This is a genomic window from Clostridium sp. YIM B02555 (assembly GCF_022320955.1).
Lineage (GTDB): Bacteria > Bacillota > Clostridia > Clostridiales > Clostridiaceae > Clostridium > Clostridium saccharoperbutylacetonicum.
In genome coordinates this window covers 288,356-403,698 of the sequence record NZ_JAKJJY010000001.1, presented here as the reverse complement: position 1 = coordinate 403,698, position 115,343 = coordinate 288,356, and the positions used below count along the sequence as shown (strand labels likewise).

The following is a 115,343-nucleotide window of genomic DNA, read 5'->3' as shown; positions in this document are numbered from 1 at the left end:
TACTCTGCTTATTCTTTTATCACTTACATCTCTAATTCTCTTAACTAAAGCTTTATTTTCAAGTCTCGTTATTCTTTCAGACACTGTATTTTGAGAATTATTAATATTTTTAGCGATTTGCCCCACTGTTGGTGCTTTGAATTCATCAGCAATATCTATCATAAGCTCATCTAATTCTATTAATAAATGAAATTGTTCCAAGCTCAACTCATACTTTTTAGCTAATTCATGATATTTATTATGTATCAATGTATTTATTTCTTCTTTATATTGAATTATCTTTTGTATTTTTTTTTCTTTTTCCATATATACTATCAACCTCCTACATAAATCGTTACACGATATAATCGTCATACGATTTATTATACTATTCATCCTTATTTTGTCAAGAAAATAAATTTGGATAGGAAAATTACTTAGATAAAATTCCCATCCAAATCATTCATATATAAAATTTCCAAGCTTAATTGCATTGTATATGAATAAAACATCAATAGCTTGTATATAATTTAACATAATAAATATTTTTAATAAAAGGTGGCATACGTAATTTATGAAGAAACTATATTATATAAGTAATTTCATTTTAGCAATTGTATTACCCTTAATTTCAATTAATCTAATAATAAATAGATCTGACCCTAATCATTTTTTCCCTATAATTTTTATATGCCTAGGTCTTTGCAATACGACAATTGGTATACAATTACTAAATGCAAACAAAAAAGTTTTAAGCTTTTCTAATTTTATATTAGCCAGCTTTTTATTTATTTTAGTTGGAAGCAAATTATATCTATCCAACTAATTAGATTATTCTTAGTATTTCTTCTTTACAATTTTTTAAATCACTATTAAACTGTCCTGCTATTATGACAGGTTTGTTGCTAAAAACAAATATATTTCCTTGGAAATATATAGCTTCATCTAAATCATGAGTTACTAATATAACCATTCTTTTTTCTTTATTCAATAGATTTTTAAACTCATCAATTATAGTATATTTTAATTTATAGTCCAGAGATTTAAACGGTTCATCCATTAAAATTATTTTTGAGGGCTTTCCAAAGGCCCTTGCAATATTAATCCTTTGTCTCATTCCACCACTTAACTCATTCGGATACTTATTTTTAATATCATAAATTCCAACTAATTCTAAAACCTCATCTATTTTAGCACCTAAAATAGAACTATCAAAATACTTTTTTAATGTCAGTTCTAAATTTTCTTTAACATTAAGCCATTCTATCAATCTATCTTCTTGAAATATATAACTTATGTCACTTAAGGCTGCTCCATTTATTTCTCCACCTTGTATATCAATAAGTCCTGCTATTATATTTAAAAGTGTACTTTTTCCACAGCCTGATTTTCCTACTATGCAATTTATATTATCACCAGAAAATTCTATATTAAAATTTTTAAAAATCTGTTCGCTTCCATAAGCTTTATTTAAATTTCTAATATTTATATTCATTTATTCCACCTATATATCTTTTTCTTCAATAATTTATTTATTATTTCTAAGACCAGAGATATAATAACAATAATTACAATCCATGCAAAAATTCCTGGTGTATTAAAATTTACTTTTTCCAGTTGTATCTGAGACCCTATTCCAAATTTAGGCTGTCCATGAACTTCTCCTGCTATAACAACTTTAAAGGTTAAAGAAAAAGTTGATACAAAAATACTCATAAAATAAAATTTCATTACTGGAAAGTATATTTTTCTTATTTTATCAATTAAGCTAACTTCATATATCTTAGTCATATCAATTATCTTCTTATCTATTTGCATTAAATTATTTCTTATTCCTTCATATAATATTGGTAATATAATAGCAAAACCAACTACATAAGGAGTTTTTTCCTTATCAAACCACACTAATGAAAGAACAACTAAAACCATCGTAGGAATTGTTTTTCCAAAGGAATTTATAGGCTCCATTAAATATTTAAAAAAGGGATACACTATTGAGAGTACCCCTAAAAGCATAGACAAAAGCAAAGCTGCCACATAGCTAAATACAGTTCTATAAAAACTACTTGAAACAATTAACCAAAAGTTTTTATTATTAACAATTTCCTTAGTAGCTTCAACTACTTGTTCTATCCTTGGTATATATATATCATTATTTACTTCTATAGCTATTAACTGCCACATTCCTATGAAAAATACACATGATAAAAAAGTATAAAGTTTACTTTTCCATGAATATTTCGTCATCTGGCACTTTTCCTCCTATAGTCTTAGGATCAAACCCATTTAATTTTTCAAAATATGTTTTGTATTCTTTTATAGAATCCTTAATATCTGCATATTTTAAATTTGCTCTATCCACTGCTTTAATTACTACTGGCTTTTTAGCTGAAACACCAATCTCTTCACAGTAATTTCCTAGAGTTTCTTTATCTTTATTTGCCCATTCCTCTGCTTCTTTAACATTTTTTAAAAGTTCCTTCACGAAATCCTTATCTTTTTCACATAATTCCTTTTTAACTATAATTGTAGATTGAGGATATCCATATTGTGAATTATTTATTTTTTTCCATTCTTCATTTAAATCTATAAATACTTTAAACTTATCATTTTTAGCTTGAACTGTAGATAATGCTGGTTCTGGAATTACAGCATATTGAGTCTTTCCAGCTAAAATTATTGGTGCAAGCTCATTAACCGAATTTACATAACTGAAATTAACATCTTTATCAGCATCTATCCCTTTATCCTTAAGAATTGTTTTTGTAATTATATCTGGTGTTAAGCCTTTACCTATATTGTAAACCTCTTTTCCTTTTAAATCATTTATAGTTTGATTTTCGTTAGTTGTTCCTATATAGAATGATCCAAAACCTATAGTTCCTGCTATTTTATATCCTTGATTTTTATTATAAACTATAGCAGCAACATTAGAAGGTACTATTGCCACATCTGGCTCACTCTTCATAACACTTGTAACTAAATTATCAGAACTTTGTTCTATTGTATAATTAATGTTATATCCTGATTTAATTTCCGGTTTCTCCTTTATAAGTTTTGCTACGGCCATAGCTGTAAGTCCATCTGGTGTGACAAATTTTATCTCTTTCGTTTCTGTTGCCACTTTTTTAGTTTCATTTTGACCAGAATTACCGTTTCCACAACCTGCAAATGTTAATATAGATAATATCATAACTAGCATTAATGATAATCTCTTTTTCATTTATTATTCCCCCTTGATATTAATTTGCCTTAAAAGTAAGCAATAAAATTATTATATAGCAATTATACTAAATAATAGTTACTATTATTTATAATATCATAATAGAACAAAAATACAAATTTCACTTTTCTAATATCTTAGCAATTAAAATCCATTCCACACAAATAAAGACATGTTAATCATTTTTTCTTAAAAACATGTCTTTGTATACTCTACTTTTCTAAAAAAATATCTATCTATATATATCCACAATCATGCCCTGTATTTCATCTATAGTTGCAGCTATATTTATATTTTCTCTTTCATCTGAAAGAAGACCTTGAGTTAGTTCTTCTAACTTACCATCAATCGTATCAACAGTTACAAAATACTGTGTTTGCCAAAAACTAATATCTTTTTTAGTTTCGTACATAAATTTTAATATTGATTCTAAATACTCTTTTATCATCTTCTTATACATAACTACATCAACATACGTTTTAGTCGTAATAAGTTTATTTCCTCTTTTCTTGATATCATCTATCATTTTATTAAGCTGTTCTTCAGATTTCTTCTGTCTTTCTTGATTAAAACTTCTTGAAAAATCCTTCTTTTCTGAAACAACTTTTCTTTCAGATGTAACCGCACCTCTTCTTACTCTTCCAATTTCCATATCTTCACCTCTTTCTTAACTAAGGTATTTTACAACATATATCAAATTTCGAACATAATTAGACTTTTGTTAATTATTAATATAAATTAAGATTATATTTCTCAAATCAAGAAATCCTGAAATGATTTCACCATTAAATAATAATTCTTTCAAAATACAAAGATTTCTAAATGAAATAAACATTCATTGATAATTGAGCATAAACATTAATAATTGCAACATACATAATATTATGTAATTAATTATATCAAAATTCTACTTTTTTCTCTAGTTATATTACAATATTGTACTATTTTAATTATGAAATTTTATGAATATTGCCAAAGTTTTTTTATAAAGAATTTTATAGTTGAAACGAATACATAACTATACTATAATCAATCTATAAAAGGGATTATAGGAGGTATAAACATGATAGTAAAATGTATAGATAATAATCTTTGTTCAACACTTACTCTAAGCAAAGAGTATATTGTAATAGAGGAAGCACCTGAATATTATGTAATTCTTGATGATAAGAATGAAGAAACAACTTGTAGAAAGACTAGATTTGAAATTATCGAAGATGGTGGTTTAACTAAAAAAGCTAAAGCTACTATTACAGAACTAAATTACCAATTGGAAAATGATCTTAAAGATGTTAGACAATTCACAATTAGAAAGAATTCTCAAGGTGAAATCAAAGAAATATCAATAAAATTCAAATACAATTAGTTTAGTAATTTTAATTAGAGAATTTGTATTTCAAGTAATTATGAAGCACAAATTCTCTAATTTTTTGTTTTATCATTAATTTGTATAATTAAATCAACAAATTAACCTTATATTCCTCAAGCCATATATTTACTTGAATTAAATATGCAAGTAATTGTGGTCCTGTCATTAACTGTCCATACCATGGTACTTTATAAGACGCCCCCCGCGTTTCTATTATTTCTCTCACTACTTTTTCATCGATGATAGCATGAATTGGTGATGATTTTTTATTTAAAATTTCAGTCATCATTTTGCATACTATATCAGTATATATTGGATTATGAGTTTTTGGATACGGACTCTTCTTTCTATATATAATTTCCTCTGGTAGTATTCCCTCAAGAGCAGCACGTAGTAAACCTTTCTCTCTGCCTTTATACAATTTTATTTCTGCTGGTAAATTAAAAGCATATTGAACTAATCTTATATCTGCAAAAGGTACTCTTACTTCTAAACTATTTCCCATACTTACTCTATCTTTTCTATTAAGAAGATTTACCATAAACCATTTTAAATTTAAATATGATATCTCCTTCATCCTATAATCTCTTTTACTTTCATTATCAAGATGAGGTACTTTGCTCAATGATTTTTCATATTGAGCTCTTACCAATTCTTCAAGCTTCATATTTTTTAATTCTTTATTTACTATAGCTTTCCTATCATTTACAAATCTTGCCCAAGGAAAAGTATCTAAGTAAAACATTTCATCTCTAGTAAACCATGGATATCCACCAAAAATTTCATCTGCACATTCCCCTGAGAGACCTACTACAAAATCTTTACGTATTTCCCTGCAAAATAATAATAGTGAAGAATCAATATCTGCCATACCAGGCAAATCTCTTGCTATAACCGCATCCCTAAGTGCTGAAGCTAGATCTGAATGATTTAAAACCACTTTTCTATGATCACTGTTAATAAATTTTGCCATCATTTCTGCATAAAATTCATCAGAGGTAGGCTGAAATAATGATGCCTTAAAATACTTATCATTATCTTCGTAATCAATTGAATAAGTTGTTAGCTTTTTACCCTTCTTTTCAAACTCTTTGGCTGAAATTGCTGAAATTGCAGATGAATCTAAACCACCTGATAAAAATGTACAAAGTGGTACATCTCCTACCAATTGTCTATTTATTGCATCAATTAATAATTCTCTTGTATGCTCTATAGCTTCTTCTGGTGTTTCTTTAAACTCCTCTGCCTTAACACTCCAATATTCCCAAACCTTAATATTATTATCTCTAGTAATCAAAAGACAATTTGCAGGAGCTATTTCTTTAATATTTTTATATACTGCACTCCCTGGAATAGTAGCTGGTCCAAGGCCAAAGAGCTCTGTCAATCCTTCCATATCAATTTCTCTTTTAATTCTCGGGTTTGCTAAAATGGTTTTTATCTCTGATCCAAAAACAAGAGTATTATTATGCATAGTATAAAATAACGGTTTAACTCCCATTTGATCTCTAGCTAAAAAGACTTCATTTTTATCCTCATCAAAAATCCCAAAGGCAAAGATACCAATTAATTTATTAATGCAGTCCTTTCCCCAATAAATATAGGCTGTAAGAAGCACTTCAGTATCAGAATAAGAGTTAAATTCAAAACCTTGTGCTTTTAATTCTTTTCTTAAATCTTCAGTATTGTATAACTCACCATTATAAATTATTGTATATTTTCTTCCTTCAAATATTTTAGTCATTGGCTGTGTTCCACCTTCAGGATCAACTACAATCAATCTTCTATGACCTAATAAAACATTCGGAGAAATATAATAGCCTTTTGCATCTGGTCCTCTCTTCTCTAATGTTTTTACCATACTTTTCAATATATCTGTCTCATTAATTATATTTTCTTTAAAATTTACTAATCCAGCTATACCACACATTTATTTCACCTTCCAAAAGTATTCATACTTATAAAATATGACCCAATATGTATCTTGTGCAAAACTCTTATTTAAATTCCAAAAGAAATATGAATACAATTCTTTATATATCACATACTACGAATATGATAATTTCATAAAAGAGAGAAGGTAAGATAATTTGAATGTCACAGCCAATTACCAAGATAATATACAATTAATCCATTCGCATTTGGCAATTGATAAAACTTTTGATATTGTTGAACGGCCATTTGTAGTAGGTGGAAAGAATGCTGTTTTGTATTTTTTAAATGGATTTATTAAAGATGCTATCATGCAAGATATACTAAAATCTTTTTTTAAAATCCCTCCTGAAACTATGAATTCATATAAGACTATAAATGATTTTATAAATAATCAAGTTCATCATGTATCTGTTAAAAGTGAAAGTAATTTGGACAAAATTATTTTAGCATTATTAACCGGTCAAACTATAATGTGCATAGATGGCTATGATGCTTTTATACTTCTAGATTTGCGTACTTATCCAGGTTCTGATTCATCAAAACCAGAAAAAGAAAAAACTTTACGCGGTGGAAGAGATGGCTTCATTGAAAAATTAGTGTTTAATGCAGGTTTTATAAGAAGAAGGATTAGAGATCCTAGATTAGTTTTTGAAATACATCAAATAGGTGATGTATCAAAGACAGATGTTTGTCTTGCATACATAGATGGAGTTGCGGATCCTAAGGTACATGATTTAATAGTTGATAGTTTATCAAAAGTCGATATAAAAGCCTTAACACTTTCTGACCAAAGTTTAATTGATGTTATGTGCAGAAAAAATTGGTTAAATCCTCTTCCAAAGGTAAGATATACGGAACGGCCTGATGTTGCCTCAGCACATATAGTTGAAGGTAAAATTATAATTATTGTAGATAATTCTCCAAATATTATAATTCTTCCAACTGGAATTTTTGATTTTTTACAAGATATAAATGATTATTATTTTCCATTATTTACCGGAAACTATTTAAGAATTATACGTAATTTAGTAATGCTTGCAACTATATTAATAACTCCATCTTATTTACTTTTTGTCAATGGAAATATATTTCTTCCATCTTTTTTTGATTTTTTAAAACCTCAAGACTACTTCGCTATACCTATATTATATCAATTTATACTCTTGGAATTTGCTGTTGATGTTTTAAAATTAGCAGGATTGAATACCCCAAGTCCACTTGGAAGCGCAATGTCTTTAATTGGAGGTTTGATTCTTGGTGAATATGCGATAAAAACAGGCTGGTTTATTCCCCAATCAATATTATATATGTCTATAGTAACACTAGGAGACTTTACACAACCTAGTATTGAAATGAACTTTGCTTTAAAGTTTGCAAGAATGATTTTATTGGTTCTTAGTGGCTTTTTAGGTTTCTGGGGTTTTATCGCCGGTATAGCATTAATATTATTTGTAATGGGTAGTACTAAAACAATAGCTGGTGATAAATATTTTTATCCATTAATACCTTTCAATTGGAAAGCACTAAAAAACTTATTATTCAGAACGCGAATATCAAAGGATGTACAATAATAGTTAAAATATTAAAAATAGAAAGTGACGAGTTAAATTTCCAAACTCGTCACCTTCTATTTCTAAACCTTATTTTATAAAAGTTTTGTTCCTTCTTTATCTTGAGTAATTAATTTCTCCTTCATTAATCCCCCTAAAGTCATCTTAAAGTAATTCTTGCTTGTATTAAATTGCTTTTTTATATCTTCAGAAGAGGATTTGTCGTTAAATGGCATAAAGCCTCCATTTTCTCTTAAATATTTGAGGATTTCCTCACTTAATTCACTTCTTGCTTCTAATCTCTTCTTTCTAGTTGTTACTCCAATGGTACCATCTTCATAAATCTTTTTAATTCTTGCCTTAATTTCTTGACCTGGATATATATAATCAAAATGTTCATTAGCCAATATCAATCCTCTATATTCACCATCTATTGCAACATTTAAAGTCCCATTTTCACAGGTATCATAAACAATAGCATTTACCTCATCTGAAACCTTGTATTTTCCTTCTTCCGCAAGAGCTAGATATTGATCTATTCTTGTAGTTGCTGCCAATCTATCAGTTTTATCTACATACATATAAAATAAATATTTTTTTCCTTCTTTAAGCTTAAAACCTTGTTCTTTTAATGGAACAAACAAATCTCTCTCAAGTCCAAAATTTACAAAAGCTCCGATATTATTTTGGCTAACAACTTCTAAGTAAGCAATTTCCCCTACTGTTAAAAGTGGCTTTTTTAAAGTAGAAATTAATCTATCCTGTGAATCTCTATAAACAAACACTTCTAACTTATCGCCTTCTTTTATTTCATGCCCTTTTGCAGCACTATTAGGGAGCAGTACTTCGTCTCCAAATTTATCTTCAAGATAATACCCGAAATCTACTTTTTTACTAACTTTTAAATTGCAATATTGTCCTACTGCTATCATCTTTGTTTCCTCCATTAATCTAATTTATATTCTTTACTAGCATCGATGTAATTTTTACACGACTTTCTGTTTTCCTCAATTTCTTCTTCTGTTAATTTTCTTATCACCTTTCCAGGATTACCCAAAATTAAAACTCCATCTTCAAATTCTTTATTTTGAGTTATCAAAGTTCCCGCTCCTATGATAGTATCATTTCCTATTTTTGCACCGTTTAATATTATAGCTCCCATTCCAACTAAAACATTATCTTTTATACTACAACCATGTATTATTGCATTATGTCCTATAGTACATCCATTTCCTATAACTACATTATTGTCAAAATCAACATGTACTACACAATTATCCTGAATATTAGTGTTTTCTCCTATAGTTATTGAAGCTGCATCACCTCTAAGTACAGCCCCAAACCAAATGTTTACATTTCTTTCAAGAGTTACATCTCCAATAATTACCGCTGTTTCTGCAACATAAACTTCACTAGCTAAATTAGGCTTTTTTCCTTTAAATTTTTTTATCATTGTTACCACCTCATCAATTCCTAAAGCTATTTTAACATTTCATTAAGTTATTGTCATTATATCAATTTTCATTTGTCACTGATCATTAACCTTATTTAATTTTTCCATTATAATCAAATAACTATTTTATTCCATGATTTATATTTATGAATTGTTATTTGATATTTGCAATATATATATATTATAAATAATTTTTAGGAGTTATGATATTGGGTAGAAAGAAATCATCTGAAAATAATTTTAATATAGATGAATTTAACTTTTATTATGGAATTCCTCATGCTCATTGTGGTTTTTCAACAGGTCACGGAACCCCTATTGAAGCTTTTAACTACGCTCGAAATAATGGCCTCCATTTTTTAATACTAACTGACCATAATAATTATTTAACCAAAAATGTACGATTAAGAGACCATGAAATAAGTAAATGGGATGCAGCTAATTATTTAGCAACACGTTATAATAAAAAACATGAAAACTTTTTAGCAGTAATTGGATTTGAAAGTAAAACCAACCCTTTCGGAGACATTAATATAATAAATTCAAATAGATTTTTTACAGGTACAGTTAATAATATACAATTATTAGTACTTTGGATGCTTAACAATCCGAATGCCTTCATTTCAATTAACCATCCCCATAAAACCATAGAGAATTTAGAATATAATGAAGTTGTAAATAAAATAATAACCTCAATTGAAGTTGGAAATGGATCAGCACCAAACAAGTATATAAGATACGAAAAATACTACTATCATTTGCTTGATAACAATTGGAAATTAGGCGCCATAAACGGGCAAGACAATCACCAATTAAATTTCGGTGATGAAGAAAATTTAACTTGCTTAATTGCCAAAGAACTAACACTTCCTTCATTAGTTAATGCATTTAGGAATCGCCATACATATTCAACCGAATCTAGAACCTTGACTATGTATTTTACAATAAATAATAATTTTATGGGTGATATAATTCCAATAGAAGATCATAACTTACATTTCTTAATTTTTGCTCAAGATTATCTCCATAAAATATTAGAAATAGATATTATCACTGTTGGAGGAAGTATAATAAAAAAGATAACAGATTTAAATTTAAACAAAGTAAGGTATTTATATTATCATGATGCTCTCCCAAATGAGACTTGGTATCTTATAAGAATAACACTAGATAACCATAAGATTGCTATCAGTTCTCCAATTTTTAGAAAATAAAATCACTCTTATCTATGAATAATTCAATCTATACCCTCGTAATTCTATAATTTTTTATACTATAAAATAGTCAATAACTTTAAAATTCACTATCTTAAAGTTATTGACTATCATAATAATACACATAATTTTACTTATTTTTTTTAACTCTATTTGGCTTAGCTTTTGGTCTAATCGCAATTTGCTTTTCTTTCTTTCTAGGTCCACCAGTTTGAATTATATCCATAAACCATAAGAAAAATAATACTGTAAAAATTGATAATGCACTTGAAATATATAAATTGGAATTACCTACAAACATTTGGATTACAAAAAAAACTATTGCTATCCCTAATGGAATCCACTTATTTACGCGTATTTTAGTAAATATATATTTTTTACATAATGCATTAACAGCTAGTATTACTAATAATATTGCTGCAAACATAAGAATGGTTGTTAAAGTATTCATCTCGTAACATATCCTCCTAAATATAGTCTATATGGTTATAATAATTTATATATAAATTATTATCAAGCACTTATGTTATTTATTTTTACACCAAATTATTTTTTTTATATATAATAATACTTAATCCCATCAAATTTTATTAAAATAGCAATATAATAAAATTTATTTTTACAGTTTTATAGTTTTATCTTTAAATTCTCTAATAAATTTGATAAAATATAAAAAAGTATAGTATATAAATAATATGAGGTGATATTATGACTTTAGTCCCAAATAACAATTTAGATGAATTAGATTTACAAATACTTGATTTATTAATTAAAGATTGCAGAACTCCATATTTAGAGATAGCACGTATATGCCATGTTAGTGGAGGTACTATTCATGTCAGAATGAAAAAGATGGAAGACATGGGTATTATAAAAGGTTCTAGAATAATATTAGATTTACCTAAATTAGGATACGATGTATGTTGTCTTGTTGGAATATATGTCGATAAAACGTCTTCTTTTAATTCAGTATTTGACAAAATGTCAAAAATAAATGAAGTTGTTGAATTACATCTGACTACAGGTAACTATTCGATGTTTGCTAAAATAGTATGTACTAACATTACTGATTTGCAAGATGTACTACTTAACAAAATAAATAACATTGATGGTGTACAAAGAACCGACACATTCCTTTCATTATCTCAACCTATTGATAGAAATATTTCTTTATAGAAATTGCGTAATTTATGAATAAAAATATATTTTTTATGGATACTAATATTAGTACTACATAAAGGAGTGTGTTTTTATGAAAATATTAAATGCTATTTCACTTATTTTAATTATTATTGGTGGCATAAATTGGGGACTAATTGGCTTTTTTCAATTTAATTTAGTTGACTTTCTTTTTGGAAGCTTTTCAGCATTATCAAGAATTATTTATTGTTTAGTTGGTCTTGCTAGTATATATTCTATTTCCTTTTTTGCTAAAGAGAGAGTTTATTAATATATCAATTTTTTTACATTAAGAATTCTTTAATTATTTAATAAGAAATTTTTAATGTAAAATTAATGTTATTCCATTAATTTTTGATATATAATATAATAAATTAGTAACGCAGATTATATTTATGGGAGGGAAGTATATCCTTGCACACAATGTTAAATTTTAACCTCTACAATCTAATATATTATTTTGTAGTTTATTCTTTTGCTGGCTGGTGCCTTGAGGTTTTATATTATTTTAAAAATGAACGAAGATTTGTTAATAGAGGATTTTTATACGGCCCTTTTTGTCCAATATATGGATTTGGTGTTGTATCACTTGTGACTTTTTTTGATGGCTATAAAGATAATATAATCTTATTATTTTTATTAGCATCTGTTTTTACAACTGTTTTAGAATATTTTACCGGAATGTTTTTAGAAAAAACTTTCAAGACAAAATGGTGGGATTATACTGATGATCCTCTTAATCTCCATGGAAGAGTTTGTTTACCATATTCATTACTATGGGGTATAGGAGAACTTTTAATAATTTATATAATCCATCCTATTGTTGAGAATATTATTGATCTTATACCAAAATCATCAGGTGAAATATTTATTTCAGTCGTTATTATTTATTTAATTATTGATTTTACTTTAACAATAGCTTCTTTAGTGCAATTTGATAAATTATTTTATAGTTTTCAATTTGTACCAGTAAATTTTTTATTTGATAAACCACCATTCTTATTTGGTTTATCAAAAGGTCGAACTATAGATAAAATTAGAACTTTTGAATCTATTATTAACAAATTTAAATTTAATTTAAATAATAAGAACTTAAGACATAACTTTTCAAATTTTTCACCAAAGCCACTAAATCATCTTTTAAAAGTCTTAAAAGATAAAATAAGAAAAGATTAAGGTAATTTTTATCCTTAATCTTTTTTTATATTTTATTTCTTCATCTTTCTTATTTCATCAAATAGCTCAATAGCTGCATTTCTTGGTCCATCTTTTTCTTGTCCTTTTACTCCTAAACAAGTTTTAATCTGACCAACTTTAACTTTGTCTTGTTCAAACATTGCATTAAAATATTTTTCTATTATTATATTAGTTTCTGCTTGTTTTTGAGCTGGTCCAAAAGGATTTGCAAAAAATGATTCAACTAAGCCCTTCTCTGTAGTTGTTCCTTTTGCCATTCTTGCTCCAGCCTTAAACACTTTTATTGCTTCTTTAGGTGTTGTAAAATAATTTAAATATTTTTCTCCAGTTGTAACTTCATCATAATTATTTGCATAAAAGAAAAAGTCAACTGGATGTCCTTTCGTGATATCTTTATAAGAAGCTACTGGCACAACCAGTCTTGCATTAACCTTATCAGGATTCATAAATATACTTCTATCCATTTCTTTAAAAGCGTATCCTTGATCTAAATCATCTAATCTAACAAATGCCCCTATTTCAGTCCCATAGCCTACTATAACATCACCTTCTAGTTTAAAGGTACCCATATCATCAAATATAATGGTCATATCAGATATATAATCTTCACTCAATCCTCTAAAAGCTTCCAAACTTTCAGATTTTCCTGCTCCACTATCTCCCATTATAACGACATTTGCTTCATCACCACTTTTTAATACAATGTTTACCATTGAACCATGTATTGGTAGGTATCCACGTTTTATCATAATTAAATTATAAAGAGTTAATGTCATCTTTTTAATATATCCAAAATAATCAATTTTCTCTGAATGATTAACATATCCTAGCATTATATCATTTTGAGCATCATCAAAAAATACAGTTTTTAGTTCATCATCATCATCTTTAGCTCCAAAAACATAAATAATGTCTGGTTTTCTTCCTCTTGTTTCTTCACTTCTTGCCATCTCAAATAAATTACACAACGTTATTCCATGTTCCATAAAATCCCTATGAAAATAAATAAAAGTAAGTAATCCACCAATCTTAGCTGGATAACAAAACCAATGTTCTTTGTTTATTTGTGCATATTTTAATGGATTATAATTTATCTCAGTAAACATTCCATCTCTAGTATTCTTTTTAGGATAAGTAATAAATGGCGTTTCAAGTAAAATATGATCAATGAATGGAATTTCTTCTAATGCTTCATAACCATCGGGCCTTACCCATTCCATTTCATGAATCATAATACACGCATTCCCACCTGCTGGTATTTGTCTATATACTTTAGGTTGATATCCAACAACATGCATTTCAATTTTTCTATATAACTTTAATATAAGATTAGAAAAAATAGCATTTGCTTCTGTAAAGCTGACCGCTGCAAGACCTTGTTGAATCTTATATCTATGAACTATAGTATATCTTTCAAGTCTCCTCCAAAATAAATATAAATCTTCTATAAATGTTATGAATTTGTCTCTGTCTTCTAATAACTTGTAATAGGCTATACTTATTTCCACAACTTCTTCAACTGTCATAACAGTTAAATATTTTATTATCATTATTAAATCTCGTCTAATATCTATAAGGCTATCAGTTTCTAATGCCTGATTTAAATATCTATATACTAAAGAATTTTTCTTTTTTGTTCTTCTTAAATAAACTTCTAAAATTCGTCTGAATCCATCACTTTCCAATATAGATTCAAAACTATTACAGTATTTTGCTGTAAAATTTATCATTACTTTATCATTACTCATAGAAAATTCTTTTTTCATTTCCTCGCCCCCATATGAAATTTTACCAACTCAAATATTGCATTTTTATTTTATTTAATGCATATTTAATTAATTATAACATATTATTTGCAATATTCAACTTAACTTTTTTGCAATTATCATATATATGCTGATTACTTTATATGAATTTTTTAGATTAATTATATTTTAATTGGCCATAATAAGCCTTCTTCCCAATTATATTGATATTTTACTAATTATAAACATTCCATCAACATTTTATGAATATTTATTTAAAAACTATCCTACTCATTCGTCTTTTATATTCTTCTTTCTATTAATCAATTGGCATTAACTTAAGATTAAGCAATTATCATGTATAAAATCATTCTATTTATGACACAATCAATTAATATAATATTATTCTAAGGAGTAAAATATTACCTATGAACAAAATTTTTAATTTGAAAAATAAAAGTTTATTAGTTATTTTAATAATTTTAATCTTTTTCTCTTTTAAATTAGGCTACAATTATTTTATAGTTAAAGAGAATGAACCTTTTAAGCCAGATCCAAATATTATGTTAGTTCATTATATAGATGTAGGACAAGGAGATAGCATACTCATTCAAGTTAATAACAAAAATCTTTTAATAGATTCTGGTCCAAATAGTGATGAAAAAAAACTTTTTAATTATTTATCAAGTTTATATATAGATAAATTTGATTATGTAATTGCAACCCATCCTCATGAGGATCATATTGGAAATATGGCTAAGATAATAAAAGATTACAGTGTTTTAGAATTTTATGCTCCTAAGATTCAATCTACAACAAAAACCTTTGAAAAAATGTTAGATACATTAAAAAGTAAACATTTGAAGATTAATGTAATAAAAAAAGGTACAAATTCCATTGATTTGGGGCACAATACAAAAGTTACAGTCTTTTCACCTATTAAAGATTTTTATGAAGACTTAAATAATTATTCTCCAGTTATAAAAATCGAATATGGCAATACATCATTTCTCTTTACAGGTGACGCTCAAAAAGAAGTTGAAAAAGAAATACTTGATAATAATGAAAATATCACTGCTAATGTACTTAAAATTGGTCATCACGGTTCGTCAACTTCAACCAGTACTAATTTTCTTAAGAAAGTAAATCCGATGATTTCTGTTATTTCAGTAGGTAAAGACAATATCTATAATCATCCATATGAAGGTACTATCAACCTTTTAAATATGAATAAAATTACAATCTATAGAACGGATATAGATGGAAATATACTTCTTTACTCTGATGGTTATAAAATAACAAAAAAGCACTGAAAAATTATTAATTATATTTTCCAGTGCTCTCACATAATAAATTTTTTATAAATTAGAATCATCTTCTAATACTTCAACGTCCATAAGATCATCTTCAAATTGAGTATCTTTAATATTACTATTATTAAAGATATATTTTTTCCAATTAACATATATATAATATAAATTTATAACATCTTGTTCATTGTATAAAAGGATTTTTTCTATTTTCTCTTCTGGCATTCTTTTAAAATACCCTTTATCCTTCATGACTTTATGAAAGGTTTTAGCTAAATTAGATCCACTTATAACTTCTCCTTCTCTAAAAATACCAAAAACCTTTTCTAATTTTTTAAGACCGATAGATAAATTGTTAAACTTTTCATATTCTTTTTGAATATCAACAGAATCAAATTCTTCATCAAAGTTGTAATATATGCCATTTTCTTTAAAAAGATAATTTATAACTGTAAAATCATTATTTCCTGAAAAAGTGATTATCGCTTTTTTCCCTTTCTCTTTCATTTTCATAAAGTATTCTTTAGCAAGATATAATATATCTTTTGCCTCATCTCTATCTTCAATCATATATTGAGTAACTAGAATATTATTAGCTTTTTTATCATATTCACACGCTCCAAATACCCCAATACACTTTGGTTTTTTATAAACATAATGTTCAAGGTCAAAGAATATAACATCTTCAGGACCATATTCCTTATTTTGCGACTTCATAATATATTCATCTATATATTCTTCCACCTTGACTCTATTTTCACGAATAATCACAGTATCACTCTTTCCTATAAGAATTGTATATCTTCGATGTCTAAGTTATATATTACATCTTTCCTTTCAACAACAACATTAATCTTTTTAATTAATTCTCTATCTTTAATAACCTTTTGTAAAAGTTCTTTAGTTGGATTCATACAATAAGGATGCTTTACATTTTTAAACATTGTATAATCTCCTGCCGTATCACCATATGCATAACTTTCATTTAAATCTATATCATATTTTATTGCAAAATCATTAATCGCCTTTTTTTTACTTCTACTATCCCACATTGGAATTACTTCTCCAGTATATATACTATCTTTATCTATAATATATTTTGCACCAATATAATCCGTAAATCCATATTTCTTAGCCATCTCACTAACAAGTTCTGATGGTGATCCAGAAATTATAATTAAAATGTGACCATTGGCCTGGTGCCATTTAATTCTGTCCCTTGTAAAAGTATATACCCTATCACCCTTTTGTTCTACAACTTTTTTTGCTATATAATCCATTTGATATTTTTGTAAGCCTTTAACGGATTCAATATATATATCTATCATTTTTAAAAGATAATTATCATAATCCCCTTGTCTTTTATCCCATTTGGTGAAGTATGGTCTTACATCATTATACCATCTTTCTTCACCTATAATCTCATACTTTACCATCTTTTTGAATACTTCTGTTATTAAGCCTTCTCTGTATAAGGTTCCATCTAAATCAAAAAAAGCACCTACATTAGCCATAATCTCACATCCTTTTTTACTTATCTATTATACTTTATTTTTTTCTACTGGAAAAGCTTACAATAACCATAAAAAATATTTTTTTGTTAAAATATATTATAATAATTTAAATAACATAATTAAAACACTATCAAATTACTTTTTTATTGATAGTGTTCTTTAAAATTTATTTACTTATTCTATAAAAGTTGAAATTTCATCTATATTCTTTCTTACTTTCTTCCGTACACTACCATCTTCTGGATATCCTATAGCTATAACTAATCTAATTCTTTTAAATGCATTAACATTTAAAAGCTTTTTAAGCTCCTTTTCATTGAACCAACCTAAAACACATGTCCCAAGTCCTTGCTCTGTTGCTGCGAGGCATATGTGTTCCGTTGCAATCCCCAAATCAATAGATCTATAATCTTGATGCTTCATTAAGGCACCTGCACGTGAAGTTAAATTTCCATTTTCTTCTATAACAATAATAAATGCTTGACATTGGGTAGTGAATTTATTCATAATCTTATCTTGAAGACAAGGTGCAACTTTAGCCGCTAATTCTTTATTGTTCACAACAATAAAGTGCCATGGCTGACTATTGCATGCTGATGGTGCTGCTTGAGCTGCTTCAATGCATTTTAATAGCTTTTCTTTTTCAACAGCTATATCTAAATACTTTCTACAACTTTGCCGTTTACTAACTAGTTCAAAAAAATTTTCCATAAAAATCTCCCTTATTATTTTTTAATAAATATCTATTTTCCAATTTTAGTATCATCAAGATTTTCTTCTTTAACAAGGCGAGGATGGCTATCTTTAAATTTAGAAAATAATTTTTCGTAATATATTTTTATAGTTGCCATTGTAGGAGAACCTAATAACATTCCTATAGGGCCTAAAAAACCGCCACCTATAGTAACTCCTAGAATAATTCCAAGAGGGCTAATCCCAACCTTTTTCCCAACAAGTTTTGGTTCAAGAAACCATGCATCAAATTGTTGAATACAAAGCAAAAGAACAAAAACAACAAACGCCTTCATAGGTGAAACAAATATAGCAACCGTCATCGCAACAATAACACCCATAAGCGGACCAAAATAAGGAATCATATTGGTTATCCCTACAATAAGCGCAATCAAAGGTGCATATGGTTCCCCAACAATTAATAATCCAAATAATGCTATAATACCAACAATTGAAGAATCTACGGCTTTTATTCCAATATAAAACCCGACCATTTTATTATATGTTCTAACAAAATTTATTATCCTATTCCCATTTTCTTCTTTAAAAATCATATATGTAATTCTTCTAGTATTCTTTAAAAGCCTTTCTTTATCAACTATAACATAAATTGAAATTAAAAAACCAAAAATTACAATCACTAAATTAGAGGTAAAAGAAAGTAAATACATAACTAATCCTTGCAATAATACAATTGCAATATTTCCTATTTGACCAGACATTTCCTGTAACTTTCCTAATAATCCTGCTTGCTCAATTAGTATTTTTATTCTTTCATTTTGTAAGGCTGTATTAATCCATTTCTGTATGATTTCTACATACTTAGGTACTTCCTTTGTTATATTGAGTATGCTGTCAATTATACTTGGAATAGTAAAAAATAAAATAATAAAAACTAAAGTAACAATCATCAAATAAGTAATTGCTATTGAAATTGCTCTCTTAACTTTTAATTTTCGCTCAAAAAAACTTATTACTGGATTTAATATATACGCACAAATCAAAGCATATATAAAAGGTGTCATAATTGTTACTATCTTTTTTAACAAGCTAAAAAAATAATCATAATTATCTATAAGCTTATATCCTATTACACCTATTAGTGCAAATATTAAAATATCTCTATACTTAATATTATTATTAAAAAACAATTCCTTTCAAATCCCTTCAAATAATTCGTTAGTTGTACCTAAATTATATCATATAATTATTTGCAAAATTATATCTTTCTAAATTATATCCAATAATTATATATTAAAATGCTTTATAAAAGAAAATTTTTCTTTATATAACGATATATTTATTTCATCATTTCATAAAAATTTCATAATATTTTTTCTAAAGTACCAATTCCAAGTAATTCTAATCCATTTTTTATAACCTGTAAAGCTGCTTTAACTAGGTTTAATCTAGCTACTTTTAATGTCTCATCTTCTAGATTCATCATAAAATACGGATCATAAAATTTCTCTAATCTTTTAGCGACTTCAATTATATATTTAGTTAAAATTGAAGGTTCTAATTTTTCTATTGTTAAAGTTATAATTTCATTAAAGTTACCTATTCTTTTCACTAATTCAAATTCTTCACTCGACGATAATTTCTTATAATCAGCCTTCCCTGTACATTTAACCCCTTTAATTAGAATACTACCCCAACTAGCGTAAGATGCTTGAACATACGGGCCATTTTCTCCATCAAATCCTAATATTTCCTTCCAATCAAGAATAACATTATTTTCTTTTAAATTTTTGAGACAAGCAAACACTAATGCTTCAGCTTTAAACATATCCTTCATCAAAACAGTTGTCCAATCTCTCATAAATAGGTTTCTCTCTGAAAACTTAATTAATCCCAGTCCAATACAAATGCAATCTTTTGCCCATTCATACCCTACAAGCTCTAACACCTTAAATATTTGTTTATAATATAATTCTTGCGTACTATCAACTACATAAATATATTTATCGAAATTATAATATTTCTTTCTATAAATTACAGCTGCAATATCCCTAAGCGCATATGTAAATGTACCATCATCTTTTAAAATTATACATGGTGGCATATTATATTTCTTAAGATTAACAACCTTAACTCCATTACTTTCTACCAAAATTCCATTTTCACTTAATTCATTTATCACCTGATTAATATTATTATTATTAACTGCCTCTTCAACTAGAAATTCAGTTACTAAAGACTTATCAAATTCCGTCCCAAAAGCCTCAGAATTAGATATTTCAATGACATTATATCCTTGCTTCTTATACATTCTAGTTAAAGCATTACCTATAACTTTAGTATAAAAGCTGCTTATCTGAAAAGAATTTTTTATGCACAGTTGAGAATACTCAATACATATTGTTTTTTCATTTCCACTATTTGATATCCCATATTCATCTCCTTCTTCTAAAACCTTCTCAATTATATTTTCTGCAAATACTCCCTTATCCACAAAAAAATTTAGATATGGTCCTAGATTTTCAATTTTCTCAAAAACTTCTGTCACAATATTGTTTTTTAGATCTTCTGCTATTATATTAGGTGCCTTTTTCATAACCTTTGATAATTGGAAGCATGGAAATGCATAATCTCCCATTTCTGGTTTTGGTGGTACTTCAATTAAACTTTTTATATTATCAAAATTCAAATCAACATAAGATTTTATTAATTCAACAATCTCACTTTTATAATCCATAAAGGTTCCTCCAAGTATATTAAAATAAAAAAATCAAAACTAAGGTCTAATCCTTCATATAAACTCAATATTTCCCCAATTTTTTTATATTCTATACTCAGTATAAAACAAACTAATGTTGCAATATATAGGAAATTGTATAAAATTAAATAATGTATAATTAGTATTTGGAGGGTTAATATGGAAAAGAAGAAAATATTAGTTGTTGAAGATGAATTTTCTATTAATGATACTTTAAAATTTGCTCTTTCAAAGGAAAACTTCGAAGTAAAAGGAGCTTATAATGGAGAAACTGCTTTGCAACTTTTCAAAGAATTTGAACCTCATTTAGTTTTATTGGATCTAATGCTTCCAGACATAAGTGGTTTTGAATTATGTAAAATCCTAAATCAAACAAGTTATGTTGTTATGCTTACTGCTAGAGATGATGTTATTGACAGAATATTGGGTATGGAAATAGGCGCAGATGACTACATAACAAAACCATTTGAAATAAGAGAAGTTATAGCTAGAATTAATGCTATTTTTAGACGGGCAAACAAAAATATTATTGCTAGCGAAAGTACTACTTCTTCGCCTTTTGAAAATAATAAAAGCAACGCTATTGTTGATAAGGTTGAAAAAGATGAAATTACAATTAATTTTGATACACGAACAGTAATAAGAGACGGTCGGGAACTTTTGCTAAAAAGAAAAGAATTTGATTTATTAAGTTATTTATATAAAAACAAAGGAATTGTTTTCACAAGACAGCAACTTTTAAATGAAGTATGGGGATATGACTATTATGGTGATACAAGAACTGTAGATGTTCACATAAGACGATTAAGGGCAAACCTTGGGGATGATAAAGAAAATTCTATAATAGAAACAGTTTTTGGTGTAGGATATGTAATAAGATAAAGGCATACAGTTAGGAAGTGAAAAATATGCTAAGAACACTAAAAGGAAAAATAATGACTGCTATTATTTTTGCTCTTATTATATTTAATCTTGGATTAAGTATTTTAATTTATAATACTTTCTATAAAAGTATTAAGAACAATATCAAGGATGATATGGAGAATATCAGTAAATTCAGTACAAGCACTTTAAAATACAGTTCTATGGTTATTGAGGATGACTCTAAAGTAAAAAATAAAACCGTCTATGAAATTAACAATAATTATGATTGCTATGTTGGGTTATATGATTCAAATAATAAATTAATAGATTGTAAAGGAAATGTATTACTTGAAAATAGTATTGATAATATATTAGAAAGTTCAAAAGGAAAAAGTTCAGTAATAATCTTCAATATAAAAAATGGATTAATTTCTACATACATATACCCTGTTTATCTTAATGGAAAATATGATTCAAGTTTAATCATCCAAAAAAACTACGATGAGTATTACAATAGCATTAAGAACACAATGACAAATATAATAAGTGCACAAATTATCCTTTTTGTGGTCATAATAGGATCATTAAATTACTTTATAAATAGAATAATCAGTCCTTTAAAAAAGCTCAGCATGGAAATGAAAAAATATGGAGAAGGAAAAGATGTTGATAAAATTTCAGTACGATCTAAAGATGAAATTGGACAAGTAACTAATTCTTTTAATGAAATGATTGAAGAAAAGAAAAAATTAGAAAATATATCAAAAGACTTTTTTAACAATGCCACTCACGAACTCAAAACACCAGTTACTTCAATATATGGTTATGTACAAATATTAGAAGAAGAAGGTCTAAACAGTATTGATGAAGAATTTAAAAAAAGAGCTGTTAACCGTATAATGCTTGAATGTGGAAAGTTAAAAGAACTTATTCAAAAGCTTCTTGAAATTTCAAGATGTGGAGTTGGAAAAAAGGATATCAAACAAGAAGTGGAACTAAACACATTAATTTTAGACATTTGTGATAGATTGATTGACAGGAGCCGACGACTTAATAAAAAGTTCATTACTAATATAGATGAAATTAGTATTTTAGCCGTAAAAGAAGATATTGAACATATAATTTTAAATTTAATAGATAATGCATTAAAATACTCAAAAGGTAAAGAAATATATATTTCACTTAAAAAATTTGATAATGATACTTTTATCTTTGAAACAAAAAATAAAATTTCTTCAATCCCCAAAAATATTTCTGAAAATTTATTAGAGCCCTTTATTAAATATAATGAATTTGATTGCAACAAGGAAGAAAGTATTTCAAGTTCAGGCTTGGGATTATATTTATGTAATGAATTAGCTCAAAAGAATATGCTTACTTTAAAATATAATATAGAAAATAATAAAATATCATTCTATTTATCAAACATAAATTAGTTATGAAAAAAGCCACTAGGCTTTTTTTCATTAATTCTAAATTATAGTTTTCGTTAACGAACGATATTACAAGAATGTTACAAAAATATTAAATAAGTAACAACTAATATCCAAATCCTACAAGAACATTACAAAAATGTAAAAAGCATTGAAAGTATTTGAAATAGGTTTATTATGGGTAATGTACTAAGGGTACAAATCAAATATTTATTAAATTACTTTTATTTAGGAGGAATAGAAATGAAAAAAAAGATATTAAATCAATTAATTGCAGCTGCTTTGGTTTGCGGAAGTCTTTTAACAGTAGGAAATTTACCTGCCAATGCAGAAACAACATTAAACGGACTTAAAACAGAAAATGGACATACTTATTCTTATGACAATGGTGTGAAAGATACAAATCAATGGATCTTGTTTGGAGATGATAAGGGTTCAGTATGGCATTATTTTGATGAGAATGGTGAAATGGTAAAAAATAAAACTATTCTAGGTCCTAACAATAAAACTGAAGTTAAAATTGATGAATATGGAGTAGGAGAAGTTAACTGGGAATATGGAGCAAATTGCAATCTTGATAATGGTAAGTGCTATTATTTAAATGCATCAGGGCAAAAAACAGGCTGGGTTGAAGATCAAGGTAAAATATATTATTACAATGAAAAGGGAGAAATGCTCAAAGACACAACTGTTAAAAATCAATTTGGAAAAGAAGTTAAGTTAAATAAAGATGGAGTACTTGTTGGTGAGCATGGATATGATCTCATCGATGGAGTTGAAGTTACTTATGATAGTTCAGAAGCATATAAAAAGAGTCAAAAAGAGTGGAAACAAGTTGGAACTGACTGGACTTATAATGATGGAAATCAAAAGAAAGAACACTTAGCTAAAGGTTGGGAACAAATTAATGGAGTATGGTTCTATTTTAATGATAATGGAATAATGCAAAAGAATACAACTATTAAAGATGGAAAAGGTAATGACTGCGTATTAAATGCAGATGGGGCATTAACTAATAGAGCTAAGCCAGAAGATAAAGATCCAGAAAAAACAAAGGGTTATAGCCAAAAAGTTATCGATGGAAAAACATATTTTGTAGATGATAACGGAGTGAAAAAGATAGGATGGGTTATATATAATGGCAAATGGTATTATACAAACAAGGATGGTGTAATGCAAAAAGATACAGCTATAATAGAAGGCGATAACAAATATGTTTTAGGTTCAGACGGGGTATGGATTCGATAATATATATATCAATTAAATTATTTTACTTCGTAATTAATTATCTACTAAATATATTGCATTATATATGTACTTAATGCTATCCAATATATCTAAAAATCAACAAATGTAACTAATCAACATTAAATTAACAAAAATAAATTATTGTAAAAAAACTCTACAAATTAAATTATTAAAAGTCTATGAAAAGTTGTCAACTTAATACAGTTTCAAAGAAACTGATTAAATGTTGGCAATTTTTTAAATTTGTATAAAACTCAAGATTTCCAAATAAAATGCCATAACTTTGATAAAATTCCTTATTAAATAAATTATTTAACAATTATGTAATAAGTTTAGTTTATAATTGTTTAGATTAATAAAGATATCCAAAGCGAGAATTAGACTTATGCAACAATTACTGAAATCAGATGCATTTATCTTCCTCAGGACTAGTGAAATTTTCGCTGGATGGTTCTAAGTGGAAGGTTGCACCCATTTCCGCATGTTCCTAAAGTAAATTTATGACAAGCAGAAAATGGAACAGCCTTCCACTAATAACCATCATCAGCTTAATTTCACATGCCTGCTTCCAGAAAAATGTATCTAATTTCTAGTGTAGTGTTGCGATTATAATTTCTCAATGATTCATGTATATTCCATTTATAAGTTTGATTATCCATTTGGATATCTATATCAAATAAAAAAATATATAATAAATTCATGATTTATTTACATTATTAGTTTATTATGTATGCTTATTATATCGGGAGGAAAAATGAAAAAAATACTTAGTTTTATATTATTAATAATAATTATATTATCCTGTATATTTTACAAAGTATACATACTTAAAGGAAATGAAGAAATAGAAGTATTAAATGCAGACGTAAGTATCAATAATATAAAAAGTATTATTAATATTGAAAATGAAACCAATGATGATTTTGAAGAAATTCCGTTAGGTTATATTAATGGAAATATATATTTAATAAAATATGATAACATTAATAAAAAGTTATATGATACTAATATATTTATTTTAGACAAAGCTGGAAATACAAATACATCTGGTATAAAGTTACCAGATGATTATTTAAACTTTAACTTAAATATTTATGGTGATAAGATCTTTGGAAAGAATAGCTACTTTAATTGGAAATCTGGAAAAGAATATCTCCTACTTTCCAATACAGATGATCAATCACCTACTAGCTGGTATTCCATTTCTGGGAACAGTGATTATTTTTTATGTTCAAAAAACCTATCTCAGAAAATAAATTACATCTTATATAATATTAGCACCAACGATCAATATAAATTTGAATGTAGTTTTGATAGTGAAGATATTATTGGTGGAATATTTTATGATAACACGACAAAAAATTTCTACGCAATTTGTCAAAACAATGTAGTAAAAAAAATAAACTTTGATGGCAGTAATTTTACACTTGTAAAATATGATGATATAAAAACCAATAATTCTCAAAGTGAAGTTCCTAATAATCATTCTGGAAACTACTTAAAATATACATTTTGTTCAGAAGGTCAAGCATACATAGGTTTAGATTATAATGATAAAAACAAAGACACTATTAATCTTAATCAATATGACATAGCTGGCAGGTTTATAGAACCATTAAGCAACATAACTCTATATGGATATGATAATTTTTATAAGGAATATATATTAATAAAAAAAGACGACAATAATAATTCTAACAAAATATATTTAGCTAAACTTGAAAAGAACAGCTTTGATATGCTTATTGAAATACCTAAAACATATAGTGATGATAGTAATATTACTATTCATATGGTTGATTCAGAAAATGTACTAGTGAAAGAAGAATTTCATGATAAGGAAAATAAAAAAATTAAAAATAGATATATTGTATATGATCTAGCTGAATATTTTCAAGATAACACAAATAAATTAAATGGTGACTATGATAAATTAACCTTGAAAAATACCTATAAAAATATTAATGACTTTAATAATTATGATTCTAATATTAAAAATAAGTTAAGTGAAGAAAATAAGAATCCTATAGAAAATACACAAGCCAAATCTCCACTAAATGAAAATACAATATCAAAAGATAAAGCAAGCAATAAAGCTACTTCTGAACAAAAGGATTATAGAGAATATGATTCATCCTGGAGAAAAGGAAATGGCGATTGGTATTATTATAAAAATAATGATGAAAAAGTAATAGGATGGTTAAAGACAGAAAAAGGATGGTATTATTTTTACAAAGATGGAACCATGCAAAAGGATGCAATAGTTATTGGAGAAAACCATGAAGAATATGTATTAGGGCATGACGGATTGCTACAAAATCCAGATGCTTCCTTAAACTATGATTATGATGGAAGCAAAGAAAAAGCTCCAATTCCTAATAATAATAATAATAATAATAATAATAATAATAATAATAATAATAATGTTTCAAGTAGCGCTACTAATAATACTACAACCTCAGACGATACGCATAATGTAACTGACAAATCTAATTCATCAATTGATACTAAAACCAATAAGCAAACAAATAATGATACTAAAAAAGAAACTATAACAAATAAATAACTTATTAAATAATCCGTCTCTTTTTAAGAGACGGATTATCCTTAGCACACTATTGATTGTATATTTACTATAATTTAAAAAACATGTAATACTACCGATACTAATCTTAATAAAAAATTCAATATTGCTGTTGAAAGAATACCTATTATTCTTCCTCCAAATAGAATTAATGCTATAAGAATTAGTGGCTGATATTGATAAAACTTATCTTGAAATTCATAAAAAATTCTTGGCTTAAAATATTTAATAATCTTGAATCCATCTAATGGTGGAACCGGAATTAAATTAAATAATCCTATACTAATATTAACAGAAAGTATATAAAATATCATATCATGCAAAACTTGTGCCACACCTTCTGATAACTTAAAATAAAAAACTTTAATGAACAATGCATATATTACAGTTGCTATAATAGCAACAATAAAATTTGAAATTGGTCCAGCTAAACTCACTTTCAAACTATCTTTACTAGGGTTTTTATATGCTGATGGATTTGTTTGCACTGGTTTCGCCCACCCAAATATAAAGAATACTGCCAAAATAAATCCAATAGGATCAAGATGTGCTGCTGGATTCAAAGTTACTCTTCCTTGAAATCTTGGTGTTTTATCTCCTAACTTATCTGCAACAAAAGCATGTGCAAATTCATGAACTGTAAATGCAACAATAAGTGCTGGTATTATGACAATCTTGTCATAAATTGATGTGTTTAAATTAAGTAAATCCATATAATTCTCCTTCTATTTTAATTTTTTTCACAAAATTATTTGCAATATTTCTTTAAAATGCATCAACTTATCCTCACCCAATACATTTTTGGGTTTACTATTAACTGTTTATTCCAATAATGATATCATAAAAAATAAATTGTCACAACTTTGGATTTTTAACTTACACTTTTTTATCCTACATAACTAACTTAATCACACAAAAGGTTAATTAATCAGAAAGAGTATCCAATTTCACATCAAATTTGAATACTCTTCTTTAAAATTATTTATCTTTTAAACTCTTATACGATAATTTTCCACTATTATCTTTTGTAGCAATAAAATCTTCCTTTATTTGAACAAGCTTACCTTCGTACTCAATTTCTTTTCCGGTAGTTAGATTTTTAACGCTTCCTTTAAGATTATCATTAATCAATATCTCACTGCTATTACTTAAATATATATCATCAGCATTAGCAACTGAATCAAGAGTAATCTTCTTCCATGTAGAGGTATCTTCATCAACCTTACCATATGTTATAGTTGCAATTTTATCTCCATTAAGTTCTCCCATATATACAACATCATTTTTATCTATTCCCAAAAGAATCAACTTCTTATTAGAATTAAAATTAAGCTGTTTATTAGGTGCTGTAACATAAAAGGTTCCTTTTATTTTATCTGCATATATTAACCTGTCAGCATGAGGAATAACTTGTATATTACCTAAAATATAAGTGTTAAGCTTAACCTCACTCATATCATTATTTCTATCTATTCTATAAACAGTATCCTTAGCTCCACCCTTATCAATATCAACATAGAATACCCCCGTAAAAACTGATGCACTTATTTTTTTAATTTTCATATTTTCCTGATATGCACATATCTCTTTAACAGGTGATTCTGAAGCATTAACTGCATCATATGTTATAAGTTGGATTTTAGCTTTACCATTTTTATTGACTTTCTCTACTATCATTAAAACATTTCTATCTGGAACCCAATCATAATAAAGTATAGTTCCTCCATTTTCTGTTTTAACCTGAGTACTTGTTCCTGTTTTAGTATCCTGCAAAAATAAATTTTCAGCTTCTTTATAACTTAAATATTTACCATTGTATGAAATATTAACATTTTCAGCCTTATCTGCTATTGTTGCTTTTATATCTTTAGTATTATCTTTTTTAATATTTAATGCATTACTTTTAAATTCTGAGTTCTGCTTAAATGCATGATTATTTAAAAAATATAAAACACCAATTTGAAGTATTATAGATAGCATTGCCCATGCAATTATCTTTTTAAATATCTTCATAACCTGTTCCCACCTTCTGTTTATTTAACAATAATTGCTGTTGCAATAGTTCTCTCTCCCATGCTGTTTGATGGTTTGTTTATTATATCACCATCATAATACATAGTCGTTGATTTTCCACCATCTAAATTAATAGCATTATAGGCACCCAATTGATACATAATATCTTGTACTTCCTTTACTGTAGCACCTAAGCTTCCAAGGTCATTTCCATCAATAACCATAAGAATTATTGAGCCATCTTTTTTTTGTCCTATTGCAGTCTTTGGTCTTATACCAAATCCACCATCTCCATTAATTGTTAACTTTTTACCACTAATAATTAATGCTGGGTAAAAACTTACTGCTTCTTGAACGCCTTGTTTCACAAGCTCATCTAAAGTATAATTACCTACCATCATTTTTCCTTCTTTAGTTATACCAAGACATGATACTTCTTTTCCACCAGTATCATCATTTTTAACTTTTCCACCAGTCATAACAATACCAGTTGGTACACCACCATTTCCTGTCCATGCCTGTGTTGATGATTGGTCAACAAATCCTCCTCCATTAATTGCCGCAATTGCTCCATTTTCTTCTGCAATTTGAGAAGTAGTTTCTCCTTCTACGCCTATCTTAGAAGTTACTCCAATCTTAACCCTTGTTGGATCTTTTACAATCATATAATAACCACTATATTTTGAATTACCTTCAATTGTCTGTATTTCTATTGTATCATCCTTAACCTTAGGAATATTTATTTGATCTAAATCAGTTTTCTCACCATTATCCTCAACTGAATTTTGTCCTTGAATTTCTGCTATTTTTGCATCTGACATAAACCATCTAGCCATAAATTGATAACTTGTTGAAGTCATAGCTGCACCAACATAAGTAGATTTTGCAACATCAAAAGGGCCATATAAAATCATAAATGGAAATGTACATGCTGAAAAAATCAATTCAAAAACCAAAAACATAACTATTGTCTTAATTGATATCTTTTTTTTTGATTTCTTTGATTTTTTTACTTTTAATTTCGGTTTTCTATTCACATTTTTATTTATATTCTTATTTTTATTCATTTTGCTATCCTCTCTAAAAAACGCCTTAAATACTGACGTTTATTTAAATTACACCAAACCCTATTATATATTATTTTTATTTATATTACAATAAGGTGATTTTTCCTGCAATTTATTCTCCTTCAGACTTAATTTTTACATATAATCAAATATTATTATGTTATAATCAATTTTAGGAGGTATTACTTTATGGAAGAAAAAATATTAAATGAACTAAAAAATGCTGATGACTATATTTCTGGTGAGATTTTAAGTTCAACTTTGCAGGTATCAAGAACTGCTATTTGGAAGCATATTAATAATTTAAAAGCTAAAGGTTATATTATAGAAGGAGTATCTAAGAAAGGCTATAAATTATTATCATCTCCAGATTTAATAGATAAAAGTAAAGTAATATCATTACTTGAAACATCACAAATTGGTAGAAATATAGTATATTTTACTGAAATAGATTCTACAAATATTAAAGCTAAAGAGCTTGCACAGCAAAATGTTGAGACTGGAAGCTTGATAGTTGCTGAGAAACAAACACTTGGAAGTGGACGGTTCAATCGTGAGTGGGTTTCTCCAAATGGTGGTCTTTGGTTCACTTTAGTATTAAGGCCGAATATTTCTCCTATGGAAGCACCTAAAATAACTCAAATAGCTGCTGCTTCTGTATATAAAACCTTGAAAGACCTTAACATTGATGTAAATATAAAATGGCCTAATGATATACATTTAAATGGCAAAAAGCTATGTGGCATATTAGCAGAAATGAAATGTGATATGGATAGCGTTCATTATTTAGTATTGGGCATTGGCATGAACATTAATATAAATAGAGATGATTTTAATGATGATACAAATTCTATTGCTACATCTTTAAAAATTGAATTTAATAAACAATTTAGTAGAACAGAAATACTGTCTAGTTTTTTAAACCATTTTGAAAAATTGTATTTAAGATTTGTGAATTATCTTGATCTTTCTGAGACAATTTCAATTTGCAGAAATAATTCTAATATATTGGGAAAGCAAGCAAAATTAATTACATATAATAAAGAAGAAATAGTCACTTGTGTTTCTCTATCTGATGCTGGAGATCTTATTGTGAAGGATAGTCAAGGAAATGAAAAAGCAGTACTTACTGGGGAAATAAGCTTTAAAGGAATGTAATTAAGTTTACAGTTGAGGTAGAAATCCATTAAGGGATTTCTAAAATATATATGTTAAGAAGAAAAGCCTTAAGCTTTTCTTCTTACTCTTTACATTATTAAATGTAAAGACTACATCTTTAATTGAATATATATGAGATAAGTTGTGAGATTGAGTGAATATTCCTAAACATATTTTCAGAAAATTATCATCGCCTTGTCACTTATCACACTTTACTAATTTTTATTATATATATTGCAGTTCAGCACTTAAAGATTTCCAATGGAAATTAACCTTGGTTTATCATTGAGCATTTAACATTAATATAATTGCAATATATATCATTAATTAGGAATAACTTTCTTTATGTGTTCCTTTAATACCTTTGCTGATTCTTGTAATTTTCCTAACTCTTCAGCATCTTTTATCACTGGATTTACAATTCCTACAACTCCTGTGCTATTAACAATTGTTGGTACCGCAAGATATACATCATCAATTCCATACTCACCTTGCATTAAACATGATACAGTTAAAATTGCATTTTCATCTCTTAAAATAGCTTCAACTATTCTGTTTACAGCTAATGCCACTGCAAAATAAGTTGCATTCTTTCTAGATATTATTTCATAAGCAGCATTTTTAACATCATTTTCAATTACTGCCTTCACTTGTTCATCCCATTCTAAGTCAAATTTATCAGCATACTCATCTAATGTTCCACCTGCTATACTTGCTGTACTCCAGCTAACAACTTCACTATCCCCATGCTCCCCTAAAACATATGCATGAATATCATTGTTATTTACATTAAAATACTTTCCTATGACATATTTTAATCTTGATGAATCTAACACTGTACCTGATGCAATAACTCTTTCCCTAGGGAACCCAGATAATTTATATGTTATATATGCTAATACATCACAAGGGTTAGATACAACTAATAAAATTGCATTTGGACTTGCCGCTGCTATTTGTGGAACAAAACTTTTAAATATTTTATAGTTTTTTTCAATTAAGTCTAATCTTGTTTCCCCTTCCTTTTGAGCTGCGCCTGCTGTAATTATTACAATATCTGAATCCTTAGTTTCTTCAATACTTCCTGCATAAATACTTACTGGCTTTACAAAGGATGTACCATGAACTAAATCCATTACTTCTCCCATAGCTTTATCCATATTTATATCAAATAAACATATTTCTGTTGCCACTCCACTATTCATCAAAGCATAAGCTGTTGTTGCTCCTACAAATCCAGCTCCTATTACAGATATTTTACGTTTTCTATCAATCATTATTAATTCCTCCTTAAGTTATGCAATTATATATTGCAATTACAAATATTAAATTATCGATTATTTCTTGTCAATTATAATTAGACTAAACCTTTCCCAATTAAATTTATGGCTGAATATATTTAAACAATATATAAAACTTTTTATTAATTAATAGTTATTATCAATTATAACTCAATTGAATTTTTTCGTAAATACTATATAATTAAATTTAACCATATAATAATTAATTTATAACTTGGATGTTTATATTTTTAAATATCCTTCTTGCAAAGATGGAGGTACACTTTAATGAAATTACTATTTTTTGATACAGAAACTACTAGCATAAAGCCAGGAAGCATCTGCCAACTAAGCTATATAACTGTTGATGCTAGTGTAAAACCTCAAGTGACAACTGGCAGAAACTTTTTCTTTACAGTAGAAGAAATGGATCCTTCTGCTGAAGAAATACATGGTTTTTCCCTTGAAAAACTATACGATTTATCAAATGGGCGATATTTTGAAGATTTAGTTCCAGAATTTATTGATGATTTTATAAATTCTGATTTCATAATTGGACATAATGTTAATTTTGATATTAGATTTTTAAAACATGAGTTATCATTATTAGGTGAAGATTTTATTCCTAAAAATGTTTTCTGTACAATGGCTTATTATAGAGACATATGCAGAATTCCAAAAGCTAATGGTGAAATTAAAAATCCTAAACTATCAGAAGTGATTGAATGGCTCAATATTTCAAGCACTCAAATTGCCGAAACCTCTGAAAAATTGTTTGAAGGTAGTGGAAATTATCATGATGCTAGATTTGATACAGCTGCAACTTATTTAACTGTAATAGAAGGCTTAAAAAAAGGCCATTTCCCAAAAGGCTATTTTTCAAATCTTCTAAAAGCTTCTGATAGAAAATAACTAAGATAAAATTTAAATCTATATTTTTATTGTTAACACCTCATTAATAAAAGCATATAATATATTATAATTTATTGACTATCCATGATTTTCTATTTTATTGACTTTAAATTAGGCAATTTTAATCTATGTTAGTCTTGTTTAAAATATTAATGAGGTGATTATATGGAAAAATATGTTTGTGAAGTATGCGGATATATTTATGACCCAAAACTTGGTGACCCTGATGGTGGCATTGAACCTTATGTAGATTTTAATGATTTGCCTGATTGTTGGGTGTGTCCTATTTGTTCTTTTAACAAAGATAATTTTTCTATGCTTGAATGATTTCTATTGTAAATGTTTTACTTAGTTATTAATAAAACCCAATTGCAATTCTAATTATTCTATCTAACTAAATCCTAAAGAGAAAGACTATAGGAACATAAATATTATGTTCCTATAGTCTTTTTCAGTTCACAGTTTACAAGTCACAATTTACAATTACTTATGTAAAGTACATGAAGAAAAGCCCTAAGCTTTTCTTCATACACATATATTTCAGAAATCCCTTAATGGATTTCCTCCTCAACTGTAAACTGTTAACTGAAATACTGCACTGTTAACTGATAACTGTCTTAAATGCTTTCATGGAAAGTTCTACTTATAACTTCTAATTGTTGTTCCTTAGATAATCTGCTAAAGTTAACAGCATATCCTGAAACTCTTATTGTTAAAGTTGGATATTTATCTGGATTTTCCATTGCATCAATCAAAGTTTGTCTGTTAAGAACATTAACATTTAAGTGATGTGCTCCTTGTACAAAATACCCATCTAGTATTGCTACTAGGTTAGTAGTCTTTTGATTTTCATCTTTTCCTAAGGCATCTGGTACTATTGAAAAAGTATTTGACACTCCATCTTGGCATATTTCATTATATGGTATCTTAGCCACTGAATTTAATGATGCTAATGCTCCATTTATATCTCTTCCATGCATTGGATTTGCTCCTGGCGCTAATGGTTCGCCTTTCTTTCTTCCATCTGGAGTTGTTCCTGTTTTCTTTCCATACATAACATTTGAAGTTATTGTTAATGCTGATAATGTGTGTTTTGCATTTCTATATAAAGGATGTTTCTTAAGTTCATTTGAGAATCTAGTAACTAATTCAACACCTAAATCATCTGCTCTATCATCATCATTTCCGTACTTAGGGAAATCCCCTTCAACTTCAAAGTCTACTGTTATACCTGCTTCATTTCTGATTGGCTTAACCTTTGCAAATTTTATTGCTGACAAGGAATCTATAGCTACTGAAAGACCTGCAATACCAAAAGCCATTAATCTTTCTACTGCTGTATCATGAAGTGCCATTTGGCCTGCTTCATAAGCATATTTATCATGCATAAAGTGAATTATGTTCATAGTGTCTACATAAACCTTAGCAACATATTCTAATACCTTATTATAATTTTCTTTAACTTTCTTAAAGTCTAAAATCTCGTCTTTTATAGGTTCAATTCCTGGTACAACCTTAATCCCTTTTAATTCATCTACTCCACCATTGATTGCATATAAAAGAGATTTAGCTATATTTGCTCTAGCTCCAAAGAACTGCATTTGCTTACCAACCTTCATTGCTGATACACAACATGCTATGGCATAATCATCACCATAAACTGGTCTCATAACTTCATCGCTTTCATATTGAATAGAATCTGTTTTTATTGAAATTTCTGCACAATACTTCTTAAAGTTTTCTGGTAATTTATCTGACCATAAAACTGTTAAGTTTGGTTCTGCTGAAGTTCCAAGATTAATTAAAGTATGAAGATATCTAAAAGAGTTCTTAGTTACAAGTGATTTACCATTTATCCCCATTCCACCAATTGATTCTGTTACCCATGTAGGATCCCCACCAAATAATTCATTGTATTCTGGAGTTCTTAAGTGTCTAACCAATCTTAATTTTATAATTAATTGATCTACAATTTCTTGAGCTTCTTTTTCTGTTATAACTCCTGCTTCTAGATCTCTTTCAAGATATATATCTAAGAAAGTTGAAGTTCTTCCAAAAGAAGTTGCTGCTCCATTGTTTTCTTTAATTCCTGCTAAATATCCAAAATATAAATGTTGTGCTGCTTCTTTTGCATTTGCAGCTGGTTTTGATATGTCTATTCCATATTTAGCTGCCATAGATTTAATTTCACCTAAAGCTCTGATTTGCATTGATACTTCTTCTCTTTTTCTTACTAATTCATCAAGCATATCTCCATTTAAATTATCTAGATCTATCTTCTTTTCCTCTATTAAATAATCAATTCCATAAAGAGCTACTCTTCTATAGTCCCCGATTATTCTTCCTCTTCCATATGCATCTGGAAGTCCTGTTAAAAGGCCTGCACTTCTTGCTGCTCTGATTTCTTTAGTATATCCATCAAAAACCCCTTCATTATGAGTTTTTCTATACTTAGAAAAATGCTTTTCTATTTCTGGATCTAATTCGTATCCATATTCCTTTAAGGAACTTTGAACCATTCTAAGTCCACCAAATGGATTTACTATTCTCTTTAGTGGTGCATCTGTTTGAAGTCCAACTATAACTTCATTGTCTTTATCAATATATCCTGCTTCGTAGTTATCAATTCCTGATACTCTATCTGTAGCAACATCAATTATTCCTTTTTTAACCTCTTCAACTATAAGAGCATATGCTTTTTCCCATACTTTACTTGTCTTTTCAGTTTTATCTTCTAAGAAGCTTGAATCACCTTCGTATAATTTATAATTTTTTTGTATAAAGTTCCTTACATCTATTCCTTCTTGCCAAGTTCCTTCTTTAAAGCCTTCCCATTGTTTAAACATAATTATTTCCTCCTATATAATAAAAAATAATAATCTAATTAATCATATTTTTAATTCACACCAATATTGTATACTTAGCATCTCCTTTCTGTCAATGACAACAATTCTCAATTAATAACACTTTTCACATATTTTAATATGCTTCACTTTTCTCCATTTATATATAAAAAAAGCCGACAATCCAGGCTTTTTTGCCCAGACGGTCGGCTTATTAATAGTCATACTTCATGTGGTAAACCCACTTCCGTCAGTCATATGACTAAAGATCTTACTATAAGAATAATACTAAAGTATTTATTTTGTCAATAAGAATTATATTACATTTTAGCACTAAATGAGTTTAGAACTATTAAATAGTATATTACAATTCTAATCTCTAGTATACCACTTCCATAATTTTGTCAACGTTTTAAGTTATTTTTAACTTAAATTTAACACTCTAAACGTTTAATTGCTCTGAATTAATGTTATAATTTTCTTAAAAGCGTAATTTACACATACTTAAAAGGAGCGGAAAACAATGCACAGAAAATTCAAACCACTTTTATTTTCGTTTTTAGTATTAATTTTATTTCTATTTACTTTCTATAATATCCTTTCTTATTTCAATTTTTTCAAAAAAAATCTAACCATTGTTAACAAGACATTATATTCAAACTTACTTCCAGAAGACAATTTCAAAAGTACATATACTCCTAAACTTAAATTTGCGGACAGGCCTATATCCAAAATTAATGGTATAAGCTTTAATATTTTGAAGGAAAACAATATTAGTAATGTCCCAGTTATCCTTAAATCGCAACGATATTATATTCCACTTAGTTTTATTTGTACTAAATTAAATTATACATTAAATAAAACCAATGGTTCTTTTTCAATTAATAATACTGATAATACTATTACCTTAACAGAAAATTCCTATGAAAGAAATTCTAAAAAGGGATCTCTTAGAGGTAATGTATTAAATTACAATGGAACTGATTATATTTCAATATCGGATATTGAAGAACTTTTTGACTTAATTGCCGTATTTGATTTTCAAAATAAAAAAATCACTTTATTAAATAACGACATAAAAACACCTGAAGAACCTTCAGTGATCTATAGTGACAAAATTGCGTTAATTCGATTTGAGGACTTTGGCTGCGGATATTCCAATCTTGAAGATAAAAACCAAGCAAAAGTAAAACTTATGTCTAATTTACTTTACTCAAATGGTATAAAATTCCACATTGCTTGGATACCAAGATTTATAGTACCTGATGCTAATTTTGATAATGACTTATTAACAAATGATAACATTGTAAATGTCGGCTTTGTTAATCTATTAGATTATATGGTAAACAAGGGTGGAGAAATTGGTTTACACGGATATACTCATCAATCTGGTAAAGAATCAAGTGCTGTAGGTGAAGAAATGTCAAAAAACACAAACAGTACGGTTTCTGAAACTAGAGCTGTAATTGAAAAAGGAATTGATACTGCTAGTGCATTAAACATTCCTATATCCTTCTACGAAAGCCCTCATTATAGGGATACTGAAATGCAAAAGAAAATTATTAGCGAGTATTTTCAATTTGTATTTGAACCTTATGATAATTCTAAAAAGAATATTTATAGACCTAATGACTATAATTTATTTGTTCCTACTCCATTAGGTTATGTATCAGATATAGTACCAGATACAGATTCTATAATTGATAAATTGAAGAAAAATGACCCTGATATCCTTAGCAGCTTTTTCTATCATCCATCTATAGAAATAGATTATATTAAATTTAATACAGATGGAAATAAATTAAATGTGACTTATGATGAGAATTCACCACTTCAAAGAATTACAAAGGCACTTAAAGAAGATGAATATACAACTATTCATATTGATGACCTTTTAGATAAATAATGTGAGAAAAATTTAAAATAGCCTTATGTGTGCTTTTAAGAACTATGAAAGTTTCTTCATTGCATACATAAAGCTATTTTTATTATTTTTCAATTCTCAATTAATTGCTAAATCATTCAATATAGATATCCAAATTAATAATCACACTTATAAATGGAATATACATGCAGCATTGAGAAATTATAATCGTAACACTACACTAGAAATTTGATACATACTTGTGCAAGCGGCATATGAAATTAAGCTGTGATGGTTATTAATGGAAGGTTGTTCCATTTTCTGCTTGTCATAAATTTACTTTAGGAACATGCAGAAATGGGGCATCCTTCCACTTAGAACCCATCCAGCGAAAATTTCATTAGTCTGCTGTAATAAATATGTATCTGATTTCGGTAAGTTTTGCATAAGTATAATATTCTTGCATTGTATATATATATTTATATTGAATGATTCAATTTTTATTAGAACCTATATAGGAATAACTTATCTTGTTATTTAGCACCATATTGTTTATAATATTCATCTATTCTCGCTTTAATTTCATCAGTAATAAGTATATTTCCGTTAATTTCTTTATTATATAGATATTCTATAACTTCAGCCATAGTAACTATAGCACAAGTCTTAAATCCAAATTTTTCTCTGATTTCAGTTAAAGCTGATTGTTCTCCTTGGCCTCTTTCCATTCTATCTACTGATATTATAAGCCCTTTTACATTCACATTTGCTTGACTTTTTAAGATAGGCATAGTTTCATATATTGAAGTTCCTGCTGTTGTAACATCTTCAACAATCAAAACTCTATCACCATCTTTTAATTTACTTCCTAATAGGATTCCAGTATCACCATGATCCTTAACTTCTTTTCTATTTGAACAGTATTTTACCTCAGCATCAAAAGAATTTGAAAGTGCTATTGCAGTCGTCACCCCTAATGGAATTCCTTTATATGCTGGCCCAAATAATACATCGTAGTCATCGCCAAAATTTTCATGTATAGCTTCTGCATAAAATTCTCCAAGCCTTTTTAATTGACTTCCTGTTTGATAATTACCTGTGTTAACAAAGAACGGAGTTTTTCTTCCACTCTTAGTAACAAAATCTCCAAAAGTTAAAACACCACATTCAATCATAAATTCAATAAATTCTCTTTTATAAGCTTTCATAAAACTACCTCCTATATTGGTTTACAGTTCACAGTGCATAGTTTACAGTTAAGGAGGAACTTCATAACTGGATTTCTGAAAAGTCATAGGCTTCTCAGATCTAACTGTAGACTGTAAGTTGTAAACTGTTAATTGCCTAAATTATTCCAATTATTTCATTAATATCTTTAATCCCTTGATCTTTTAAGAAACTTTCCATTTCTTCAATGATTTCTTTCCCAGCCATTGGATTCACAAAATTAACTGTTCCTATTTGAATTGCACTTGCACCTGCCATCATAAATTCAATTGCATCTTTTCCACTGCAAATTCCACCAAGACCTATTACTGGTATCTCAACAGCCTTAGCTACTTGATGAACCATTCTAAGTGCTACTGGTTTTACTGCTGGACCTGATAGACCTGCTGTAACATTGTTAAATATTGGTTTCCTATTATATATATTAACTGCCATTGCATTTAATGTATTTATAAGCGAAAGTGAATCTGCTCCTGCTTCTTGACATTTTACAGCCATGTCAACTATATTTTCTGCATTTGGTGATAATTTTACCATTAATGGCTTTTTACTTATAGCCTTAATTTTTTTCACCACATCATAAGCAACATCTGACTTAATACCAAAGGCCATCCCGCCATGTTTAACATTAGGGCATGAAATATTAAGTTCAATCATATCAACATCTGTATCATTAATCTTAGTTACAGCTGCTTCATAATCTTCAAAGCAACCTCCGCCAATATTTGCTATAACATTAGTACCTAACTTTCTCATATTAGGAAGTTCATATTTTATAAATGCATCTATTCCTGGATTTTGTAACCCTACTGAATTCATCATTCCAGATGGTGTTTCAAATACCCTTATTCCTTCATTTCCTTGTTTAGGATTTATAGTAAGTCCTTTAGATGATATGCCTCCAAGAATTCCAACATCATAAAAATTGTTATATTCAGCTCCGAAGCCAAAAGTTCCTGATGCGGCAATTACAGGATTTTTAAATTCTACATTATTAATAGTAACTTTCATCATATAGATTTTCCCCTTTGCTCTTATAATTCCACATAGTATCCGTCAAAAACTGGCCCATCTTTACAAGTTCTCTTGTGGCCATCCTTTGTTTTGCATGTGCATACTAAACAAGCTCCAACTCCACAGGCCATATGCTTTTCCATAGAAACATATACACTTACATTTTTTTCTTTGCACATATCTACAACTTTTTTCATCATTATTTCTGGTCCGCAGCATAGGACCGTATCATAATTTTCAGGTTTTAAAAGTTCAGTAATAAACCCTTTGTGTCCATGCTTTCCTGTATTTGTAGATATGCTAATTTCATCTACATATTCTTTTAACTCATCTATTAAATAAATTTCATCTCTAAACCCTGCATATAAATCTATTTTTTGATTTTTATCTTTTTTTCTTAATTTTTTTGCAAGTTCTAACATAGGTGCAGTTCCTATTCCTCCTGCAACTAATGCAACTCTATTATAATTTTTTTCTATATCAAATCCGTTTCCAAGTGGTCCTGTAATATTAATGAAATCATCTTTTTTAAGCATTTTATATTCCTTAGTACCTTCTCCAACTACAGCATATAAAAATGTCAATCTATTTTCTGTTTTTTCACAAATACTTATTGGTCTTGGAAGGAAAGTTACTCCATTAATTTTAAGCATATAAAATTGTCCTGCTTTTATTTCTGAATCATCTTCCACTACTAATTTATATATATCCTTTGAAATTTCCTCATTTGAAATTACTTTTGCATTTCTATAAGTTATAGCCATACTAACCTCCTAATTATTAACTGCCTTCTTTATTGCGTCTCTCATTTTTATCGCTTCTTCTCTTGCACATAATGCAAATTCTTTTTCTCTATTTTCCTTCTTGTAAGCAAGCAATATTCCTCTTGACGAATTAACGACTCCACCATTTCCATTATTTAAATATAATGCAACATCCTCTGCAGTTCCTCCTTGTGCACCATATCCTGGTATTAAGAAAAACATATTATTATAATTAGCTCTTATCTTCTGTCCCTCTTCAACATAAGTACAACCAATAACTCCCCCAATTGCTGAATACCCACACTTTCCTTTTATATTTTTACTCATTTCAGTTATCTTATCTGCTACTACCTCATAAACCTTCTTATTTCCTATGGTATCCAAATATTCAATGTCTTCTGCTCCTGGATTTGATGTTCTTACCAAACTGAAAACACCTTTATTTCCTTTTTCTAAATAAGGTAGATATGGTTCGATGCTATCCATCCCCATATAAGGACTTAATGTTATGAAATCAGCTTCAAACTCTCCTTCAAAATGAGCTTTTGCATACATCGTTGCAGTTGCTGCTATATCTCCCCTTTTTATATCAGCTATTATTATTTCATCTTTTTCTCGTAAATAAGCTAAGGTTTTCTTATATGCAATTAATCCTTCTAAGCCTAAAGCTTCGTAATATGCAATTTGAACCTTAAAGCATGCTGCCACATCAAAAGTTGCATCTATAATTTGTTTATTAAATTCAAAAATAGCTTCACTTGGAGTTCTTCCTTCTTTTATATGTTCTGGCAAATAGTCTAAGGCAGTATCTAAGCCTACACAAACTACTCCTCTTTTTTCAACTCTATCATATAACTTATCAATTATGTAACTTGTCATTTAAAACACCCTTTCGTTCAGTTATGAGTTAACAGTTATCAGTTATGAGTTTAAAAGAAACTTCCCAGAATAAAATTCTACAAGAATTTTTAACTGTTACTTATTAACTGAATTAAATTTAATTTCTCCACCTTTTATTGTTGTAAGTACTTGCCCATAAAATTCCATCCCAACAAATGGAGTATTTTTGCCTTTTGATTCAAACTCTTCTGGATTAATTTTTATCTTATTTTCAGTATCTATAACAACTAAATCTCCACCTGCGCCAACACTTATTTTTCCTTTATTCATTCCAAGAAGCTTAGCTGAATTATAAGACATAAGTTCGCTTAATTTATTTAAAGAAACATTATTATCCTTAACTAATTTTGTGTAGCAAATTGAAAATGCAGTTTCAAGACCAACCATTCCTGGAGAACCATTTTTCTTTTCTTCAGCTGTATGAGGTGCATGATCTGTTCCTATAGTATCAACCATTCCCAATTTTATTGCCTTTATTATAGCTTCTACATCTTCTTTTTCTCGTATTGGCGGATTAACTCTATAGTCATTTATATCTCTTGTAAGACCTATATGATGTGGTGTTATTTCCATAGTGATATTTGCACCACTCATTTTTCCTTCAATTATGTATTTTACTGCTTCCTTTGTACTAACATGACACATATGCAGTCTAGCCCCACTTAACTTGGCTAGTTCAACATCTCTTAATGTCATCATGTTCTCAGCTATTCTCATATCGACTTTTGAAAACTCTGGACTTTCTGCATGAGACATTATAACCCAGTTATTCTTTTTTGCAATTTTCATAGCTTCAAGCATTGTATTTGAATTAGCTACACCAACTCCATCATCTGAAATTGCCTTTATTTCCTTATCATCTTCAAGATCTTTTAGGTGGTCTAATGTAATTCCATCGAAGTTCTTTGTGATAGATAAGCATTGATGAACCTCTATCAAATTAAGCTCATTCGATCTATTTCTTACAAATTCTAAAGTCTCTTTAGATGAACATATAGGTTTAGTATTTGCCATTAAACAAACACCAGTATATCCACCTTTTAAAGCTGCTTTGGAACCTGTTTCAATATCTTCTTTCCAAGTAAGACCTGGATCTCTAAAATGAGCGTGAGTATCAATAAAAGCTGGCATTACAATTTTCCCTTCACAGTCAAGTATCTGCACATTATCTTTTGTTATACTCTTACCAACTTCGTTTATTATTCCGTCCTTAATATATATGTCTCCATGAAAATCTTGAGTTACATCTATTATCCTTGCATTCTTAATTAATAGTTCCATATAAACACCCCGGTAATTCAGTTTATAGTTTACAATTTACAGTTAGTAGGTATAGATTATAGGTTTGAGAGTTTTGTTATTTCGTCACAATATTCACATCTATATCTTCCATTTTCTTTATCTACTAAGACAAATGAATGAGGCACATATTCTTCAGTGCTAGTTATGCAACTTGGATTTTTACATTTAATTATATTTTCTACTTTACTAGGAAGCTGTGGCCTAATTTTATCAACAATTCGTTCATCCTTAACTTCACATATAGTAACTGTTGGAGAAAGTAATGCCAACACAGTATAATCAATATTATCACAATTTTCTATTTTTATTATATCTTTCTTTCCAAGCTTTTTGCTGTCAGCATTAATTATTAGCGCAACACTATAACTACTAGTATCTAAGCCTAAATAATTAAATATTTTGACACCAACTCCTGCTTGTATGTGGTCTATTACTATTCCATTTTTAATACTTGTAATTTCAAGCATTCTACATCACCCCCAAAAGTTTGATCATTAATGCCATTCTTACATACATTCCGTATTCAGCTTGCTTAAAATATGAAGCTCTTTCATCATTATCTACTTCATGGGCAATTTCGTTAACCCTTGGAAGTGGATGCATTACAATCATATCGCTCTTAGCAAGATTCATTTTTTCTTTGTCTAATATGTAGCTGTCTTTCAATCTTAAATATTCTTCTTCATTAAAAAATCTTTCTTTTTGAACTCTTGTCATATATAAAATATCAAGATTTTCTATTACATCTTCTAATTTTTCTACTTCTAGGTATTCAATATTATTTTTTTGCAGTATTTCTTCTCTTATGTATTGCGGTATTGAAAGTTCTTTTGGTGATATCAAAACAAACTTATTATCTTTGTATCTTGACATAGCTTTAATAAGCGAGTGCACAGTTCTACCAAATTTTAAATCTCCACAAATTCCAATCACATGATTATTTAATCCATTTTTTAAACTTGTAATTGTAAGTAGATCTGCTAAAGTTTGAGTTGGATGTTGATGTCCACCATCACCTGCATTAATTATAGGTACATTTGAATAAAGGCTTGCAACTTTTGCTGCTCCTTCTTTTGGATGTCTCATAGCTATAATGTCTGAATAAATTGATACCATTTTTATCGTATCTGCTAAAGTTTCTCCTTTAGAAATTGAAGTTGAATTAGGTTCTGAAAACCCAAGAATTTTTCCACCAAGTCTCATCATTGCTGCTTCAAAGCTCAATCTAGTTCGTGTGCTTGGTTCATAAAATAAAGTGGCTAAAATCTTCCCATCACATATGTGAGAAAATTCCTTAGGACATGCTATTATTTGATGTGCAAGTTTGAATAATTCATCTAATTCCTCTATAGTAAAATCCATAGGTTCAATTAAATGTTTAATTTCTGTTATCATTTATCATCACTCCTTCTTAACCTCTCTGTGTTAATTTAAAGGTAGGAAATTATATAAAAAAAGCTTCCTTTAAACAAAGGAAGGCATAATAATCCTAAACTCATGGCATTATATAACTTCCTTATTGATTTCTCTGAATCAAATTAAAGGTTATTCTTTGTGTAAGAATAACATTTCTTAGAGGCCGTGTCAATAAAAATTATGCTATATATTGAAAAAATAACTCCTAGCATCCTAGGAGTTATTATGTTAATTTTTCTAAAAATTATTCATTATACTATCCCACATCATCTTTCCACACTTTGCAAGAGTTACTGTTCCATATACACTATTAGGAATTCCCATTGAAAGAACTGTAAATGTAAATGATCCTTTATGAGTATGAATTAATGCTGTATCATTTTCAACATTAGCCTTATCACCTGTTTTACTTGAAATTTCGTATTTCAAATCATCTGGAATATAAAGAGCTAACTTATTTTTCATTTGCTGTCTTCGTAATATATCCATAAGCATTATGCTATTTTTCTCATTTAAGAAACTCGAATTAAATAAATGCTTCCATATTTTTGCTAAGTCTAGAGCACTTGTTATGTTTTCTATTCCATTACTAGCTGCCCTTTCATCTGAAGTCCTTCTATTTAATTTAGTATTTTTTAAACCTTGAGCTTCTATATCATCATTTATTCTATCTATGCCAACTATATCAATAAGTTTATTAGCTGCTGTATTATCACTTTGAATTAACATGGCAACCAACAACTCAAATACAGTGTATTCTCTATTATCAAATTCATGAAGAATTCCAGTTCCATAAACCTTATCTGCTTCCTCAATCTTTATTTTATCTAAAAAATCAATTTTACCTTCCTCAACATACTTTAATACTGATACTGAAATTGGTAATTTCATGCATCCAGCACCTATCATTTGTACATTTTCATTATATCCATAACTAAATCCGCTTTCCAAATCTTCAAAGAAAAATGCATAAGTTCCAATTCTTGATTCTAAATATCTTTTAACTTCTTTCATAAATACCCACCGCTTTCTAAAATACTTCTAATGTCATTAGGTATCCTATAAGCACTAATTATTAAAATCAGTGCCTATATTAATAATTTAATCTGCAAAGGATATACCTATTTTCTTTGCCACACTTACTAATTCTCCATTTGGATCAACTTGTTTGTTATTTCCAATGACATTTTCTAAACTATCATAAGTAATTTCTTTACCTTTTAAACATACCATACTTCCGAATTTACCACGGTTAATAAGATCTACAGCTGCAACACCATATCTTGTTGATAATATTCTATCAAATGTACCTGTAGTACCTCCTCTTTGAATATGGCCAAGAACTGTGCATCTAACTTCTCTTTCTTTAACTATCTTCTCTAAATCGTTTGCTAACTTATTACCAATTCCTCCAAGTCTAATTGGATCTGGACTATCAGCTACTATTTTAGCAACACTTACTTCCCCATCTTTTGGTTTTGCACCTTCTGCAACTACTATTATAGTAAATAACTTTCCATGTTTCTTTCTATCTTCAATTTTTTCTACAATTTTATTTATATCATATGGAATTTCGGGTAATAAAATTACATCAGCTGAACCTGCTATTCCTGATTCTAATGCTATAAATCCTGCATTTCTACCCATAACTTCTAAAATCATTATTCTATGATGTGATTCTGCTGTAGTATGCAATCTATCTAGTGCTTCTGTCGCAATAGCTATTGATGTATTAAATCCAAATGTTATATCTGTTGAACCTAAATCATTATCAATAGTTTTTGGAACTCCAATAACTTTTACTCCTTTTCTGGAAAAATCTCTTGCTGACGTTAAAGTTCCATCTCCTCCAATAACTATTAAAACGTCTACACCTTCCTTGCGCAAATTTTCAACAGCCACATCTGATACATCTTTTTTTATAACCTTACCTTCTTCTTCTACTGCATAATCAAATAAGTTATCTTTATTAGAACTATAAAGTATTGTTCCTCCTCTTGATATTAAGCCTGATACAGTTGTCATATCTAGTTGAATAAAATCGTTATTATATAATCCTCTATATCCGAATTTATATCCAATAACCTCATATCCATAATTTAATATTGCTGATTTAGTTACAGCACTTATTACTGCATTTAATCCAGGGCAGTCTCCTCCTCCAGTCAATAATGCTATTTTTTTTATTTCTTTGGACATACTCTTAATCCCCCTATACCATAATCTTATTTTGTCTACTACTATCAAAAGTAAATTATCATTATTTTCTGACTATTTAATTAAATAATATCACAAAGTTTAATTTATGAAAAGTATTAATTTACAATATATTCTTTCTCTAAAAAGAATTTGTAAAAATATATAGTATCACCTGATAATTATCAATATTCAATTGTCAATGATCATTAATAATGAGCATTGACAATTGTTAATTAACAATAGACTATACTGTTATTACCTTTAGGAATATTAGAATCCCAAATACTATACCAGCACCTATTCTGTATACTGCAAAAACACGCATTGGTCTCTTCTTCAAATAATTTATGAACCTTCTCATAACTATTAATGCAACTATAAATGAAACTATAAATCCAATTGCTAATGCCAAAGCATTTGTAAGATTCATTTGAGAATAATCAAATTTAATTAGGTCTAAGCCTGATGAACCTACCATTGCAGGTATAGCTAAGAAAAATGAATATTCAGCAGCAATAGAAGTTGATAATCCTGCAACCCATCCTCCCATTATTGTTGATGCACTTCTTGACATTCCTGGCCACATAGCAAGACATTGAAATAAACCAATTTTCAATGATTGCATTGGAGTTATTTTATCTATATCCCTGATTGCATGTTTGTTTTTTCTAAATTTATTTTCAATAATTATTAAAAGAATACCACCTACAAGAAATGCAATTACAACTGGTTCTGGACCAAATAGTATTTTTTTAATTTTATCATGAAGAATCCCACCAAATATAACAGCTGGAATTGTTCCTACAATAACATTAATTCCAAATCTAAAACCGACTTCTCCTTCTTTTCCTTTTGTAAATATATATTGGAAAAAATCTACTACACTATCCCTTATTTTTTCCCAATACAGTACCACTACTGCAAGTATAGCACCTAATTGAATTACTACTTCAAACATATCAGCAAAATCACCTTTAAAATTAATAATGCTTCCTGTTAGAATTAAATGTCCTGTTGACGATACTGGTATAAATTCAGTAATTCCTTCCACTATACCCATAATAATAGCTTTAATTATAAATAAAATATCTAATCCCACTCTCTTGCCACTCTCTTTCTATTTTTTAATTGTATTTTTTAACAATTAAGGAGCAACTGTATGTTCCTCCTTAATTTTATTTCATTATTTTTTTATTATACCTATTATTTCCTTTTCCTCATTTTTTAAACTTGGAACATAGCTTTTTAACAAAGTAAAGTTTCCTTTTAGCTCATATTCTCCAAGAGTCGCTGGAATAAGAATACTATCTCCCATATAGATTTTTTCTTCTCCGCCATCATATTTTATTAGACCATTCCCTTCAACACATGTGAATAAGAAAAATCTATCTTTATCACTTGCTTCTTTTGCAGATAAATTAATTTTATATTTTTGTATTGTAAAATATTCACTTAAACAAAGATATGTCTTGTCATATCCATCTTTTTGCACAAAAATTCCTGTTGAATTTTCTCCCTTAAGAGAAAAATCAATAACTTCCAATGCTTTTTCAACATGAATTTCCCTGCCTCTATTGTAATCATAAACTCTATATGTAGTATCACTGCTTTGCTGAATTTCTGCAATTAATACACCTTCACATATTGCATGAACCAATCCACTTTGAACATAAAAGAAATCGCCTTTCTTTACAGGAATTTTATTTAAATATTTATCTAAATTTCCTTCTTCTATAGCTTTTTTAAATGTTTCTTTGTCACAGTCTTTTGTTCCTATTATTAATGAAGCATTTTCTTCTGCATCTACTACATACCATGCCTCTGTTTTCCCAGAATCTTTTTCCACTTTATTTGCATATTCATCATCTGGATGAACCTGAACTGAAAGTTTATCCTCTGCGGTAATCAGTTTAATCAAAAGTGGAAATTCTTTTATATCAATTTTCTTACCTAAAAGTTTTTCACCATAAATTTTTATTATTTCCTCAAAAGTTTTTCCTCTTAATTCGCCGTTTGCTACTATACCTGTACCATTTTTATGACAAGCAACATCCCAACTTTCTCCAATTACACCTTGAGGAATATTATTTCTGAACTTTTCTAAATGCTTTCCTCCCCATATTCTTTCATAATACAAGTTTTCAAATTTAATTGGATACATAATCCTTCCTCCTGTTACCAAAATTATAATATTACATTATGATTTTAGTTTATTATTTTGCTAACTTATTAATAAAATAATTTAAGATCCGGTATTTTTAAAGCTGCTCCATTTCTTTTATTATACGCATCAGATAAATTCTTAACCCTATTATAATTTTCAGTAATAGTTGTTTTATCCTCAGCGCTTGTATTAGCATTTATTCCATCATATGCAGCTTTTAAGTTTGTTACTCCCCTGCTTATATCACCTTCTACCGAGCAATAATAAATTCCTGCATTATTTAGTGTCTTAATGTCATTTTTATCAAGATTATATGCATTTCTTATTTCTTTAATTCCATCTTCATTCTTTTCTTTATTAATATATACCGTTCCTAGAGCTCTATGATACTTAGGAATCTTGCTATTTATTGCTATACTCTTCTTTAATAATTCAATTGCTTCATCTTCCCTTTGATTACTTATCTTTACTAATGACATATTATAATATATCTCTGCATCATTTGGACTTAGTTTAGAAGCAGTATCATAATATTTAAGTGATTTATTGCTATTTTTTAATGTATTTCCATAATACTCTGCAGTTCTAAGTAATACTTCATAATTAAATGGATCTTTATATAAAGCAGTTCTAAAATATGCTTCTGCTTCTTCACACTTATCTTGCTTAGCTGCAATTTCAGGTATTAAAAATGTATAACTATCTGAATAATCTCTATTTATTTTTATGCTATTTTCACAGTCTGTAAATGCATCATCATAATTTCCTTTATTGTATGCTAGCCAAGCAGCTGCATGTAATCCACTTAATGATTTATCATCATTTTTAATAATTTCCTCTAAAACTTCATTTAGCTTTTCTGTATCACCTAAAGTATCATAAACATTTGCCTTTATAAAATTCAAACTTACCTTTCCGGCATCTTTATCTTCTAATTCAGTAATTAATTTCTTTGCATTTTCAACTGAATCTTTACTAGTTGAATAAATTTTAGCTGTCCACACTTTATATGCAAGTTCACTAGGTTCTTTCTTTTGTAATTTTGATATTCTATCCAGAGCATCAGTTTTATTATAATCAGTAATTTGTTCTATAACATCAAATACTTTCATTTCATTTTTATCTTTATTCCATGCATCTTTTAACAAAGAAAGCCCTTCATCCATATTGTCAATTAATATATTCATCCTAGCTAAATCAGCCAAATCACTTGCTGTTAAATCATCACTCTTATATTTGCCAATCATAGTCTTAGCTTTCTCTTTATCTCCATTAGCTACATAAGTAGTAAACATAGTTTTTAAAAGTGCTTTATCGTTAGGATAATCCAATGAGAACAATTCACCATATTCTAATGCGTTTTTGTATTCACCATTCATAAGTGATGTAAATGTTATGCAATTTGCTAATTCTTTATCCTTCTCTTCAAAGTTTTCTATCTTTACCTTAGTATCTATTATCTTATTTCTACCTTGATAAGCCTTTCTAAGAGCTTCATTAGATTTTACAAACTCACCTTTAATAGAATAAATTTCAGCAATTTTTACAGTCCATATTGGCCATTGATCCTTTTCCTGCATTTTTGTATATTCATCAATTGCTTCATCAAATTTACCATCATAAAAGTCTATTTCCGCCGCATTTGCTCCTATTGACATAGTCTCAACAGTCTTAGCTGATTTAAATGATTTAGTTATTGAAACTAGTCCTGCAATTATGCTAAAGCAAATGACAATTGAAATAGTAGGTGTAAAATATTTATTTCTTACTATTTTTCTTAGCTGCTCATTTTGGTCTATATATTCTTTTATTGAATTTATGTACTTATTAGATTTTATTCTATTTTTTATACTATTTATGTGCTTATTCTCTCGTATCTTCATTTTAATTTTGTTGATATGTTCGTTTTCTCTAATAAATTTTTTTGCATTATCTATATGTTTATTCTTTCGTATGTTCTTCATTATATTTTTTTTTAACTCTACATCCAGCTTTTTCACTTTTGAATCACACCTTGCTTATTTTATTCAGACTCATACTAAATTTCATTTTAACAAACTCTACTATAAAAATCTACCTAGTTACATAAAATTCACTTTTTAATCATAATTATCATTACAATTTCCTGGAATTACTTCAATCAATAGTTAAATAGAAATAGTTTCACCTAATAATAAAAAATCTTCAATAAATACGAAAGTATTTATTGAAGATTTTTCATTATTTATACGTTAAATCTAAAATTAACTACATCTCCATCTTTCATTATGTAGTCTTTTCCTTCAAGTCTAAACTTACCTTTTTCCTTTGCAGCTGCTTCTGAACCACATTCAACTAAATCTTCGTATCCAACAACTTCAGCTCTGATAAAACCTCTTTCAATATCAGAATGAATCTTACCAGCTGCTGCTGGTGCTTTAGTTCCTCTTTTAATTGTCCAAGCTCTAACCTCTTGAACACCTGCTGTTAAGAAACTCATAAGTCCAAGTAATTTGTAACTTGCTTCAATTAATTTATCTAAGCCTGATTCATCTAATCCATATTCTCCTAACATCTCAGCCTTTTCTTCATCCTCAAGACCTGATAATTCTTCTTCAATCTTAGCACTAACAACCATAACTTCAGAATTTTCACTAGCTGCATATTCTTTAACTTTTTTAACATAATCATTATCAAAGTTACCTTCCATAACATCATCTTCTGAAATATTGCAAGCATATAAAACTGGCTTCGAAGTTATTAAAAATAATCCCTTTATGAAGTCTTCTTCTTCATCAGAAACTTCTAAAGTTCTAACTGGCTTACTTGCTTCTAAATGTTCTTTTATTCTCTCCATAACACCATATTCAAATTTAGCAGTCTTATCTCCTGATCTTGCAAGCTTAATCGATTTTTCCATTCTTCTTTCTAAAACTTCTAAATCTGAAAATATTAATTCTAAATTTATAGTTTCAATATCTCTAATAGGATCAACTGATCCTTCAACATGGACAACATTCCCATCATCAAAACATCTTACAACATGAACTATTGCTGCTACTTCTCTTATATGCGATAAGAACTTATTTCCTAACCCTTCACCCTTTGAAGCACCTTTTACTAATCCTGCTATATCATAAAACTCTATTGCTGTATATACTTTCTTTTTAGTATTATACATTTTTTCTAAAACATCTAATCTTTTATCTGGAACACTAACAACACCAACATTTGGTTCTATTGTACAAAATGGATAATTTGCTGATTCAGCCCCAGCTTTTGTTATTGCATTAAACAACGTACTTTTACCTACATTTGGTAAACCTACCATACCTAATTTCATCTATGTACATTCCTTTCTAACTTCTAACTATTTATATACCTTTAAAAATTATACTCTAGAACATTTTTTATTTCAACTTAAGTTTAGGATTTTATATTTTCTAATAACTTTATAGATATCCAAATTAATAATTCAACTTATAAATGTAATATATATGTATTATTGAGAGATTATAATCGTAACACTATACTAGAAATCAGATATATTTTTCTGGAAGCAGGCATGTGAAATACTTTACCTGCAGATCCTTGAATTATAGATATAAATTACCATGTGTATTACTTTATAAATTTCAAATAATATTAATGTTTAAATATCAAAATTCTAATTTCACTGTAATATATAATAACATAATTTTATGTGTTGCAATTATCAATATGCTCGTAGATTATTTTAATATTGAAGGTGGTGAAGTCTAAAATGAATAAATCTATAAAATCTATAATTGCATTTACTTTGACTCTAAATTTTATAGGAATCTCTCCTTATAAAACTGTGAAAGCTATAGATAACGAAGAAGATATTTATGCTAATGAATGTTTCCAGGAAGATGGTGTATTTGGAGATATTTCAGACATTGATAATGTTCTAGATATGTTTTCAGCATTTAGCGATGAAGATGAATTAAATTGGTATTATGTAGGCAAAGGTAAAGATCAAATTGCTGAATGCCCAAAAGAATCAGCTGGCTTTTTAAAAGAAACTTCTTCTTATTATTTAGGTGATACTTCAAAAAAAGTTTTATACCTCACTTTTGATGAAGGCTATGAAAATGGAAATACAGGTAAAATTCTCGATATATTAAAAGAATATAAGGTTCCAGCTGCATTTTTTGTTGTAAAACCTTACATAGATACTCAACCAGAATTAGTAAAAAGAATGGTTACTGAAGGACATATAGTTGGAAATCATACTGTTCATCATCCTTCAATTGCTCAAATACATGATAAGGAAAAGTTTAATGGGGAATTTACAGGAGTAGAGAATGCTTTTAAAGAACTTACTGGACAGGATATTCCTAAATTTTTTAGACCCCCAATGGGAAAATACTCTAAAAAGTCGTTAGAAATGACTAAAGGTTTAGGCTATAAAACTATATTTTGGAGTTTTGCTTACAAGGATTGGTTAGTACACAATCAACCTTCAGATTCATATGCTATTGAAAAAATACGTAAAGGCTGTCATCCAGGGTCAATAATGCTTTTGCATGCTGTTTCTGACACTAATACAAGGGTGCTTCCAACAATTCTTAAAACACTTCAAGAAGACGGCTATGAGTTTAAGTCATTGGCTGAATTACCTGAATAAAAGTTTAAAAGAAAACCATCTGACCTACAACTATTCTCAGATGGTTTCCTCTTGAATTTTATTTTATAAAATTATCAACTTCTTCTTGAACTTTCACAGACGGATTTTTCTTCAAAATCGTATTTTTAATAGTTTTTAAATCCTCAGCTCCATAATTCATTGGATTAATTAAATAATTATCATCTTTGCTACTCTTTTTTCCCTCACTATAGGAAATCGTAAAAAAATCCTTTTTCTTGCTTTTTGCGTCCTTGCCTTTGCTAATTGAAAGAGTATTTATGTTACTATATTTTATTTCTTTAATCAAATCATTATTTTTATAAAATTCAACTTTATTTTCTTTTAAGTATATATCTTGATTATATTCAACCAAAACAGATAGCGCAGTAATTATCCCTACAAACACAAATATCCACAATATAGGACTTTTAATTCCATCAGTTGTCATACCTGTAACTAATCCAACAAAAATTTCTAAAATTGAAACTCCAATCATAAACCCATTTCTCTTTTTTATAACAATAGGAAATTGCGTATTTTCCATTATGAATTCCTCCTATATCTATTACATCGTTTACTTTTATTTCAAAAAGTTAAGACTCTATATGTTAAATATATTCTTATACTAAAACATTATACACTATTCATACCATATTCTTCAAGGTAGTGACTTTCTAATCTTTTATAAACAAACATATTATTTTTAATTAGTTATATAATTACTTTTCTAAAAACAATACATTATTTTTTAATAATAACAGATAACTTATAATTCTTCTAGTTAAAATTATTTCCTTCCCTTTATAGATATCCAAATGAATAATCAAACTTATAAATGGAATATGTATACACTCTTGAGAAATTAAAATTACTAAACTACACTAGAAATATGGTACATTTTTTCTGGAGCAGGCATGTGAAATTGAGCTGTTGAAGGGTATTAATGTGGGCTTGTTTCATTTTTAGCTTGTCCAAAAGTGAATGTCCAAAAAGTAAGTGTCCAAATTTTATATTTGGAAACACGAACTTTCTCCCTGGAGCTTTTACATCTGGAACACGCTGAAATGACGACAAGCCCACATTTAGAACCTTCTAGCGAAAATTTCACTAGTCCTGTGGAAGATAAATGTATCATATTTCGGCAATTGTTGCATAAGTCTAATTCTTGGTTTGGATATCTATAACTATGTAATTATGATAAAACAAAAAATAATTACTGATTTAACTGATAATTTTTATAACAATCTTCTTTTAATTTAAGCGTATCAAAATTTCTTTTAAACACAAACTAACAATTAAAGGAGGTGTCTATATGTCTACTAAAGATGGAGTACATAAGCCTGGATCATCTAATCCAGAACAAAAAGGATTAAGAAGACAAAAACTTCACTCTTCTCAAAATAACGTTGGAGACTCAAAAAACATACCACAATATGAGAATTTTGATGGTGAGCCAATAAAATAATAATAAAGAGATACTTAGAATTTGTTTTAATCTAAGTATCTCTTTATTACTTATTATATATTAATTTGGGTAAATACTATTATTTACTGATTCCATAATACTATTTTTTTCACTAAAAGATTTTTCCATAATCGTATGCAATTCATTATCAATCTTCTCAAAAAATTCTTCATTTCTAAGTCCATTTAAGTTTACTTTAATATTTACAATAGAGCTTTCTATTGCAGAATGAAGCAAGATTGCCGAAATCCCCAAATCTGACAATAGCATCTTATTTCCATACTTAGCCATAACATTTAGATTTTTATAAAATTCTAAACTTTCTCTAGCTAAAACTAATGGAGCCTCCATAGACTTTACGGTATTTTCTTTTATAGATAATGCTCTCTTTTCTTTCTCTTCCTGAGTCTCCTTAGGTAACTTATAAGAATCCATTAACTTTAAAAAATTATCTCTATCTTCTTCCATAAGTTCTAAACTTCTAGTAGTAAATTCTCTACATTCAACTTGAAATTTGTTTATAATTTCTTTTTCATCATCATCCAAAGCTATATATGACTTTTTACCTACAGTTAACGAATAAACCATAGAATTTAATGCTGATGCTAATGCAGCTATAAGTCCAGCTACACTCCCTCCACCAGGCGCTGATAAATCCGAGCCCAATTCTTCTAAAAATTGATTAATACTTTCTTCACAAAATTTCATACTTCGTCTGCCCCACTTTCATTTTTCACTGCTCAATTAGCGCTTGTCAGTTATCAATGATCAATTGCCAATTTGAATTATTGCCCACTGATTATTAAAAATCAAGCATTTACAATCGATCATCGCCCCTCACTATTCCACATTCTTATTATCTAAAATAGATACTAAATATCCTAAGTATATCCAAAAAATCATTGATATAAAATTTGCTGAATTAATTAAATTACTTTCAAATAAATTAACAGCAATAATTCCCACTATGAGTGAAGTTAATGTTGTCATTTGAATTTTTTCTTTACGCTGCAGCTTATCTAATTGTTCAACAATAAATGCAAGTATAATACCTAAAAAGCTAATAAATAATAATAGCGAAATTGTACCATTTACCGTAGCTGTTTCAACATAAATATTATGAAGACGCCCAACATCCAAACCTGGCAAATCACTTATTGGTCTAGCTGCTTTAACTTCTCCTATCATGTCATTATATCCTACACCTGCTAAAGGATGCTGTTCTACTACCACAGCTGCTGACTCCCACAAATTACTTCTTCCACTTGTATAAAGCCTTATATTTTCTTTGTTAACTTGCCATACACCTATGCAAGCCAATATTGGGATTAATACAAGTACGGTTCTGACATATTTATTTTTATTGTATACAAAAACAAACGTATATACTACAGCAATCACAATTAAATCTGCGCTTCTTCCATGAGATCCTACCATCATTACTGCTACCTGCAATACTATATTAGCCAGCCAAAACAGCTTAAGTCTGTGGCTTTGAGTCACATAATTTAAATAAATACACAAAACTATAGCTAATGCTGCTGCTATAGAAAGAGCATTTTTATTTTCAAACACTCCTCCATTAACACCATTCAATTCAAAAACAACATTTTTAATAGTTAACTTCATATTAAAAAGATACATAATTAATGAAGCTCCTGATGCTAAAAGCATAAAAACAACATAAAAACAAGAAATTATATTCATTTCTTTAATTAGTTCTTTTTTATTTCTGAAGACATCTACAGTAAATATTATAGTAAATACTATTAGGTTAACCATCCAAACCTTTATATTATCCATATCCCTATATACAAAAAGATTAAAAATTAGAGTTAATATCATAAATATACCTAAAGGGATATCAAACTTATAAATTTTTCTCCTTTTATAATCTTCAATTATCAAAAGTAATAATAATAGTATTCCCCATGCAAATACAATGTTCTTTACAATATTAGTTCCTGGTATATATTTTAGAATAGTTACATAAGTTAACGTTATAAACAAATACAATAGTTTAAAATAAAATTTATTATCTACATATTCATATACATTTTTAATTATTTCCTTCATATACTTTTTTATACACTCCTTTTAGCTTTTCAACTAGTACTTTTTCAGAGTAGCTAAAAATTGTTTCTTGCCTTATTTTATCTTTATCATACCTTATATAATTTTCTTTAATTTTCTTTAATGCTTTGGTTAAATCCTCCACATTATTCTTTTTAGCAATTATTCCATTTCCATCATTAATTATATCTTCTGCTCCACCATTGTTTGTTCCAATAACTGGCTTTCCGCACGCAAGAGCTTCAATATATACTACCCCAAAGGTTTCATTTTCTGATGCTAATGCAAATGCATCACAACTTTTCATTTCTCGGGCCACTTCTTCTCTTGATAAGGCTCCTAAAAGTTCAATCTGATTGTCCATTTTCAAATCTTTAACAAGTTTTTCTAATAATGATTTAATAGATCCATCTCCACCTATTTTCAAGCTTACGTTCTTACCTCTAAAGGCCTGTGCAAATGCTTTAATTAAACATTCCATACCTTTTCCCTCTTCAAGAAAGGAACATGAAAAAATATTAAATCTCTCATTGTCAGATACATTTCTATTATTATTTTTATCAACATCAAATAATTTCAAATCCACCATATTGTGGATAACTTCAATAGGTTTGTTAACATATTCCTGCATTTCTTTCTTTAAGCCATTACCAACTGCTATTAAACAATCAGCCATTTCATATGACTCAAAGATATACTTATTATAACTTTCTCTTGCATACTTGGCATATTTCAAGGATGAATGTTCTGTTATAACTAATGGAATATTATATTTCTTGCTGAGATATGCCCCAGCTATAGCTCCCCAAAAAGCAGAATGTGCATGAATAATATCAACCTTACCCTCTCGCTTAATTATTTCTTGATAAAGTTTATCCATTCTTTTATTAAAACTCCTAAACATGATAGGCATCTTTGGAAAATAGTTATAATCTTTATATCTATAAGTTCTTAAATTCTCTTCTATATTAAATTTTAGCCCTCTCTCTTCATCTATTTTTCCAAACATAGTAATTGGCCAAATTTCATTATATGCTACAGTAATCTTTTCTCCACTATTCGAAAGAGCTATAAACTGTTCTTTAAAAAAACTCCCATGAACTTTATTTCTTGAAGATGCATACCAAGATGGAATGACCATTATATGCATTTAATCACTTCCTTCTAATATACTGTTAAGTCTCTCTACTATTGAATTCCACTCATAATTTAAATCCGGATCACTATTTATAGTATTATCTTTATACATTTCTATTAATTTGTATATTTTTTGCTTTATTTCTTCAGATTCATTTTCACTTGTGAAACACTTAGGATTATTTTCCACTATCCCCTTTATTGGATCATCTTGATCTCCATAGATAACCAATATCCTACCCTTTGCTCCAAAGTAATCATATATTTTTGCTGGAATCTGCTTCGAATTCTTATTTCCAAATAAAAGCAAAACATCACCATTTAGCATATATTTAAGTGCCTCATTAAAAGGAATTCTAGGTGATACCTTAGCTATTTCTAAATTTTGCAGTCTTTTTTTTCCTTCTATATCATCTATATTTCCAAAAAATAAAACATTTAATAAATTATAATAATCTTCATTTTCTTCCTTAATATCTTCTAGAGCTTTGATAAAAGGTTTAATATCCCTAAGTTTTGAGAATATTTCTCCAGTGTAAATTATGTTAATCTTATGTTTTTCAATAAATTTTGGACGTTCTTCCTCAAGCAATTTTTCATATAATTTAGTATCAAAACCTCGATTTAATATAAATGTTTTATTAACATCTTTCAAAAATTCATAATCCTTTATATATTCATTCCTATTTGCTTCAGTGACAAATATAAATTTATCTGCTAAATTAACAATATTTTTTTCCATATTCTTTTCAATAATTTTCTTAACTATAAAAGAATTTTCTCTTGTTGAATCCTTAAGCCAAGGGTCACTCCAATAAGTAATCCAAGGAACCTTTTTATAATGCTTTTTTATGTAATATGCACATAAATGAGAAGATGGAGGTTCATGCATTGAAAATATAACATCAAACTTTTCTTTTTCCATTAATCCTATTCCATATTCTCCTGCTTTTCTTGACCATCCATAGTACATGTCTGGTATAACCACAGAATTTTTAACCTTACGCAGTATTTTTTTCACACTTCCGTTTTTATTATTTAACGAAACTTTATTTGAACTGTCATTTCTAGGCATTAATTTTTTAAAAACAATGCCTCCATCCACAAGGTGAACTTTTATTTTTTTATCCATCATTGAATATAATGCTTCATCATAATATATTGAATCCTTTGGAAAATTCACAGTTAATAAATGAACTTCATTATTGTCAATTTCACTTAATTTATTTAAATACTGCAATGTTTCTATAGCAGCTGAATTATTTATTAATGGCGAATAGCAGGCAATAAATAATATTTTCATATACCCTCCTATCTATTTATCTTCTTTAAAATAAAATCTTTTATTTCAATTACTTCTTCTATTCTAAACAAATAACATAAAATAAAATATACTATACTTCCAACAATAACCCCAAGTAATAAAAGTGTTAATGAACTTAATTTATTTTTTAAGTAAACTACTAACGTTATAATTATAAGGCCCATAATCAAGGAATTTATTGTTATTATTCCAATCTTCTTTACTATTTCTTTTATACTCAAACTCTTTTCTAGCTTTACTATGCTCCTGAATAACAGAATTGCTGTCACTGCCATAGCTATAACTGAAGCTAATGCAATTCCCATTATCCCCATATACTTTGATAATATTATACAAAAAATAATATTAATAATTACTCCAATGATACCATTTATTGTAGTAATCTTTGTTTTTCCCATTGTAAATAATGTTGAATTTAAAATATCTCTCATTCCAGTAAAGAATACACCAAAACCATATCCAAATAAAGCAGGGCTTGTGGCCTCCACAACTTTTGCATCAAAGGCTCCTCTTTCATATGCAAGGCTTATGATTTCCTTATTATATATTATAATCCCGATTGTTATAGGAATTAATAATATGGCTAAATATACAATAGATTTTTTAAGAATATCTACAAATCCTGCTTTATCTTCATTACTTTGCATATTTGCCATAAGTGGATACACTATACTATTAACAGAAGTAACTATAATTGTATTAATAAAAACAATTAATTTTTGGGCATATTCCAATTCTGAAACTGCTCCATCCTGATGCAAACCAAAAGCCATATATTTATCAACCAACATATTTAAAGAGTTTGCTCCAGCCCCAATAACAACTGGTATAATTAAAATTATAATTGCCTTTAATCTTTCATCTTTTAAATTTATGCAAAACTTGTACTTATATCCATGAGTAATAAGTGATGGTACTTGAACAGCTACCCTAAAAAAATTTCCTATTACATTTGCTATTGTTAATCCTAAAATATCATATTTTCTACATAACAATAAATATAATATCATAGGTAAGTTAAAAAACAAACCTAATATGGATGGAATAACAAAATCTTCATTTACTTGTAATAATGCTGTAAAGCAAGCATTTATTGATAGAAATAATATATTTAAAAGTGTTATTTTTAACAAACCTATAGCAATAGTTGCTGTTGCTTCTGAAGGCCTAAATGAATATACAATTTCCTTAGCAAAAAAACTTGATATAATAAAAATAATAATTGAAACAACCAAAAGTATACTTATTACGTTGTTTGCAAAAGCATACATTTCCGCCTTACCCTTCTTAGCTTTAATTTTACTAAGTGTTGGTAAAAAAGCTGTTGATATTGCAAGTCCAACTAAAGCAAATATTGTTTCTGGTATTGGTACAGCAATATTATACGCATCTGTATATACTCCAGCCCCAAACCCTTTTCCAATAAGTAATTCTCTAACTAAACCTAATAATCTACTAACTAAGGTTACTAACATTATTATAAAAGTAGATTTAATCAAGGTACTTTTATGTTTCATCCTATCACCATTTCCTCATCAATCAATTGTCAATGTTCAATTGGTTGATAATTCATAATTGAACATTTATTTTTCCTATTTATTTCTATGCTTTAACACTAATAATAAAAACTTAGGTATAGCTATTAATCTTTTTATTCTAAATGGTTCTTTTGCAACTCTATATAGCCATTCTAGACCTAAAGTTATCATCCATTTTGGTGCTCTTTTAAGTTCTCCAGCAAATATATCAAAGACACCTCCAACTCCCATAAATATGTGAGTATTTGTTTTATCCATGACTTTTTCAATAAAAATCTCCTGCCTTGGAGACCCCATAGCCACAAAAATTGCCCAAGGATTAGAATTACTTATCTCCTCAACAATATCATTGCAATTATTTAAATCAAAAAAACCATTATGAAAACCTGCTATTTTTAAATCTGGAAATTCCAACTTTATGTTTTCTACACATTTATTTATTATTTCTTCCTTTGCTCCTAATAAATAAATTGATTTTTTTTCTTTATTTGCTTTAATAAGTACCTCTTTAACTAAATCTATTCCTGCAATCTTTTCCTTGACTGGATCTCCAATTAATTTTGATGCTATTACGGTTCCAACTCCATCTGGAATTATTATAGAATTCTTATGTTTAAAAAAATTTGTAAGTATAGGATCATCTAAACCATTAAACAATATTTCAGGATTTCCTGATACAATATTCACTTTATCAAACGTATTTACATAATCCATTAGAGCTTTCATATCTTCTTTAAAAATTTTAAAATCAAGTATATTCGTAAACATCTTATCTCCTAAAACTATTTTACTGTTCTATTTAACATTTGATCTATTTCTATAACTATCGGGTCTTCTAGCGCCAACTTTTTAGCAATGTCCAAGTTAAGTTTCGCCTGTTCCTTATCCCCTAAGTTTATGTAACACATCACTATATTTGTGCATATTTCTACTTCTTTAGATGCTTCAAAGGCTTTTCTAAAATATTTGACTGCTTCTTCGTAATCTCCTAAGCAAGCATAATTCATTCCAAGTTCATTAACAGTTTCAAGACTTCCTGATTCAATAGAAAGACTTTGAGTTAAATAATGAATTGCTTTGTTATAATTCTCAATTCTTCTATAACCAACACCAAGATAATAATAAATTAATGGATTTTCCTTAAATTCTTCACTTAACGGAAGTAATAAATCAATTGCTTTTTTAGGCTCATCTTTTAAATATTCAACAGCTTTTTCAAAGCCACCTATATTATTGATGTCCGTTATTATCTGCTTAATTTCTGGTGTTTGCTTGCCGCCTTTATTCATATATTCATTTATTTCCACTTGCGCGCCTTTATAATCACCTTTATCTTTAAGAATTAAAGCTTTATAAAGATATGGTTCTGGAGATTTTTCAAAATTATCTTTACACTCATCTATATCTTCAAGTAGTAATTCTCCAAAACTAGAATCTTTTTCCCTAATAGTTTCTCCCACTGCTAAAAGCTTAGTTAATATTTCTTCCTCCTTTGTATACCTATATAAGCCCTTTAATAAAATATAAGCATCTTCTAGTCTATCTTTTTTTATTCTATCTGCAATAAGACTTTTCACACATTCCTCGCTATCAGGAATATATCCTAAAATTGTTCCATAATCGTCAATATACTTAACATTTTTATCTGCTCCAAAAACAATAAACATACCTTCAACAAAATAATATATTGGTAAATTATTTAGCTTAATTTCATTATTAGCATTTGCTGCAACATACTCAGCACTTATAGGCATATACAAATCATCACTTTTAAACTTTACTTCTTGTGGTATATTAAGATTTTTCTTAAACCCTTCCTTTTTCATTTCTAAAAATAATAATTTACTTAGTTTGTCTTTATATAGTGTTTTATAATTACTCATTTTCCACCCCGTTTGTTCAGTTTACAGTTTACAGTTTACAGTTTACAGTTAAGAGTCACTGCAGAAAGACATTATTTCATTACTAAAATTAATTTATATATATTGTAATTGTCAATGTTCAATTCTTAATGATCAATTAATGTTGATTTCGTTTGTAAATATTTAATTTCTGAACAATTCTTTTCGCAATATATATTTTAAATATTCTTTCAATGTTTAACTCTTAACGCATAATTGTTAACTCTTAACTGATTAAAAATGCTATCACCTATAAGATGATAGCAATTTACTTAGAGATATTAGCTTAATTTTGCATTAATTTTTTCCATTACTTTTTCTTTAAATTCTGCAATATCTTTACCTGCATTATCTAAACTATTGCTCTTTACTGCTAAATAAACCTTCATCTTTGGTTCAGTTCCTGATGGTCTTACAACAAAATATGAACCATTCTCTAAGATGTACTTTAATACATTAGACTTAGGTAAGTCAATAGTAGTTTTTGTATTATTTACTGTATCTTCCTCTGTGCTTAGTTTATAGTCTAATCTTTTAACAATTTTAATGCCATCTACTTCATTTAGTGGGTCATTTCTCATTGCTTCAATACAACTAGCTATTTTTTCTTGACCTTCTTTTCCTTTTAATTCTATAGAAACAAGATTTTCTGTGAAATATCCATACTTTTCATATAAATCAATTAATGCATCATAAAGACTCTTTCCTTGTTGTTTATAATAAAGACACATTTCACATATTAACATCGAAGCTATTACAGCATCCTTATCACGAACAAAGTTACCTGCAAGATATCCATAACTTTCTTCAAAACCAAATAAATAAGTTTTGTTTCCGGCATCTTCAAATTCTCTTATTTTTTCACCAATATATTTAAAGCCAGTTAATACATCCATAAGCTCAATATCAAAATCTTCTGCAATGCTTCTAGCACCTTCTGTTGTTACTATTGTTTTAATAACAACACCATTTTGAGGCAATTTATTAGTTTCTTTTAATGAACTTAATACATAGTGAGTTAAAAGTAACCCTGTTTGATTACCAGTTAAAACTTTGTATTCTCCTGAACTGTCTTTAACTACAACACCAATTCTGTCGCAATCTGGATCTGTACCAAATATTATATCTGGATTTTCATCTTTAGCCATATCCAAAGCTAACTTAAATACATCTGGATTTTCTGGATTAGGATACGACGCTGTTGGGAAGTTTCCATCTGGAGCTTCTTGTTCCTTGACTACTTTTACATTACTATATCCTAATTCCTTTAACACAGCTCTTACTGGAACATTCCCTGAGCCATGAATTGGAGTATAAATTACATTTAAATTATCAGCTTTTTCCTTAACTAAATCAGTTCTTATAGTTAAACCTTTAACTCTATCATAGTAAGCTCTATCAACATCTTCACCAATATATTTTAACAAGCCTTTTTCTAAAGCTTCTTTTTCATCTATACTTTTAATTTTTGAAAAATCATCTACAGCATTAACACAATTAATTATTATGTTAGCTTTTTCATCAGTAACTTGACCACCAAATTCATCATATACTTTATACCCATTATATATTTTTGGATTATGAGAAGCTGTTACTACTATACCACCAGCGCATTTTAACTCTCTAACTGTAAATGATAATACTGGAGTTGGTCTTAAACTTTCATATAGAAATACTTTCACATTATTTGCACATAAAGTTAAGGCAGCTGCTTTAGCAAATTCTTTAGACATATTTCTTGAATCATAAGCTATTGCTAGTGAAGGCTCCTTAAAATTTGCATTTAAATAATCAGCAAATCCTTGTGTAGCTTTAGCAACAGTATATATATTCATTCTGTTACTTCCAGCACCAATAATTCCTCTTAATCCACCAGTTCCAAAATCAAGGTCTTGATAAAATCTATCTTCAATTTCTTTTTCATCAGATATACTCTTTAATTCGTTTTTTGTTTCCTCATTAATAACATCAGATTCAATCCATAAATTGTATTTTTCTTTATAATTCATTTTTAATCCCCTCTCTGTTTTGTTCTCTTATATAGTATACAATATTTACCGGTGTTTAAAAATACTTTTATCGTTATAATATATAAAATTTTATCATAATGTTTTGTTAAGTTTACTTTATTATAACACTTCATAAAAGTTCAAGTGTATAAATAAATTTATTTTTTCACTTCAAAAATTATCCAAACTTTTTTTAATAAGTTACAATATTAATATAAACAAAATATTTTAACATATATCTTTTATTTACATATTAGGGGGTGAAAATTCATGGCAATAAAAAAACAAGTATATAACATATCTAAGATAGTATTGGTATCTATATTCTTAAATTTAATACAAATAATTTCTATTACATTATTTATATATTACAAATACAAGAATCCTTATATGATTGAAGGTAATTTTATTCTTAATGTTATCGCTATAAGCATAGGTGTTAATAGCATAATTACTGGCGTAATATTTTATAATCTTTTGTTTAAAAAAGGGAATAATAATTTAATCGATACATTAAATTATCTTGAAGCACTTAACAAAACATTAAGAACTCAAAGACATGATTATTTAAATCACATCCAAGTTATTTATTCATTGATGGAACTTGAAGAATATGATGAAGCACTAAAATATATAGAACCTGTTTATAAAGACATAATAAGAGTTAGTAAAGCTTTAAAGACCTCAAAACCTGCTGTAAATGCACTACTCCAAGCAAAATTACAAGTGGCTGAAAAAAATAATATAGATATGGAACTGGAAATAAAAAGTGATTTACAATATCTTAATATTGAACCTTGGGAGTTTTGTAGAATTATTGGGAATATAATAGACAATGCTATATTTTCTTTAAAAGAAAAGCCTGATAATAAATACATCCTAGTAGAATTTTCAGAAGACTTAGAAAATATTAGAATTAACATCTCAAATAATGGCAATATAATACCTAAAGATATTATAGATAAAATATATGATGCAGGTTTTACCACTAAAGGTAACAAAGGAGATGGCATGGGACTCGCTATAGTTAAAGAAATTGTAGAAAACTTTTCTGGTACAATTTCTGTTATATCGACAATTCAAAGAACTTCCTTTGAAGTAGTTATTCCTAAAAAATAATTAAGCTTGAAATTAATTTAAATTATGCTCTTCAATTTCCTCTTTAATCTATATCAAATGACATTTTAGAATTAAAAGTGTATAATTCAGAAAATTTATCTTATCATTCTTTTTTAATAGAGTTAATATAAACATATAGAAGCATAACAGTTTATTGTTAATCATACACTAAATCTGAAATGAAAGGTGGTACAAAAACATGAGCACATTTTTACCTGATATAACGCTTTTAACCTTATTATTGTTAATAATAGGCTTTGGTCTTGTATTTTTAGAAATGCACATTCCCGGCTTTGGAATTCCAGGAATTCTAGGTGCCATTTGTTTAATCTTAGCAGTCGCACTAACAGCTCAAAATTTCGCAGAAGGTTTAGTTATGACATTAGGAATCTTAGCCGTCCTCGGAATTATGCTCGGTGTAGTTCTGACTTTTTTCACTAAAGGTAAATTTTTCAAACCGTTAATATTACCAGATGTACAAAGAAAGGAACACGGATATATTAGCTCTTCTGATTTAGACTATTTACTTGGTAAAAAAGGAATTGCACTTACTGATTTAAGACCATCCGGTTCGATCGATATAGATGGAGTAAAATTTGATGTAATTTCTGATGGAGAGTATATTTCTTCTGGCACTAAGGTTGAAATATTTAAAGTTAGTGGCGTAAAGCTATTGGTGAAAAAAACTAAAGATTAATTAACTTGTCAATTTTAATCAAAATTGACCAATTACTAGTTAAAAAATATTAATTTAAAGGAGAGATTATTAATGATTAATTTAATTATTGTAGCAATAGCAGTCGTATGTTTAGTATTTTTATTTATAACATTTATACCAATAGGATTATGGATATCCTCTTTAGCAGCTAATGTCCAAGTAAGTATCTTTAACTTAATTGGTATGAGGTTGAGGAGAGTTGTACCTTCTAAAATTGTAATTCCACTTATTAAATCTACAAAAGCTGGTATGGGATTAAATGTTAATCAACTAGAAGCTCACTATCTAGCAGGTGGTAATGTTGATAATGTTGTAAATGCATTAATTGCAGCCCATAGAGCAGATATAGACTTGCAATTTGAAAAAGCAGCTGCAATTGATTTAGCTGGTAGAGATGTTTTAGAAGCTGTTAAAATGAGTGTTAATCCTAAAGTAATTGAAACTCCAAATGTTTCAGCAGTTGCAAAAGATGGTATTGAACTATTAGTTAAAGCAAGAGTTACTGTTAGAGCTAACCTTGAAAGACTAGTTGGTGGTGCTGGTGAAGCAACTATTTTAGCAAGAGTTGGTGAAGGCATAGTAACTACAGTTGGATCTTCTACTAGCCATAAAATAGTATTAGAAAATCCAGATGCTATTTCAAAAACTGTATTAAGTAAAGGCTTAGATGCTGGTACTGCCTTCGAAATTCTATCTATAGATATTGCTGATGTGGATGTAGGAAGAAATATAGGTGCACAGCTTCAAACATTACAAGCAGAAGCTGATAAGAATATAGCACAAGCTAAAGCTGAAGAAAGGAGAGCAATGGCAGTAGCTAAAGAGCATGAAATGAGAGCTGCTGTTGTAGAAGCTGAATCTGAAGTGCCTAAGGCAATGGCTTATGCTCTTAGAGAAGGAAAACTTGGAATAATGGATTATTATGACATGCAAAATGTTATTGCAGATACAAGTATGAGAAGCTCAATATCCAATGCTGGTAATAAAACTCAGATTTCTAATAATGATACTAAAAAATGAAATAAAAACTCTTCTCCTAGGAGGTTAAAAACATGAAATCTAATGAAATATTTCAGACTACCTTAACTGCTCTTAAAGATTCATTTATTACAAATGATAAAATAGGAATACGCGTTAATTTTCAATACCCTTTTGGCACTCTTCCAAAAAACGAATTTACCATTAGTACTTCCTTAAAGCCTGAAGATGATAACGGAGCATCAGATGTTAGTATTCCAGTAGGTGATAATAAAGACTATACTGAAGCTAACTCTAGCTATAATAAACAGCAATCTGCTTCTTCAAATCCACAAGGTGTTATTGATTCTATTACTCAAGAACTTACATCGGTTAAGCTTCAACAAGCTATTATCCTTTCCGAAATAGTAGGTAAACCAAGAAGTAAAACCAGAAGGCAAAGACGAAGATTTTAAATATTAGGAGAATTTTATATGAATATAAAAGTGCTTATAGTTGATGACGAACAAGGAATGAGAACCATAATAAAAAAAATATTAGATAAATCTAGTGGTTTCGAGGTTGTTGGTGACACAGATAACGGTGAAGAGGCTATAAAAATATTCAAAGAGCATCGCCCTGAAGTGGTGTTCTTTGATATTGAAATGCCTGGTTGTAATGGAATTGATTGTGCTAAAATACTAACAGATATAGATCCAAAAACTATAATCATCTTTGCTACGGCTCATCAAGAATATATGTCAGATGCTTTCCAGCTATATGCTTTCGATTATTTGGTAAAGCCCTTTAAAATAGAAAGAGTGCTTCATACTTTAGATAGAATTAAAACATTAAATAAACCAAACTATGAAGATGGAATAGATAAAATAATAAAACACGAAAAAGGCCTCGATAAGCTTATGATAAAAAATAAGGAAGGTATAAGCTTTGTAGATACAAAGGAAATAGTCTTAATTCAAAGAGAGGATAGCTCTACCGTTATATATACACAAAGTGATAGTTTCACTACTTCTATTTCTTTATCAGAAATAGAAGAAAAATTGGATCATTCTCAATTCTTTAGGAGTCACAAATCATACATTATAAATTTATCTTTAATAACAAAAATCTATCCTTACGGCAGATGGACCTATATAGTTAAACTAAAAAATACAGAAAAAGATGCTTTACTCACTCATGAAAAATATGAAGAAATAAAGAAACTTTTTAGTTTATAACTTTAATTAAAATATTAATAATTTAAAAACATTAATATTTAATAGTTTTTTCAAGCAATAATATTGCAAAATCCCCTCAACATACAAATTTTTTCCTTTTTTTCGATATTTTATTGTATTTATTAACATCTTTAGTGTAAAATAATATTGAGAATATTCAAAAAAAATCATAAGTGAGGGGATTGATATTATGGTTCAAGAGATGTTTTGTTTTCAATGTGAACAAACTGCTGGTGGTAAAGGATGTACTAAAATAGGAGTATGTGGAAAAACGCCTGAAATTGCAGCTATGCAAGATCTATTAATTTATCAATTAAAGGGATTTAGTATTTACGCTAATGAGCTTATAAAAAAGGGTGAAGTAATTGATAAAACAATAGTTTCTTTTGTCGAGGATTCATTATTTATGACATTAACTAATGTTAATTTTGACCCTGCTGCTCATTTGACAAAACTAAAAAAATCTCAAGAAATTAAAGAAGCACTAAGAAAAAAAGTTAGTACTGACAGCATAAAAGCTCCTGAAGCTTTATATGACCTAGCTGCTTCCACTGAAGCTATGCTCGAAGATGCTAAAAAAGCTGGAATCATGTATGATGAGAATTTAAATCCTGATATCCGTTCAGTTAGAGAAACTATCAAATATGGTTTAAAAGGAATTGCAGCATATTCACATCAAGCAAGATTTATAAAACATAGTAGTGATGACGTAGACAATTTTTATTTTAAAGCTTTAGCTGCTTTAACTGATAACGATTTAACTCTTGATGATTTAATTAAGTTATTAGTTGAAACTGGAGAAAAGAGCGTTAAAATCATGGAAACTCTTGACACTGCTAATAATGGTCTTTATAGTTCACCAACACCTACAAAGGTTAATGTAAACATAAAGAAAGGACCATTTATAATAGTTTCCGGACACGATTTAAAAGATTTAGATATGCTATTACAGCAAACTGAAGGAAAGGGTATAAACATTTATACTCATGGTGAAATGTTACCTTCTCATGGATATCCTGAATTAAACAAATATCTACACTTAGTAGGTAACTTTGGAAGTGCATGGCAAAATCAACAAAAAGAATTTGATAACATTCCTGGATGCATTTTAATGACTACTAATTGCTTGATGAAACCAAAAGATTCATACAAAGATAGACTTTTCTCAACAAGTGTAGTTGGCTGGGATGGAGTTAAACATATAGAAAAAGATGAAAATGGACATAAGGATTTTTCAGAAATTATAAATAAGGCTTTAGAATTAGGTGGATTCAAAGAAGATGAAGAAGTTAAAGAAATTCTTGTTGGCTTTGGACACAAAGCAACCTTAAGCCATGCTGAAACAATAATAAATGCAGTTAAAGATGGAAAGGTTAAGCATTTCTTCTTAATCGGAGGTTGTGATGGAGCTAAGCCAGGCAGAAATTATTATACTGAATTTGCTGAAAAAGTTCCAAAGGATTCTATTATTCTTACATTGGCATGTGGAAAATATCGTTTCAACAAATTAGAATTTGGCGAAGTTGCTGGACTTCCTCGTTTACTAGATGTTGGACAATGTAACGATGCCTACTCAGCAGTTAGAATTGCTTTAGCTTTGGCTGATGCATTTAATTGCGGAGTTAATGATTTACCTTTATCAATAATACTTTCTTGGTATGAACAAAAAGCTGTTGCTGACCTTTTAGCATTGCTTTCATTGGGTGTCAAAGGAATGTATCTTGGGCCAAGCCTCCCTGCATTCTTAACACCAAATGTACTACAATTCTTAATTGATAATTTTGACATAAAACCAATCAGTACTCCTGATGAAGATTTAAAACAAATATTAGACTAAAACATAAATTTATTTAAATCACATATAAAATGAGCATTAGATTTTCAAATATTCTAATGCTCATTTTCCATTTCTAACTTCTTTCAATTCTAACTTTACTTCCACCCATTCCACATTCTGCTGGTGTAATCATAAGCTTAATTGGTACTCTATTTTTTATAGCTTCTACATGACTTATTATTCCAACCTTTAATTTTTCATTATGAATCCTTTCTAATGAACTCATAACAACTTCAAGCAATTCATCATCCAAAGTTCCAAAGCCTTCATCAAGGAAAAACAATTCCAATGGTGCTGTTCCCTTTAATTGAATCTGGGCCGACAACGCAAGTGCTAAAGATAGTGATGCTATGAAAGTTTCCCCACCTGATAAAGTAGATGAATCCCTTTCTGCTCCACCATTCTTATAATCTCTAATCATAAACTTACCATTTTCATCTACTTCTAATCCATAATTTCCATGGGTAATTTCTCTCAACCTTTTAGAAGCTTCAATTGAAATATATTTCAACTTATTAATAGCTACAAATTCAACAAATTTCTTTCCTTTAAATAACTTTTCTAAATCTCCAAGTAGTGCTAATTTGTGTTCCAACTTATCCTTTTTTTCAAAAAGTTCCCTTTGCTCATTAAGTTTAATCTTTATTTTTTTTAGTTCTTCGTCAACTTTTATCTTATTTTCATTAACCGAACTAAACTCTATTTCCTTTTGTTGTTTTAATAATTTAACTTTTGTATAGTCTTCTTCATTCAACGTCTTACCATCAATCTTATTAAGTAAACTTTCAATTGTTCCCTTTACCTTTGATAAATTTTCTCTATAATCCTCTATTTTTTCCTTATACTTATTAATTTCTTCCTTTTCTATCAGATTTGCTTTTACCTCTTCTAAAGACTTAAACCCCTCACTATCTATTGCAATTTCCAATTGTGCTTCTTCATCTTTTTTTCTCTTGATTAATTCTTTATATTTGCTGCCTATATCAATAAGCCTTTCATTATTATCAGTAAATTCCTTCTGTATTCTATCTTTGTTTTTTTGAGCACCTAAGAATTCTTCATTTATATTTTTTATATTTGCTTGTACTTCACTAAGCATTTTATCTAAGTCACTTTCTTCACTGACTTTACTTTTTATGGCCAAAAGTTTTTCATCTCTATTTTTTTCGTATGCTGCTAAGTCAGCACTATATTTAACCAATAGTTCTTTTATAGAAATAACTTCATTATTTAATTTTTCTTTTCTATTTTCCAAATTTTCAATTGCTACTCTATTTTCCTTAATCTTTTTTGCTAATCTTTCTCTTTCTTTTTCAACTGCCTTAATTTCTTCATTTTTTTCAATAAAATTCGTTATTAAAGTTTCAGACTTTAACAAATTCACCTTATTATTTAATTCGTTAAACTCTTGAGTATTAACTTTAATATTTTCCTCTAATTCCTTAAGCTGTTTCATATTAGTTCTTACCACAGCTCTAAGTTCATTTATTTCTCCATTTTTAATGTTAATATTATTTTTAAGTTCATTAATAACTTTATCTAAACCTTCTTTATCCTTATTATAATTCTCCAAAGCTTTTTCCATATTTATAAATTCTTCTTGAAGCTTTTCTAAAGTTTTTTCTTTAAATTCACTTCCAAGTTTAATTATTTCACTTTCATTACTAGAAATTTTCTCATTTAAAGTAATAACCTTTGTTTGATTTTCGACAATATTATTATTAACAACTTTAATCAACTCTTCTTTTTCTTTAATTTTATTTTCTATTATGCTGATATCTGTTGCTGCAAAAACTTTTATATTTTCTTTAATATGATGAGTAGCTCCACATACTGGGCATGCTTCTCCATCTTTCAGTTCCATTCTAAGAGTATGAGCAATATTTTCTGTCATAATCTCCTTTTCTTTTGCTTTTAACTCTTCTAATTCTTGATTATTCTTTACTTCTTCAATTTGAATTTTTTCAATTTCAATATTTAATTTTACTATTTCTTTCTTTGACTCAACTATTTCATTAGTGAATTTATTATAATTTGACCATTTTTGTTCATTTTCAAGTATGAATTGCTTTAAATTTAATAAATCTTTTTGTTCTCCTGGTGGATTATTAAGTAAATATTCATATTGTTTTCCTTTTTCTTCTAATTCTTTTGTAGCTTTCTCAATTATTTCTTTTAAAGCTTTACCACTTGCGATAATATCATCATTTTCCTTCTCAATTTTATCTTTCTTTTCTGTATCCTTACTAATATTATTTTTTAAACTGCTGATTTTTTCTTCACAAAGTATCCCTTCTTGTACCTTTTCCTTGATAAGTTCATCAATTTTTATTTCATCGTATCTCTTTTCATCATCTTTGATTTCCTTATCCTTTATTTTAATTTCTTTTTCTATTCCAATAAGATCTTTCTGTCCCTTTTCCAATTTGATTTTAACTTCTTCAATATGTGTCCTTAACATATTTATTTCGGCTAATATTTTTTCTAATAACTTTTTTTCTTCAATTGCATTTTTAATTTTTTCTTCTTGTATCATTAGTTGTGGAAGTTTATTTTCCTTTTTATCTTTTATTTCATTCCATGATTTTTCTATATTTTCTTGTTCTTCTTTAATCTTTTCACTCTTTACCTTTAGGTCCTGAAATTCCACTTCATTTTTGGTAAATTCCTTTGTAGTATTTTCGTAGGCTTTTATATATGGTATAACTTTTTCTCCAGCTTCTCCTAGTCTTATTTTTTCTATATCCTTATTTATTTCTTCTTCTTTTTCCTTTAGAAGTTTTTCCTTATTCTTATATTCCAGCAATTCTAATTGTAATTTCCATAATTCTTCATTGTCTTTATAATTTTTCTCAATGTCATCTAATTCCTTTTTTAAATTCTCTAAATTAAGTATAATTAACTGTAACTCAGCTTGTTTTTCCTTTAACTTTTCATCACTTATGTCACTATAAACACTTAGCTGACCAATTAAAACACTGTTTTCTGTTCTTTCTTTACTTATTTTAGTGTTTAATTTTCTTGCTAAATTATCTCCAAATTGTTCTAAATTAAATAGCCTTTCTAACATATCCCTTCTGTCTTTACCTTCAAGTTTTAAAAACTCACTAAATTTACCTTGTGGCAATACAACCGTTCTTGTAAAATCCTCTAAATTAAGGCCTATTATTTCTTCAACTTTTTTATTTATATTCTTAACACTATCTGCTAAAACTTCTTCTGAATCAGTTATATCAACAATTTTACATTTTCCAGAATTTATATTTCCATCTTTTTTCCTTCTAAATTCTCTATCAATAATATATTTTCTAGTTTCACTCCCTGATATTTGAAATTCAAAATTGACATTCAATCTATCACAATTTGTATTTATAAAGTTAGAACTTTTTCTAGCCAAGTTTCCATATAACGCTAAAGTTATTCCATCTAAAATTGTTGATTTCCCACTACCTGTTGGTCCAAAAATGCCAAAAAAACCTCTATCAGTTAATTTATCAAAGTCTATAGTCTGCTCATCTATAAAACTGTTTAATCCTCTAATCTTCAATCTTACTGGTCTCATTTATTTCCCCTTCTTCTTCATTAATAATTGATAAAAGCAAACTTACCACATCTTCCTCTGGTGCTGTTCCTCTTTCTTTTGTATAGAAATCTATAAATATTTCTTCAAATGTTTTTTCATTTAAATTAAAATCAACTTCTTCTTCAGTTGTTCCTTTAATCTTAGGCATTATTTCTAAAATATCCTTTTTTAATTCCTTCATTTGTTTTATTTCATCTTCTCGAATATATCTATCAGTTTCTATTTCTAAATAAACAAAACACTTGCGAGCTTTATTTTTCTCACATTTAGCTATGGCATCTTCTATATCTGCACATTTCCAAATTTCTATAGGCTTATATACTTTTAAATTTAATTCTTCTATTTTACATTCTTCCTTAGCCTTAACCTCGATAATATAGCATTTTTTCTCAAAGTTAATTTCTTTCTTATTGTAATGAATTGGTGAACCACAATATCTAGCCCTTTTATTTGTCCCTGGAACTACTTGGGGCTTATGTACATGGCCTAAAGCTATATACTGAGCTTCCTTCGGAAAACAATTTCCATCAACAATATAAGTTCCTCCTAATTGAATACTTCTTTCTGAACCACTTTCCTCACTCCCCATAGCAAATAAATGCGATATCACTAAATTAATAGTATCTTCTCTATAATGACTTTTTAAGGAATCAAATAAAGAGAATATTTTTTCACTATATGATTGGGCCTTTTCCTCTTCGTCTTCCATATAATTATAAATTACCTCATTTAATCTCTTTTCACTTGGATAAGGAACTGTTAATATAACAGTCTTCTCATTATTTATCTCAATTTCAATAAACCCTTCTCCCGAGTCCAATATTTTATATTTTCCATAGTCACCACAGGGAACTACCGTTTTAGGCGTTCCAACCATAATTATTCCATGTTCTCTTGCTAGAGGTCCTGCTGCAACTAATCTGTCAGGGTTATCATGATTGCCTGCTATAACTAAAGTAAGTCTTTCTCCATTTTTAGATAATCTCTTTAACGTATCATAAAACATTTTTTCAGCTCTTGCTGGAGGATTAGAACTATCGTAAACATCTCCTGCAATCATTATTAAATCTATATTATTTTCTTCTACAATCTCAACAAAATCATTTAAAAATTCTTCCTGCTCATCCATTCTGCTTATACCTTCTAAATTTTTACCCAAATGCCAATCTCCTGTATGCAATATCCTCAAAATAAACATCCTTCCTTACTTAATAAGTTATTTCATTGCAAAATTTATTTATCTATATTATAGCCTAGTTAAATGTATTCTTTCCAATATTATTATAAATCAAAAAAAATGCTGGAAACCTAAGTTTCCAGCAATATTCTGAATTATTAAAATTATAGGAACGTAATATTAATAAATAACTTATTTAATTTTTGCTAAGAGCAGGCATAAATTAAATATAGTTGTATTAGTTTTTTGTGCAAATAATATATCTACAATGTATTAGTTATCTAATCCACGCTCCGCTGCTTCCTAATACATATCCATCAACTGTTGTATTAGCTAACATAGCACCTGACCAGTTGAAATAGTACCATGCTCCACCAATATATTGCCATCCTGTCTTCATAGCACCTTTAGTACCATCTGAAATTGGATTTAAGTAATACCATGTACCACCAATATATTGCCATCCAGTTTTCATTGCACCTCTAGTACCATCTGATGTTGGATTTAAATAGTACCATGTACCATATAAATTCAACCAGCCAGTTTGCATTACGCCAGCGCCATTAGTGTAATACCAGTTTGAGCCATCTTGAACCCATCCAATAGCCTTACTTCCATCAGCATTGTTGTATGACCAAGATCCATCACTAGCTTGTACCCATCCAACAGTTACGACTGGAGTATCTACATCTGGTTTATTATCATCTGATTTCTTTTCACCTATTATTGAATACACTTCATCATTTTGGCTCCAAGCAACCATGTCATCTTTATCATAAACAGATAATGCATCTAGAGATCCATCTACCTTATAAAGTTTATTCCAATCATCAGTTCCATCAAACTTTTTAATATATCCACCATCTATTATATAGATATTTCCATCTACATCTGTATCAAACGCTACCTTATCTAAATATTTACTATATTCTGCTTGAATTGTATTTTGGTTTTCAGAATCAGCATAGTAATATCCATTCTTATTTTTCAAAGTAGCAGCTTGAATCATAACATTATCGCCACTTAAATTTGAAGAATTATCAACTTTAAATAGAACTAATTTACCACTAATAACCCTTGCTCCTACAACAGTATTAGATTGTTTTGAATAATTATCAAAATTCAATACAAAGTTTCTGAAGCTTAGATTGTCACTTGTTGCTGCTCCACCATCATCATTTGTTAGTATATAATTAGTTACACTGTTAGCATATTTCCCGCCATTAATATCACTTGAATCTTGCTTCTTAGATATTTTTTGTATAACATCTAATGTTATATAATCAACAGTACTAGTTCCAAATGTAGCTACACCAGTTTTAGCCATTGGCTTACCATTTATATTGAAGTATCCATTTGAATCAGCTACTGAATATACATTTATTTTAGCATATCTATAAATATTATCTTTATCCTGACCTAATACTCTTGATTGAGTAATTGCTGCATAGGTATCATCATTATTTCTCAATTTATAACCATCTTTTGTATTTTCAATTGTTACAGCTGCTGATGTTGTTACTTGATTTACACCTACTATTCCAGCACTAGTTGTTGATACCTTTATTTTTCCTATATTGTAATCTGCATCAATATAATTTCCTTTTGCATCAGTAAATATAGTATAAGCATTTAGAGGTACTCCAACTGGATTGCTTGTCTTATGAGATGAATCTACTGCATACGCTGTTTCATACCAATTACCACCAAATTTATTTCCATCGATTAAAGTTAAATCTGCAATGTCATTATCTCCATAAGCACTACCTATTTTAGTATCACTATATCTATCTTCGTTTTTAATTCTCTTTCTTAATGCTGATGCTGCATCATCTTCATCATCTGAGACTATATTATCATCTAAAACTTTACCAGTTTCTAAATCTACGTTATAATCTGAACCATCGTCAACTTTTGCATATTTTGTTCCATATGCAGCCAAATCTGAACCAGAATCAATATCATCTAATTTATTATATTTTCCATCTTTATATAAGTAAACTCCATCATTATCATTTACTTCTGCATCAATTACAGCTGTTCCATTTTTATATGCTACCGCACCATATATCGTGCCATCCTTTGATTCAACTTTTTTTACATCTGCTGCATATGCCGGCACCATTGATACAACTGCCGCCGCTGCTAATACTAATGATGTTATTTTATTTGCTCTTCTTATCATAATTATCCCTCCATTTTTTTAATTATATTAACTAAAATTATTATCAAAATACTGTGTATGTGCCTTAAATCTCAAATACGTTTGATCAAACTTCCTTTTTGTTACAAAATATGATAATTTAATATATATTACCTCATATTTCTTACCCTCTCGATATATAATACAAATTCTAACATAGCTTTGGGTACCTTTTTAATATATATTTCAAATATTAATAATCATTATCAATAATATAAATTAATAATCTGAACATATATATTAATTTTATATTTAATTACCAAATAAATTCCTCTTTTATATTTAATACAATAAGAGAGTAAAAATTTCAGTACTATTTTTATTACATTCTTATTACAAATAACTATAAAAAAGAAGAAGCCTCCTTAAAAGAGCTTCTTCTTTTCTATAATCATGATAATCTCAGAAAATAATGCGAGCTACTTTTTAAGTAATTCTTCAATCTTTTCTGCAATTTTTTCTGGTTCATATGTTGGTGCAAATCTTTCAATTACATTTCCTTCTTTATCAATAAGGAATTTAGTGAAGTTCCACTTTATTTCATCTCCTTCTGTAGAAAAACCATATCCTTTCAACTTATCATAAAGTCCTTCTGATGCTTCATCTTCTGCAGCCTTTGGAGCTTGTTCTCTCAAATATTTATATAAATCACTTGCATTTTCTCCATTTACATCAATTTTTGAAAATGTCTTAAAAGTTGTTCTATACTTTAATTGACAGAAACTAACTATTTCTTCATCACTTCCTGGTGCTTGTTCTAAGAATTGATTACATGGGAAATCTAAAATTTCAAATCCATTATCTTTATACTTATCATACAATTTTTGCAAACCTTCATATTGTGGTGTAAATCCACATCCAGTAGCAGTATTAACAATTAGTAATACTTTTCCCTTATAATCCTCCATTGAAACTTCTCTTCCTCTAACTGCTTTTACTTTAAAATCATAAATCATTTTTCATTTCTCCTTTATATATAAATTTTTATTTTTTTACTTATTATCTATATTTTAATTTTAAGGCTAATTATATATGTTGCAAAAAATAATTGTTCAAAACTTAAAGATTTCTAAAGGAAATCAACATCCATTTATCATTGCAATATATACCTTTTGCCCTATAAATAAATATCTATTTTTTCTTTAATATTTTCCTTTGGGGAAAATCCAACTAATACATCCTTTTTTTCACCATTCTTAAATATGAAAATAGCAGGTATATTAGAAACTTCATATTCATTAACAATTTCTGTACAGCCATCTACATCAACTTTTATAAATTTAACTTTCCCTTCCATTTCTGTAGATAAGTCATCCAATATAGGAGCTACCATTTTACATGGTCCACACCATGTAGCAAAAAAATCTACTACTACAATCCCTTCACTTATCTCACTTTTAAATTCATTTTCTTCTACTACTTTTACCATCTTACTTCCTTCTCTCTTTATTTTTTGTTAATTTCATCTATATATGAAACAGCTGAAAGTGCTGCTATATTTCCTTCTCCTGCCGCTTTTATGTATTGATATGGTACTCCAACTATATCTCCAGCTGCAAAACACCCTTTCAAATTAGTTTTCATCTTTTTATCAACTTCAATATGGCTTCCATCCATTTTTAATCCTGGAACCAATTGCCCAGGCGCCACACTATCTCTTAAAATAAAAATTCCATCTGTCTCAAGTTCTGAGTTTTTTAGTATAAGTTTATTAGCTTTTTTATCACCAATTATTTCTAAAGGTATATCTTTAATTATTTCAACTGACTCATTAACCTCAACCTTTTCTTTATACATTGGAAGATAGTATACTTTTGAAGCAATTGTTGATAAGAAATTCACTTCTGCTTCTTCATGTTTGTTGTAAGCTATTATTGTAACAACTTTATCTTTATATAATGGAGCATCACAAGTTGCACAATATCCTACTCCTTTACCCAAGAATTCTTCTTCACCTTTAAATGGTTTCCCAAAATTAACTCCAGTGGCTAATATTATAGAAGTTGCTTCATACATTTTTTCATTTACCATTAGTGCAAAATAATCACCCATAGCATAAATATTGTTTATCTTTTCTTCTTTTATACTTATATCCATGAAATCTAAATGCTTAACAAATTCATTCCTTATTTCTGCTCCACTTTTACCATAGAAACCTAGATAATTATTTATTTTTTCTGCCTTAGTCAATTTAGCACTTAATTCATTAGTTCCAAAAATAATAAACTTTTTCTTTCTAATTTTTGCATTTAATGCAGCTGACAACCCTGCTGGTCCGCTTCCAACTATCGCCAAATCATATCTTTCACTCACAAAATATCCCTCCAACAAATTCAATTGTTTTATTAAATTAAATCTATAATAATTTTTCTATATCACTTTTTATTTTCTCAGGTGTAGTTATAGGTGCATATCTTTTTATAACATTTCCTTCTTTATCTATTAAGAATTTAGTAAAATTCCATTTAATTTCACTTCCAAAAGTTCCTTTTGCATTTTCCTTTAAAAATTTATATATTGGATGTGCATTTTGGCCATTTACATCTATTTTCTCAAACATCGTAAAAGTTACACCATAATTTATTAAGCAAAATTCACTAATTTCTTTGTTTGTTCCTGGGTCTTGATTAGCAAATTGATTGCATGGGAATCCAAGTATTTCAAAATTTTTATCTTTATACTCTTTATATAAATTTTCAAGCCCTTCTAATTGTGGGGTTAACCCACATTTACTTGCTGTATTTACTATCAAAAGAACTTTCCCTTTGTACTCATCCATCTTTATTTCTTTTCCACTTACCTTATTAGCAGTAAAATCATAAAAATTCATACCTTATTCCTCTCTTCTATTTTAATTTAGCATTTTATAGTTTTGTAAAATTTAATTTTACTCAATCATTTATTTTAATTAAATGTTCTTAAAATCATTTAATTATCAAATATTTTAAGAACATCATTTAATCTATTTTTAAGTTCTAATGCATCTGCTCCACTCATTTGTAACTTACAAAACATATTTTGAGGAACTTCAAGTATATCATCTTTAAGTTTTCTTCCTTCCTCAGTCAGTTCAACTACAACAACTCTATCATCTTCTTTTGTTCTATACTTTATTATTAAATTCGTAGACTCTAACTTTTTTAATACTGGAGTAAGTGTTCCCGAGTCTAAATGAAGCTTTTTCCCTAGATTCTTAAATGTTATTTTTTCATCTTCCCACATAACAAGCATAGTAACATATTGCGTATAGGTAAGATTAAATTTATCGAGAAACGGTTTATATAATTTTATTATTTCCCTTGATAGTGCGTAAATTGGGAAACATAATTGATTTTCTAATTTTATGCTATTATATTTATCCATACTCACTCCCCCTTTCAATTTTTACAAATTTAATTGAGTCAAATTAATTATATTTAAAATTAATTGTTTTGTCAACCATATAATATAATTTTTTATAAAAATATTTTCTATTAATATTATCATTTTTTTACTTTACAGGTATTACATTTATAAATATTTTATGTTATTATACAAATAATAGTTATCCTTTGATAAGTATTATTGATTCAAAGAATTATTTATTTAAATACAATAAAAGGAGGAGTTTATATGATTAAACCTTTATTCTTAGCTCATGGTTCACCTATGATGGCAATTGAAAAAAGTGTATATACAAAGTTTCTAAACAGTCTTGGACATTCTATTAATCCAAAAGCTATAGTTGTCTTTACTTCTCATTGGACTACCGAAAAAATCACTATTTCTTCCATTGATTCTATATATGACACTATGTATGATTTTTACGGATTTCCAAAAGAGTTATATCAAATTAAATATCCTGCTAAAGGTTCTAGTTCACTTGCCTTGACTATTCAGAATAAGTTAATAGCTTTCGGAATTCAAGCAAAGCTAGATTCAGCAAGAGGATTAGATCACGGTACTTGGACAGTTTTGCAACATCTTTATCCTAATGCTGATATACCTGTTATCCAAGTTTCAATAAACTATACGTTATCTGTTGAGGAGCAAATTAGAATTGGCGCTACTCTCAAAGACCTTAGTCAAGAAGATATTTTAATTATTGGCAGTGGAAATACTGTACACAATTTAAGACTTGTAAACTGGGATAGTTCAGATACTGACTCATGGGCGCAAGAATTTGATGATTGGTTAATTAATAAAATTGAAACTAAAGATTTTAAAGCTCTTTATGATTACAGAAATTCAGCACCTCACGCCAATTTAGCAGCCCCAACCCAAGATCATCTTGTACCATTATTTATAACTTTAGGTAGCAGTCCTAATCTGTCTCCTAAAATTATTTATAGGGACTATCAATTAGGAAATTTAAGTTATCTTTGCTATGAATTTTAAAGATCAAATTTCATTTTAATTGCAAATACTAATATCAACTTTAATTAAAAAGAAAAGCTCAACTATTTTTTAGTTAAGCTTTTCTTTTATGTAATTTATTATGATTTCATTTTATATTGTTTACTAATAAATTAAATTTACCTTTTTTCACGACTTTCTATCATTTTAGGCATTAATACTGATAAAGCTAAAGCTACTATACATATAACTACAAATATTATAAAAAGTACGTGAAGTGAACTATTCAAAGAAAGACTAATCTGTTCACTTGTTAAAATAGCATTTCCTGAAGAAGCTTTATATAAATCACTTGGTTCTACTCCATTTATCCCCAATTTAACAAAGTATTTAACTATATATAAATTAAATATACTCCCAAAAATACTTACGCCTATTGTTTGCCCCAATGTTCTAAGTAGTGAATTAGTAGCCATTGCTACTCCTCTTTGATTAAACTCTACAGACTCTTGTACTATTATAGTTAATGTAGTGAAGGCACCTCCAAATCCAAAGCCCATTATAAATACATATACTAACACTATTACTAATGAAGATTTTACATCCAATGCAATAAGTAAAACGGTACTAATAAATAGAATTATATTTGACATTACTATTACAGCTTTCCCACCATGCCTCATTATCATTTTTCCTAAAAATACTGAAGCAATAAGCCATGATGCTGACATTGGAGCCAAAGCTAATCCCGATATCTTAGGACTAAATCCAAGTACGTTTTGTATATATATCGGCATATATACATTAGCGCCTATTAAAATAGTTGAATCTAAAAGGCTTACTAAATTAACAATTGTACTCGATTTTGTAAAAATATCAAAAGGAACAATTGGTTCCTCTGCTTTTTCTTCTATTTTATAAAATAACATTAATAAAACTATTGTTGTTACCAATGATATTACTATGAATTTATTTGAAGTAGTATTTGTGTTTTCAGTTGACATAAAAATATTAAGAAAAACAAGCATTGCAGCTGATAAAGTTATTATTCCTGCAAAATCTATTTTGTGTTTTTTCTTTTCAAAAGATTCATTTAAATTTCTTTGAATTAATATCACAGATACTATTCCAAAGGGAATGTTGATAAAGAATATCCAATGCCAAGATAGTATATCTATTAGAATTCCACCTATAAATGGACCTGCAAGACTCGCTATTCCCCAAACTGCACTTATTATCCCTTGAATTTTAGGCCTTTCTTCTATTGTAAACACATCTCCAATAATTGTATAGGTTACAGTAAATATCGCCCCTGCACCAATTCCCTGAATTGCACGACATATGATTAGCATATACATATTTTGTGATAATCCACATAAAAAACTACCTATTAGAAATATTATTATTCCAATTGAAAGTATATTTTTTCTTCCATATAAATCTGATAATTTTCCATATATAGGTGTTGAAATTGCAGAAGTTAATAAGTATACTGAGAAAACTGAACTAATAATTTCAAATCCTTGTAACTCCTTAACGATTGTTGGAATAGCAGTTGTAACAACAGTTCCCTCAATTGCTCCTAAAAACATTGCAACCAATAATGCTATCATTATGTTTATTTTTCTAGAATCCATTCCTCATATCACGTCCTTTTAATGCTTTAGTCAAATCTATTATTTAGATTTTATTATTATATATTTAATAAACTATTTATACAACCTAATAGAAATATTTATTGCTTATGAAACTAAAGACTGTATATAATTAATATATACATAGGTAAAACTTTACATTAAACAAAATATATAATAAATCTAATAATATATTAAAACAACGGAGGCATAACTATGACGATAAGAAGATTTCCCGAAGGATTTTTATGGGGTGGTGCTACTGCTGCCAATCAAGTTGAAGGTGGCTGGAAAGATGGTGGCAAAGGTATCAGTGTTTCAGATTGTGCACGTCACCATTTAGATGTGGATGTAACCAATTACAAAAAACATAATGCTGTTACAAGTAAAGATATAGAAGAAGCTTTGAAAACAGATGATGAATCTTTATACCCTAAGCGTCACGGCTCAGATTTCTATCATCACTATAAAGAAGATATTAAGCTTTTTGCAGAAATGGGCTTTAAAGTATATCGAATGTCCATTGCTTGGTCTAGAATTTTCCCAAATGGTGACGATATAGAACCAAATGAGGAAGGGCTTCAATTCTATGATAATGTCTTTGATGAATGTTTAAAGTATGGAATAGAGCCACTAGTTACTATGTCCCATTATGAACCACCAATAAATTTAGTTTTGAACTATAATGGATGGTATTCAAGAGAATTGGTAGGTTTTTTCGAAAAATATGTAACAACTATTTGCAAGAGATATAAAGATAAAGTTAAATATTGGCTAACTTTTAATGAAATTGATTCAATGATAAGACATCCTTATACTACTGGGGGATTAATTGAAGATAGGTTCCCAGAAATGAACTGGGAACAGGTAATCTTTCAAGCAATGCATCATCAATTTGTAGCTAGCGCATTAGCAACAAAAATCTGTCATGAACTAATTCCAGATGCAAAAGTGGGTTGTATGCTTACAAAATTAACTTATTATCCATATACCTGCAAGCCTGAAGATGTTTTAAAGGCACAACAGGATATGCGTGCTACTTATTGCTATAGTGATACTCAAGTATTTGGAGAATACCCTTCATATCTACTTGCTAGATTTAAAAATAATGGGATTATAATAAAAAAAGAATCTGGTGATGATGAAATTATGAAGAATTATCCTGTAGATTTTGTTTCATTTTCATACTATATGTCTTCTTGCACAGCTGCATCAACAGAAGGTTTAGATATATCTGCTGGAAATACAATTACGGCAATAAAAAATCCTTATTTACCATCTAGCGCCTGGGGATGGCAGATAGACCCAATTGGACTTAGAATCTCTATGGTGGATTTATATGATCGTTACCGTAAACCTTTATTTATTGTAGAAAACGGACTAGGTGCTAGAGACGAGGTTAACACAGATGGAACTATTAATGATCAATACCGTATTGATTATTTCAATTCTCACTTTAAAAGCATGCTGGATGCCATTGAATATGATGGGGTTGAATGTTTAGGTTATACCTCTTGGGGATGCATCGATATTGTCTCAGAATCAACTAAACAAATGTCTAAACGCTATGGTTTTATTTATGTTGATTGTGATGATTATGGAAATGGAACTTTTAAGCGTATACCTAAAAAATCATTTTACTGGTATAAAAATGTAATTGAATCAAATGGAGAATGCTTATTTGAAAATTAACCTTATATTCCATGCATTAATATGATTCTAACTTCAAATACTAAAAATTGATTACTTAACTGTTTTAATATTTATAGAAATTATCTAAGGAGTGATTACATGCACAATGAAAAGAACCGTAATAATGCAAATACTGGGAATAATAGTGAAGATCTCATAATTGATATTTCTTCTTCAAAATCACCTGCTTCTGACACTGAAGACATGCTTGAAACTAATAATTCAAATATTTCAAGGTCGTCAATATCTCCAGAAACTATTGATGTTAATGATGATGATGACGATGATTAGTTAGTTATTCTTCAAACAAAATGAAAGCTTGTAGATTATTAACTCATTATAATTTACAAGCTTTCACTTTTATATTGCTCTTTTATTGTGCAAATACTATTCTAAATCTATGTATTATTCTTCTTCATTAAGTATTTCTTCTACTTCTTCGATACTCAATCCTGTTGCTTCAGCAATTTCATCCAATTCTTCAAAGCCCATTAAATCACGGGCCAATGAAATCATAAGCTTCTTCACATTTTCTTCAACCTTTGGAGGTAATTCTGACATATCTGTTAGGTTTTCAGTTAAATCAAAATATTCTTCCTGTTCATCATCTTCTTCCTCTAATTCAAAAAGACGCCTTTTCTTTGCCTTTTCTCTATCAAATTCATTAAGATATACCAGTTTACTATTATTAATCTCTAAATCTTCGTCTGAAAATACTGTTATACCTTCATTTTCAAGTATTTGAGCAGTTATACCCTTGCCATTAATTCTATTTCCAGTAAATGTACCATCATGTACAAAATTAGCTCCACAAGAAGGACTTCCTTCCTTCAATATAGCCTTAGTAGCTCCAAGTTCTTTTGCTATTTTTAAGGTTTCATATGCTCCATTTATAAACTTTTGAGTTACATCTTCACCCTTATTGCTCATAGCTTTTCCGTTGCCTTCTATTATTTGACTTGCTGTATTATCTAATTCAACAGGATTTCTAGGCGTAGGTAATCCACCTAACTGTTCTGGGCATACTAGAACAGCTTTACCTTCTCTAAATAACTTTAAGCATCTTTCATTTGATCCACTTTTTCCATTATATCTGCAATTCACACCGCATAAGCATGCACTTATTATATACATAAAACCACCTCTAATTCAGTTTACAGTTTACAGTTTACAGTTTGCAGTTAAAAACAAAATTTCGCATAAACGTTTATGTTTCTAATTGCATGCTATTAACTGTTAATTGGATTAGGCTTTTAACTCTACCATTGTTACTCCATCTCCACCTTCACCATATGCACCAAGTCTATAAGCTTTCACATGAGGATGTCTTTTTAGCATATCATTTATGGCTTTTCTCAAAATTCCTGTACCTTTACCATGAACTATTGTTACTTCTCCTAAATTAGCCATGTAGGCATCGTCTAAATATTTATCTGCCTTATAACAAGCTTCTTCTGCATCTAGTCCTCTTAAATCTACTCTTGACTCAACATTACTTAAATTTAATTTTACTTCTCTTTTCCTTCTAACTTTTTCTTCTTTAGTAGCTTTTGTTTTTCTTAAATCACTAAGTTTAACATTAATTTTCATAATTCCAGCTTCAACTTGAACTTCACCCTTATTATCTGGCATAGAAATAATAATTACCTTTTGATTTAATGATGGCAACAAAGCTTCCATGCCCAAAGTAACCTTAGTTATAGCTTCACCTTCATTTTCCTTTGTATTGTGAATGCCTTTTTCTCTTTCTTCTAAATTCGCCTTAAGTTTTTTACGTTCTTCTTCAAGTCTATGTCTTCCACCACCTGAGATTCCAAGCTTTTCAAGCTCTCTCATGGCTTTTAAAATTTCATCAGCTTCATCTTTAGCTTCTGAAATTATTTCTTTTGCTTCACGTCTTGCATCCATATAAGCCTTTTCTCTTGTATTATCAAGTTTTTCAAGCTTTTCCTCATACTTTTTCTTAAGTTCTTCTGCTTCTTTTTTGATTATCTTTGCTTCTCTTGCTTCTTGTTTAGCAACAATACTTTTTTCCTGAAGCTCTCTAATTAAATTTTCAAATTGAAGATTTTCTTCTGAAATATATTCTTTTGCTCTTTTTATTACACCTTCAACAAGACCTAATCTCTTGGATATTTCAAAAGCATTAGACTTTCCAGGCACTCCAATTAAAAGTCTATATGTTGGTCTTAAGGTTTCTATATCAAATTCCACCGAAGCATTTTCTACACCTTCAGTTTTTATTGCATATGCCTTAAGTTCGCTATAGTGAGTTGTTGCTATCAATTTTGCCCCTCTATTTTTCAAGGTCTCCAATATTGATACAGCTAATGCAGCCCCTTCTGTTGGATCTGTACCAGCACCAAGTTCATCGAATAATACTAACGATTTATCATCAACATGCTTCATAATTTCAACTATATTAGTCATATGAGATGAGAATGTAGATAAACTTTGCTCAATACTTTGTTCATCTCCTATATCAGCAAAAACCTCTGTAAAAAATGCTATTGATGAATTATCTCTAGCTGGAATTAAAAGTCCACTTAATCCCATAATATGAAGCAATCCAACAGTCTTAATAGTAACAGTTTTACCACCCGTGTTTGGTCCTGTTATCATTAAAGTTGTAAATTCTTTTCCTAGATAAACATCCGATGGTACTACTTTATCTCCAGCAATTAATGGATGTCTTCCTGATAAGATGCTAAAGGTTTCATCTTCATTAACTTTTGGCTTTATAGCATTTAAAGCCGATGCATATTTTGCTTTTGCAAATATGAAGTCAAATTCAATTAATACCTTTAAATTGCTTAAACATTGTTCCCCATTAAGTTTAACCTTTGAAGAAAGTTCTGAAAGTATTCTTTCAATTTCAGCTTTTTCTTTAAGAACTAATTCTCTTATTTCATTATTCAAATTTACTAAGCTCATAGGTTCAATAAAAAAAGTTGCCCCTGTTGAACTCTGATCATGAACAAGTCCAGGAACTTGGCTTTTATATTCTGATTTTACAGGTATTACATATCGGTCTCCTCTCATAGTATATAAGTCATCCTGCAAATATTTTGAATTACTTTTTACTATAGAGCTTATTTTCTCCCTCACAGAAGAATTCTTTTCTTTAAGACTTCTTCTTATGTTGTATAAAGTTTGACTTGCCTTATCACTAATCTCATCTTCTGAAACTATAGCTCTTTCAATCTCTTCTTCCAACGTTTTTACTGGCACTAAAATATATGCTAAATCTTCAAGTCTTGGATATGACCTTTCTACTTCATCTCTCTTAAAGAATTCCTTCATAGTTCTAGAAGCTCTAAGCATTCCACCAATTCTTAATAATTGCTCTGGGCTTAAAGTTCCACCTTTTTTAGCTCTTTCAATTCCTTCATGAGTATCAGCAAGTCCTTCTAAAGGTGGATTCCCTTTAGAGATCAAAATTTCCAAAGCTTCATTTGTATCTTCTAACTTATTATTTATTTCATACAAATTATTATACGGTTCAAGTTTGTCTACCAAGTCTTTTCCAGCATTTGTTCTTGCATATTTTTTTATTTTTTCTTTTATTTTATTAAACTCTAATACTCTTAGAGATCTTTCATTCATTTACAACACACCCTTATGTCAGTTTACAGTTGTCAGTTTACAGTTCACAGTTATTCAAAATATTTTACTCCCCAACTGCAAACTGTACACTGTAAATTGTAAACTGTTATTCAACGCCTCTTCTATAGTGGCCTTTTGTATATTTTACATTTTCATTTTTCTTCTTATTAGAAATTTGATTTAAAATTTCCTTAACTTCTTCATAACATTCATCCTTAAAATCTACTCTAAAACTTGAAATATTAAAAGATTTAAGTTCTTCTACTTCTTCAATTAAATTTGTAGCTAATGAATTTAAAATATAACTTCTACAGCTATTATCTGCTAAAACACTAAAACTTTCGTTCATTCTATCTATTAATGTAAAGGTATCTTTCATACATGATTTACTGCATTCCTTTTTAGCAGATTTATTACCAAAAGTACTGCCTATTGGGCAATATTCACTAACCATAAGCTCTGTTTTCCCATAAATATTCACAGCAACCTTACAATTAATATCTTTCATTAGTTCTTTTATTTCTTTTCTATTTAATTCTAAGCTTACAGAAGAAATATCTACATCTTCAGCATAAAATTCAGCTGCTTCCTTATTGAATATATTTAGTTTATAATCGCCTATTATAAATAGTTTATCTTTAAAAAGTTTAATTATTCCTGCATTAGAAGTTATTATTCCTTTTATATAAGGTGTTAATTCATCAATTATCTTAACAATATAATTAAACTCACCTTTGATTATATTAGGTACATTTAAATATATGTTTTTATTTTCGATTCCTTGCTCATATAAATTCTTTAAATCTTCTTTATTCAAAGCTGTATTTTTTCTACTAAAAAATACATTTAAGGCTATATTTTTAACTGTTTCTTCTTCTACTAACGCCCTCAACTGCTCTTTTGTAATGCAGCTATAAATATATCCTAATTCCTCAGCAGATTTTATATTCTTAGCTTTAGGAGCTTCTTCATTTCTTCTTCTCCTATATCCACTAACTTCTTTTAAGATTTTATCAAATAAATCTCTTCTTAAATTATTAATTGAAGCAATTCTTATAAATCCATCATCGAAAACATCAAAGAACACTTTATCAAACTTGTAAGGAATATCTCCAGATTTCTTTAAAGCTTCCTCAACTCTTTCTCTTGTTAAAGGCTTATTTTCAGCGGATTCTACTATCTCTCCATAAACCTTGTATTCCTTATTATTAAATTTTGTTTTAATGCACAGTGGTGCATTAACCTTAAATTCAATTTCTCCTACTAGATTTATTTTTTTCTTGTAAGGCTTTAAATCTTCTTTTAACTCATCATATAATCTTTTATCAGACATTTTATATAATTTATAGCCTTTTTTGTAGCCGCCAGTCGGAAACAACTTAACCTTATCGCCTATAAAAGCTTCTTTTACTTCTTGATTATTTTTTAAGATTTTACTTAAGGTAAACCCATCATCTAAAAAACGAATTCCATCGCCTAATCCAACATTTTCTTCCAATATTACTTCTCCACTATTTGTAACCTGTCCTATAAAAACTCCAGTATTTTTAGGATAATTATAGCTCATCATATCCTTACCTACATTTTTATATAAATATGCTTTAGCAAATCCTTCTCTATTAAATAATTGGGCTAATTCATTTCTGCCTTTATGTAAATCAAATTTTGTATTTACTATTACCTTATCAATTGCTCTTCTATAATTTCTAGTTACACCAGCTACATATTCTGGTTTTTTCATTCTTCCTTCAACCTTTAAAGATGCAGTACCACTTTTAATAATTGAATCTATATCTTCAACTAAACAGGTATCTTTAGGACTTAAGAGATAGCCCTTTCTTTCTCCTAAAGTTTCACCTTGAAGTGTATATTGCATTCTACATGGCTGAGCACATCTTCCTCTATTTCCGCTTCTGCCACCTATCATAGAACTCATTAAGCACTGACCTGAATAACATACGCATAAAGCGCCATGCACAAATATTTCAGTTTCAATATTTAAATCCTTCGATATGTACTTAATTTCATCTAAAGTTAATTCTCTAGATAAAACAATTCTCTGCATGCCTTTTTCTATAAAATATAAGGCACCTTCAGCATTGTGAATTGTCATTTGAGTTGACGCGTGAAGTTCAAATTCAGGATACACATCTCTAATTAAACTAATTAAGCCTACATCCTGAATTATTAATGCATCTACTCCAATTTCATATAGGTATCCTACATATTTTAGAGCTTCCCTTAATTCATTTTGTTTTAAAAGCGTGTTCATAGTAACATACACTTTAACATTATAACTATGCGCATAATCCACTGCTTTTTGCATAGTTTCATTATCAAAATTAGAGGCATAAGCTCTCGCAGAGAACTTATTCCCCCCTAAATATATTGCATCAGCACCATTGTTAATGGCTGCAATTAGACTCTCCATACTTCCCGCTGGAGCTAATAATTCAATCTTGTTCATATTTCTCCTTTGCACTATCTTTTCTTGTTAACAACAGGTCCTACTTGCATTTTTTTAATTTTAGCAATTTCTATATCTTTATTTATTATTTCAGATTGTAATTCAAATAGTCTATGTTGAAAACCTCTAGACTCTTGTGTAAATTTTTCATTTTCATTAGCTAACTTTTCTTTTTCACTAGCCAAATTTGAAACTTTTTCTTGTAACTCTTCAATATTGTTCTTACTATTATCTAATTCCTTTTGCTTAGCTTCTATTTCTCTCTTTAATTTTAAGAAAATCCATTCTTTATCTTCAAGCTCTTTTTCTAAGCGCTCTACTAATCTTTCCTTTCCTCCTAATTCTTCTTTAATTCTTCTTAATTCATGCTCTGCAGCCTCTATCACTTTTCGCAAGTCTTCTATTTCTTGAATTTTTGTATTAAGCTGCTTTTCACTTTCTTCTTGAGTTACTTTTAATTCATATTTTAATTTTTCATTATTGCTTCTTGTAACTTCAAGTTCTTCCTCTAAAATTTGTTTTTGTTTGTCAGTTTTTTCTATTTCTTGTGATAATCCATCATTAACATCTCTCATGTTTTTTATCTCAATATGTAAGTCTTCTTGCTCTACTTTTAATTTATTAATTTCTGTTGCCAATACATCCTTTTCTTCACTTAATAAATTAATTTGGTTAACTAAATCTTCATTTTCTTTTGTAATATTATTTATTTTATTTTTACCTTCTTTTATTTCCCTATCTGATTCTTCAATCAAATCATTTAATTCTTTTTTAATTTTATCATTTTCAATTTTACTTATTTCTATTTTATTATTTAATTCAATAATATTTTCTTTTTCGCTTTTTAAATCATTCTTCAATTCTTCTTCACTTAATAATAATTCTGCCACCTTATTATTTAATATTTCTCGTTCTTCCCTAGCCCTATTCTTTAACATAGTGTATTCATTAATTTTATTATCTAAATTTTTCTTACATTCAGTTAATTCATTGATACATTTAGTATACTCTCCATTTAGTTTATCTAAGTTTATTTTACATAAACCATAATCCTTATTTACTAATTCCTTACTAGCAATTTCTGCTTGTAAATTTGCTTTAACTTTTTTCAACTCTTCATAAGTATTGTTATAATCAACTTCAAGAGTTTCCTTACTTTTCTTTAATTCTAAAACTTCACTATCTAAATTACTATTAATTGAAGTGAATCTTTCTATTTCTTTAGTTAAGTGTAAGTTATTATCACTTGTTTCTATTAACTCTTTATTGATTTTCTCTTTTTCAGCATTTACATTGGCAATTTGATTTGTTAAATTTCTCACTTGTTCATTTGCTTGCTGTAGTTGTTTCTCTAATCTATGTTCTTTATTCTTTGCATCATCTGCTTTTTTATAAATAAACTTATTTTTTTCTTTGATTTCAGCAAGTTCTTTACTTAATGCTTCATTTATATTTCTGTTCTTTTTTAATTCCTCATTTACCAATTTATTTTGATTTTTAAGTTTGTCATTTTCTACTTTTAAATTATCTATTATATCCTTTAATGACTTATAAGTTGCCTCTTGGTCTTTATATCTAGTGTTTAATTCTTGCTCTTTCTTGTCAAACTCACTTTGAATACTCGACTTTTCTTTATCAATTGTCTCTATATTGAGCCTTACTTGTTCAAGTTCTTGCTTAATTTCTTTAATTTCTGCTTCTAAATTTTCTTTAACTTTTACTGAATTATCTAATTCTAAATCACAATCATAAAGCTCATCTGCAATATTTACAGCAGCCAAGACTGCTGCTGCTGTCGAACTAAAGCCAGCCTTTTTAGAAATTATTTCTTTAATTCTTGTATCAACATAATTTGCTACCCCTAGCAAATATTTTTCATCTTTTTCCCCTGTTAAAATATAATTCATGCCATTTATGTTAACTGTTACCTTGATCATAATAACACCTCGTAAAATTCTTTATTACCTTAATTATATGGCATAATTACTAATAAAACAATTGTCTAGACCTAACTGTAAGCCAATTGTTATAATTTCCTGGATAAATTCCAATTATATCCAAGTATTATTTATTGAATTTTAAAAAAACTCTCGTAGTTATCAAATTTTGTGCTATACTTATTGTGATTATTTTATTGTTTAATGATATAAAAATGATTAACTTTTTCATATTATGTTAATCATTTTTACTATATGACTAGAATTGGACGGTGAGTACGATAAATATTAAATCTATTTTAAGCATATTATTATCTAAAATTACTGCTTTTGCTGCAAAGCATATTGTAAAAGGTGGAAGTAACTTTCCTGGAAAAATTGCATTAAAAATTGATAAATCAATTTTGAAGACTGTTAGTAAAGGATATAAGGTTATTTTGGTAACTGGAACAAATGGTAAAACAACAACTACTAGTATGATTTATAATATCTTAAAGGAAAACAACTTTAATGTTATTACTAATAATACTGGTGCTAACTTATATCCTGGTATTGTAGCATGTTTTGTTTCAAATTATTCATTTTTTAAAAAGAAAAGTAATCCTTACGCTATAATAGAAGTTGATGAAGCCAATGTAAAGTTTATTACAAAGCATTTAACTCCTGAAATAATAACTGTAACCAATTTATTTAGAGATCAATTAGATAGATATGGTGAAGTGTACACAACTCTAGTTAAAATTTTAGAAGGTATAACTAATATTCCAGAAACTAAGCTTGTTTTAAACGGTGATGAATCTTTGCTTGGCAAATTAGATGTTAAAAATCCATCTGTATATTATGGATTTAATACTCCAATTAAAGAAGATACTTCTTTAGATATTAATGCGGATGCTAAATTTTGCAAATTTTGCAAAACACCCTATTCCTATAATTTAGTTACATATAACCATCTAGGCGATTTTTATTGTCCTGAATGTGGATATAAGCGTCCTGAACTTAGCTATGCTGTAAATAAAATTTTTGATTTAACTACTGAGAATTCATCAGTCTTAATAAATGATACAGAAATTTTTATAAGTCAATCAGGAGCTTATAATATTTATAATGCCTTATGTGCTTATTCAATTTCTAAAGAGCTTGGTATTGATGATTCAATAATTAAAAATTCTCTTCAAAAACAAAGCTCAAGTTTTGGAAGACAAGAACAAATAAAAATTGATAATAAAGATATTCAAATTATATTAGTAAAAAATCCTGCTGGATATAATCAGGCATTGGATACACTTGCACTTAATCAAAGTGAATTTTCTGCAGTATTTATGCTAAATGATAATTATGCTGATGGACGAGATGTATCTTGGATATGGGATGTGGACTTCGAAAAAATTTCCACATTAAAACTAGAAGATATTTTTGTTTCTGGCCTTAGAATGTACGACATGGCTGTAAGACTAAAAGTTGCAGGTTTAAATGTTGATAAGTTTATTTTAAAGGAAGATTATGAAGAACTAACTGAAAAAATAAAAGAATCGGCTTCTAAAAAAATATATATTCTTGCAACTTATACTGCGATGATTAATTATAGAAAATACCTTCATTCAAAAGGTTATATTAATAAGTTATGGTAAACTACGGAGGTTAAAAATATGGAATTGACTATTTGTCATTTATATCCTGATTTATTGAACGTATATGGTGATTTGGGTAATGTACTCATTTTAAAGCATAGAGCGGCTCTTAGAGGAATTGATGTGAATATAATAAACTCCTCGCTAGGTGAAAATATTGATAAAGAAACTGTAGATATTATTTTCTTTGGTGGAGGCCAAGATTATGAACAATCTATCGTATCAAAAGATTTAAATGAAGTAAAAAAGGAAGCTATGATAGATTATATTGAAGAAGGAAAGGTTCTTCTTGCTATCTGCGGTGGATATCAATTATTAGGTAAATACTACACGGCTCCAAATGGTGAAAAGATAGATGGACTTGGAATTTTAGATCTTTATACTGAAGGTGGAGATACTAGATTCATTGGAAATACTGAAATATATAATGAAAACTTCAATGAAACCTATGTAGGTTTTGAAAATCATTCAGGGCGGACTTATATAAATAACCATACACCACTTGGAAAATGCATCCATGGTTATGGTAATAATGGAGAAGATGGACAGGAAGGCTGCATCTATAAAAACACTTTTGGATCATATTTTCACGGCTCTTTCTTATCTAAAAATCCAGAATTTGCTGACAGGCTATTAATGTTAGCTTTAAAAAATAAGTATGGTCAAGATATACAATTAGATTCCTTGAATGACGAATTTGAGATTATGGCAAAAAAATCCATTATAGAAAAATTAAAATAAATCAAATTTTATGCTATATAGTTAAATTTTACACTTAATATTTAGTGTTACTTTTATTGTTATAACATTACATAAATGTTATACTAAAAATGTTTTAATAAACAATGGCATGTTTAAAGAGATTATCTTTAATTGTGCCTAAATGGAATTGGAGAGATTATACTTGAAAAAAAATTTAATTTTAAAAACACTTATATTGACTGTTTCACTTTCTTTGTTTAGTCCCTTTGCTATAGCAAGTTATGCTGTGAACAACAATTCAAAACAGAAAACTGAAGCCACCTCAAAAACTGCCCCAAAAGCAAAAACCGAGGCTTCAACTAATACTACTTCAGAAGCAAAAACTGAAACTAACGCAGATGGCTTACCTGAAATAAAAGGAGAAGCAGCTTTAACCTTTGACTATGACACAGGTGAAATAATTTATTGTAAAGATGCTGACAGTAAAAGATATCCAGCTAGTACTACAAAACTTTTAACAGCTTTATTACTATCTGAAAATAAAAAACCTACTGATCAGCTTGAATATACTGAATCGGCAAAAAAGCAGCCTGAATATTCTTTAAATCTTAATTATATGCACAACACCATGCAACCTGGTGATACAGTAACTGCTGATGATATCATGAAAGGGCTATTACTGTTTTCAGGTAATGACACAGCTTATGTAATTGCAGATAATGTTGCAGGTGATTCTACTGCTTTTGCTGATATGATGAATAAAAAGGCAAAAGATCTTGGAGCTAATAACAGTAATTTTATTACACCTAATGGCTTACACAATGATAATCATTACACAACTGCTTATGACTTATCATTAATATTGAAAGCAGCTTTTGAAGATAATTGGGTTAAAAGCACAATGGAACTTGACAAAGCTCCTATTACTTTAAAAAATTCTAAAATTATTTTAGAAAACAGAAATCTGACTCTTGGAAAAAATGGTAACCTTGCTGGAAAAACTGGTACAACTGTTCCAGCTGGTGGATGTTTAACTACAGTTTATGAAAGAGAAGGTAGAAAAATCGTAGGAGTTGTATTAAAAAGTAGACAAATTGACAATGCTGATATGACTAAATTTAATGATATGGATGCTATAATGAATTATAGCTACGCAGCTACTAAATCAGTCTATAAAACTAAAGGTGATGATGTTGGAACAGCTGATGTAAGTTATAAACCATTTATTTTATTTGGACCTACAAAAACTATTTCTGTACCTGTTAAATTAACTCAAGATGTAAATTACTATAAAAATGCAATTAATGATACTGAATCTAAAATAACTTTTGATGGAACTAATTCTAGTGCATGGAGTTTACTTTCTAATAAAAACATAAAGTTAACTTATAATACAAGACATTATTCTGAAGAAGTTACTGGCTCAGTCGATATTACACTTAGTGCAATACTTAAGGATAACCTTATAATATATATTGCATCACTAGTAGTGTTAATTATTATTATTACCTTAATTCTTCTTATTAAAGCTATGGCTTCAAATGCAAAACGTAGAAAAAGAAGTTATTCAAATAGATCACGTAGAAGAAGATATTAAAATTATTTATAGAATTTATTTAGGCATCTCTTAATATATAGGTTGATATTTAAGCTCCTAGCTATTTTGAGGATGCCTTTTTTGAAGGAGTAATTACATATGAATAAAATCAATTTTAAAGGAAGTGTAATGCTTAATCCTACCCCTGTAGTATTAGTTACCTCTAAAAACAATGCTGATAAAGTTAATGTATTTACAGTAGGATGGGTTAGCACAGTTTGTACTAAAGAACCTATTATTGCTATGGGAATAAGGCCCGAAAGATTATCACATGAATATATCAAAGAAAGTGGCGAATGTGTTATTAATTTACCAACCAGAGAAATGGTTAAAATAGTTGATTACTGTGGTGTGCGTTCTGGTAAAAAAGAAGATAAAATCAAACATTTTGGTCTACAGCTTAATAAAGGAGATTCAATTTCTACACCTTCACTACAAAAATCTCCAATAGCTTTAGAATGTAAATTAAAATCAATTACCCCTTTAGGGACTCATGATTTATTCTTATTTGAAGTATTAAACATTAAAGTAGATGAGGATTTACTAGATTCAAATGGTAAGATATGCTTTAATAGAGCAAATCTTATCTGCTATAGCCATGGAGAATATTATGGTTTAAATGCAAAACCTTTGGGTACTTTTGGATATTCAGTAAAAAAGAAAAAGAAAAAAAGATAGTAATTAATAATTGCCAATTATCAATGTTCATGAAATAATTGAGCATTGATAATTGGCAATTGTCTATTGAAATTTCACCCTTCAACTATGAAATGTTTTTCTAACGCGCAAATCATTTCCTCTCTAAAATTTTCAAAATCACTTATATTTAATACTTGCCCATTTTTTTTATCATATATTACTAAAGATATATATACCTCATCATTTTTATATGATAGCAAATATCCTAACTCCATATCTTTTTCTAAATCAATTTTCTTAAAATCAGAAACAGTGATTTGATACAGCTTAGATTCCTTTTTTTCTAAAACTACGCAATTTCTTTTAGTACTCTCACTTTCTTTACTATTGCAATATCTTTCATCATTCAATGTAATAAACATATTATTTATATCATATCTTCCAAAAGGAAAATATAGATATCGCTTTTCTTTCAAAAAAGCTATTACATAGTCTTTTATTTCAGACTTAGGACCATGATATCTTTTCCCATTCCTATTTATTGAAAACATTAAGCTTGTATAATTTCCATCCCATTCAAAATATTTTTTCTGCCAAGTTTCTAGAAATAATAACAGGTTTAAAAAATCAAGATTTTTATATTCATTCTTGATTAAATAATTATTTATATTTTCATATTCTAATTCTTCCCTTATTAACTTCTCTTCATTATTTAAAAACATTACTTGTCCACGTTCACTTAAAAATTTATAAAATTCACTTCCAAAGTTAGTAGTTAAAATAATTTTTAGAATAATCTTATTGTATGATAATATTTTTTCACTTGCATTCTCGCTATTATTTTCTAAGTCTCCTGAACAATTATCTATATATTTTTTTACTAAAGTTGAATCTTTCTGTATATATCCTTCTTTTTTCAATCTTAATTGAATCAAATCACTTTTTATGTACTCTTCCATAAGATAATCTTGTCTTTTTTGATCTTTTCCTTTAATTGAAATAATTATTGGTATAATCTTCGATAATTTCTCTTCCAAAGCTTCTTCAATATCTCTAATATAATTTTTAGAAGAGTTCAAAGTACATTTTTTATTCAAATTTTCTTTAAATTTATTAATAATATTTATCTCTTCAATAATATCTATTTCTTTTTTTAATACGGTTTTTTCTTCAATCTCTGAAACAATTAACAATTTACTTTTCTCAAAAGCATATCCTAATCCATAAGTTATAAGCAATTCATCGTCATAAGCCATCTTTACACGTCTCCCGCACTTCTTATTATTTGCTGTAATAATCCTTTGTTAAAAAGTTTAATATAACTATATTTAATTATAATTTGCTTTTATTCTGATATTCAACAAGTAAATATTGCTAACCCTATTTTATAGTATTCTTCTTTTAGATGTTTTAATTTATTACTTATTAATTATCTAAACTTTTGAACCCTTTTCCTAAAACTTCACTGGTTTCATTGACTGTAATAAAGGCTTCTGGATCGTTAATACTCATAAATTGTTTTAATTTAATAAATTGACCTCTTTTTAAAATAGTCAATATAACACAATTTTCATTCCCAGTATAACCACCTTTTCCATAAAATACAGTACACCCTTTGTCTATATCGTTAATTATAAAATCAGAAATAAGTTTTTCATGTTCTGTAAATACCATTACTTGCTTTGATACATTAAGTCCATCTATAAATTTATCGATTAGATTTCCTGTTAGATATATGCTTAATAAACCAAACAATGCTAGTTCAGTTCCAAAAGTGTACATAGCAAGTAAAACTACAACAGAGTCGGATATTAAAAGACTTTTCCCAAAATCTATATTCAAGTATTTATTTAAAATTTTTGCTATAATACTTGTTCCACCAGTTGTTGCATCTTGAGTAAGCATAATTGCTGTACCTAATGCTAAAAGTACACTTCCAAATATTGAAGCTAGCATTAAATTATTTGTAAAAGCTATCGGTGTATAAACCTTCTCTAATATTGCTAATGCAAAAGATAATGCAAAAGCTGCATACATGCTCTTTATTCCAAAATTGCCTCCAATGAGAGTAAATGCTAATATAAACAATATAACATTACATACTATCATAACAAGTCCTGTATCAAATCCTAAAATATTATTTATTACTAGTGCTAGTCCAGACACTCCACCAGAGGCTATTTTATTAGGAAAGAAAAAGAACTCAAATGCTACTACTACAAGTGCTACACCTATTGTTATAATTCCATATTCCTTTAGTTTTTTCATATTTTCCTCCTTTGTTTTACGAAAATTTTATCTTAACTACAAAATCTACTTATATTATAAGTATTTTTATTATTCCAATACATATATTACCCATTTTTCCTTAAAAAATAAAGCCTTCAAAAAGAAAAAACTAGACTTGTGTAAAATAAATTACTTCTAAGTCTAGTTAATATAGAATTTTATCTATATATTTTTCGAGGTTTAGTTGTCAATTTATAGATATAGAATTCTATTGCAAATACATCTAGCTTCTATCTTTAGCAAGTTTATTTTCTATTATTGCAACAACCTCATACATGATAAAAGCAATTACAGAAAGAATAACTATACTCATCATAACCATATCTAACTGGGCAACTTGTCCTCCATATACTATCAAAAAGCCCAAACCATTTCTAGCAACTAAAAATTCTCCCATTATTACACCAACCCAAGATAAGCCGACATTTATTTTTAAAGCTGCTATAAAAATCGGAATGGAATATGGAAATATCAAATACCGTAATATTTGTATCTTAGAAGCTCTAAATGTATTCATGAGCATAATTTTTTCTTTATCAATTTCACTAAAGCCTGTCAATACACTTATAATTGTTGTTATTACAGATATCAAAAGTGCAATAACTATTATAGCTGGCATACCATTTCCAATCCAGAAAATAATAATTGGAGCTAGAGCAACTTTAGGAAGTGCATTTAAAACAACTAAATAAGGATCTAATATTTTTGACAACTTAGGAGACCACCATAATACTATGGCTGCAAGCACTCCTAAAATTGTTCCCAAAGAAAAACCTAAAATAGTTTCATAGCAGGTAACACCTATATGCTTAAATAAACTTCCATCCTTATATAATCCAATAAAAGAATTCACTACTCTACTTGGACTGGAAGTCAAAAAAGGATCAATCCACTTAAAGTCAGCTGCTATTTGCCATAAAGCAATAAAAACAAATAAGATCATAACTCTGATAAAAGTTATTTCTTTCTTGGTTTTTCGCACTTTTTCCAAATAGACTTCATGTTCCTTAGAAATCTTGTTTATATTATTCTTCTTAAACACTTGTATGATTCAACTCCTTCCATAGCCTATTAAAATAATCTGTAAATTTTGGCTCTCTCCTCTTTTGAAATGGAGTTAAATCAGCATTGTTAAAATAAATTGGAACTTCAACTTTTACTTTTGATGGTCTTTGGGATAATACTATTACCTTTTCTGATAAGGATATAGCTTCAGCTATGTCATGGGTTACCATAATCGCTGTCTTTTTTTCAGATTTTATTATCTTATATACATCATCACATACCAAAAGTCTAGATTGATAATCCAAAGCTGAAAATGGTTCATCTAAAAATAATATTTCAGGATTCAAAGCTAAAGTTCTTATTAGTGCAACCCTTTGACGCATTCCTCCAGATAACTCACTTGGATAGTGATTTTTAAATCTTACTAAACCATAGGCATCTAGTAATTCATTTACTCTATTCTTAGCTTCATTTGTTAACTGTTTCTTTATTTTTAACCCAAGAATTACATTTTCCCAAACTGTATTCCATTCAAAAAGATGATCCTTTTGAAACATATACCCTATTTTATCTAAGTTCTTCTTTATAGACTCTCCTTTATATAAAACATCCCCTTGAGAAGGCTCTAATAAACCACTCATTATATTGAGCAAAGTCGATTTTCCACATCCTGATGGTCCTAGTATAGAAATAAATTCTCCATTATTTACTTCAAAATTAATATTCTTAAGGGCTTGAGTTTCTCCTTTAAGAGAATGATAATTCATAGATATATCTGTAACTCTTAGCAAATTCATATAAAATCACCACCTTTTAGTCTTTATGTGATTTCTATTTAACTGCTTTTTCAGCATAAGAGTTATCAACTATCTTGGAGAATTCTGGTCTGGCAGGAAGTAAACTCTTATCATAATCCGATATTATATCCATAAGTCTATTTAAATTTTCTTCTTTGATTTGTGGTGTATGTGCTATAGCATCTATCTTCTTGTAATTATCAATGACAGTCATAATAGTAGCTTTATCAGTTCCTGGAAAATATTTAATTATACTGTCAGCTACTTCTTCTGTGCTATGAGCAAAGAACCACTCTTGACCTTTATAAATAGCCTTTGTAAAACCTTCAATTACCTTTGGATTTTTTGTCATATAAGATTTTGTAGAAAAGAAACAAGTGTAAGGAATCTCCCCAGATTCTTCACCAACTGATGCTAGTATTGCTCCTGTGCCTTCCTTTACAAGAGCAGAAGCTGTTGGTTCAAAAAGTGCTACATAGTCGCCAGTACCTCCCTTAAATGCTCGGTACATAAAAAAGCGATTTTAGATAAGTGTATTTTGAGAGTTGATTTAAAAGATGAATTTAAAGATTTGCCAACAAATTCAATTGCTGAAAATTTGATTAGGTTTAGGAAGTTAAATAATTTAACTCAAAAAGAATTATCACTTCTTACTGGTATTAATAAATCAAGTATTTCTAAATATGAGCGTGGCGAGTTGTTTCCTTCTAGAAAAAACTCTATTATATTGGCTGATTTTTTTAGACTCGATACAAAATATTTTCATGATGATTACTTTGAAAACTTAGCTGTTCATTGCTAATTTTTATCAAAAAAATAGTTAATGAATCCGGAACATTAACTATTTCATATCCTTGTTATATAATTTATATAAAAATACCCTATAAGATAGATTTTTTTATGTTGTCCATCCTATAGGGTTCATTTTATTTGTCTTGGTTTTATTACATGTTTAGCACTAAATTTAATATTTCTTATATTCTAATAATCTTTTAATTTATTTTAACTCATATTGTGATTTTGTATCTAACTTATCATCACTAAAGTTAAATGTAGCAATTGAACCATCTTTATTAATATATGAATATAATTTAGCATCTGAATCCATTATTTTAGTTTCCGTAGATAATTCTCCATCCCCTAAAATTCCTTTAACTTGCTCGTAAGTCATACCATTTTGTATTTGATTATATTTATCCATTGTTATTTTAGCATCATAATCTTTTAAAAATGCTTGAGCCTTTATTGTCGCAGCACCATTTTGAAATGTTATACTTATATTTCCAATTCCAGAACCTTGCCATTGATACATTATTGTTTTTATTCCACCATCATCACTTGATGATGATTCTTTACCATCTCCAAGCAAGGCTTTTACCTCATCATACGATTGTCCCATTTTTATATTCATGAAATTTTCATATGTTATTTTAGTATCTTCTTTTTTAGTTTCTTCTTTCTTAGGCTCTTCTTTTTTATCATCTTGTTTAGCATTTGTATCAGCACTTTCACTTGATGTATTTGCAGTTTCTTTAGAATTATCTGATTTCTTATCATCACTGCATCCTGATAATAGAGCCATACTCATCATAGTTAAGACAATAATTGTAATAAACCATATATTCGCAATGGTTTTTTTACTTTTCATGGAATAATTTCCATTGTTCTTACTTTTAATCATTTTTAGCATTATTTATCCTCCTTTAAAGTTTATATACTAATTTTATATTATTTAAGTTTTTTGTCAATAAATTGCAATAGAAAAACTATATTGTAATATTAAAAATAATTTTGACAAACTTATCATCATTTCTGTATGTGATTTGTTATAAAAGAGTACTTTATAATATGTTGACATTTTTATTTTAATATGTTACTTTAATTGTATCAAATTAAATTTAATCAAATTTAATTTAGTATTATCACTTATCGAATATTATTAGGAGGTTGACTTATGAGTTTAATTGGATTGACTAAGGGTACTGATTTAGAAAAAAAAATTGATGAAATGTGGAAAGGTGAAGCAATGGCTGCGGCTGCTTATCATGCTTTTGCTATAGTTGCTAAAGAAAAAGGATTATTGGAATTATCAGAGTCATTAATGAAAATTGCTGCTGATGAAGCACGACATGGAGGTCTGTACGCTGCATTAAATGGTCACACAAATGAAAATTTATTAGAAACATTAAGTTCAATGGCTAATGGTGAAATTTCTGCCAGCGAACAAATAAAGGAATTATCTAATGAAATACATAAATTAGGTTTTGAGGAAGCTGCCCAAGCTGTAAAAGCTGCTGCTGAAGATGAATATGGACATGGCACACTTCTAAAAGAATTAGTTAAAAAATATTTATAAAACCGTTAAAAAGCAATTGTTATTAGAATTTTCCTAATCCACACAATTGCTTTTCCTTTTAAGTATTTATAATAAATATAGTAGCTGTTCTCGCTAGTTTATAGCATAAAACAAACTTCCTAATTTTTCTTTTAATTCTAAACATTTATCCATATCTAAATCCTGGCTCTCTATCCAAACTCCTTTTTCATTTCCTCTGGCATAACACTTTATGCCCTGAAAATAATTTAATACATAATTGAGATCCACCCCTTGAAAGCTTCCATCTCCATTATTACCATTTGGTAAATAAGTTGTAACTATATATCCTTTTTTAGATGATACATTAATTTTTTCATCAAGTTGTTTTGATATTTTTGAATCTATAGCATTACACAAAGCATACGCAAGATCATCCCATGAATATTTATTATAAATATCAATATCATCCTTCGAATCACAAAAGCAAATCTCAGAAATTAAATTTCCACATCTTATATGATTCATTTCATAAAGCCTTTCTAATTTAACACCACGATTATAAAAACCTAATTCAGCAAAATTATTGACTAATCTTTGCGCATATGGATATGCTGTACTTGCTTCACTTGAAACTAATACTTCTGTTCCATGTGCTGATCCATTATAGCAATTCATATGTAATGAGATAAATAAATCACAATTAGCTGAATTGCATTTCTCAGCACCTTCACTTAATTCTCCATTTTGAGTACCTGCATTTGAATTACAATCTATTACTGTATGTCCATATTTCTCGAATACTGCTTTAACTGCTTCATAATACTTTTTCATTTGCATATGCTCATCAACAATTCCTATAGCTCCTGTGCAATTATCGCTATGTCCTGCTCTTAATCCAATTATCATTTTCATCACTTCTTTCTTAAAATTTAAAAGTGATAAAAATAAGAATGGCTTTATTTATAACTTTTCATCCTATTTTTATCACTTAATATTCCTGGTATTTATTTTGGTTTTTTATTAATTTGCTGCAACTAGTGCCTGAACCTTGCTTAATTGATCTTTTAAACTTTCATTTTCAGCTGCTAATTTAGTATTATTGTCCTGTAGTTGTTTAAGTGCATCTACTTGAATTAATTTTTTACCTAATACTTCAACTAATAATTTTAAAATTGTTTTTATCATTTTACACTACTTCCTTTCAATCTCTCTTTTAATTTCTTTTACGTCTTCCTTGATATCTTCAACAATATTAAATTTATCTGTCATCTTATCCAATAAATTTTGGTAATTTGCTTCTCTTATTCCTGTTGTCTTAAGTACATATACTAATAAACATGCAAACATTCCATAGCCTAATCCTTGACTTAATGCAGCTCTAATCATTTCATCCATATAATACCTACCTTTTTTCAAATTTTTTGTAAAGAATAATAGACACTTACATTTCTGCAAGTGTCTAAAAAGACCTGTATTAAATAATTACTGTTACTGGTATTGTAATTTTTACTGTACCTGAAGGTAAAATATCTCCAACATTAACTACAATATTTGACCAAGTTGAACTAGAATCTACTTCACCTTGAGTAGTTACTATTCCACTAGTTATAAACTTAATATGTTTAGGCGCACTATCTTTAATTACTACTTTTTGGGCAGTTTTTGAACCTGTATTAGTAACTACTATAGTATACATAAATGTATCACCTACACATGCGGTCTTTGCATCCGATATTTTTACAACACTCAATGTGGTTTCTGCTAACCCATTGAATATTATTTCAGTTCCACCACTTGAAATATTAGTGTTATCTCCTTTTGCATATGCAGTATTCACTAGTTGTACCGACTTTTCTATTACAGTTACTATGCATGTTGCACTTAAATTGCCTTGTACTGTTTTAGCAGTTATTGTTGCTTGCCCTTCTTTTACTCCAGTTACATTTCCATTCGAATCCACTGTAGCTATTGAAGGATCACTTGATGTCCATGCTACTTGCATTCCTGCTGGTGTTGTTGTGGCTACTAAGTTTTGTGTATCTCCAGTATTTAAATTCAATGATGACTTATCTAAATTTAAACTAGTTATATACTTATATTCATAATGAGTAGTTTCTGAAGCATTTCCCGCATTATCTATAGCTCTAATATGAACATAAATAGGTTTTAATAGATCTAAGCCAGATAAGGATGCAGATATTGATAAATCTAAAGTGTCAATTTTATTATCAGGTTCTGTGTCCTTTACATTATCTACAACATATGAGTAACCTGCAATTCCTGATGTATTTACAGCTGAAACTGTATTTGAAATTATGTCTTGAGCTTCATTACCATTACTTGCTTTAACATAATATTCATAACTTGTACCATTATCATTTGCTTTAGAATAAGTTACATTTAAATTTGCATTATTACTTGATACATCAGTGATTGTAACTTTGTCTGGTACTGCAAAATCTTGACTCTTATGGTCATCGCAAGAAGTATCACTTGTTAATTGAGCTAAATAAAATAATGTATTTGCAAGTATTTTTTGTTCGTCTTCTGTTGCGGCTCCATTATTATTTCCTAGCTGAATCATTGCACAATTGTTATATGACATTAAATAGAAATTAGATGTATCTTTATAATCTGGGGATACTGAAAACTTCATCCAAATATCACCATCGGTTTTTTGACTAGTAGTATGGCTTATTGGAATAGTTAAAACTTCAGACAATTCATATGGATAATTAACAAGTAATCCTTTTTTATTTATTTTTACTTGTGTTACTGCTCCTTCTTGTACCTTAGATACACCAGAAGATTGAGAGGAAAACTCCATTTTCAAATAACTTCTTAAACTCCAAAAATTCGGATGAGCATCATATATAGTATCATGTCCAAATAGAACTCCCCTACCTGTACTTATATATTCTTTGATTGCTGTTGTTGCCAAACTTGATAAGTCATATCCATTATTAGTATTCCAAGCACCAAAATAGACAACATCATATGCCCAATTTCCATTGCTATCTTTTAAATAATTAGTTGGATTTGTATTAAAGTTCGTAATATCAACTTCATCAGTCGAGATTAAGTTTTTCCCATACTCATTCATCCAATCACGTGCATTATTGCCCTTACCTGGATATACATTTAATACTTTCACATTAATCTTTGAAGGAATACTTTGATAAACTTCCTCACTTTCACTTTTTGAATAAACTGTATAGTTATATCCCTCTCCAAGGTTTGTCCATTCAAGATGTATATAATTTTTTTCATTAATCGGTGTAGCTGTAATACTTAAATTATTATTTGATATATTATTATCCATTAATTTATACCTCCTTGTATTGTATAATTTAAAATACAATAGCTAGCTAACTATTTAATTTGTTTACTATTTTTTTACTTATAATATTGCAATATTAAAACTTTAATCTAATTTATCATCTGTATTTAATTCATTTATTTTTCAAAAATGTTTTATCTTTAGTTCTTAATATTATTATAAATCTATCGCTTTACTATTTCTTATAGGGTTTCTATAATTTTCCTCTACTCTTTCTATAATTATCCTATATAAAACAAAAAAAGCACCTTCATGGTGCTGCTATTAACTACAGTATTTAGTAAAAGTAAATCTATTACTTGTTTCATCACGCTAGAATATACCTTCATAAAATTTGAATATATTTTCTCTCTGCATTTGTTTATTTCTTTATCTTCTTTAATTTTTTATTCTCCTTTTAAATATGTTTAAAATCAGTTAATTTGCTTTCAATATCTTTAGTGCATTATCTAAAATCTGCATTCTTAATTCTGGTGGACACATTTTCATAACAATAGACACCTGTAGCTTTGCTAATAATTCATTAAAACTTTTTTCATCGTCCAATCCTATTATTGTTACCTTTAATTCATCGTCTTTCATTTCTAATCTCCTAAAATATAAATCATTTTATAATATTATCTAACATTTTAATTTGTTACTTTATTAATTATAAAAATCAAAACATATTCTACTGCATATTTAAATTTTTCAAGTAATAAAATCAATTGATTTATGTTAAAATGTGATTAGAATACTTATTAACGATACAGTATATAAAATATGTATGAAAAAATAATTTGAATTTCTTAGTTTAAATAAAGCATTTCTAAATTTATTGCATTATAAAAAGCACCTACATTTTAGTACGTGCACTATTAATATTATTTATTATTTTAATTTCTTGTATATCCATTTATATCTAAGTTTATAACTTTATCATAAATATCTGGTGTTATCAATGAATCCAATATGTCTGTAAACTTTTCTACATCATCTACATTTATTTCTTCTATTTCTAAATCAACATCCCCATGTGCATATGAGCATCTATCTAATATTATCATATCCAGTGATTCAACTAAACCAGTTCTATCACTTATGAATATTCTTTCTACTTTAGCTAATTTACTTACCAAATTATGCATTGCACAATCATTCCATTTAATATACTTAAATGCATAATATACTTGATAGTAATCTGCTAAAAAATAAGTACCAAGCATCTTGAAGCATTTAATGCAAATACATTATCACTTTCAACTCTTATGAGTTCTCTAATTTGCTTAAGCTTACCTTTTAAATCTTGTAAGTTCACTTTTAATTACCTCAACTTTTGCATTTCCATATTTATTTGTGCCCAAAGCCATCATAGCTCTAGTAGCCACTAATGATGCTCTTCTTTTATCTAAATGTGTCTTTACTGTAACAGTATTGGCAATAGGATCTACTTTTAAATCTTGAACTAATCCTTTTCTTACAAGCTCTTTTTTAACTAAATCAACATATTTATCTTTAAAATGTTAAAATATAAAATTCATTCCATAGTTGTAGACGAAAATAGATATAAACGTATTAGATTAGCATTAATGAAAAAGGAAGTCTCATATAATAGTTGTGAAATATAGTATTTTCCCTACTACTTTTATTTAAATGTATGTAGTCATGCTCAATTAACTTAACTTATTTATAAAACTACAATCAATGTATAAACACTTTGGAGGTATACTATGAAAGCAGCTATTTATTCAAGAAAATCAAAATTTACTGGTAAGGGTGAAAGTGTAGAAAATCAAATAGAGCTATGTAAAACCTATGCTAAAAATAATGGCTATGATGAATTTTATATATATGAAGATGAAGGTTTTTCAGGTGGTAATGTGAATAGACCTGAATTTAAATCTATGATGAAGGATGGCAAATTAAAAAAATTTGATGCAATTATTTGTTATAGGCTTGATAGAATTAGTAGAAATGTTTCTGACTTCTCTAGCCTTATTGATGAATTAAAAGATCTTAGCATAGATTTTATTTCAATCCGTGAGCAGTTTGATACTTCTAGTCCCATGGGTACTGCTATGATGTTTATTAGCAGCGTATTTGCTCAATTGGAACGTGAAACCATAGCTGAGCGTATTAAAGATAATATGTATGAGCTTGCTAAAACTGGGCGCTGGCTTGGTGGGACTCCACCTTTTGGTTTTTCTTCTGAACCTACATATTATTTAGATAATAATTCAAAGCAAAAAAAGATGATGAAATTATCTCCTATTGATGATGAAATATCTTTAGTTAGAATTTTATTTGAACAATATTTATCTCTTGGAAGTCTTGGAAAACTTCAAAAGTATCTTATTCAAAATAATATTAAAACCAAAAGAAATTCTAACTGGGATATAAAAGCTCTGCAGCTTTTACTTAGAAATCCTGTTTATGTTAAATCCTCTGACCTTGTAATAAGTTATCTTTCTACTAAAGGAGCAACTGTCTTTGGTGATCCAAATGGTAATGGAATCTTAAGCTACAATAAGAAAGATTCTAAAGATAAATATAAAGATATCAGCGAATGGATTCTTTCTGTTTCAAAACATGAAGGTGTAATTGATGATGATTTGTGGATAAAAGTTCAAAGACAGTTGGATAAAAATAAGGATCTTGCACCAAGACTAGTTAATGGCAGCGAATATGGTGTATTTAACTCAGTACTTCAATGTGCCAAATGTGGTGGTAAGATGATTCAAAAACAGGGCCATACCTCTAAAAAAACTGGAGAAATTCTTAGATACTATATATGTACAAATAAAATCAATTCCACAGAAACTACCTGTGATTCTAAAAATGTAAGACTTGATATATTAGAAAAGCATGTTATGAAAGAACTTTTTAAAGCTACTGCTGATAAAGGATCATTAATTAAAGCTATTGAAGAATATAAAAAATCTTTAGAATCAGAATATATTGATAAAGATAATATTAAAACTTATGAAAAACAAATTTCTCAAAAAGAGCTGCAGGTAAAAAACTTAATAGATAAACTCTCTTTAAATCCTAATATTTTTGATTTACTTTCTTCCAGAATTGAAGAATTAAATAAAGAGCTTAAAGAATTGAAATTTAAAAAGTTCGAATTAGAAAATACTAATAGTAATTTAAAAGCAGCCATTAAAGAAATTGATGCTTCTACTTCTATGATCCTTAATTTTAAAAGTATGTGGGAAAAGGCTGATTACTCTATGAAAAAGCTTCTTATAAATTCCTTAGTCAATTATATTTCTTATAATTCAGATACCAAGGAAGTAGTCATAAAGCCATTTTGCACTAATAAAAAAAAAGGCGCTCTTTAATGTAGCGCCCAAATGCTCCTGCAGTGGCAGCAAAATCAATATTAGTAACCATGTTCACATCCGTTTTAGGATTAATATTGTTTTTCTTCATAGCAGATTCTAACGCCATAGCTGGAACGCCCCCTGGTCTTCCTCCAATAACACTATGCCCTTTGATATTTATCCATTTAAAATTATCTTCTTTAGTTCTTCCAACTAAAAATGAGCCGTCCTTTTGTGTAAGCTGTGCAAAAAGTATTGGATAATCTTCTCTTCCTTGATTATTTGTATAAATTGTTTGTTCTGGTCCACAGAAACCTATATCTGCCGATTTACTCAAAACTGCCTGCATAGTTTTATCAGCACCTTGACCTGTTTGTAAATCAATATTAATACCATTTTCCTTAAAAAAACCTTGACTCATTGCTACATACATTGGTGCATAAAAAACAGATCTTGTTACTTCATTCAACCTTACCGTCACAGTTCCATCATCAGTCTTAGAATTGCTGCAGCCAAACAATGAAATAGCCACTATGCTTGAAATTAATATGGCTGTTGCCATTTTTAATTTCTTTATCATAAAAAGCATCTCCTACTAGTATTTATGTTGTATAATATGATTTTTAACAATAGATTGTTCTAGCATTGATTTTTTTAATTTATTTGTCGTTTTTCAAGTAATATGTTAATATATTATTGTTATTTTTATAAATATAATATTTTTATTTGGTGATTATTATAAAAATGCTATAATAAGTGTCACATAATTTAAAGGGGGAATTTTATATGCAATTATGGTCCATTATTGCAATTGGAGTATATCTGCTCATTTTGCTTGGGATCGGTTATTATTCTTACAGAAAAACGACTAATCTTTCAGATTATATGATTGGGGACAGAGGGCTTGGTCCTTTGGTAACAGCACTTTCAGCTGGAGCAAGTGACATGAGTGGCTGGATGCTTATGGGGCTTCCTGGTGCAGTATATGCAACTGGAATTTGTAATCTTTGGACAGGAATAGGATTAACTGTTGGAGCCTATTTAAATTATCTTTTACTAGCTCCAAGGTTTAGAGTTTACACAGAAGTAGCAAACGACTCCTTAACTGTGCCAGATTATCTAGAAAATCGATTTAAAGATAAATCAAACATGCTTAGACTTGTATCCGGTATGGTAATACTAGTTTTCTTTGTTCTTTATGTTTCATCTGGTCTTGTGGCTGGTGGAAAACTATTTGTAGATACCTATAAATTAACTTATACCATGGGAATTATAGTAACTTTATCTGTTGTTGTGCTTTATACATACTTCGGTGGCTTTTTAGCTGTAAGTCTTACAGATTTTTTCCAAGGAACACTAATGTTTATTTGTTTAGTTACTGTTCCAGTTGTAGCTTATATGAATATAGGCGTAGATCCTGGTACCTTTGTTAATAAAGTAAAAAACATTGATCCTGCATTATTTGATATGTTCAGAGGAACCAGCATAGCCAGTATTATTAGTTTAATGGCATGGGGACTTGGATATTTTGGTCAACCTCATATTATAGTTCGTTTTATGGCAATAAAATCTGCAAAAGAATTAAAATCCGCAAGAAGAATTGGTATTGGTTGGATGGCTATCGGTCTTCTAGGCGCTGTTGTAAGTGGTATTATTGGACTTGTATATTTCACTGATCATAATAGTCCTTTAAGTGATCCTGAGACTGTATTCCTTCGTCTTGGGGATATTTTATTTCATCCTTTTATTACAGGAATTATATTATCCGCTGTATTAGCAGCAATAATGAGTACTATTTCCTCACAGCTTTTAGTTTGTTCAAGTTCAATTACAAAAGACTTTTATCTTACTTTCTTAAATAAAGAAGCTTCTGAAAAGCAACAAATAGTAATAAGTAGATTAGCAGTATTAGTAGTTGCCGCTATAGCAACAATATTTGCATACTTACCAAACAAAACAATTCTTAATATAGTTGGTCAGGCATGGGCTGGCTTTGGTTCATCTTTTGGACCAGTACTTTTAGTAAGCCTTTATTGGAAGCGAATGAATAAATGGGGAGCACTTTCTGGTATGATTGTTGGTGGATTAACGGTTATTATATGGATATTATCTGGTCTATCAACTTATGTTTATGAAATGATTCCAGGCTTCACTCTATCACTTATTTCAGTTATAATTGTAAGTCTTTTAACTGAAAAACCTACTGAAGCTGTAAATGATGAATTTGAAAAAATGGAAAACATCTTAAGAGAGATGTAAGAAAATTTAAAAAGGGATATTTCAAAACTTTAAATTGAAATATCCCTTAATATATATATGTTCCAATTATCAATGTTCAACTATCAATTGTCATTATTCACGAAGCTCACATAGAAAGTTCGAATAGCGAAATGTACACCTATAAAAGAAGCAGCTATGCTGCAACCAAGAACTAATCTCTTTTTCGATTCTCACTTTTTCCTTCAGTATTTCTTGATATGAGCTGTAAAATCTTAATTATAACTTATTTATTATCTATTAAATCCTGAATAGGCTTCTTCTCCATGTAAATATACATCTAAACCTTCAGCTTCTTCATTTGAAGTTGCTCTTACCTTCATTACTGCCTTCATAATTTTAAGTATTACAAAAGTTATTACTGCCGCATATAATGCAGTTGCACAAGTTGATATTAAATGTGCTTTCAATAAAGCAAAATTTCCATATATTAATCCATCAGCTCCTGCTGGATTTATTGCTTTCGAAGCAAAGATTGCTGTAGCTATAGATCCCCAAATTCCGCCTACACCATGACATCCAAATGCATCTAAAGCATCATCATAGCCTAATTTTCTCTTTAATACCGCTATTGCAAAGAAACTTAAAGTCCCTCCAACTAGTCCAATTAATATAGCCGATGTAGGGCTTACAAAACCTGCCCCTTGGGTTATTGCAACTAATCCAGCTATAGCTCCACTGACTATTCCAAGTGCAGTAGGCTTCTTATATATTATCCATTCACAAGCTGCCCATCCAATTGCTCCTGCTGCTGCAGAAGTATTTGTGGTGAAGAGGGCATTTATTGCTACATAATTCATAGATAAAGCACTTCCTGCATTAAATCCGAACCATCCAAACCATAAAAGTCCTCCTCCCAATATTGCCATAGGTATATGGTGTGGCTCTGGACTTGGATGTCTTCTTTTCCCAATCACTATTGCTGCAACTAAACCAGAAATACCAGAATTAATTTCAACAGGATGTCCACCTGCAAAATCAAGAACTCCTAAATTCTTTAACCATCCGTTTGTTCCCCATACCCAGTGAGCAATAGGATCATAAACTAGGGTACTCCATAAAATTATTAATACCAAGAAAGCTGGAAAGGTCATACGTTCAGCAACAGAACCTGAAATAACTGCTGCAGTAATAGCTGAAAACATAAGTTGAAATATTACAAATTCTAAATGTGGTATTGTACCTGCATAATCTGCATTTGGTGTAATCCCTATATTACTTAAGAATCCCCAATCTAAGCCTCCAATTACACCTTTAATATCTGGCCCAAAGGCTAATGTATACCCAACAAAAATCCATTGTAGTGATATAATAACAAGGGCTGCGTAATTCTGTATTGTTATACTCAATACATTTTTGCTTCTTACCATTCCACCATAAAATAAAGCTAAGCCAGGTACCATTAACATTACTAATGCAGCACAAATAAATACAAATCCCATGTCTGCGCCATTTAACAATTCCATCTTTCTTATTCCCCCTTGAATAATTTA

The 115,343-nt window shown here is 28.5% G+C and carries 101 protein-coding genes, 2 pseudogenes and 1 riboswitch (1 of these 104 cut by a window edge); of the genes and pseudogenes, 34 read left to right on the top strand and 69 right to left on the bottom strand.

Translation table 11 applies throughout. The features are described 5' to 3' along the window. The 5 genes from L3B98_RS01740 to L3B98_RS01720 form a co-directional block, all read right to left on the bottom strand. Positions 1-306, bottom strand: partial view of a MarR family transcriptional regulator gene (locus tag L3B98_RS01740; RefSeq protein ID WP_238915358.1) — the 5' portion only. 168 nt of this gene lie to the left of the window's left edge; only the first 306 of its 474 coding nucleotides appear in the window; it begins with the start codon at positions 304-306; its stop codon lies beyond the left edge, outside the window. A 499-nt stretch (positions 307-805) separates the two neighbouring features. Continuing rightward, positions 806-1,474, bottom strand: a complete 669-nt coding sequence (locus tag L3B98_RS01735) for an ABC transporter ATP-binding protein (protein WP_238915356.1) — start codon at positions 1,472-1,474, stop codon at positions 806-808. Further along, positions 1,471-2,226 carry an ABC transporter permease subunit gene (locus tag L3B98_RS01730; protein ID WP_238915354.1) on the bottom strand — a complete coding sequence of 252 codons (756 nt, stop codon included), beginning with the start codon at positions 2,224-2,226 and terminating at the stop codon, positions 1,471-1,473. The genes L3B98_RS01735 and L3B98_RS01730 overlap by 4 nt, the downstream gene beginning before the upstream one ends. Beyond that, positions 2,201-3,202 carry a PhnD/SsuA/transferrin family substrate-binding protein gene (locus L3B98_RS01725; RefSeq protein ID WP_238915352.1) on the bottom strand — a complete coding sequence of 334 codons (1,002 nt, stop codon included), beginning with the start codon at positions 3,200-3,202 and terminating at the stop codon, positions 2,201-2,203. The genes L3B98_RS01730 and L3B98_RS01725 overlap by 26 nt, the downstream gene beginning before the upstream one ends. Positions 3,203-3,434: 232 nt before the next feature. Next, positions 3,435-3,854: a YaaR family protein gene (locus L3B98_RS01720; RefSeq protein ID WP_238915350.1), complete on the bottom strand. Its 420-nt coding sequence runs from the start codon at positions 3,852-3,854 to the stop codon at positions 3,435-3,437. Between the two features lie 411 nt (positions 3,855-4,265). On the opposite strand from L3B98_RS01720, the gene L3B98_RS01715 reads away from it, so the two are divergent. Then, positions 4,266-4,568, top strand: a complete 303-nt coding sequence (locus tag L3B98_RS01715) for a hypothetical protein (RefSeq protein WP_015391223.1) — start codon at positions 4,266-4,268, stop codon at positions 4,566-4,568. A gap of 88 nt (positions 4,569-4,656) precedes the next feature. Here L3B98_RS01715 and asnB read toward each other — a convergent pair whose 3' ends face one another. Beyond that, the gene (gene asnB, locus L3B98_RS01710; RefSeq protein ID WP_238915349.1) at positions 4,657-6,501 is read right to left on the bottom strand and encodes an asparagine synthase (glutamine-hydrolyzing); all 1,845 of its coding nucleotides are present in this window, start codon (positions 6,499-6,501) and stop codon (positions 4,657-4,659) included. Positions 6,502-6,661: 160 nt separating this feature from the next. Here asnB and L3B98_RS01705 point away from each other — a divergent pair, with 160 nt between their 5' ends. Continuing rightward, positions 6,662-8,077 (top strand): spore germination protein, encoded by a 1,416-nt coding sequence (locus L3B98_RS01705; RefSeq protein ID WP_238915348.1) that lies wholly within the window; start codon positions 6,662-6,664, stop codon positions 8,075-8,077. Positions 8,078-8,151: 74 nt separating this feature from the next. Here L3B98_RS01705 and L3B98_RS01700 read toward each other — a convergent pair whose 3' ends face one another. Together L3B98_RS01700 and L3B98_RS01695 are read right to left on the bottom strand one after the other, a co-directional pair. Next, positions 8,152-8,988, bottom strand: a complete 837-nt coding sequence (locus L3B98_RS01700) for a S1-like domain-containing RNA-binding protein (protein WP_238915347.1) — start codon at positions 8,986-8,988, stop codon at positions 8,152-8,154. Positions 8,989-9,002: 14 nt separating this feature from the next. Beyond that, complete coding sequence (locus L3B98_RS01695; protein WP_015391219.1) at positions 9,003-9,509, bottom strand: gamma carbonic anhydrase family protein; 507 nt, start codon at positions 9,507-9,509, stop codon at positions 9,003-9,005. Between the two features lie 209 nt (positions 9,510-9,718). Between L3B98_RS01695 and L3B98_RS01690 the strand changes: the two genes are divergently transcribed. Further along, complete coding sequence (locus tag L3B98_RS01690) at positions 9,719-10,723, top strand: hypothetical protein (protein WP_015391218.1); 1,005 nt, start codon at positions 9,719-9,721, stop codon at positions 10,721-10,723. Positions 10,724-10,853: 130 nt separating this feature from the next. On the opposite strand, the gene L3B98_RS01685 is transcribed toward L3B98_RS01690, so the two are convergent. Then, entirely contained in the window at positions 10,854-11,174 is a 321-nt protein-coding gene (locus tag L3B98_RS01685; protein ID WP_015391217.1) for a hypothetical protein, read from the bottom strand. A gap of 257 nt (positions 11,175-11,431) precedes the next feature. Here L3B98_RS01685 and L3B98_RS01680 point away from each other — a divergent pair, with 257 nt between their 5' ends. The 3 genes from L3B98_RS01680 to L3B98_RS01670 all read left to right on the top strand — a co-directional run bounded on the left by L3B98_RS01680 (position 11,432) and on the right by L3B98_RS01670 (position 13,078). Next, positions 11,432-11,899, top strand: coding sequence for an Lrp/AsnC ligand binding domain-containing protein (locus L3B98_RS01680; RefSeq protein WP_015391216.1), 468 nt, complete (start codon positions 11,432-11,434; stop codon positions 11,897-11,899). Positions 11,900-11,975: 76 nt separating this feature from the next. After that, a complete protein-coding gene (locus L3B98_RS01675) occupies positions 11,976-12,173 on the top strand; it encodes a DUF378 domain-containing protein (RefSeq protein ID WP_015391215.1) in 198 nt (65 codons plus the stop codon). Positions 12,174-12,325: 152 nt separating this feature from the next. After that, positions 12,326-13,078: a putative ABC transporter permease gene (locus L3B98_RS01670; RefSeq protein ID WP_238915640.1), complete on the top strand. Its 753-nt coding sequence runs from the start codon at positions 12,326-12,328 to the stop codon at positions 13,076-13,078. Between the two features lie 32 nt (positions 13,079-13,110). Here the strand turns inward: L3B98_RS01670 and L3B98_RS01665 are convergent, their stop codons facing one another. Further along, entirely contained in the window at positions 13,111-14,865 is a 1,755-nt protein-coding gene (locus tag L3B98_RS01665; RefSeq protein WP_238915341.1) for a phosphoenolpyruvate carboxykinase, read from the bottom strand. Between the two features lie 407 nt (positions 14,866-15,272). Between L3B98_RS01665 and L3B98_RS01660 the strand changes: the two genes are divergently transcribed. Then, on the top strand, positions 15,273-16,157 hold the full coding sequence (locus L3B98_RS01660) for a ComEC/Rec2 family competence protein (RefSeq protein WP_015391212.1): 885 nt from the start codon (positions 15,273-15,275) through the stop codon (positions 16,155-16,157). A 45-nt stretch (positions 16,158-16,202) separates the two neighbouring features. On the opposite strand, the gene L3B98_RS01655 is transcribed toward L3B98_RS01660, so the two are convergent. From L3B98_RS01655 to argS, 5 genes are all read right to left on the bottom strand, one after another. Next, a complete protein-coding gene (locus L3B98_RS01655) occupies positions 16,203-16,925 on the bottom strand; it encodes a ribonuclease H-like domain-containing protein (RefSeq protein ID WP_015391211.1) in 723 nt (240 codons plus the stop codon). A 14-nt stretch (positions 16,926-16,939) separates the two neighbouring features. Continuing rightward, complete coding sequence (locus L3B98_RS01650) at positions 16,940-17,668, bottom strand: HAD-IB family hydrolase (RefSeq protein ID WP_015391210.1); 729 nt, start codon at positions 17,666-17,668, stop codon at positions 16,940-16,942. Positions 17,669-17,842: 174 nt separating this feature from the next. Next, positions 17,843-18,379 (bottom strand): nitroreductase family protein, encoded by a 537-nt coding sequence (locus L3B98_RS01645; protein WP_238915340.1) that lies wholly within the window; start codon positions 18,377-18,379, stop codon positions 17,843-17,845. Positions 18,380-18,411: 32 nt separating this feature from the next. Then, positions 18,412-19,551 carry an AI-2E family transporter gene (locus L3B98_RS01640; RefSeq protein ID WP_238915338.1) on the bottom strand — a complete coding sequence of 380 codons (1,140 nt, stop codon included), beginning with the start codon at positions 19,549-19,551 and terminating at the stop codon, positions 18,412-18,414. A 173-nt stretch (positions 19,552-19,724) separates the two neighbouring features. Continuing rightward, positions 19,725-21,098 (bottom strand): arginine--tRNA ligase, encoded by a 1,374-nt coding sequence (gene argS / locus L3B98_RS01635; protein ID WP_238915335.1) that lies wholly within the window; start codon positions 21,096-21,098, stop codon positions 19,725-19,727. A 180-nt stretch (positions 21,099-21,278) separates the two neighbouring features. On the opposite strand from argS, the gene L3B98_RS01630 reads away from it, so the two are divergent. From L3B98_RS01630 to L3B98_RS01615, 4 genes are all read left to right on the top strand, one after another. Continuing rightward, a complete protein-coding gene (locus L3B98_RS01630) occupies positions 21,279-22,001 on the top strand; it encodes a response regulator transcription factor (protein WP_015391206.1) in 723 nt (240 codons plus the stop codon). A gap of 26 nt (positions 22,002-22,027) precedes the next feature. Continuing rightward, on the top strand, positions 22,028-23,419 hold the full coding sequence (locus L3B98_RS01625) for a HAMP domain-containing sensor histidine kinase (protein WP_238915333.1): 1,392 nt from the start codon (positions 22,028-22,030) through the stop codon (positions 23,417-23,419). Between the two features lie 240 nt (positions 23,420-23,659). After that, positions 23,660-24,664, top strand: coding sequence for a hypothetical protein (locus L3B98_RS01620; protein ID WP_238915332.1), 1,005 nt, complete (start codon positions 23,660-23,662; stop codon positions 24,662-24,664). A gap of 754 nt (positions 24,665-25,418) precedes the next feature. Beyond that, positions 25,419-27,230, top strand: coding sequence for a cell wall-binding protein (locus L3B98_RS01615; RefSeq protein WP_238915330.1), 1,812 nt, complete (start codon positions 25,419-25,421; stop codon positions 27,228-27,230). Positions 27,231-27,304: 74 nt separating this feature from the next. On the opposite strand, the gene L3B98_RS01610 is transcribed toward L3B98_RS01615, so the two are convergent. The 3 genes from L3B98_RS01610 to L3B98_RS01600 form a co-directional block, all read right to left on the bottom strand. Then, positions 27,305-27,961: a site-2 protease family protein gene (locus L3B98_RS01610; RefSeq protein ID WP_238915329.1), complete on the bottom strand. Its 657-nt coding sequence runs from the start codon at positions 27,959-27,961 to the stop codon at positions 27,305-27,307. Between the two features lie 265 nt (positions 27,962-28,226). Then, on the bottom strand, positions 28,227-29,261 hold the full coding sequence (locus L3B98_RS01605) for a hypothetical protein (RefSeq protein ID WP_015391201.1): 1,035 nt from the start codon (positions 29,259-29,261) through the stop codon (positions 28,227-28,229). 20 nt (positions 29,262-29,281) lie between these two features. Next, positions 29,282-30,328, bottom strand: a complete 1,047-nt coding sequence (locus L3B98_RS01600) for a phosphodiester glycosidase family protein (RefSeq protein WP_015391200.1) — start codon at positions 30,326-30,328, stop codon at positions 29,282-29,284. A 189-nt stretch (positions 30,329-30,517) separates the two neighbouring features. Here L3B98_RS01600 and L3B98_RS01595 point away from each other — a divergent pair, with 189 nt between their 5' ends. Next, positions 30,518-31,486: a biotin--[acetyl-CoA-carboxylase] ligase gene (locus L3B98_RS01595; RefSeq protein ID WP_238915328.1), complete on the top strand. Its 969-nt coding sequence runs from the start codon at positions 30,518-30,520 to the stop codon at positions 31,484-31,486. Positions 31,487-31,809: 323 nt separating this feature from the next. Here the strand turns inward: L3B98_RS01595 and L3B98_RS01590 are convergent, their stop codons facing one another. Beyond that, complete coding sequence (locus L3B98_RS01590) at positions 31,810-32,763, bottom strand: L-lactate dehydrogenase (protein ID WP_077360951.1); 954 nt, start codon at positions 32,761-32,763, stop codon at positions 31,810-31,812. A gap of 291 nt (positions 32,764-33,054) precedes the next feature. Between L3B98_RS01590 and L3B98_RS01585 the strand changes: the two genes are divergently transcribed. Then, positions 33,055-33,678, top strand: a complete 624-nt coding sequence (locus L3B98_RS01585; protein ID WP_015391197.1) for a 3'-5' exonuclease — start codon at positions 33,055-33,057, stop codon at positions 33,676-33,678. A gap of 165 nt (positions 33,679-33,843) precedes the next feature. Next, on the top strand, positions 33,844-34,005 hold the full coding sequence (locus tag L3B98_RS01580; RefSeq protein WP_015391196.1) for a rubredoxin: 162 nt from the start codon (positions 33,844-33,846) through the stop codon (positions 34,003-34,005). A 290-nt stretch (positions 34,006-34,295) separates the two neighbouring features. On the opposite strand, the gene pflB is transcribed toward L3B98_RS01580, so the two are convergent. Continuing rightward, the gene (gene pflB, locus L3B98_RS01575) at positions 34,296-36,524 is read right to left on the bottom strand and encodes a formate C-acetyltransferase (protein WP_238915327.1); all 2,229 of its coding nucleotides are present in this window, start codon (positions 36,522-36,524) and stop codon (positions 34,296-34,298) included. A 186-nt stretch (positions 36,525-36,710) separates the two neighbouring features. Beyond that, a riboswitch (ZMP/ZTP riboswitch) is annotated at positions 36,711-36,789 on the bottom strand. A gap of 255 nt (positions 36,790-37,044) precedes the next feature. On the opposite strand from pflB, the gene L3B98_RS01570 reads away from it, so the two are divergent. Further along, positions 37,045-38,427: a DUF2334 domain-containing protein gene (locus L3B98_RS01570; RefSeq protein ID WP_238915325.1), complete on the top strand. Its 1,383-nt coding sequence runs from the start codon at positions 37,045-37,047 to the stop codon at positions 38,425-38,427. 491 nt (positions 38,428-38,918) lie between these two features. On the opposite strand, the gene pyrE is transcribed toward L3B98_RS01570, so the two are convergent. From pyrE to ychF, 13 genes are all read right to left on the bottom strand, one after another. Next, on the bottom strand, positions 38,919-39,593 hold the full coding sequence (gene pyrE / locus L3B98_RS01565) for an orotate phosphoribosyltransferase (protein WP_238915324.1): 675 nt from the start codon (positions 39,591-39,593) through the stop codon (positions 38,919-38,921). Between the two features lie 136 nt (positions 39,594-39,729). Then, entirely contained in the window at positions 39,730-40,626 is an 897-nt protein-coding gene (locus L3B98_RS01560) for a dihydroorotate dehydrogenase (protein ID WP_238915323.1), read from the bottom strand. Between the two features lie 20 nt (positions 40,627-40,646). Beyond that, a complete protein-coding gene (locus L3B98_RS01555; protein WP_015391191.1) occupies positions 40,647-41,390 on the bottom strand; it encodes a dihydroorotate dehydrogenase electron transfer subunit in 744 nt (247 codons plus the stop codon). A gap of 9 nt (positions 41,391-41,399) precedes the next feature. Next, positions 41,400-42,269 (bottom strand): orotidine-5'-phosphate decarboxylase, encoded by an 870-nt coding sequence (pyrF, locus tag L3B98_RS01550; RefSeq protein WP_077360943.1) that lies wholly within the window; start codon positions 42,267-42,269, stop codon positions 41,400-41,402. Between the two features lie 96 nt (positions 42,270-42,365). Then, on the bottom strand, positions 42,366-43,571 hold the full coding sequence (locus L3B98_RS01545) for a dihydroorotase (protein WP_238915321.1): 1,206 nt from the start codon (positions 43,569-43,571) through the stop codon (positions 42,366-42,368). Between the two features lie 56 nt (positions 43,572-43,627). Continuing rightward, positions 43,628-44,059 (bottom strand): aspartate carbamoyltransferase regulatory subunit, encoded by a 432-nt coding sequence (locus L3B98_RS01540; RefSeq protein WP_238915320.1) that lies wholly within the window; start codon positions 44,057-44,059, stop codon positions 43,628-43,630. 1 nt (position 44,060) lies between these two features. Next, the gene (pyrB, locus tag L3B98_RS01535) at positions 44,061-44,987 is read right to left on the bottom strand and encodes an aspartate carbamoyltransferase (RefSeq protein WP_238915319.1); all 927 of its coding nucleotides are present in this window, start codon (positions 44,985-44,987) and stop codon (positions 44,061-44,063) included. 258 nt (positions 44,988-45,245) lie between these two features. Next, a complete protein-coding gene (locus L3B98_RS01530; protein ID WP_238915318.1) occupies positions 45,246-46,022 on the bottom strand; it encodes a serine hydrolase in 777 nt (258 codons plus the stop codon). A gap of 87 nt (positions 46,023-46,109) precedes the next feature. Beyond that, complete coding sequence (locus L3B98_RS01525; RefSeq protein ID WP_238915316.1) at positions 46,110-47,207, bottom strand: 6-phosphofructokinase; 1,098 nt, start codon at positions 47,205-47,207, stop codon at positions 46,110-46,112. Positions 47,208-47,451: 244 nt separating this feature from the next. Then, entirely contained in the window at positions 47,452-48,306 is an 855-nt protein-coding gene (locus L3B98_RS01520) for an undecaprenyl-diphosphate phosphatase (RefSeq protein ID WP_238915315.1), read from the bottom strand. A gap of 84 nt (positions 48,307-48,390) precedes the next feature. After that, positions 48,391-49,368, bottom strand: coding sequence for a mannose-6-phosphate isomerase, class I (gene manA / locus L3B98_RS01515; protein ID WP_238915313.1), 978 nt, complete (start codon positions 49,366-49,368; stop codon positions 48,391-48,393). A gap of 68 nt (positions 49,369-49,436) precedes the next feature. Next, a complete protein-coding gene (locus L3B98_RS01510) occupies positions 49,437-51,371 on the bottom strand; it encodes a hypothetical protein (RefSeq protein ID WP_238915311.1) in 1,935 nt (644 codons plus the stop codon). A gap of 224 nt (positions 51,372-51,595) precedes the next feature. Beyond that, on the bottom strand, positions 51,596-52,693 hold the full coding sequence (gene ychF, locus L3B98_RS01505; RefSeq protein ID WP_015391181.1) for a redox-regulated ATPase YchF: 1,098 nt from the start codon (positions 52,691-52,693) through the stop codon (positions 51,596-51,598). Between the two features lie 420 nt (positions 52,694-53,113). Between ychF and pdaA the strand changes: the two genes are divergently transcribed. After that, positions 53,114-54,001, top strand: a complete 888-nt coding sequence (gene pdaA / locus L3B98_RS01500; protein ID WP_238915310.1) for a delta-lactam-biosynthetic de-N-acetylase — start codon at positions 53,114-53,116, stop codon at positions 53,999-54,001. Between the two features lie 58 nt (positions 54,002-54,059). Here the strand turns inward: pdaA and L3B98_RS01495 are convergent, their stop codons facing one another. Next, positions 54,060-54,545 carry a hypothetical protein gene (locus L3B98_RS01495; RefSeq protein WP_015391178.1) on the bottom strand — a complete coding sequence of 162 codons (486 nt, stop codon included), beginning with the start codon at positions 54,543-54,545 and terminating at the stop codon, positions 54,060-54,062. A gap of 768 nt (positions 54,546-55,313) precedes the next feature. Between L3B98_RS01495 and L3B98_RS01490 the strand changes: the two genes are divergently transcribed. Further along, on the top strand, positions 55,314-55,466 hold the full coding sequence (locus tag L3B98_RS01490; protein ID WP_238915304.1) for a clostri-philic family protein: 153 nt from the start codon (positions 55,314-55,316) through the stop codon (positions 55,464-55,466). Positions 55,467-55,526: 60 nt separating this feature from the next. Here the strand turns inward: L3B98_RS01490 and L3B98_RS01485 are convergent, their stop codons facing one another. The 8 genes from L3B98_RS01485 to L3B98_RS01450 form a co-directional block, all read right to left on the bottom strand. Next, positions 55,527-56,174, bottom strand: coding sequence for a cyclodeaminase/cyclohydrolase family protein (locus L3B98_RS01485; RefSeq protein WP_238915303.1), 648 nt, complete (start codon positions 56,172-56,174; stop codon positions 55,527-55,529). Between the two features lie 132 nt (positions 56,175-56,306). After that, positions 56,307-57,542 carry an O-antigen ligase family protein gene (locus L3B98_RS01480; protein WP_238915301.1) on the bottom strand — a complete coding sequence of 412 codons (1,236 nt, stop codon included), beginning with the start codon at positions 57,540-57,542 and terminating at the stop codon, positions 56,307-56,309. Beyond that, the gene (locus L3B98_RS01475) at positions 57,526-58,689 is read right to left on the bottom strand and encodes a glycosyltransferase (protein WP_238915299.1); all 1,164 of its coding nucleotides are present in this window, start codon (positions 58,687-58,689) and stop codon (positions 57,526-57,528) included. Before L3B98_RS01475 ends, L3B98_RS01480 begins: the two co-directional genes overlap by 17 nt. Then, on the bottom strand, positions 58,690-59,979 hold the full coding sequence (locus L3B98_RS01470; RefSeq protein ID WP_238915298.1) for a glycosyl transferase group 1: 1,290 nt from the start codon (positions 59,977-59,979) through the stop codon (positions 58,690-58,692). 8 nt (positions 59,980-59,987) lie between these two features. Beyond that, positions 59,988-61,517: a murein biosynthesis integral membrane protein MurJ gene (gene murJ, locus L3B98_RS01465; protein ID WP_238915297.1), complete on the bottom strand. Its 1,530-nt coding sequence runs from the start codon at positions 61,515-61,517 to the stop codon at positions 59,988-59,990. A 75-nt stretch (positions 61,518-61,592) separates the two neighbouring features. Then, complete coding sequence (locus L3B98_RS01460) at positions 61,593-62,306, bottom strand: WecB/TagA/CpsF family glycosyltransferase (RefSeq protein ID WP_238915295.1); 714 nt, start codon at positions 62,304-62,306, stop codon at positions 61,593-61,595. Positions 62,307-62,320: 14 nt separating this feature from the next. Then, positions 62,321-63,421 carry a tetratricopeptide repeat protein gene (locus tag L3B98_RS01455; protein WP_238915294.1) on the bottom strand — a complete coding sequence of 367 codons (1,101 nt, stop codon included), beginning with the start codon at positions 63,419-63,421 and terminating at the stop codon, positions 62,321-62,323. A 299-nt stretch (positions 63,422-63,720) separates the two neighbouring features. Then, positions 63,721-65,448 carry a phospho-sugar mutase gene (locus L3B98_RS01450; protein WP_238915293.1) on the bottom strand — a complete coding sequence of 576 codons (1,728 nt, stop codon included), beginning with the start codon at positions 65,446-65,448 and terminating at the stop codon, positions 63,721-63,723. A 270-nt stretch (positions 65,449-65,718) separates the two neighbouring features. Here L3B98_RS01450 and L3B98_RS01445 point away from each other — a divergent pair, with 270 nt between their 5' ends. From L3B98_RS01445 to hcp, 6 genes are all read left to right on the top strand, one after another. Further along, positions 65,719-66,567 (top strand): Spo0B domain-containing protein, encoded by an 849-nt coding sequence (locus L3B98_RS01445; RefSeq protein WP_238915291.1) that lies wholly within the window; start codon positions 65,719-65,721, stop codon positions 66,565-66,567. Between the two features lie 199 nt (positions 66,568-66,766). After that, a complete protein-coding gene (locus L3B98_RS01440) occupies positions 66,767-67,264 on the top strand; it encodes an NfeD family protein (RefSeq protein WP_077360919.1) in 498 nt (165 codons plus the stop codon). Positions 67,265-67,312: 48 nt separating this feature from the next. After that, positions 67,313-68,305: a flotillin-like protein FloA gene (floA, locus tag L3B98_RS01435; protein ID WP_335620441.1), complete on the top strand. Its 993-nt coding sequence runs from the start codon at positions 67,313-67,315 to the stop codon at positions 68,303-68,305. Between the two features lie 32 nt (positions 68,306-68,337). Then, positions 68,338-68,718, top strand: a complete 381-nt coding sequence (locus L3B98_RS01430; RefSeq protein WP_077360915.1) for a hypothetical protein — start codon at positions 68,338-68,340, stop codon at positions 68,716-68,718. An 18-nt stretch (positions 68,719-68,736) separates the two neighbouring features. Next, complete coding sequence (locus L3B98_RS01425; protein ID WP_015391164.1) at positions 68,737-69,480, top strand: LytTR family DNA-binding domain-containing protein; 744 nt, start codon at positions 68,737-68,739, stop codon at positions 69,478-69,480. Between the two features lie 190 nt (positions 69,481-69,670). After that, on the top strand, positions 69,671-71,317 hold the full coding sequence (gene hcp / locus L3B98_RS01420; RefSeq protein WP_238915287.1) for a hydroxylamine reductase: 1,647 nt from the start codon (positions 69,671-69,673) through the stop codon (positions 71,315-71,317). Between the two features lie 73 nt (positions 71,318-71,390). On the opposite strand, the gene L3B98_RS01415 is transcribed toward hcp, so the two are convergent. From L3B98_RS01415 to L3B98_RS01380, 8 genes are all read right to left on the bottom strand, one after another. Beyond that, complete coding sequence (locus tag L3B98_RS01415) at positions 71,391-74,879, bottom strand: AAA family ATPase (protein ID WP_238915286.1); 3,489 nt, start codon at positions 74,877-74,879, stop codon at positions 71,391-71,393. Further along, positions 74,854-76,089, bottom strand: a complete 1,236-nt coding sequence (locus L3B98_RS01410) for an exonuclease SbcCD subunit D (protein WP_238915284.1) — start codon at positions 76,087-76,089, stop codon at positions 74,854-74,856. Before L3B98_RS01410 ends, L3B98_RS01415 begins: the two co-directional genes overlap by 26 nt. A 265-nt stretch (positions 76,090-76,354) precedes the next feature. Continuing rightward, complete coding sequence (locus tag L3B98_RS01405; protein ID WP_077360907.1) at positions 76,355-78,262, bottom strand: N-acetylmuramoyl-L-alanine amidase family protein; 1,908 nt, start codon at positions 78,260-78,262, stop codon at positions 76,355-76,357. A 437-nt stretch (positions 78,263-78,699) separates the two neighbouring features. Further along, entirely contained in the window at positions 78,700-79,236 is a 537-nt protein-coding gene (locus L3B98_RS01400) for a glutathione peroxidase (RefSeq protein WP_238915282.1), read from the bottom strand. Between the two features lie 161 nt (positions 79,237-79,397). Next, the gene (trxA, locus tag L3B98_RS01395) at positions 79,398-79,709 is read right to left on the bottom strand and encodes a thioredoxin (protein WP_238915280.1); all 312 of its coding nucleotides are present in this window, start codon (positions 79,707-79,709) and stop codon (positions 79,398-79,400) included. A 17-nt stretch (positions 79,710-79,726) separates the two neighbouring features. Next, positions 79,727-80,593 (bottom strand): NAD(P)/FAD-dependent oxidoreductase, encoded by an 867-nt coding sequence (locus tag L3B98_RS01390; RefSeq protein WP_238915279.1) that lies wholly within the window; start codon positions 80,591-80,593, stop codon positions 79,727-79,729. 43 nt (positions 80,594-80,636) lie between these two features. Continuing rightward, on the bottom strand, positions 80,637-81,110 hold the full coding sequence (locus L3B98_RS01385; RefSeq protein WP_238915278.1) for a glutathione peroxidase: 474 nt from the start codon (positions 81,108-81,110) through the stop codon (positions 80,637-80,639). Between the two features lie 98 nt (positions 81,111-81,208). Then, positions 81,209-81,643, bottom strand: coding sequence for a MarR family transcriptional regulator (locus tag L3B98_RS01380; RefSeq protein WP_238915275.1), 435 nt, complete (start codon positions 81,641-81,643; stop codon positions 81,209-81,211). Between the two features lie 249 nt (positions 81,644-81,892). Between L3B98_RS01380 and L3B98_RS01375 the strand changes: the two genes are divergently transcribed. Continuing rightward, positions 81,893-82,657 carry a class III extradiol ring-cleavage dioxygenase gene (locus L3B98_RS01375; protein WP_238915639.1) on the top strand — a complete coding sequence of 255 codons (765 nt, stop codon included), beginning with the start codon at positions 81,893-81,895 and terminating at the stop codon, positions 82,655-82,657. Positions 82,658-82,794: 137 nt separating this feature from the next. Here L3B98_RS01375 and L3B98_RS01370 read toward each other — a convergent pair whose 3' ends face one another. Beyond that, entirely contained in the window at positions 82,795-84,252 is a 1,458-nt protein-coding gene (locus L3B98_RS01370; protein WP_238915273.1) for an MDR family MFS transporter, read from the bottom strand. Between the two features lie 213 nt (positions 84,253-84,465). Here L3B98_RS01370 and ascB point away from each other — a divergent pair, with 213 nt between their 5' ends. Together ascB and L3B98_RS01360 are read left to right on the top strand one after the other, a co-directional pair. Next, the gene (ascB, locus tag L3B98_RS01365; RefSeq protein ID WP_275298341.1) at positions 84,466-85,941 is read left to right on the top strand and encodes a 6-phospho-beta-glucosidase; all 1,476 of its coding nucleotides are present in this window, start codon (positions 84,466-84,468) and stop codon (positions 85,939-85,941) included. A gap of 99 nt (positions 85,942-86,040) precedes the next feature. Next, a complete protein-coding gene (locus L3B98_RS01360; protein WP_077360891.1) occupies positions 86,041-86,232 on the top strand; it encodes a hypothetical protein in 192 nt (63 codons plus the stop codon). A gap of 114 nt (positions 86,233-86,346) precedes the next feature. Here L3B98_RS01360 and L3B98_RS01355 read toward each other — a convergent pair whose 3' ends face one another. The 4 genes from L3B98_RS01355 to zapA form a co-directional block, all read right to left on the bottom strand. Then, a complete protein-coding gene (locus L3B98_RS01355; protein WP_238915268.1) occupies positions 86,347-87,075 on the bottom strand; it encodes a DUF523 domain-containing protein in 729 nt (242 codons plus the stop codon). Positions 87,076-87,186: 111 nt separating this feature from the next. Beyond that, positions 87,187-89,547, bottom strand: coding sequence for an endonuclease MutS2 (locus L3B98_RS01350; RefSeq protein WP_238915266.1), 2,361 nt, complete (start codon positions 89,545-89,547; stop codon positions 87,187-87,189). 106 nt (positions 89,548-89,653) lie between these two features. Beyond that, entirely contained in the window at positions 89,654-92,014 is a 2,361-nt protein-coding gene (locus tag L3B98_RS01345; RefSeq protein WP_238915264.1) for a U32 family peptidase, read from the bottom strand. A gap of 14 nt (positions 92,015-92,028) precedes the next feature. Next, the gene (gene zapA, locus L3B98_RS01340) at positions 92,029-93,951 is read right to left on the bottom strand and encodes a cell division protein ZapA (protein ID WP_238915263.1); all 1,923 of its coding nucleotides are present in this window, start codon (positions 93,949-93,951) and stop codon (positions 92,029-92,031) included. 272 nt (positions 93,952-94,223) lie between these two features. Here zapA and L3B98_RS01335 point away from each other — a divergent pair, with 272 nt between their 5' ends. The 4 genes from L3B98_RS01335 (at position 94,224) to L3B98_RS01320 (ending at position 98,559) form a co-directional block, all read left to right on the top strand. Next, positions 94,224-95,582 (top strand): Mur ligase family protein, encoded by a 1,359-nt coding sequence (locus tag L3B98_RS01335; protein WP_015391146.1) that lies wholly within the window; start codon positions 94,224-94,226, stop codon positions 95,580-95,582. An 18-nt stretch (positions 95,583-95,600) separates the two neighbouring features. Beyond that, positions 95,601-96,323, top strand: a complete 723-nt coding sequence (locus L3B98_RS01330; protein ID WP_015391145.1) for a type 1 glutamine amidotransferase — start codon at positions 95,601-95,603, stop codon at positions 96,321-96,323. 163 nt (positions 96,324-96,486) lie between these two features. Next, positions 96,487-97,881 carry a D-alanyl-D-alanine carboxypeptidase gene (locus L3B98_RS01325; protein ID WP_238915261.1) on the top strand — a complete coding sequence of 465 codons (1,395 nt, stop codon included), beginning with the start codon at positions 96,487-96,489 and terminating at the stop codon, positions 97,879-97,881. Between the two features lie 99 nt (positions 97,882-97,980). Next, positions 97,981-98,559 carry a flavin reductase family protein gene (locus tag L3B98_RS01320; protein WP_238915259.1) on the top strand — a complete coding sequence of 193 codons (579 nt, stop codon included), beginning with the start codon at positions 97,981-97,983 and terminating at the stop codon, positions 98,557-98,559. Between the two features lie 74 nt (positions 98,560-98,633). On the opposite strand, the gene L3B98_RS01315 is transcribed toward L3B98_RS01320, so the two are convergent. The 5 genes and pseudogenes from L3B98_RS01315 to L3B98_RS01295 form a co-directional block, all read right to left on the bottom strand. Continuing rightward, positions 98,634-99,776 (bottom strand): hypothetical protein, encoded by a 1,143-nt coding sequence (locus tag L3B98_RS01315; protein WP_238915258.1) that lies wholly within the window; start codon positions 99,774-99,776, stop codon positions 98,634-98,636. A 169-nt stretch (positions 99,777-99,945) separates the two neighbouring features. Further along, positions 99,946-100,788, bottom strand: coding sequence for a YitT family protein (locus L3B98_RS01310; RefSeq protein ID WP_015391141.1), 843 nt, complete (start codon positions 100,786-100,788; stop codon positions 99,946-99,948). A 244-nt stretch (positions 100,789-101,032) separates the two neighbouring features. Next, positions 101,033-101,824, bottom strand: coding sequence for an ABC transporter permease (locus tag L3B98_RS01305; RefSeq protein ID WP_026106443.1), 792 nt, complete (start codon positions 101,822-101,824; stop codon positions 101,033-101,035). A gap of 19 nt (positions 101,825-101,843) precedes the next feature. After that, on the bottom strand, positions 101,844-102,611 hold the full coding sequence (locus tag L3B98_RS01300) for an ABC transporter ATP-binding protein (protein WP_015391139.1): 768 nt from the start codon (positions 102,609-102,611) through the stop codon (positions 101,844-101,846). Positions 102,612-102,645: 34 nt separating this feature from the next. Then, a pseudogene (locus L3B98_RS01295) lies at positions 102,646-103,113 on the bottom strand (ABC transporter substrate-binding protein); the annotation flags it as partial. Positions 103,114-103,149: 36 nt separating this feature from the next. On the opposite strand from L3B98_RS01295, the gene L3B98_RS01290 reads away from it, so the two are divergent. Continuing rightward, positions 103,150-103,413: a helix-turn-helix transcriptional regulator gene (locus tag L3B98_RS01290; protein WP_173696271.1), complete on the top strand. Its 264-nt coding sequence runs from the start codon at positions 103,150-103,152 to the stop codon at positions 103,411-103,413. Positions 103,414-103,608: 195 nt separating this feature from the next. Here the strand turns inward: L3B98_RS01290 and L3B98_RS01285 are convergent, their stop codons facing one another. Beyond that, positions 103,609-104,301 (bottom strand): beta-lactamase-inhibitor protein BLIP, encoded by a 693-nt coding sequence (locus L3B98_RS01285; protein WP_238915256.1) that lies wholly within the window; start codon positions 104,299-104,301, stop codon positions 103,609-103,611. 264 nt (positions 104,302-104,565) lie between these two features. Here L3B98_RS01285 and L3B98_RS01280 point away from each other — a divergent pair, with 264 nt between their 5' ends. Further along, positions 104,566-104,967 carry a ferritin family protein gene (locus L3B98_RS01280; protein ID WP_238915254.1) on the top strand — a complete coding sequence of 134 codons (402 nt, stop codon included), beginning with the start codon at positions 104,566-104,568 and terminating at the stop codon, positions 104,965-104,967. Positions 104,968-105,060: 93 nt separating this feature from the next. On the opposite strand, the gene L3B98_RS01275 is transcribed toward L3B98_RS01280, so the two are convergent. The 6 genes from L3B98_RS01275 to L3B98_RS01250 all read right to left on the bottom strand — a co-directional run bounded on the left by L3B98_RS01275 (position 105,061) and on the right by L3B98_RS01250 (position 109,473). Then, on the bottom strand, positions 105,061-105,834 hold the full coding sequence (locus L3B98_RS01275; RefSeq protein WP_238915253.1) for an N-acetylmuramoyl-L-alanine amidase: 774 nt from the start codon (positions 105,832-105,834) through the stop codon (positions 105,061-105,063). Positions 105,835-105,948: 114 nt separating this feature from the next. After that, the gene (locus L3B98_RS01270; RefSeq protein WP_238915252.1) at positions 105,949-106,113 is read right to left on the bottom strand and encodes a hypothetical protein; all 165 of its coding nucleotides are present in this window, start codon (positions 106,111-106,113) and stop codon (positions 105,949-105,951) included. 6 nt (positions 106,114-106,119) lie between these two features. Then, positions 106,120-106,323 (bottom strand): BhlA/UviB family holin-like peptide, encoded by a 204-nt coding sequence (locus L3B98_RS01265; protein WP_077360867.1) that lies wholly within the window; start codon positions 106,321-106,323, stop codon positions 106,120-106,122. A 79-nt stretch (positions 106,324-106,402) separates the two neighbouring features. Next, positions 106,403-108,250 (bottom strand): Ig-like domain-containing protein, encoded by a 1,848-nt coding sequence (locus L3B98_RS01260; protein ID WP_238915251.1) that lies wholly within the window; start codon positions 108,248-108,250, stop codon positions 106,403-106,405. A gap of 435 nt (positions 108,251-108,685) precedes the next feature. After that, entirely contained in the window at positions 108,686-108,850 is a 165-nt protein-coding gene (locus L3B98_RS01255) for a hypothetical protein (protein WP_238915250.1), read from the bottom strand. Between the two features lie 293 nt (positions 108,851-109,143). Next, positions 109,144-109,473 carry a hypothetical protein gene (locus L3B98_RS01250; protein ID WP_238915249.1) on the bottom strand — a complete coding sequence of 110 codons (330 nt, stop codon included), beginning with the start codon at positions 109,471-109,473 and terminating at the stop codon, positions 109,144-109,146. Positions 109,474-109,977: 504 nt separating this feature from the next. Here L3B98_RS01250 and L3B98_RS01245 point away from each other — a divergent pair. After that, the gene (locus L3B98_RS01245; RefSeq protein ID WP_238915247.1) at positions 109,978-111,591 is read left to right on the top strand and encodes a recombinase family protein; all 1,614 of its coding nucleotides are present in this window, start codon (positions 109,978-109,980) and stop codon (positions 111,589-111,591) included. A 10-nt stretch (positions 111,592-111,601) separates the two neighbouring features. Here L3B98_RS01245 and L3B98_RS01240 read toward each other — a convergent pair. Further along, positions 111,602-112,153 (bottom strand): annotated as a pseudogene (locus tag L3B98_RS01240) (ABC transporter substrate-binding protein); the annotation flags it as partial. 206 nt (positions 112,154-112,359) lie between these two features. Between L3B98_RS01240 and putP the strand changes: the two are divergent. Next, on the top strand, positions 112,360-113,832 hold the full coding sequence (gene putP, locus L3B98_RS01235; RefSeq protein WP_238915243.1) for a sodium/proline symporter PutP: 1,473 nt from the start codon (positions 112,360-112,362) through the stop codon (positions 113,830-113,832). A gap of 251 nt (positions 113,833-114,083) precedes the next feature. Here the strand turns inward: putP and L3B98_RS01230 are convergent, their stop codons facing one another. Then, positions 114,084-115,316 (bottom strand): ammonium transporter, encoded by a 1,233-nt coding sequence (locus L3B98_RS01230; RefSeq protein WP_238915241.1) that lies wholly within the window; start codon positions 115,314-115,316, stop codon positions 114,084-114,086. Positions 115,317-115,343: the final 27 nt, after the last annotated feature.

What these genes read in the sequence shown, in the direction of transcription:
- L3B98_RS01700 (WP_238915347.1), bottom strand. Translation starts at nt 8,988, where the DNA reads ATGATAGCAGTAGGACAATATTGCAATTTAAAAGTTAGTAAAAAAGTA.
- L3B98_RS01645 (WP_238915340.1), bottom strand. Translation starts at nt 18,379, where the DNA reads ATGGAAAATTTTTTTGAACTAGTTAGTAAACGGCAAAGTTGTAGAAAG.
- L3B98_RS01230 (WP_238915241.1), bottom strand. Translation starts at nt 115,316, where the DNA reads ATGGAATTGTTAAATGGCGCAGACATGGGATTTGTATTTATTTGTGCT.
- L3B98_RS01725 (WP_238915352.1), bottom strand. Translation starts at nt 3,202, where the DNA reads ATGAAAAAGAGATTATCATTAATGCTAGTTATGATATTATCTATATTA.
- L3B98_RS01415 (WP_238915286.1), bottom strand. Translation starts at nt 74,879, where the DNA reads ATGAGACCAGTAAGATTGAAGATTAGAGGATTAAACAGTTTTATAGAT.
- L3B98_RS01630 (WP_015391206.1), top strand. Translation starts at nt 21,279, where the DNA reads ATGGAAAAGAAGAAAATATTAGTTGTTGAAGATGAATTTTCTATTAAT.
- L3B98_RS01250 (WP_238915249.1), bottom strand. Translation starts at nt 109,473, where the DNA reads ATGCTTGGTACTTATTTTTTAGCAGATTACTATCAAGTATATTATGCA.
- pflB (WP_238915327.1), bottom strand. Translation starts at nt 36,524, where the DNA reads ATGTTTAAACAATGGGAAGGCTTTAAAGAAGGAACTTGGCAAGAAGGA.
- L3B98_RS01625 (WP_238915333.1), top strand. Translation starts at nt 22,028, where the DNA reads ATGCTAAGAACACTAAAAGGAAAAATAATGACTGCTATTATTTTTGCT.
- L3B98_RS01610 (WP_238915329.1), bottom strand. Translation starts at nt 27,961, where the DNA reads ATGGATTTACTTAATTTAAACACATCAATTTATGACAAGATTGTCATA.
- L3B98_RS01590 (WP_077360951.1), bottom strand. Translation starts at nt 32,763, where the DNA reads ATGATTGATAGAAAACGTAAAATATCTGTAATAGGAGCTGGATTTGTA.
- L3B98_RS01445 (WP_238915291.1), top strand. Translation starts at nt 65,719, where the DNA reads ATGGCAATAAAAAAACAAGTATATAACATATCTAAGATAGTATTGGTA.
- L3B98_RS01275 (WP_238915253.1), bottom strand. Translation starts at nt 105,834, where the DNA reads ATGATAATTGGATTAAGAGCAGGACATAGCGATAATTGCACAGGAGCT.
- L3B98_RS01735 (WP_238915356.1), bottom strand. Translation starts at nt 1,474, where the DNA reads ATGAATATAAATATTAGAAATTTAAATAAAGCTTATGGAAGCGAACAG.
- L3B98_RS01720 (WP_238915350.1), bottom strand. Translation starts at nt 3,854, where the DNA reads ATGGAAATTGGAAGAGTAAGAAGAGGTGCGGTTACATCTGAAAGAAAA.
- L3B98_RS01480 (WP_238915301.1), bottom strand. Translation starts at nt 57,542, where the DNA reads ATGAAGGAAATAATTAAAAATGTATATGAATATGTAGATAATAAATTT.
- L3B98_RS01670 (WP_238915640.1), top strand. Translation starts at nt 12,326, where the DNA reads ATGTTAAATTTTAACCTCTACAATCTAATATATTATTTTGTAGTTTAT.
- L3B98_RS01425 (WP_015391164.1), top strand. Translation starts at nt 68,737, where the DNA reads ATGAATATAAAAGTGCTTATAGTTGATGACGAACAAGGAATGAGAACC.
- L3B98_RS01460 (WP_238915295.1), bottom strand. Translation starts at nt 62,306, where the DNA reads ATGTTTACGAATATACTTGATTTTAAAATTTTTAAAGAAGATATGAAA.
- L3B98_RS01685 (WP_015391217.1), bottom strand. Translation starts at nt 11,174, where the DNA reads ATGAATACTTTAACAACCATTCTTATGTTTGCAGCAATATTATTAGTA.
- L3B98_RS01350 (WP_238915266.1), bottom strand. Translation starts at nt 89,547, where the DNA reads ATGAATGAAAGATCTCTAAGAGTATTAGAGTTTAATAAAATAAAAGAA.
- L3B98_RS01315 (WP_238915258.1), bottom strand. Translation starts at nt 99,776, where the DNA reads ATGGCTTATGACGATGAATTGCTTATAACTTATGGATTAGGATATGCT.
- pdaA (WP_238915310.1), top strand. Translation starts at nt 53,114, where the DNA reads ATGAATAAATCTATAAAATCTATAATTGCATTTACTTTGACTCTAAAT.
- L3B98_RS01525 (WP_238915316.1), bottom strand. Translation starts at nt 47,207, where the DNA reads ATGTCCAAAGAAATAAAAAAAATAGCATTATTGACTGGAGGAGGAGAC.
- L3B98_RS01285 (WP_238915256.1), bottom strand. Translation starts at nt 104,301, where the DNA reads ATGCTAAAAATGATTAAAAGTAAGAACAATGGAAATTATTCCATGAAA.
- L3B98_RS01360 (WP_077360891.1), top strand. Translation starts at nt 86,041, where the DNA reads ATGCACAATGAAAAGAACCGTAATAATGCAAATACTGGGAATAATAGT.
- L3B98_RS01370 (WP_238915273.1), bottom strand. Translation starts at nt 84,252, where the DNA reads ATGGATTCTAGAAAAATAAACATAATGATAGCATTATTGGTTGCAATG.
- L3B98_RS01375 (WP_238915639.1), top strand. Translation starts at nt 81,893, where the DNA reads ATGATTAAACCTTTATTCTTAGCTCATGGTTCACCTATGATGGCAATT.
- zapA (WP_238915263.1), bottom strand. Translation starts at nt 93,951, where the DNA reads ATGATCAAGGTAACAGTTAACATAAATGGCATGAATTATATTTTAACA.
- L3B98_RS01540 (WP_238915320.1), bottom strand. Translation starts at nt 44,059, where the DNA reads ATGCTTGAAATTACAAGTATTAAAAATGGAATAGTAATAGACCACATA.
- L3B98_RS01695 (WP_015391219.1), bottom strand. Translation starts at nt 9,509, where the DNA reads ATGATAAAAAAATTTAAAGGAAAAAAGCCTAATTTAGCTAGTGAAGTT.
- L3B98_RS01380 (WP_238915275.1), bottom strand. Translation starts at nt 81,643, where the DNA reads ATGGATAAATATAATAGCATAAAATTAGAAAATCAATTATGTTTCCCA.
- L3B98_RS01715 (WP_015391223.1), top strand. Translation starts at nt 4,266, where the DNA reads ATGATAGTAAAATGTATAGATAATAATCTTTGTTCAACACTTACTCTA.
- L3B98_RS01600 (WP_015391200.1), bottom strand. Translation starts at nt 30,328, where the DNA reads ATGAATAAAAATAAGAATATAAATAAAAATGTGAATAGAAAACCGAAA.
- L3B98_RS01470 (WP_238915298.1), bottom strand. Translation starts at nt 59,979, where the DNA reads ATGAAAATATTATTTATTGCCTGCTATTCGCCATTAATAAATAATTCA.
- L3B98_RS01730 (WP_238915354.1), bottom strand. Translation starts at nt 2,226, where the DNA reads ATGACGAAATATTCATGGAAAAGTAAACTTTATACTTTTTTATCATGT.
- murJ (WP_238915297.1), bottom strand. Translation starts at nt 61,517, where the DNA reads ATGAAACATAAAAGTACCTTGATTAAATCTACTTTTATAATAATGTTA.
- L3B98_RS01595 (WP_238915328.1), top strand. Translation starts at nt 30,518, where the DNA reads ATGGAAGAAAAAATATTAAATGAACTAAAAAATGCTGATGACTATATT.
- asnB (WP_238915349.1), bottom strand. Translation starts at nt 6,501, where the DNA reads ATGTGTGGTATAGCTGGATTAGTAAATTTTAAAGAAAATATAATTAAT.
- L3B98_RS01675 (WP_015391215.1), top strand. Translation starts at nt 11,976, where the DNA reads ATGAAAATATTAAATGCTATTTCACTTATTTTAATTATTATTGGTGGC.
- pyrB (WP_238915319.1), bottom strand. Translation starts at nt 44,987, where the DNA reads ATGATAACAGAAATTAAACATTTAATTGAACCTATGGATTTTACTATA.
- L3B98_RS01555 (WP_015391191.1), bottom strand. Translation starts at nt 41,390, where the DNA reads ATGGCTATAACTTATAGAAATGCAAAAGTAATTTCAAATGAGGAAATT.
- L3B98_RS01605 (WP_015391201.1), bottom strand. Translation starts at nt 29,261, where the DNA reads ATGAAGATATTTAAAAAGATAATTGCATGGGCAATGCTATCTATAATA.
- putP (WP_238915243.1), top strand. Translation starts at nt 112,360, where the DNA reads ATGCAATTATGGTCCATTATTGCAATTGGAGTATATCTGCTCATTTTG.
- L3B98_RS01545 (WP_238915321.1), bottom strand. Translation starts at nt 43,571, where the DNA reads ATGGAACTATTAATTAAGAATGCAAGGATAATAGATGTAACTCAAGAT.
- L3B98_RS01585 (WP_015391197.1), top strand. Translation starts at nt 33,055, where the DNA reads ATGAAATTACTATTTTTTGATACAGAAACTACTAGCATAAAGCCAGGA.
- L3B98_RS01495 (WP_015391178.1), bottom strand. Translation starts at nt 54,545, where the DNA reads ATGGAAAATACGCAATTTCCTATTGTTATAAAAAAGAGAAATGGGTTT.
- L3B98_RS01355 (WP_238915268.1), bottom strand. Translation starts at nt 87,075, where the DNA reads ATGTATATAATAAGTGCATGCTTATGCGGTGTGAATTGCAGATATAAT.
- L3B98_RS01440 (WP_077360919.1), top strand. Translation starts at nt 66,767, where the DNA reads ATGAGCACATTTTTACCTGATATAACGCTTTTAACCTTATTATTGTTA.
- L3B98_RS01660 (WP_015391212.1), top strand. Translation starts at nt 15,273, where the DNA reads ATGAACAAAATTTTTAATTTGAAAAATAAAAGTTTATTAGTTATTTTA.
- L3B98_RS01570 (WP_238915325.1), top strand. Translation starts at nt 37,045, where the DNA reads ATGCACAGAAAATTCAAACCACTTTTATTTTCGTTTTTAGTATTAATT.
- hcp (WP_238915287.1), top strand. Translation starts at nt 69,671, where the DNA reads ATGGTTCAAGAGATGTTTTGTTTTCAATGTGAACAAACTGCTGGTGGT.
- L3B98_RS01560 (WP_238915323.1), bottom strand. Translation starts at nt 40,626, where the DNA reads ATGATGAAAGTTACTATTAATAATGTAGAATTTAAAAATCCTGTAATT.
- L3B98_RS01650 (WP_015391210.1), bottom strand. Translation starts at nt 17,668, where the DNA reads ATGGCTAATGTAGGTGCTTTTTTTGATTTAGATGGAACCTTATACAGA.
- L3B98_RS01405 (WP_077360907.1), bottom strand. Translation starts at nt 78,262, where the DNA reads ATGATAAGAAGAGCAAATAAAATAACATCATTAGTATTAGCAGCGGCG.
- L3B98_RS01255 (WP_238915250.1), bottom strand. Translation starts at nt 108,850, where the DNA reads ATGAAAGACGATGAATTAAAGGTAACAATAATAGGATTGGACGATGAA.
- L3B98_RS01615 (WP_238915330.1), top strand. Translation starts at nt 25,419, where the DNA reads ATGAAAAAAATACTTAGTTTTATATTATTAATAATAATTATATTATCC.
- L3B98_RS01620 (WP_238915332.1), top strand. Translation starts at nt 23,660, where the DNA reads ATGAAAAAAAAGATATTAAATCAATTAATTGCAGCTGCTTTGGTTTGC.
- ascB (WP_275298341.1), top strand. Translation starts at nt 84,466, where the DNA reads ATGACGATAAGAAGATTTCCCGAAGGATTTTTATGGGGTGGTGCTACT.
- L3B98_RS01270 (WP_238915252.1), bottom strand. Translation starts at nt 106,113, where the DNA reads ATGATAAAAACAATTTTAAAATTATTAGTTGAAGTATTAGGTAAAAAA.
- L3B98_RS01580 (WP_015391196.1), top strand. Translation starts at nt 33,844, where the DNA reads ATGGAAAAATATGTTTGTGAAGTATGCGGATATATTTATGACCCAAAA.
- L3B98_RS01280 (WP_238915254.1), top strand. Translation starts at nt 104,566, where the DNA reads ATGAGTTTAATTGGATTGACTAAGGGTACTGATTTAGAAAAAAAAATT.
- pyrF (WP_077360943.1), bottom strand. Translation starts at nt 42,269, where the DNA reads ATGACAAGTTACATAATTGATAAGTTATATGATAGAGTTGAAAAAAGA.
- L3B98_RS01300 (WP_015391139.1), bottom strand. Translation starts at nt 102,611, where the DNA reads ATGAATTTGCTAAGAGTTACAGATATATCTATGAATTATCATTCTCTT.
- pyrE (WP_238915324.1), bottom strand. Translation starts at nt 39,593, where the DNA reads ATGAAAGCTTATAAAAGAGAATTTATTGAATTTATGATTGAATGTGGT.
- L3B98_RS01680 (WP_015391216.1), top strand. Translation starts at nt 11,432, where the DNA reads ATGACTTTAGTCCCAAATAACAATTTAGATGAATTAGATTTACAAATA.
- L3B98_RS01475 (WP_238915299.1), bottom strand. Translation starts at nt 58,689, where the DNA reads ATGCATATAATGGTCATTCCATCTTGGTATGCATCTTCAAGAAATAAA.
- L3B98_RS01265 (WP_077360867.1), bottom strand. Translation starts at nt 106,323, where the DNA reads ATGGATGAAATGATTAGAGCTGCATTAAGTCAAGGATTAGGCTATGGA.
- L3B98_RS01385 (WP_238915278.1), bottom strand. Translation starts at nt 81,110, where the DNA reads ATGAATTTTTATGATTTTACTGCTAATAAGGTAAGTGGAAAAGAAATA.
- L3B98_RS01245 (WP_238915247.1), top strand. Translation starts at nt 109,978, where the DNA reads ATGAAAGCAGCTATTTATTCAAGAAAATCAAAATTTACTGGTAAGGGT.
- argS (WP_238915335.1), bottom strand. Translation starts at nt 21,098, where the DNA reads ATGGATTATAAAAGTGAGATTGTTGAATTAATAAAATCTTATGTTGAT.
- L3B98_RS01485 (WP_238915303.1), bottom strand. Translation starts at nt 56,174, where the DNA reads ATGAAATTTTGTGAAGAAAGTATTAATCAATTTTTAGAAGAATTGGGC.
- manA (WP_238915313.1), bottom strand. Translation starts at nt 49,368, where the DNA reads ATGTATCCAATTAAATTTGAAAACTTGTATTATGAAAGAATATGGGGA.
- L3B98_RS01430 (WP_077360915.1), top strand. Translation starts at nt 68,338, where the DNA reads ATGAAATCTAATGAAATATTTCAGACTACCTTAACTGCTCTTAAAGAT.
- L3B98_RS01455 (WP_238915294.1), bottom strand. Translation starts at nt 63,421, where the DNA reads ATGAGTAATTATAAAACACTATATAAAGACAAACTAAGTAAATTATTA.
- L3B98_RS01345 (WP_238915264.1), bottom strand. Translation starts at nt 92,014, where the DNA reads ATGAACAAGATTGAATTATTAGCTCCAGCGGGAAGTATGGAGAGTCTA.
- trxA (WP_238915280.1), bottom strand. Translation starts at nt 79,709, where the DNA reads ATGGTAAAAGTAGTAGAAGAAAATGAATTTAAAAGTGAGATAAGTGAA.
- ychF (WP_015391181.1), bottom strand. Translation starts at nt 52,693, where the DNA reads ATGAAATTAGGTATGGTAGGTTTACCAAATGTAGGTAAAAGTACGTTG.
- L3B98_RS01665 (WP_238915341.1), bottom strand. Translation starts at nt 14,865, where the DNA reads ATGAAAAAAGAATTTTCTATGAGTAATGATAAAGTAATGATAAATTTT.
- L3B98_RS01530 (WP_238915318.1), bottom strand. Translation starts at nt 46,022, where the DNA reads ATGAAAGAAGTTAAAAGATATTTAGAATCAAGAATTGGAACTTATGCA.
- L3B98_RS01330 (WP_015391145.1), top strand. Translation starts at nt 95,601, where the DNA reads ATGGAATTGACTATTTGTCATTTATATCCTGATTTATTGAACGTATAT.
- L3B98_RS01260 (WP_238915251.1), bottom strand. Translation starts at nt 108,250, where the DNA reads ATGGATAATAATATATCAAATAATAATTTAAGTATTACAGCTACACCG.
- L3B98_RS01490 (WP_238915304.1), top strand. Translation starts at nt 55,314, where the DNA reads ATGTCTACTAAAGATGGAGTACATAAGCCTGGATCATCTAATCCAGAA.
- L3B98_RS01310 (WP_015391141.1), bottom strand. Translation starts at nt 100,788, where the DNA reads ATGAAAAAACTAAAGGAATATGGAATTATAACAATAGGTGTAGCACTT.
- L3B98_RS01320 (WP_238915259.1), top strand. Translation starts at nt 97,981, where the DNA reads ATGAATAAAATCAATTTTAAAGGAAGTGTAATGCTTAATCCTACCCCT.
- L3B98_RS01400 (WP_238915282.1), bottom strand. Translation starts at nt 79,236, where the DNA reads ATGATTTATGATTTTAAAGTAAAAGCAGTTAGAGGAAGAGAAGTTTCA.
- L3B98_RS01450 (WP_238915293.1), bottom strand. Translation starts at nt 65,448, where the DNA reads ATGAATTATAAAGAAAAATACAATTTATGGATTGAATCTGATGTTATT.